Source organism: Hyphomonas sp. UBA3195, assembly GCF_002366485.1.
In the GTDB taxonomy this organism is placed as follows: Bacteria; Pseudomonadota; Alphaproteobacteria; order Caulobacterales; family Hyphomonadaceae; genus Hyphomonas.
Genome location: NZ_DEXB01000017.1, coordinates 30,362 through 137,268, shown reverse-complemented (window position 1 = coordinate 137,268; position 106,907 = coordinate 30,362). Strand labels below are relative to the sequence as shown.

Sequence of the window (106,907 nt, the reverse complement as noted above, 5' to 3'; positions counted from 1 at the left end):
TAACCCCCTGGTCAGCCTGCCTGCAGCACAGGTCAGCTGACCAGCTCAGCCCGCCCAAGACCGGCAGGCCAATGACGAGCTACACCACTTGCTGGGACACGATCCTGGAAAGGTAGTCATCCCTGAAAATAAGCGACTTGAAAACTGGACTTCTCCGGCGTTGATTATCGACGGAGTCGAGAATGAAGAAATCGCGATTCACAGACGCGCATATCCTTGCGAACTGGAGCTGAATTTGTAGATCAAGCCGAGGAAACGCCTGGTTCGGGAAGTTCCGGGCCCCTGGCGGTTCTGGAGCGGCCGAACGAAATGTGGTCGATGGACTTCATGGCCGACCAACTCGGCGATGGCTGGTCCTTCCGGACGCTAAATGTCCTCGAGGACTTTTACCGCGAAGGCCTTGGTATCGAAGTAGACTTCTCCCTGCCTGCAGCCCGTGTCGTTCACATGCTTGAGCAAATCATTGAAGGGCTCGGAAAGCCGATGGGCATGCGCGTGGACAACGGGGCCGAAAAATATCAGTGGCAAGCTGCAGACCTGGGCAGCAAAGCGCGGCATTGGCATCTTCTGCATCCAGCCTGGCAAGCCGCAGCAGTATGCCTATGTCGAGCGCTACAATCGGACCGTTCGGCAGGAATGGCCAGGACGGTTCATCTTCAATACGATCGAGAACGTCAAGGAACACGCTACGCGGTGGCTCTGGATTTACAACAATCAGCGCCCGGACATGGGCATCGGCGGGATTACCCCGCCATGGAACTGAAACTTTCTGCGTAAAGTTCAGGAACCTGGCAGCTTAAAAATAGGATGATTACCGTTCACCACGCTCATTCCGCGCTTGGGATTAGCTTTTCTAGACATCGACGGAAATCTCTAAGATCTTTCTCGTCGAAATCTGCAAATAACTCAGCGGCCGCACGTCTTCCGGCCCGATCAATTTTGGACTGCCGGGAGACTGCCAATCTAGAAGGCACAACCCTCCACACACGACGATCATCGCTGTCCGCGACCCGGGATACATATCCACTTCGCTCCAACTGGTCTATCAGAGACCCGACAGAAGCTCGCCCCAGCTCCAATATCTCGGCTAACTCGGTTTGCGTAGGGTTAGAAAGCCGAAAAACATACAGCATCGCTCTCCATTGAGCCCGCGTGAGTTCCAAGGATGCCATATCCATATCAAATCGACGCCGAAGCACGCGCGTAACACGGCTTATCAGAAAAGCCAGCTCAACTCGCTCATCGCTCCAGAAATCATTGTCAGCGAATCTCAGAATTTTCTCTTGGGGCATTCCAACCAAACCTAGCCATGGTGTCAAAAGTTCACTCTGGCTTTGTGCAGCTCGAAATTCAACCGCTATATTCAAAGCAGGAAAAAAGTGCTGGCTAGATTAATCTAGCCAGCAAGTCTACCGAAACTGCGGAATGTAGGAGGAGGCCTTCCTGACGATGTGATACTTTCCTCACTTCGTCAGGGCGACTGGTTTGACATTCCACCGCTCAGACAAGCCGCAGGCACTCGTGCTACCGGCTGTTGCCAACCTTAATACACGAAATTTCCGCACGGGTCCATACTGTATGTAAGCAAACGGACTTTTGCCGACCCCTCATCGGCCTCCCGACAGCCCATTTGCTTGCATATGGTATGCATTCATACAATGTGACCTGATACCCATTTGGTTCCGCATTTGAATGGAGAGTCTGTCGCAACGGAGACAGACAATGCGCAAAAGCAAATTCACTAAGGAACAGATCATCGCGATCCTGGCTGAACAGGAACGAGGCATGGCAACCGCAGACGTGTGCCGGCGTCATGGTGTCAGCTCGGCCAACTTCTATATCTATGGACGGCTCTCCCGGTGCAAGCGATTTGAGTCCTGATCGAACCGGTATTGGATGCCAACATCTACTGGCAACGACCCGCAACGTGACGGCATCGCCTCGTGCCCAGACGCACATGCCCTTGCGCTTCTCCACCATCCGGACATGCTTCCGCCGGGCGGCATGGCGAAGGGCCTGGACGACCTTGAAGACGACCGAATTGCGCAGCGTGGCATCCGTCGCGTCAAGTCGGCGCTCGATCATCACCCGCTCAGCGAGATCCCGGGTTGTGAGTTCGCCATCGACCTCAAGATGGCGCACACAGATATCGGTGAACAGCCGGATCGACGCATTTATATGAGCCAGGTCTTGCTTCGCCTGCGCGATCTGAGCCTGGTACGCCGTGATCCGCCCGTGGATCTCGGCGCGCTTGTCCTTCACGCACACCTTGGGTGTGCCTGCGCCTCCCAAAGGGAGAGAATGCTTCTGAGCGCAGTTAAAAAAGCTAATGGCTGATCGAGCATCAAATGGTGGCGCGCCTCAGGTACGGCGATTATCGGAATGTCACCGCCCCCTAGCTCGCGGATGTAGTCAGCCGAGTCCCTGGTGAAGAGCTGACTCTTTCCGCCATGAACGATGATCTTGCGGCCCGGCGCATTCACGAGTCGATGGCCGATTGTGAGCCATTCGTCGGACTTATTGCTTCGTCGGAATACCTCGGGTGAGAACTTCCATGTCCAACCGTCTCCGTCGCGTCGCATTGAATGATACGCCATGTAATCTAGGAGGAACGGCTCGCCGACTGGCTGGGGCGGAGAAAGGACGTATCTTTTGCGCGCCTCTTCATAGCTCGCATAGAGCCGGTTGGGCTTGTCAGGATCACCTGATCCCGGGCTTGAGCGGCGATGGTTCCAGTATTGATCGAGGAGCTCGGCTCGCATGACCATCAGATCGCAAATCACGACGCCGGAGAAAGCATCGGGCGACAGGGTCACGGCTGTCAGCGCTGCGCCCGCGCCGAAACTGTGCGCGATGATGGTGGGTTTGTGGCCATCTGTAAACAGATCGAGTGCCTCGGCAATCTCACCAAACTCGCGCCCCCTAGCCGCGGGATCGGCTTGCCCGCGCATCTCCGTGTCGCCCATGCCGGCGAGATCGAACGCCACCACGTCGTAATCTTCTGCGAGAAACGGAGCGATGAAGGCAAAGCAACGGGCGTGGGAGAGAAAGCCATGTGTCATAAGCACTTTCGGCTTTTTCCGGTCGCCCCAGCGGAAGTAGTGCGTCCTGGCACCGTCGATCTCAACATAACCTTCTTCGCGCGGCACCTTGAGGGCCGACACAAACCATTCCGGCAGATGCGAACCATCGCCGGCCCAGACAGGGTCGATGTCGTCGGGAAAATCTCCAATCTTGGACAATACGTTCATTTCGTTAAGTGTTCCTTGCTAGTGGGTTTGTCGATCACGAAGCCGCGATACCCCTCGTTCGCTACATCTTCGCAGAGTGCGACATAGCCAGACACGCTTGGAAAATTGATCAGTTGACGCGTCTTGCCCGGGATGTTTGCGCCCATGTACCAAGAATCCGCTTCGGGAAAGAGCGTCATCGCGCCTGCTTGGGCAACCATTTCGGTCCAGCCCGTTTCAGCTGCCGGATCGGCTTCGAAAAGATCGACACCATTTTCCCGCATCCAGACCAGAAAGTCGCAGATCCAGTCACCCTGTATCTCTGCGCTGGTCGGGCCGTTTGAGAAACCCGACGGGCTGAGTGGCCCGTATGTGAACAGCATATTGGGAAAGCCAGACACCGCCATTCCCAGATAGGCGCGTACTCTGTCTTCCCACGCATGGGACAGTGATAGGCTGTTCGTCCCCCTGATGTTCATATCGATCAGCCCGCCGCGCCCGGCATCGAAGCCGGTGGCGAAAACGATGAGGTCGCATTCCATCTCGCCGTCTTTGGTCGTAATAGCGTGCGGTCCGATCCGGATGATCGGAGTTGCCTTGAGATCGACCAGCGCGACATTGTCTTGCGCGAAAATTTCGTAATATCCCTGTTCAAGCGAAGGCCGCTTCGTGCCGAATGGATGCGGCGGTTCGGATGGGGCGAGTTTCTCGGCCAGATTGGGATCGGCGATCCTTGCGCGAACCTTGTCGCGCCAGAAATCGTAGGCGTGCCGGTTGGCTTCGCGGTTGGTAAGCAAGTCAGCGAAGTTGTGATACCAGAACCTGAGGCCGCCCTGTTGCCACAGATCTTCAAAGTGCGCGGTGCGCGCTTTCTCGTCAACTTCGAGCGCCGATACGTCTAGCGATTGGCATTCGAATCCTCCGCTCGTCTGCTTGCGCGTTTCGAAGATCGCGGCATAGCCCTTCTTGTCCCGTTCCTGGTCTTCTGCCGAAAGCTTCTTCTGCTGCATAGGCAGCGCCAGGATTGGTGTTCTTTGAAAGAGGGTCAGCTTCGATGCGGATTTGGCAGCTTCTTGCGCGACCTGCACACCACTTGCACCGGTGCCGATCAAGGCAACCTTACGTCCGCTGAGATCGACACCCTGCTGCGGCCAGCGCGCCGTGTGAAACCATTGGCCTTCGAAATCCTCAAGGCCGGGAAAATTGGGGACATACGGCTTTGATGCGAAACCAAGAGCGGGCAACAGGAACCGTGTCGAAACAGTTTTGTCGCTGTCGAGTTGCAGACGCCATTGCTTCGTCTCCTTCTCATAGTGCGCGCCTTTGACCCCAGACCCCATGCGCATCATGGGCCAAAGGTCGAGCGTATCGCAAACATGCCGGAAATACGCTCTGAGCTCTTCCCAACCGGGAAATCGCTCGCTCCAGGCCCATGATTTCCACACTTCAGGTATAGAGTACTCGTAAAGCGGAACCTGTGAATCCACTCGTGCGCCTGGATAGCAATTCCAGTACCAGATGCCGCCGGGCTGGGCCGCAGCATCCACCAGCAACACGTTGAATCCAGCGTCACGCAACTTGTGGAGCAGGTATATCCCGCTGAAGCCGGCACCGACGATTACAACGTCGTAATCAGGAGACTCCCGATGGCTCACGGTGCGACCGTCAAACGTTCGGCGATTGCTTTCGCCGTTGCATAGTCGGCCTTGCCGTTGGATGCACGCAGGGGTTTTTCCGTCGGATGTATGGCCTTGGGCGTTTTGTATCCTGCCAGTTGATCGCGCACATGGTCCTTGACAGCTTGCTCGTCGAACGGGACGCCGTGGTTGAGGTGGACGACGGCCGTGACGGCCTGGCCCCATTTTTCATCCGTTACACCTACGACCAGCGCTTCACCGATGGCGGGATGGGTCTTGAGCACTTCCTCGACTTCTTCTGGGTATACCTTCTCGCCAGCAGTGTTGATGCATACGCTGCCGCGGCCTAGCAGGGTAAGGCTTTCATCGGCCTCTACCCGGCACCAGTCACCCGGAATCGAATAACGCACGCCATCGATTGTGCGGAATGTCTTGGCGGATTTTTCGGGATCTTTGTAATATCCCATGGGGATGGCCCCCTTGCGGGCGATAAAGCCAGGCACGCCGCTTCCTGGTTCGACTTTCTGATCGTTTTCGTCGAAGACATCGCAGAATTCGCCAATCCCGAATTTCGCGGTGTTCGTACCGCCCTGAGCAGTCGTGACGGAGAGGCCGAAGCCGAGCCCTTCGGAGGCGCCGAAACTATCCATCAGCACGATTTGGGGAATATGCTTGCATAGACCGGCCTTAATCTCCTTGCTCCACATCACGCCGGACGAGATTATGGAGACGAGGCTCCTGGTATCCCAGCGGCCCGGGTTTTCTTCGAGCGCGCGAAGCATTGGCTTAGCAAAGGCATCGCCCACAATTGCGATGCTTTCCACCTGGTGCTTTTCGACCGTTTCCCACAATTCTGAAGCTTCGAAGGAAGGGGCCGTCAGCGTGACGATCGCGCCGCCCGACATGAGCGCACCTATCGCGGTGATGAAGCCCGTCCCGTGCATGAGCGGGCAGGCGGAGAGAGTGCGCCTGCCGGGCCCCTCTTTCTCGATCAGCGCAACATTTTCTTCCAGCGTCTGCGGAACCGAGCCCAGTAACTTCTGCGCGTCCAGCTGGGCCTTGCGCATGTCGTCGTGCCGCCACATCACGCCTTTCGGCATCCCGGTCGTGCCGCCGGTATAGATGAAGAGCAAATCGTCGGGTGAGCGTTCGATGCCGAGTGCCGATCCGTCCCCTTTTTCCGCCAGCGTCTCATAGGGACTCGCAAAAGACGCGATTTCGGAAGGGTCGCCAATTTCGACGAAAGTGTGAACCTTCTCGAGCCTATCCTTGAGTTCGACGATGCATTCGCGAAACTCCGAACTGTAAACAATCACTTCGCTGTCAGAATCGTGGAAAATGTAGAAAACTTCTTCGGCGCGATAGCGGTAATTGATGTTCACATGAGTCAAGCGCCCCTTAAAACAAGCCGCCATCAGCTCGCCATATTCGGGTCGGTTGCGCATGTAGAAGGCCACCTTGGCACCATCGCACGCTCCGCGTTGACGCAATGCGCGCGCGATATTATTCGAACGCGCGGACATTTCGGGCCAAGTGACGATCCGGTCGCCGTGTATCAGCGCCGGAGCGTCCTGAGGCATGGCGGGCTCGACAGCGTCGAGAATGTCACCGAGGTTCCAGTCGATCATTTTCCTTCTCCCTGCCGGACGGGGCAGCCAGTCTCGGACGCCCCCTCAACGAGTGTGTTACGCGGCCTTGATCCAGCCTTGCAGTGCTGCCGCCTCGGCCCGCACCGTTTCGGGTCCGCCAAGCACCTGCCGGTCGAATCCAATGCGTTTGAACCAGTAGTGGAGACCGATCAGGTCCGTGAATCCCATCCCGCCATGCACTTCGGTGGAAGTGCGGGCGACAAAGCGATGGACTTCGCCGGTGTGTGATTTCGCGTGGCAGGCGACGAGCGATGCCTCTGTCGGAACTGCGTCAAAGGCGTGGGCGGCGTACCAGACGAGCGAACGGCACGGTTCATGCCGCGCGGCCATCTCGGCGCACATGTGCTTTACGGCCTGGAAACTGCCGATAAGGCGACCAAACTGTTCGCGCTGGCCAGCATAATCGACAGCCTTTTCGATCATGGCCTGACCTGCGCCAAGACTGTCGGCGGCGAGGATCACACGCCCCGCAGCGCGCAGCCGGCCCACTGCAGCTCCCCCATCATCAGCCAGTGGTTCCGCTTCGGCCCCGTCAAACCGCAACTCCCCGACGCTGCGGGTCCGATCGATGGTCGTCAGCGCGATAGCCTTCAGGCCCGACGCCTTGGCACCGACAAGGTGCAGCCTGCCGCCGGAATCGGCGACGATGAAGGCATCGGCTCCTTCGAAATCGAGTGCGAACAGGGCGGTGCCGTTGAGCTTCCCGGCAGCAAAGGAAACCCCCGCGCCGTCGCGCACCTCGATTGTCTCGGAAATCGCGACACCAATACGCGCCTCGCCGCTCACGATCTTTGGCAGCCAGTGGGCCTTTTGCTCCTTGCTGCCTGCCTCGCTCAGCGCGATAGGCGTCAGAACATGACTGGCGAGAAAAGGTACTGGCGCGACCGCATAGGCGAGCTGTTCCGCAACTATGGCAGCGTCGAGAAGGGTCATGCCGAGGCCGCCATGCTCTTCCGGTACCAGCATCCCGGGAATTCCCAGGTCCTGGACGGCGCGGAGCACCTTGTCGCTAAGCGGATTGTCACGCTCGGTACATTCGCGGACATGATCGAGCGGGCAGGTATCCGCAAGACACCGCGCAACGGCATCGCGCAGCATCTGCTGGTCCTGAGAAAGTCCGAAATCCATTAGGCTGATCCCTGTTTGTGACGCGGCATGTCTGCGGTTGCTTTCGCCGCATCCGAAATCTTCGCCAGCTTCGGTTCGCGCGGCATTTCGAGGCCACGTTCAGCGATGATGTTCTTCTGGATCTGGGCGGTGCCGCCGCCGATGATGAGACCGAGCTGGAACATATAGTTCCATTGCCACGCCCCCCCTTCCCGCTCACGCGGGCTGTGGTGATAGAGAATGCCCAGTTCGCCCATGGCGTCGATTGCCAGCGCGGATATCTGGTGAGCGAGTTCGCAGCTTTGCAACTTGACGATCAGTTTCGCCATGCCGCCCGGCTCACCCCTGAGGCTGTTCGAAAGGATCCGCATCCCATTGTATTTCATCGCCGCCACTTCGGCCTGCAGTGCCACCAGCCGGTCGCGCAGTACCGGATTGTCGATCGCGCGACCCTGGCCCAAACGCTCTTCCTGCATCAGCGCGATCAGTGCCTCCAGCCGGTTTTCAAGCGCGTCGGGATCGCCCAGCATTCCGCGCTCATGGCCAAGAGTTGCGTTCGCCACGAACCAGCCCTGGCCCCGCTGGCCGACGATCTGATGCATGGGGACCCGGACATCGGTAAAGAACACTTCGTTGAATTCGGCATGACCGGTCATCGTCTTCAAGGGGCGAACCTCGATGCCCGGCGTGTCCATCGAAAAGATCAGGTAGGAAATGCCGCCATGCTTGGGCGCGTCAGGTTCGGTCCTGACCAAGCAGAAGATCATGTCGGCCTGCTTGGCGGTGCTGGTCCAAATCTTCTGGCCATTGACAACAAATTCGTCGTTCTCGATGTGCGCGCTGGTCTTGAGATTGGCGAGGTCCGACCCGGCACCGGGTTCGGAATAGCCCTGGCACCAGACAACATCGCCTTTCAACGTGGGTTCGATCCAGCGCCGTTTCTGTTCCTCGGTGCCGAGTTCGAGCAGGGTCGGCACGAACATCGAGATTCCCTGATTGGAAAGTCCGCCCGGCACCCTGGCCCGCGCAAATTCCTCTGCGATGATGCGCGATTGGAGAATGTCCGGCTCCGCTCCATAGCCGCCATACGCCTGCGGGATCGTTCGAGCGGTATACCCATGCTCGATCAACAGCTTCTGCCATTCGACCGCCTTGGACGAAGGTCGGGCCGCCCGGTCAGAAGAAGGCGGAGCAAGATGGCTGTGCGCTTCGATAAAGGCCCGCACCTGCTTGCGGAAGACATCGTATTCGGGTCCATATTCGAGATCCATGGCGCTTCTAACTTTCACTCAGGCGGAAAACAGGAAGGCGGAAGTCCTCACCGATCAGTTCGAACTCCACGACCACCGGAAGGTCGAGCGCAAGACGCTCGTGATCGCAACCAACCAGCCGCGTGGCCATGCGCACCCCCTCTTCCAATTCAACCACCGCAGCCACGAAGGGGATGTCGGCGGCAAAAGCCGGGTGGAGGGCCTGGTGGGTTACGGTCCAGGAAAACAACGTGCCCCTGCCGCTGCTGCGTTCCCAGGAAAATTCCGGCGAGCCGCACTTTGCGCACATATAGCGCGGCAAGTGGCGGAAGCTGCCGCAATCGCCGCAGCGCTGGAAATAGAGATGGCCGTCCTGGCACCTCTTCCAGAATTCCTGCTCAACCGGGTCTTGTGGGCGCGGTCGCGGCTTGGGTGGCACAATCTGCGCGGAGGGCCGCATTTTGGGGGGCAGATCGCTTTCGCTGCTCATGCAAACCTCCTGAGAATGGCGATGCTGCCGTCGCCTAGGTCGCCCCAACCGGTCACGAGGCCGGTCTGGGCTCCCGGCACCTGGCGCTCGCCGCAGTCGTGACGAAGCTGACGCACTGCCTCGACCACGTGGTTGAGGCCCCAGACATGCGCCTCACTGAGCAAGCCGCCATGGGTGTTGATCGGAAAGCGGCCACCCAGCTCAATCTGGCCGTTGGCGACGAATTCGGCCTGTCCGCCTGGTTCGCAATACCCCATCGCTTCCAGTTGCAGCAAGACGACATAGGTAAAGCAATCGTAGATCTGCAGGAAATCCATGTCCTCGCGCTTGACGCCAGCCATATCGAAAGCGCGCGGGGCGGCATAGCTAAGGCCGATCTTGAAGGGATCGGGCCGCGACGGGATGTCGTCGGCGGGATAGGGGTGGCCTTCCGCGGCACCGGCGATGCTGACGGGCACATGGGGCATATCCCTGGCCCGATCCATTCGCGATATGACAACCGCGCAGGCCCCATCGGTTTCAAGGCAGCAATCGTAAAGGCGGAAGGGCTCGGATATCCAGCGCGCTGAATGATAGGTTTCCGCGTCGAGTGCGCGCCCATAGGTAAAGGCGCGCGGATTCAACTGCGCGTGACGACGGCAGGCCAGCGCGACGGCCGCCATCGCATCCGCACCCACGCCGTAAAGTTTCGAGTGGCGGGTCGCCAGCCAAGCATACATCTGCACCGGCAGGAACACACCATAGGGGATGTAATAGCCCTGGATGGTATTGGTCAGCGTGTTCATGTTCATCGCCCGAGTGGGCGGGGCACCCGGCTTGGACCTGAGGGCGGAATAGCCGTTCCAACCGAGCGTGACCAACACGTGATCGCAAAGCCCGCTGGCAATCGCCATCGCAGCGTTCTGCAGCGCCGTCGTCGGGCTGGCGCCACCCATGTGAACGGTGGCCGCATAACGCAGCACATCAATGCCGAGATTGGCGGCCATTTCCTCCGAGGTCGTATAAATCGGCGGCGGCACCATGCCGTCGATATCGGAAGGTTTCAGGCCGGCATCCGCGATGGCGCGGCGCGAGGCTTCCAGCATCATGTCCACTGCAGTCCGTTCGGTGCCCTTCACGAATACGGTTTCGCCCACACCCGTTATGGCGGCCTTGTCGGCAAAGGATAAGGTCTGTGAAGCGCTCATACCGCGTCCCCGTCTTGCCGGAATTCAGGAATAGAATCTGGCATCAGCCAGCGCCCTTTCGGCCCCGTCGACAAGATCGCGCATGACCTCTGCCGCTGGACGGATCGAATGGATCAGACCGATTCCCTGCCCCGCGAAGCCGGGCATGATATCCTTGCGCTGAGCCTTGATGCCCGAAGCCATGACCGGCCCTGAAATCATCGACTGGTAAGGCATGGGAAGCGGTTCCTTGCCCGCCGCAACCCAGGCATCGGCCCATTTGTTGCGGATCATGCGCGCGGGCTTGCCGGTCATCGAGCGGCTGACGATGGTATCTGCATCGCCGCTTTCGGTGATTGCTTCCTTCTGGAACCGTTCGATGCCGGCTTCTTCGGTTGCCAGGAACGCCGTGCCGACCCACGCGCCCACAGCGCCCAGTATCATCGCCGCAGCGACTCCGCGGCCATCGGAAATTCCACCCGCTCCGATCACCGGAACCCGGTCCCCCACCGCATCGACCACTTGCGGAATCAGCGAGAAGGTTCCGATCGGGGAGTTGTGTCCGCCGCCATCGTGACCTTGCGCAACAATCATGTCGATACCGGAATCGACCACCTGTTGGGCATGTTTGACCTTGCCGATCACCGCCATGACCTTGGTGCCATTCGAATGAAGGCGGTCCATCCACGGTCCGGGATTGCCGAGGCCGGCGGCATAGACTGGCACCTTTTCCTCGATTACAACTTCCATCTGCGCCTCGAAAAACTCCCGCGAGAACAGCTGCGGCCCGCCCTTGCCCATTTCCGGCGCGCCAGCCGCGCGCATGGCCATTGCGGCATCCACTTCGGGCAGATCCTCGCGTTCCATGAAATCGCGGGTGAACTGCTGGTATTCGCCAAGCAATGCCATCGGGTTTTCGGGCACGGCGCCGCTTTGCGGGGCCGAACCGCGCCTGACGGAGGCAGGCAGAAGGGTATCGACCCCAAACGGTTTGTCGGTCAGCTCGCGGGTCTGGCGGATCCAGCTACGCAACTGGTCCGGCGAGCAGGCCGCAGCGCCAAGAACGCCAAGCCCCCCCGCATTAGATACTGCAGCCGCGAGCGCGGGGATACTGGCCCCGCCCATCCCGGCCAGAAGGATCGGGTACTCGATCCCGAGAATTTCGCAAATGTGGCTCTTGAGTGCCATCGTGTTACCTTCTCCAAATTGCGCCATCCACGGGCGCCTGTTATTTTACGTCTGCCCCCACTTGACCTTCTGGGACACAAGCTCAGGGCGTCTTTCTGCGAGATAGGAGGCGGAGCCCGCCACGAGACGAGCCATCGACTGCCGCGCTCCTTCGGCATCGCCCTTGCGCACAGCTTCAAGGACGCGGCGCAAGAAGCGCAACTGGACCGCACGCTCTTGCGCCGAATACCCCAGCGAGAGCGAAAATTCGCGGGTAAGCATGTGCAACGCGGAAGTCAGAAGGCCGAAAAGCGGATTGCCGCTGGCCCAGCCGAGCATATCGTGAAAACGGCGATTCAGTTCCTCGAACTGGCTGCTGGCTTCGTTGCGCTCCAGCTCTTTGAGGCAATCGGCAAGTGCGCTCAGATCACCCGTGGTCGCGCGCTGGGCGGCATAGGCTGCAACATTCGGAGCTATGGCTTCGCGCAGTTCGAGCAGGCCCCTGAGGTCTGCTTCCATGAATTGCAGGATGAGAGAAAGATTATTCGCAAAATCACCGGTCTGCGGGCGGGCGACCACCGGGCCGCCACTACGGCCCAGTTGAAGATGGATTACGCCCTGAAGCTCAAGGAAGCGGAGCGCTTCGCGCAAAGTCGCTCGAGCGACATCGTATCGCGCAAGCATTTCGTCCTCGCGCGCCAACCTGTCGCCCGCAACATGCGCCCCGGCTTCGATATCGCGTACGATGTCATGCGCAAGCGTGAGCGCGCGCTTGGCTTTCCTGGAATCATCGACCTTCGGTTGCATCTCCGGGAATCGCTCCTCTGATAAATCCTTATAAGGGTTTATCGGCGGATATGTCTAGAGTTTTCCTAAACAGTTCACAGTTTGACCGAATCTTGCAATAATCCTTATAAGCTTTATTGACCACGGCCTGCAAATTCCCTAACTATCCGCAAACGAGGTGAGTCTGCTTGCTGGGTATGGAGGACAAGACATGAGCATCGACACGATGGAGCTGGATACTGCCGAAAAAATCGCGGCCATGCCGATCGACGAAATCGATGTCTCTCGGCCGAGCCTTTTTCAGCAGGACACGATCGGCCTGTTCTTCGACCGGCTGCGCAAGGAGGAGCCAGTCCATTACTGCCGTGAAAGCCATGTCGGACCCTTCTGGTCGATCACCAAATTCGACGACATCATGGCCGTCGATACCAACCACAAAGTCTTTTCATCGGAGGCAAAGCTCGGCGGTATCGCCATCCAGGACATGCATAGTGTGGAAGGTGCGCTCGAACTTGAAATGTTCATCGCCATGGATCCTCCAAAGCACGACCAGCAACGCAAGGCCGTCACCCCCGCTGTGGCACCGTCCAACTTGCTGTTGCTCGAACCGACAATCCGCGAACGAGCGTGTCAGATTCTCGATGATCTACCGATCGGCGAGGAATTTGATTGGGTTGACAAGGTCTCGATCGAATTGACCACGATGACCCTTGCCACCCTGTTCGATTTTCCGTGGGAAGAACGCCGCAAGCTCACCCGCTGGTCTGATGTCACAACCGCTGCTCCTGAAACCGGCATCGTCGCATCGTACGAAGCGAGGCGCGAAGAGCTCATCGAGTGCGCGATGTATTTCAAGGGCCTGTGGGATCAGCGCGTCAATGAGCCGCCGAGGAACGACCTGATTTCCATGATGGCGCATGCCCCGGCGACAAAGGATATGCCTTTCCTCGAATTTCTGGGTAACCTCCTGCTGCTGATCGTGGGCGGCAACGACACCACGCGCAATTCAATCAGCGGCGGTGTGCTCGCCCTCAATCAGAACCCCGACGAATATCGCAAACTGAATGACGACCCATCGTTGATCACCAGCATGGTGCCGGAAATCATCCGCTGGCAGACGCCGCTGACTCACATGCGCCGCACCGCGCTTCAGGAATGGGAGATCGGCGGCAAACAGATCAAGAAGGGCGACAAGGTCGTGATGTGGTACCTGTCGGGCAACCGCGACGACACGGTTATCGACCAGGCCGACCGGTTCATCATTGACCGCAAGAATCCGCGCCATCACCTGTCATTCGGCTATGGCATCCATCGCTGCATGGGCAACAGGCTGGCAGAACTGCAGTTGCGGATCATCTGGGAAGAGATTCACAAGCGCTTCGCCAAGGTCGAAGTGACCGGCCAACCCGAGCGCCTGTATTCAACCCTTGTGCGTGGGATCACCAAGCTGCCGGTGCGGCTGCACGCCCGCTGATTTACCAAAGCAGAAATACGGAGTTTATGATGGTCAAAGTGACGTTCGTATCCAGCGATGGAACGCGGCGGGAAGTCGAAATTGCTGAGGGCGAAACAGCGCGCGAAGCGGCGCTTTTCAACGGCGTGCCGGGCATCGACGGCGATTGCGGCGGGGCCTGCGCCTGTGCGACCTGTCATGTCCATGTCGACCCGACCTGGATCGACAAGGTGGGTCGTCTGAAGGAAGGCGAAGCGGAGGCCGAACTCCTGCAATTTGCAGAAGGGGCCAGCGAATACAGTCGCCTCGCCTGCCAGATACCCATGGAAGCTGCGATGGAAGGTTTGGTTTTGCACGTTCCTGCGCAGCAGTACTGACCAGCCAGAGCGCGGCCTTGTCGTCCGAGTGGGGTGCCACGAATTTGATTTTTGAACGGAGGTTTCCGTGCCAACACAACTAGAATCCGATGTCCAGACGAGCGAAGACGCGTTTCGCACCGAAGTGCGGCAATTCCTCGCCACCAATTTCCCTGACGAACTCAAGGGCACGGGCAATATGATGGCCGGGCTCGACGGTCCGACCGACGAGAACCCTGTCCAGAAGAAATGGCGAGAAGCCGTGGGCGGGCGTGGTTGGGGCACGCCAACCTGGCCCAAGGAATATGGCGGGGGCGGACTGACCAAAGGCCAGGCCAGGATCATCGAGCATGAGTTCGCCAAGGTCGGCGCCTACAATCCGATCGGCGGAATGGGTGTGATGATGTTCGGCCCGACCTTGCTCGAATACGGCGACGAAAGGCAGAAGCTGGAGCATATCCCGCCAATCTGCCGTGGCGAAATTCGCTGGTGCCAGGGCTACTCGGAGCCGAATGCCGGATCAGACCTCGCAAACCTGCAGACCTTCGCGGTCGACAAGGGCGATCACTACCTCATTAACGGCCAGAAGACCTGGACCAGCGGTGGCCAGTGGGCTGACAAGTGCTTTGCCATCGTCCGCACCGACCGGTCAGACAAACACAAAGGTATCAGCTTCATGCTGATCGACATGGACGCACCCGGCGTTGAAGTCCGCCCGATCACAATGATCAGCGGAACCAGCCCGTTCTGCGAGACCTTCTTCACCGATGTGAAGGTGCCGAAGGAAAATCTCGTGGGCAAGGAAGGCCAGGGCTGGACTATCGGCAAGCGCCTGCTTCAGCACGAGCGCACGAACATTTCGGGCGGAGGGCGCCTCGCCGGCATGATGGGCCAGAGCCTTGGCGATATCGCCAAGAAATACTGCGAAACCGGCGGTGATGGCGCGCTCGTCAACAAGGTCCTGCGCGACAAGATCGCCGATCTTGAAATCCGCTGGAACAGCTTCCTGCTCACCGCGCGTCGTGCGGTCGAGGAAAGCAAAGCGCAAGGCGGCGTTTCAGAGATCAGTTCGGTTCTGAAAAAGGTCGGCACCAAGTTGGCCCAGGACCGCAGCGAGTTGCTGATCGAAATCCGCGGCTTTCAGGGCCTCGGCTGGGAAGGCGACGAGTTTGGCAATGACGAACTTGAGGATGTGCGCGGCTGGCTCTTCGGCAAGGCAGCGACGATCTATGGCGGTTCGACCGAAGTCCAGAACAACATCATTGCCAAGCGGGTGCTTGGCATGCTCGACCACCAGTAAGCGAGGGTAGCAAGGACAATGGCAGTTCTCAGCGAAGAACAGGAAATGCTGCGCAACATGGCGCGCGACTGGGCGACCAAGGAAAGCCCGGTATCCGAGTTCCGCAAAGTCCGCGCAGCAGGCCAACCGCAGGCCTACAACGCTGACGCCTATGCCGCGATGGCCGAAATGGGCTGGGTCGGGATCATCATTCCCGAGGCCCATGGTGGATCAGATTTCGGTTTCTTGTCGGCCGGCCTCGTGATCGAGGAACTCGGCAAAACGCTGACCGCAAGTCCGCTGGTGGCCACAACCATCGCGGCGAGCGCAATCCTGCTCGGCGGAAGCGACGCGCAGAAGGCCAAATGGCTTCCCAGGCTCGCCAGCGGCGAAACCGTGGCAACGCTGGCTGTCGATGAAGGAGCGCATTGCGATCCCTCCGCAATCGAGACCAGCGTTTCGGGCGGCAAGCTGACCGGCAAAAAGGCATTCGTGCACGAGGCGCATGGCGCCAGCCTCTTCGTGGTCGCAGCCAAGGACGGCCTATACCTGGTCGAAAAGGGCGATGGCGTTTCACTGACCACGCGCAAGCTCACCGATCAGCGCAGCCACGCCGATATCCAATTCGCTGGCGCTGCCGCCGAGAAGCTCGAGGGCGGAGGCGACAGTCTGCTTGGCGACGTGCTCGACCGGGCGCGCGTGCTTTCCGCTGCCGAAATGCTCGGCATGGCGCAAGCTGTGTTCGACACGACCCTCGACTATCTGAAGCAGCGTGTGCAGTTCAATCAGGTGCTTGCTACTTTCCAGGCGCTGCAACATCGCATGGCGGATCTGTTCGCCGACCTCACGCAGATGCGCTCCGCGGTCGAGGCGGGTTTACAGGCAGTCGACAGCGGTTTCGGAGTCGCGCGTGCAGCGACCATCGCCAAGGCCGAGGCAAATCGCGTACTGCACGCGATCAGCAATCAGGGTATCCAGCTGCATGGCGGCATCGGGATGACCGACGAATTCAATGTCGGCTTCTACCTCAAGCGTGCTCGCGTGCTCGAGGCGAGTTGGGGGTCGTCAAGCTACCTCAGGGACCGTTTTGCACGATTGTCCGGTTACTGACGACGAAGGTTTCTCGCCACTCGCAGCTTGCCGTCAGCCCACAATTTCGTAGGCCGGGCCGTAACCCGCGTCTTCGGGAATAGTGAGGACATTCTTCCCGTCTCGCTGAATGATTTCAGGCAGAACCGTTACGATATCGCGGGTTTCAGCCTGCGCCACGCAATCCGCTGCGCTCGCAGATTTGGCCAGCAGTTGCAGGTTCAAGCGTGTAGGAAATATAATGGTTCGCTCGCCGCTGGCTTCCATTTCCAACGCCTTGTGCGGCGAAAGCCATTCCGCATCGACGGTTTCGTATCCATCGCATGCGGCAATCTGGCGTTCGGGCGCGCGAACAACGAAGAAATGTGTGTCGAAGCGCTTGTGCATGAAGGTGGGCGTTATCCACCTCGCGAAATTGCTTAACCGATCGAGGCGTAGGTGCACACCGGCCTCGCGAACGACGTCAAGAAATTCGCGCTCCCCTCGCTCCACCGCTTTGCGGCTTTCAAGATCACATGTATCCTCGAACGCGCCGCCGTCACGATAATCGCCTAGCAGGATGCCGGCTTCCTCGTACGCTTCGCGGATCGCGGCAATCCGCAAAGTGCGCTGCGTATCGTCGAAAGTGCTCCAGCCCTCGCAATGATTAGCCCATTCGAGAGCTTCATCACCGGCCGAAGGCTTTCCTCCGGGAAATACCAGCGCGCCGGAGGCAAAATCGATCTGGTGATGGCGTTTGACCATCAGGACCTGAAACTCCGGCGCGTCGCGAAGTAGGAGCATGGTCGCCGCGGGGACGGGATCGACGGGCTTCTGCATGGTCATCAGTTTCTCCAGTAGTCTAGGTTCGGACCCAAACGATTTGTTGTAGCACAGGGCCATTTGCAGAGGCTACGCCGCTGGATTTGCATTCTCAAGGCCGTTTGCCCTGACACTGCCATCGGACGAAATGAACTCGTCGATTCAGGTGAAAAAGTTCTAAACCGCAAAACATCGCCTCAGCCGTCCGAATGCAGACGCAACGCAGCACTGGTATCTCACAGTTTGTTATTCGGCCTTCTCACTGAATTTGCGAACTTTGATTTGTTCAGCGCAATCCGCCAAGATTGACCAAATAAAATCCCACCCACAGTGACCGGCACCAATAATTCGCCATCAAATGACGTCTTCTGTTGCCCCGCCGGTAAGGGCGGCCGATCGTGCAGCATCCTCGCCGCGTCTTAACCGCGTGAGCGGCCATAGGAACAGCCGCGTTAGCTTTCTGACGACGTTGGCAACATCACTAGGGATCATGAAGACCGCTGGAATGACGACAAGCGTCAGGATCGTTGAAGAGGTCAACCCTCCAATGAGAAGCGCGCCGAGCGCGTTGCGCCACTCAGCTCCATCCGAGGTCGCCAATGCGACTGGCACCATGCCAAAGATTGCGGAAAAGGCAGTCATGAGAACGGGGCGAAGTCGTTCAGGACAAGCTTGAAGGATCGCGTTTCTTTCTGTCATTCCTTCCGCGATCAACTGGTTTGCGCGGTCGACGAGCAAGATGCCATTCTTCATCACGATCCCCATCAGTCCGATCAGGCCAATCTGTGCGAAGAGGGAGGATTCTAGTCCAAAGTAATATAGCCCGGCGAATGCTCCAGAGAAGCTGAGCGGCGCCGTTACCATGATCAGAAGCGGCTGTACGAAGGAATTAAATTGGCTCGCAAGCACCATGTAGAGCGCCAGCAAGGCGAGCAGTAACGCGAAGCCGATCGCGCCGGCGGTCTCCTGCATGCGTTCCGACATGCCGCCGACCGAGTAAGTGATGCCAGCCGGCGGTGGGTTGACTTCAAGCACCTTGATCAATGTGGTTGTCGCCTCACCCAGGGAAACACCGGTTGCAGAACTGGCAAGCACCGAGATCTTCCGGGCGCGGTCTGATCGATCAATTTGCGACGGGCCGGAAGCGAACTCAACACGTGAAACCGCTCCAATATCTACCAGTCGCCCGTCTGCACCGCGCACTTGAATGCGATCAAAATCCCGCACGCTTTCCCTCTGGTCTTCCTCCAGACGCAGGCGCACATCATATCGCTTTCCGCCCTCTTCAAAGGTTCCTGCATCGAGTCCGCCCAGGGCAATCCGGGCTGTATCCGCCAAGGCACGAGCGGAAACGCCCTGGTCCCCGGCCCGCGTTCGGTCAAACAGAATCTGTGCTTCCGGTCGACCGCTCTCGAAGCTGGTTCTGACATCAGCAAAATCAGGTCGGGCACGCATCTCACGCACGAGATGATCGCCATATTGCGCAAGGGAGTTGAGGTCAGATCCCTTTAACAACAAGTCGATGTCCGAGCTACCGGAGGTCGTCCCGCTGACCCACGGAACTTCAAGGACGGATATCTTAACCGCCTCAGGGGATGCAATGCGGATGGCTTTCCGCGCTTGGTCCATGATTTCAAACTGACCCGTTTGGCGCTCCTGTTTCGGTGTCAAGGAAGCGTATAGATCGATGACACGGGCGTCCGCTTGCGCGCCTGCCCCGATCGAGACGAACACTTCTTCAACGTGCTCGATCTTGCGGAGTTCAGCATCAATCTTTTGCGCGGCGTCGAGCGCAGAAACAACGCCAGTGCCCAGCGGCAGCTCGATCGAACCCTGAAACTCGCTCCTGTCGGCGCGCGAGGTAAAACCGGAAGGAACGCGAGCTGCATACCACGCACCGGCAAAAACCGAGGCACACGCAATAAGAATCACAACTATGCGAAATCGAACGGCCAGCTTTACGAGACCTGCATAGGCCCGGTCAGTTGAGTCCCAGAAGGCTTCGAGCGGCCGAAAGACGGGTGAAACGCCACTGGATGTGAGGATGCGCGATGCAAGCATTGGCGTGAGTGTCAAAGCAACGAGCAAAGAGACCGACACCGAAAACACGATCGTCAGACCGTATTGGAAAAAGAAGCGTCCGACGATGCCATCCATGAAGGCAATCGGAACAAAAACGGCAAGTGTGGCTGCTGTGCCTGCAACCACGGCAAGTCCCACTTTACGTGTACCGTCCAGCGCGGCCTCAAGCGGTGGCTTCCCCTCTTCCAGCTCTTTCATGATCGCTTCAATAACGACGATGGCGTCGTCTACGAGCAGTCCGATGGCAACGGTGAGTGCAAGCAGCGTCAGGACGTTGATCGAAAACCCCAGAAGATAAAAGCCAAAAAAAGTGGCCACAAGGGATGTCGGGATCGCCAGGGCCACGATGATCGTCGCTCTGAAATTCAGGAGGAAAACAAAGGTCACGGCAACGACAAGCCCGATGGCAATCACGACGTCATGGGTGACGTCCTCGATTGAGCTCTCGATAAATTTCGACACATCTCTTGTCGCGACAATCGTCACTCCGGCGGGCGCAAGCGCGCGCAAGTCTTCTGCGGCGGCCTTGACCTTGTGCGAGACCTCGACAGTATTCTGACCTGATTGTTTCCTGATATCGAGCGAGATACCTCGTCTGCCATTCAGGAATGCCGCTGAGCGCTCATCCTCCAGGCCGTCCTCCACGCGGGCAACATCAGAAATTCGGATTGTGACGCCATTTTCCCGATAGGCGACTGGCAAGTCTGCAAAGCCATTCGCAAGGGTAACTTCAGCGACAGTTTTGACACCAAACTCCCGCGTGCGGGCATCAGTTTCCATCCGCCCGCCGGGAAGCTTTGCATGCTCACTCTGGATCGCACGCCGTACATCATCCGCCGTGACGCCAAACGCCCTCAGTCGCTCATTGTCGAGCCAGATGCGCACCGCGCGCTCACGACCCCCGACCAATTTCACGGCGCCCACACCGTCGAGGCGTTGAAGACGTTCCTTGGCCACATCGTCGGCGAACGCAGTCAACTCGGCGATTGGCAGATCGCCGGCGATCATGACGGAGATGATCGGCGCCGCGTCCGGATCGACCTTGTCCACGATGGGTGGATCCATATCCGCAGGCAATTCTGCCAGGGCGACCTGCACTTTGTCCCGAACATCCTGGACCTTCTCGCGGGCATTGGAGCTCAGATTGAACTCGATCAGAATTTGTGCGCGCCCTTCACTGGAAAAGGATTGCAGCGTTTCAATTCCGTCGATCGTGTTGATGTACTCTTCCAGGATGTCGGTGACTTCCGACTCCATGGTTTCCGCAGAGGCCCCGTCCAGCGTCGCCGTCACATTGACATACGGAAATTCAACATCGGGAAACAAGTCAACGCCCAATCGTCCCATCGACATAAGGCCGAGGCCGACCAAGGATGCGATGAGCATCACGGCAAATACAGCGCGGCGGATCGAAATATCGACGAGCCACATCATGAGGGTGTGAGCTCAATCCTGACGCCGTCATACAGCGGCTCCGAGGCTGTCAGCACGACTGTTTCTCCGATCGTCAACCCGTCAAGAATCTCTACACGATCAGCATCGATGTCTGTGATTTTTACGGGACGACGCTTAGCTTGCGCGTTTGTGACAAGGTAGACGTATCGATCTTCGCCCGTACCTTGAATTGCTCTACGCGGCAGGACGGTGGCAGACCGGGGATCAACTTCGACCTCGGCGCGGACCGACTGCCCGGCTTTGACAGCGCAATCGGGGTTCGCAAATGCCATGCGGAATTCTACCATCCGCGAAGTCGGATCAACTCGGTCGTTCAAGATGAGGATCTGTGATTCTATCGGATCACTGCGGCCATCGACGTAGAGATGACCTTTCAAGTCGAGCCGCAAACGCGCGAGCTCGGACTCAGGCGCAAACAAGATCGCCGCAGCAATCCCGCACTCCTGAACCTGAACAACGGCGGAGTTGCCCATTCCGGAGAAGCGGTTGGCCATGAACACGCCCTCATCGATATAGCGAGCTGTGATGGCGCCATCGAATGGCGCGCGGACTGTTGTATCCCCGAGCGCCTGCTTGGCGGTTTCCACTTTTGTCTCCCCGAGTCGCAGGTTGGCGCCGGCAACCTCCAGGGCGGTTTTGGCATCGTCAAAGACCACAGGGGACACGACGCCTTTGGTTTCCAGTGGCGTGTAGCGGTCCACGAGTGTCTGTGCGCGTCTAACTTCGGCCAGGGCAACGTCCCGCATTGCTTCGGCTTCGACGAGGCTGCGCTGATAATCGACCTGCCGGGTTCTAAAGAGCGGGTCGCCCTTACGAACCCTGTCACCCACCCGGACGAAAATCTGTTCAACGACCCCCTCCGCCAACGCGCCGATATTGCTGGTTTGCTTGGCGGCAATGGTCCCGGATGCAATCAAATAGTCGTCCCGCATGACCGTTTCTGCGGATACCGTTTCAACCTGGACAACCCGGGTCTCGACTTCAGCGGTAACGCCGGCCGCCGCAGGGACGGCTTGCCCTTCAGGCTCTGCGTCCCGGCATCCCGAGACCAGAATCAAAATCACGCAGAGAGAGAGCGTCGTGCGAATCCTCACGAACGCCCCTGCATCAGGTAGGCGCCGCGCCCGCTCGAAAGCAGGGCTCCGTCGGCGTTCATTACAGTTGCTTCGGCGACAGAGAGAGTTGCCCCAAGACGGACAATTCTTCCCGTTACACTCAGCGTTCCTGGCGTGGCCGGTTTGTGATAATCGACCCGCAAGTCCGCCGTCGCGGCAGGCATGTTACCCGAGGCGAGCAGGGCGTAAAATCCGGTAAGATCAATCAGCGCAGCGATGACACCGCCATGGGCGGATTGTATCCGCGGATTGGAAACCACTTCCTCTCGCCATGGCATTTCCAGCACCAGCTTTTCCGGGTCCGTGCTGATCGCCTTCAACCCTAACCAACGATGGAAGGGTGCCGCTTCGAGTGCAGCCTGCACCTGTTCCAGACTGAGCATGGAATCACTCATACAGGGGTCTGCTCTCGTATCGTTCGAAGAAAGGACACAACCGCTTCGATGAACACATCGTTGCGATCGCCGGCCACCATATGTCTTGCGCCTGCAACGTCAGTGTAATGTGCCTGTGGCGCGAGGGATCTAAACGCCGCGACGGAGTCTTCTGAAACCAGCTCGCTCATACGCCCACGAATGAGATGAAGCGGCACACGGATGTCCCGAACCGCTTGCTCCAGATCACCGGTGTGAGCAACTCCGGAGCGGCGCATGACGCCGGTGATAAAAGCAGGGTCCCAGTGCCATCGCCAACGCCCATCTTCGCCCTGCCGAAGGTTCTTGCGTAGCCCTTCAAGGTCTTTCGGCCTGGGACGGTGTGGTAGGTAGGTGGCAATCACATCAGCGGCCTGTTCCAGTGAGTCAAAGCCTTCGTGAACATGCGCGCCCATGAACCCGACAACCTTGGTGACACCCGCGGCGTCCATGTTCGGCGTAATGTCGACCAGCGTAACCGATTCAAACGCATCGCGTGACAACATGCCTGCGGCAACTATGGCTGCTAGTCCGCCAAGCGAAGCGCCGACCACATGCGGTCGCGTACCACCACGCGCCACGTGTTCACCAACCTTAATAAGGTCCCGCGCGATAGCTTCCAGAGAGTAATCACCATCTGCAGCCCAATCACTTTCACCGTGTCCGCGAAGATCCAAGGCAATAGAGCGATAGCCTTCAAATGCCACCGTCTTTGCGGCGCCGCTCCAGGCGTGGCGGGTTTGCCCTCCGCCATGGGCAAAGATCACCGGCGGGGCGGCTGGATCGCCAAAAGAACTGAGCGCCAGTTTCAACCCTTGTGCATGAAGATACCCGTCACGACTGCTCAAAATACCCATCCGCTTTGGCTACTTGTAAGGATACTCTTATTAAGTTACCTTATAAATATCGTCAATGGAGAAACGTATGACGTCGCCCACTCGGTCGCCCGCTGCCGTCCTTCAAGGAGATCCCAGAATAGATTTCAGCTTCCTTCTTGGTGACGTCACCCGCCTAGTGCGCCGGGCATACGATCAGGAAATGGCAGCGATTGGCCTGACGCGATCACAGTGGCACCTGCTTGTTTACGTGATCAGGCTGCAGAGCCCGACCCAGACGCAACTTGCGGAAGCACTCGATATTGCGCGTCCATCTGTCGGCACGCTGATCGATCATCTCGAAACCACAGGTTACGTCTCACGTGTGCGCGATGCTGGCGACCGACGTGTCTGGCGGATTATTCCGACCCGTTTGGCGATCCAGCGCGCAGAAGAGTTTGCGCGAGCGGCCGAGCGTGTTGCATCGCAAGCCTTCGACTCGGTCGCGCGCAATGATCTGACCAAAGCAACGGCTTTGCTTTTGACAATTAGCGACAATCTGAAGTCCTGACTCGTCTTTGGCCGGACTGAAATGAGGAACTCCCGCGAAAGTCGCGGATCGGCACACAAACGAAACACTGCGGCACCTGACCCGCCACTGAGTTTCTGTCCGAAGGGGAATGGCGTTTTTCGGCGTCAAACCCCGAGCAATTGCTGGTCAAATGTCGCGTTTGGGCCAATCCAGCTCTGATGGCCAGAACATTACGACCGGCTGGTTCGCTCAACAAGCGCCGTTACGCCCAAGGGTGGAAGGCTGCTCGATTTCAAACTGAGGCACAACCGAACTGAGACCCACAAGGGCGGACATTCTCAGGAACAATTGGTTGAGGCAGCGACATGATCCTTCGGGAACATTCTTGGATGCGGCAATACGTCGGCCATCTCGGTTGTCGCTCATCACGACGTCGACCGCTTTCGGATCTGCAGATGCCGATCCCTCGTTTCCAATTGCTCCCCCCCTTACCGCCGCGGCGGCGACTCGACTTTTCATGGGCGGTGTGAAGGCAACCTGGCCTACCTATCGATATCCCGTGTATCGCGACCTCCAATCTTCCGCGCGACCTGACCGATGAAATGATCGAACCGCTTCTGGCCGAGGGCGTGGGCGATATCGCGATCGCCTTCCGGGATCGGTTCGGTGCGGGTCAGCCAATAGTAGATGTAGTGGGCGAGCGTCTCGTAGGTGTAGGCGACATCGCGCTCGATCTCGGCTTGTCGTCGGTCGAAGGCATCCACCCGCGCCAGCAGCCGCTCTTCGAGGACCGAGCGCGCCTCTGGATCGAACCAGGCCCTGAGCGCGTCCTCAACGATGGCGGTCTTGGTCGCGCCGGGTCTGTCGGCCGCCTCGCAGAGCTGGGCGTAAAGTTTTGTTGAAATTCGAATGTTCACACGTGGCTTTCCCATGGGATCAGAACTCCGGCAGGAAATCAGGATCACCGCGATCGGCGGCGACAGCGCGTCGGACGGTTTCGAGGTTGCGGTCATCGGACGGATCGGCGCCGTCCTGCGGATCCGGTGACAATTCGTGCTCAGGTTCCGCACAATGAGCCTCAGCCGTGATCTCATGTTCCGGCTCCCGGGTGCGTTTCAGTGAGAGGCCGTCCGTCTCGCCGGGACGTGGCTCTGCTGCCTCGGCGGCAACCGGCGCGGCAACGCATGTCGTCCAGGCGGCGGCGGAGGCATCGCCGGTCCATTCGACGGACGCGGGCGGCAAGACCCGCCGCGTGAAATTCGCGTCCTCATAATAGCGCAGCTTCTTAGCGAGCACCGGCGGCGTGCCGGAGACCATGACGATCTCGTCGGTCGGCGCGAGTTGCATGACCTCGCCAGGCGTGACAAGGGCGCGCTGGGTTTCCTGACGCGAGACCATCATATGTGAGAGCCAGGGCGCGAGCCGGTGGCCGGTATAGTTCTTCTGGGACCGGAGTTCCGTCGTCGTACCGAGGGCATCGGAGACCCGCCTTGCGGTGCGCTCATCATTGGTCGCAAAACTGATCCGCACATGGCAGTTGTCGAGGATCGAATTGTTCGGCCCGTAAGCCTTCTCGGTCTGGTTCAGCGACTGGGCAATGAGATAGGCGCGGATGCCATAGCCCGCCATGAAGGCGAGCGCGCTCTCGAAGAAGTCGAGCCGCCCGAGCGCAGGAAACTCGTCCAGCATGAGCAGTAGCCTTCGCTGTCCCTTGACGGGAAGCTGCTCTGTCAGCCTGCGTCCGATCTGATTGAGGATGAGCCGGATCAGCGGCTTGGTGCGCGACAGGTCCGAAGGCGGAACAACGAGATAGAGCGACAGGGGTTCACCTGCCCCGACCAGATCCTCGATGCGCCAGTCTGAATGGCCCGTCACTTCGGCGATGACCGGATCGCGATAAAGCGACAGGAAGCTCATCGCGGTGGAAAGAACACCGGAGCGTTCATTCTCTGACTTGTTCAGAAGCTCCCGCGCCGCCTGCGCCACGATGGGATGCACGCCGCGCGTCCCCAGGTGCGGTGTCGTCATCATGGCGCGCAGCGTGACGGCGAAAGAGCGCTTCGGATCGGACAGGAACCGCGCGCACCCCGACAAGGTCTTGTCGGTTTCGGCATAGAGCACATGCAGGATAACGCCGACGAGCAAAGCGTGCCCGGTCTTTTCCCAATGATTGCGCCGCTCCAGCGAGCCTTCAGGATCAACGAGAATATCGGCGATATTCTGAACGTCGCGCACCTCGTGCTCGCCGCGCCGGACCGCCATGAGCGGATTGTAGCGGGGGCTCCGCCGGTCGGTCGGATCGAACCGCACGCAGCGCGAGAACCCCGCACGCCAGCCGGAGGTCAGGTCCCAGTTCTCGCCCTTGATGTCGTGAATGACGGCGCTGCCGGTCCAGGAGAGGAGCGTCGGCACCACCAGCCCCACGCCCTTGCCCGTACGCGTCGGCGCAAAGGCCATCACATGTTCGGGTCCGGCATGGCGCAGATACCGCCCGCGCCAGCGCCCCAGGAACACGCCGTCCTCTCCCAGAAGCTCCGCGCGTTTGAGGTCGGCGCCATTAGCCCAGCGCGCCGAGCCATAGGTTGTGACGTTGCGCTCATGGCGGCTGCGCAGGACTGAGCCGACAATCGCCGCAAGAAATCCGAGCGCCGAACCGGACACCGCGATCAGGCCGCCACGCGCGAAGACCTCCGGCGCATAGGCCTCATAGGCATACCACCACTGGAAGAGCCGCCAGGGTTTGTAGACCGGCGCGTCCCCGACGAAGAACCAGGGCGCGCCGAGCGCAGGCTGGAAGCCCAGAGCCTCTGCCGTCATCTGAGTGGCGAGCCAGACTGCACCGATGATGAGGGCGAACACCACCGCGATCTGGCCGATGAGGATTTTCGTGCCGGTCATGGCGGGTCCTTCCGGGAGTTGGTTTTGAAGGCTCCCAGAATGGTCGCGCGCAGGCGGGTACGCCCAGTCGCAAAGTGCGCCAAAGCGTGCAACGCCCTGCATAGGCGTGCATGAAGTCAGCGCGATAAGCCCAGCGCGCGCTCCATACCGAGGCTCCAGGAGAGGCCCCGCGCGGTGCGCTGGATGCTCAGCTCGCGGCCAATCTGTCGACCGAGCGCCTCGCGCCAGGGCACCAGCGTGAACTCCTTGGCATTGCCGACAATTGCCATGCGCCCGGCCCCGAGATCGACATGACCTTCGAGCGTGCCTTCGAACCCGTCGCCCGGCTGCAGCGCCAGCGCCTCACGGTTCGAACGCGCCGCAATCGCGGCGCTGGCGCGTGTCAGCTCCATGACCCGAAAGCGGGCACGCTGATCGTCTGACAGGCGGTCCTGCCCCTCGCCAAGGTAGCCTTGCTCACGGAGCCATGCCTGTCGCTGTGCCCGGAGCGTGCCGATCTGCGTTTCGGCTGGCGCTTCCGCATCTGTCGACCGATCGAGCCAGGTCTCACCTCGAAAGCGAACCTGCTGCTCGGCTGGCAACCAGGATAGAACCGCCAGCCGGACCCCGCCTGACGCTCGCGCCTCGTGGCTCGCCGCCCGCTCCAGAAAATCCTCGCCCACCTGCCATTCACCGGTGGCAAGCCGCGCGCCAATCCCGGCCCGGCACAGGGCTTCGAGCCTGCGTTTCAGGGAGAGCCGGTAATCCGGTTTCGAGCCCGGATCGTGGCGCGCATGCAGCGCCTCCGACCAGATGCCGCCCGCAGAGTCCGCAACCGCCGCGATGGCCCGGTCGGAGGCGCGCGCTGTGGCGCTTGCCCGCCTCAGCTCCACCACCGCGCCTTGCATTGGCGGCGCCGCCATATCGACCGCGCCTGCCGGGACATGCCATATCCGGCCATCAAAATCCTCGACCAGCAGAAAGCGCGTGTCGCGCAGCTCATCCTCGGGACCATACGCCTTCACAAGTCCCCGGATCCGGTCAGTTCCGGGCTTCAGCTCCTCAATGAAGGACACGGCCCGTCCCTGCCGCGTGTACTCTGCTGCCAGCGTGCAGATGATGTCGCCCCGCCGGGCCTCGCGTTTCAGTCTGTCCTGCCAGCCGGTCTTCATCTCGAAAACCCGCTCATCGAGCCGCCTTGCAAGGCCCAGGGATTCCAGATGCCGCAAACGCCTCAGTTTCAGCGCGCGATTGAATCGAGCCCCGCTGCCGCTCGCCTCGCCAAGCTCGATGCGCCCGCCCTCAAGCGCCGCGTCGATCTCCCGATCGAGCCCGGTCCAGCGGTCCTGGCCAACTTCCCTCTCCCGCGCCTGCGCGATCTCCAGCGCCCGCCTCGGACCGAGCCGTTGTGTAACCAGGTCCTCGGCGGTTTCGCGAAGGCCGTGCATCAGATAATCGCGGGCAATCACCACGTCGCGCATACGCGCATCGCGCCCGCGAATGACGATATGGGTGTGGGGATGACCGGTATTGTGATGATCGACCGCGACCCAGTCGAGACGCCTGCCAAGGTCTCGCTCCATCTGCGCCACGAGTTCGCGGGTGGCGCTTTTGAGATCGCCAAGGCGCGCGCCGTCTTCAGGTGAGACGATGATGCGGAACTGGTGCCGGTCCTGCTCGCTGCGCTCAAGGAAGCCCCGCGCATTAACGCTGTCGCTCTCCCGGTCATAGAGCACGCCGCCTTCTCCGCCCCTGTCCACACCATCACGCTGGAGATAGCCAAGATGGGCACGGTAAAGGCAGGGCCCGAAGCGTCCGCCGCGTGCGATATGAACCTTCACCACGACGCGGCGCATATGCAGGCGTGAAAGACGCCCGGTCTTGAGCCCGCGCGTGCCGGCGGCGCGACCTGCTCCGGAACGCGCGCCTGTGAAGGCGGGCCGTCTTGCCTTTGGCAGCTTCGCGATCGCCCGGCGCAGCTTGCGTAAGGCGCGCCGTCCTGAGCCTCTCCCCTGATCGCCGATCCGCCCGAGGCGCGGTGTAAAGGGCGTCTCCTCGCTCACAGTGCGGCCTCCGGCCCGTGCACCTTAAAAATCCTCGATAAATCTGAGACTTGCCAGAAACCCGTGCACCGCAATGCTGTGCAAAGGGTTCCAAAAAAGAGATGTGCAGACAAGGCGTTAGGTGGCATGTGGTGCCACAGCTTCAATCTCGCCCTACCGGGTTCGCTTCTGATTCCCTTGCATCCGCATGTATCGCTTTGCATCCGCTTGCGCCCTGTCTGTCCCGGGCCACGAAAACGGGGATGGCGACGCCATCCAGGTCTGTTTGTTTTACGGGACCGAAATACCGGCCATCAAGCGACGCCGGATGCGGCGTCAGCAGGAAAAGCTCATCGCTTTCAAGCCGGACACAGCCATCCCACACAGGCAGGTTTCGGCCACTGGAATCGACAATCAGCGCTTCCGCCACAACTTCATCATTGATCAGAATGTCGCGTCCGGTCCGGCAGATTTCATCGCCGGGACCCCCGGCAATCTGTTTCAATAACGGCCAGTCTTCGCCAACAAATTCATGCTCCTGCGCCCAGTTCGCTTGCACGCTCTGGCTGGAGACGACGACCCATCGGCCAGGGGTGAAGGGCGCGTCGCTCAGCCAGTAAAGCCCTGTCGGTGCGCTCGCGGTCCGGTTCCAGATCAAGCGATCTGCGGGGTCGAGAACCAGACCGAAAAAGACAAGACCGGCGCTAAATCCTGTCATCCAAAGCGTGCGCTTTTTCATTCCGGCTTCTGCAGGCGTTCGGATGTGGACGCATAGGAATTGCGCTCTGACCAGCGGATGAGATCGGGTTTCGGATAGAAGACCCGCGCGCCATGTTTGCGGTAAATCGGCCCGCGTCCCTCGCAGCGATAATGGTCAAGCGTTGAGCGTTTCAGCCTCAGAAATTCTGCCGCTTCCTCGACACTCAAAAGCTCCGGCCAGCCATCGTTTCGGCGATCATTTCGTCTGTTTTTCGTCATTGTACACAGTGTCCTTTCATCACTTTTGAGACGAAAGGATTGGCGGAGATTGCGGGATTTTGCAGAGGGAAAATGGATCACATGAATTTTCCCCCGACGTTTTAACCAAGGAAAAAGCATAAAAAAACCGCCCCGGAGAAAGCCTCCGGGGCGGCGTTATGGTTGGTGTTTCGGCGTCTAGCCCTGCGGGTTCCAGAGGATGACGTGGCGGCCATCCTTATCCTTGACCGGGGCGAGGTTCGCATAGATTTTGCGCGGGCCGATCATCGGGTCTGCGAGGGTGAGCGAGACATATTCGCGGCCCGAAGACTTCGCGGTGCGGACCCAGCCGCCGCCAATATCGGAGCCTTTCTCTCCGGCATAGACCCTGAAATCGGGCTGTTTGTCGGCGGTCTTTTCGTCATTTTTGATGATGCGGATCGGCGTGTTGAGGCTCATCATGGCAAGTGCGCCTTCAAAGCCTGTGTCTGTTTCGCTGACATATCCAAGTGCGTTAGCCATTTTCATATCTCCTTTTGGCTTCGTGTCGCGGGCGCCCCGATGGCTCCGTTGACGCTGACCTAAAGGGACGGCGGGCGGCAGGTCTGAACCGCGAAGCGGGCGCAGCAAAGCGGAGCACCGCCCGGTGGCGGAAATTTGATTCGCGGTGAATGCGCGTTCGGTCTTCTTCAGACCGAACAGCAGAGGAAATTTCTGGCGATGGGCGGTTTCATGGCCCGCAGGCGGTCGTCCAGGTCAGGCAAGGAAACGGGGCCGCTCGGGGCGTCCTTCGTGCAATGCCAGAGGTGTTTGCAACTGGCAGGCACGCCAATATGTCAGGAACAAACAGGGCAGTTGGTAAGGAAACCACCCATGTCGTTTCGCGAGCTTGCTTCCGCGCCACCAACAGGAAAAGACCGCCCGGCAAAACTGCCGGACGGTCCCGAACCATGCCGCTTACGGGAGGCGTGTCAGGCGGCGATGGCTGTCTTTGCTTCCGGGGTTTCGAGCGAAGCCCTGTCCTCGCTGTCCTCGAACAGACCCCTGACGGCCTCCCACGCTTCGGCGGGCGGGCATGGCGCGCCGTCAAGATAAGAGGATGGCGACTGCCGCATCCAGCGGGGCCGCCAGTCCGGGTCGGGGTCGCATCCATGCCCGGCGATGCGGTTGCGGATGACGGATTTCTGCGCCTTTCCGGTATCGGTCAGGACAGACCGGGCCGTGGATGGCGAGGCGATTTCAGCGACCACTTCATTGATGACGCGCTTGTCGCGCAGCAAGTAAAAGAACGCCTCATCGGGCGACCACAGCGCGGCAAAATCCGTGTCCGTCACATGTGCGGCGGCTTCGACGGCGGGCGAACCTGCCTGCAGGGTTTCGCCCATTGCGACGGCGAGAACATGCAGCACCTCTTCATCACTGAGCGCCAGAAGCCGGGCGAAGGTCTCGCAAGGGTCGGCGGGAAAAGCATTCTCCGCCACCAGCGAACCGTCTTGGTCATCCTGCCCAATCAGCGCCTTGGCCTTGGCGCGGTGCGCGGCGAACTTCACTTCCCCTGCCGAAGCCGCGAGGCTTTCCGCGGTCGCTTCCTTCCGTGTGCGCTGCTGCTCAACGTCCAGCCGCCAGTTATCCGAGCGGGTGACAAGATGGGCGACGGCGAGGCGCAGCGCGACGCCGGGCGCATCGCACAGACTCGCCCTGACGGCGGCGTGACGGTGCAGCGCGACATATTCCGCCAAGGGACCGGACATTTCCGGTTTTGGGGCGGGCTTGCCGTTCTCGCCATCGCCGCCCCGGCCAAGGATACGCTCGATTTTCTCGATGTCCTTTGATGGCAGATAGCCTTCATGGGCCGTGACAGAGCCGTCATGGCGGGTCTCGATATAGACCTTGCCGCCGTCTTTCCGGCTGCGCTTGCCATGCTCCCATGTCAGGAAGTGCGCGCCCCGTTCCAGCACGACGGTTTCGGCCCAGCCCTCATTCCGGTAGCGTTCGGCCATGTCGGCGATGGCCTCATTCTGGCAAGTCCAGAACAGGTCAGCGTCCCCGAAAATGGCAGTCTCGCCGAACAGGTCGGTCAGCACGGTCCCGTCATAGGCTTCCAAATCGAACAGCGCCTTGTCGGTGGTGATGCGGCCGCCGCCTGTGAGCCAGTCTTTCAACTGCTCGCCGCGCGGGGCGTATTCGTCTTCCGCGTTCAACAGGGTCAGCCAGTCTTCCTGCTGCTCTTTTGTGGCGAGCGTCAGGGCGTAAAGCGTCCGCTTGTCGATGATTTCGGCCCTGTAGAGCGCCTTGATATCATCGGTGAGCGCCGTCAGCGCCAGCACCCGGCGCACCATGAGTTCGGTGACGCCGAAGCGCTCTGCAATCACCGTGACGGTCTCGCCTTTTGAAGCAAGCCGGGCGAAGACGTCATATTGCAGAAACTCGTCGGCTGGAAGGTGGGTGGTGTTCTCGACAAGGGTCGCTTCCAGCGCGGCAATGTCATCGCCGGATTGCATAACGAGACAGGGCGCTTTCTGCGCCTTGCCTGTCTCCTTGGCGAGGCGTTTGAGGGCGAAGAAACGGCGGCGTCCGGCGACAACGCCATACTTGCTACCTTCCTTGCGGACCAGCATGGTCTGCAAGACGCCGCGCGACTTTATCGACGGATAGATGTCGGAAATGTCGGGCGCTTTGCGCCCGTGGCGCATATTGAGCCGGGACACTTTCATGTCGGTGATAGGGATATGTTTTAACTGCATGGCGTTGCCTCCTTCATGATGTGCAGTTGGTGGGATGCCCCGTGCGTCAGCGCACAGGGCGGTTTTCAAGCCAGAGGCGGTAGGCGCGATGCGCCGCCCCCTCGCTCTCGAAAATGTGGAAACAGCCGCAGACCAGCACGGCCCATGCGCCAATGTCTTCGGCGTCAAGCGATGCAAGCGCCGCGTCGAGTCGGCTGATGCGAAAGGGCGGATTCGTTCGGCAGACAAAATGTCCCCCGGACCTTTTGTTTATCTGCCTCACCATGGCGCCGCTTCCATCGCTGCGGCAGCGCTGCAGGGGTCCGGCGCGGCATAAGCGAGAATGTAATCAGCCGCCTTGGAAGCGAGCGACGCGGCGCGAAAAATGGCGCGCTTGTCCTCGCGCAATACTTCCAGCCAAGAACCGATGTAATCCGTATGCCGCACGGTCGGGGCGATGGACTGGTCCGCGCAGATGAACGCACTGGCGAGTTCCGCCACCAGTTCCTCGCGGGCGTAATCTTTGGTGCCGAATGCGCCTTTCAGGTCGCGGGCGAGGCGTTTCGGGTGCCCGGTCCAGTGGCCAAGCTCATGAAAGCAGGTGCGGTAATAATTGATCTGGTCAAAGAAAGCAGGCTGCGGCGGAACCTGAATGAAATCCCTGGACGGAACATAATAGGCGCGGTCGCCGCCAATCCTGAAATCCGCGCCCGTCGCTGTAATCAGCGCTTCGGCGCGGGGGATAATCTCGCGCTCCGGCAAGTCGGGCGCGTTGGCGGTCAGGTCTTCGGGCAGGCCGTCGCACTGGTCTGCATTGAACACGGTATAGCGTTTGAGAAACGGCACCGTGCCCGGCGACTCGCCCGTCTCGCGCACACGTTCCCGTTCGGCTTTCGGGGTGAAGCGGTCGGCATAAACAACCGTCGTGCCGCGCTCGCCTTTGCGAACACACCCGCCAAGTGACAGCGCCTGTTTGAAGGTCAGCCATGTCTGACAGGAACGGCTTTGCTCAATCGCCGCGCCCCATAAAAGCAGAATATTGATTCCGGAATAGCGCCTGCCCGTCGCGCCATTCTCGGGCAAGCCAAGCGGAGTAGCCCCCTCCACCCCGCCCCAAGGCTGCACCCAAGGCGCGCGCCCCTGTTCCAGTTCCGCGATGATGTTATCCGTGACCTCTGAATAAAGGTCTTTCCGCGTGTTTCGTTGTCTGCGGCGCTGCGCCATCTCTGCCTCCTCTGACCCCCGCTTTTTTCCCGCAAGGCGGGGGCGGTGAGAGGCCGCTGGCCAGATGGCGTCAGGCGTGAGCGGAAGGGGTCAGGTAGGAGGCCGCAGGCACATAGACGATCTTCAAGACGCCGCCCCCCTTCCGGGAGCGCCGCCATCTGGCATGCGCGCCTCCGCCCCCGCCTGAGAGGGAAAAAAGAAGCAAACATGCCGGCGCGCCAGCGCCGACCGAATCCTTCACAACACTGCTTAAAAACTGCGCCAGGGATGAAAGCCCGAAGGGCCGGGACGGCGCGCAGCGATGGCCTGGTTCACGCCAGCCCGGCCGGCGAAGGCCGGGGCGCCCTTTCCTTGGTCGAACAGCCGAACACCGCCCTTAGAAAAAACGCCGCGTTCGCTGCTTATAGGCGCAATACTCATCCCCATACTGGCGTTCCAGCCAGGGCTCTTCTATCCTCGGAGCGAGCCAGTACATCGCTGCCCATAAAGACAGCAGAAACGTTACGCGCAAATCGTTCAAGATGATCGCCCAGCCCAGCAGACCAAGCCAGGTCACGACATAGATCGGGTTCCGGCTGAAACGAAACCAGCCATCTGTCACCAGCCCCCGCGCTTCGCCGAAGGCATTGCGCCAGCCCATCTGGATTGAGATCCAGAAGGCAAGGCCAATACCCGTGACCGCCAGCACGCCGCCGACACCTTGCCGGGCCATGGCCCCCGCATCCTCCGCCGGCTCAAAAACGAGGATGGAGAGCGCAACAAGCGGGTATAGAAACAAACGAAAAAAGGCCCAGAACGTCCGGTATTGCCAGCTCCGTTTTTCCGGAGGCGGAAAAAACTGAAAATCGCGTCGGAACAGCGATACCGCACACAGCGAAAAGATCGCTGCCGCTCCGGACACTGACAATCCGAACGCCAGCCATTCCATCCATAGGGGTGTATTGAACACAGGCGCGCCTCCTAAATCCAGCGCCGCGTGCGGATACGGTAGGCGTCAAACGCTTCACCGAATCTCGCCTGCAGCGCGCGCTCTTCCGGTTTGATCTGAAACTCAGTCATCAGCCAGACAAAGAGAATTGGAGCTACGAAAGCGGACAAATTGCCCATCAGAAACGCGCCGCCTGTCAGAATGGCCGCCATGGCCAAATACATCGGATTGCGGCTGATGCGGTAAAGCCCTGTGGTGACCAGCGTGGCAGCCTCTTCAGGGGCGAGCGGATTGACGGTTGTGCGGGCGCGGATGAATGCGCCGAGCGCGAGCGCCAGAATGGCCATGCCAGCAGCGATGAAAAGCAACGCCGCCGCAGAACGCCACACGCCTTCGAACGCCAGAAAAGGCGTGACAGAGGACAGTCCCCAGCCGATCGCACCGCAGATCAGGACCTGAACAAGAGGTGGAATGCGCAGGCTCATGAGGACGATTCGACCGGAGTCGCATGCGACGCGCCGGTTGTGTTCAGTTCCCGCAGGGCCTGCAGCGTGATGGCGCTCGCCGATTTCAGGAACAGGCCCGCCAGAAGGGCGGCGACAAGCAGGTCCGGCCAGGCCGTTCCGGTCAGCGCGACAACCCCGCCAGCGACGATCACGCCGACATTGCCGATGGCGTCATTGCGCGAGCAGAGCCAGACCGAACGCACATTGCTGTCGCCGTCGCGCCAGCGCAGCAGTATCAGCACGCTCGCGACATTGGCGGACAGTGCCAGAAAGCCGACCACTCCCATGGTTGCGGCTTCCGGCGGCGCGCCGTTCATGACCCTCAACACGGTCATGCCGAGGACGGCGATCGCGATCGCTGCGAGCGAGGCGCCTTTGATCAGCGATGCAAGCGCCCGCGTCCTCAGGCTCGCCCCGATAACGAAGAGGCTGAGCGCGTAGGTCGCCGTATCGCCTGCGAAGTCGAGTGCGTCGGCTTTGAGGGCCTGAGAGCCCGACATTATCCCCGCCGTCATTTCAAACAAAGAACATGACCGCATTGATGGCGATGACGGCCATCAGAGCCCGCTTATAAGCAGGCGAAACCCCATCAAATGTTTTGTCCTCACAGCAACCCGACATCTTCTAATCCTATTCCCCATTGACGATTCTCGAAGAAACCCTACAGTCTACAGCGACTATAGAGGCAAGACTTTTCTTTGGAGCCCGGAATGACGCAGATGACCATTGGTCGTTTATCGAAAGCGGCGGGCGTGAAAGTGACAACCATACGCTATTATGAATCGATTGATTTGATGGGCGAGCCGGACCGAAGTTCGAGCGGCCAACGGCTATATGGCGATGAGGCCGTGCAGCGTTTGTCGTTCATACGGCATGCCCGTGATCTTGGTTTTCCGATGGAGGCCGTTCGTGAAATGATTGATCTGCAAACTCAGCCGGATCAGGATTGCACGGCCGTGGACGCGATAGCCCGTGAACAGCTTGCAGATGTGCGCAAACGCCTGACGCAGCTTGAAGCGCTTGAGGCGGAGCTCAAACGGATGATTACGTGCTGCGAGGGCGGCCGGGTTGACACGTGTCGGATCATTTCAACGCTCAATGATCATAGCGAATGCATCGCAGATGCGCATGAGCGGCTTTCGACCTTTTGAGCAAACCGCTTGACCCTACAGTGACTGTAGATGGTAATTCTCTTCCATTATTGAAAGCACCTCCCGATAAATTTGGATGGGCGAGACTGAATGGAACAACGACAAAGCATACGTGTAGTCTCTCAATTGAGAGCATTGTCATGAGCAAAACATCTACCTCCCCAACAGCAGGCTCCGACACTTCGCTCCCGTTTCGTTACCGGGTATCAGGAATGGATTGCGCGCGAGATGCTGCCGAAATCGAACGGGCGGCTCAATCGGCTGGTGTCGCCCCAAAAGCCGTCAAAGTTTCGGCTGCGACACATATTATGACGCTATGGGTTTCAGAGTCCCAACTTCCAGAAATCGAACTTGGCGTCGCCAAAACCGGTTACGGCTTCGAGAGAATTGCGCCAGGCGATGATGGCCCCGCCGCCTCACAAACCCAAAAGAATCCGGAGTATTTACGCGCCCTTTGGATCGTAATTTTCCTGAACGTTGGTTATGGAATTGTGGAAATGATCGCGGGTTTTTTCGCCGGTTCACAGGCGTTAAAAGCTGATGCGTTAGATTTTGTCGGTGATGGTCTCATTACATTCCTCGGCGTGCTCGCAATCGGCTGGAGTCTTGCCTGGCGCGCTCGTTCAGCCATGATTCAAGGCGTATTCCTAGCTTTGCTTGGCTTCGGCGTACTCGCGAATACGGTGTGGCGTCTTCTTAATCAAACGATACCTGACGCTGCCCTGATGGGCATGTTCGGGCTCATCGCGCTCGTCATAAATGTCATCGCCGTCTTACCGCTACTCCCTCACCGAAAAGGCGACGCTAATGTCCGCGCGGTTTGGTTGTTTTCACGTAATGACGCCATCGGGAACGCGGCCGTAATTGTGGCAGCAGGTTTGGTCGCCTGGCTCGGTCACGGTTGGCCCGATCTCGTGGTTGCAGTCGGGATCGCCGGGCTATTCCTGCATTCTGCATGGGCAATAATTCGCGATGCACGCAACGACCTCAGAGCCGCAATATGACCATTCAGAAGATTGGATTCATCATTGGTCTGGGCGTTCTGGCGATAGATCAACTCACTAAAGCACTTATCCTCAATATTGATGCCCTGGATAACGGTGTGACGGTCCTTCCATTCTTCAACATTGTGCGGCTCAAGAACAATGGTATCAGCTTTGGTCTTCTAGGCAGCCTGCCTCCCTGGCTCCTTACTCTAGCCGCTCTATCGATCGTCGCGGTTTTATTCTATTGGTTATGGCGCACCGCTGATCGCCAGATCGCAACCGCACTCGGGCTGATTACAGGTGGAGCACTCGGAAACATAGTCGATCGCGTGCGACATGGAGCGGTGACCGATTTTTTAGATTTTCACATCAATAACTACCACTGGCCCGCGTTCAACTTCGCCGATAGCGCGATTGTCTGCGGTGTCGGCTTACTGTTGATCTCTGAGTTACTCACGAAGCCACGACGGACGGATAATGCTGAACAAAAATAGCGGCTGATTAATCTGGCCCATGCTTAATAGTTGTCGATGTAAGAATTCGCTTGCCCCTACAGCCACTGTAGGGGCTATAAAACCGACATGATCAAATTCGATTCACTTCGCGTTGGCCTCGCAATGGCCGCCTCAGCGCTCGTAGCAAGCTGCGCCAGCTTTGCCGATCCGCTCACTGAGACGCTACAACCGCTCGGGGCCTGGGCCAGCGGGACCGACGGTGACGCCTGTGAAACCGCTCCGATTACTTATTTTTCATCGGATGGGGTCGTGCTTGTCCTCCTCAGCGCCAAAGGGCCGGTCCATGCGATTGGCAGTTGGGACCGCAACGGCGACGTGCTGGCCATGACGCATAATGACTTTCCGCTCGATCCCAGCGGGCAATCAAAACCCGCTGTTGAACTCAGTATTATGACATTGGACGCTGATAGATTTGTCACCCGAAATGCCAAGGGCGATATTCGGGAACGCATTAAATGCAGCGAGATTGCGATAAAGACGGGTCATGACACTGAGCCGCACTAAATAAATGAATAGATTTAATGATTTTGACAATGAAATTGGATAGTCGTTGAGCGAATGAAAATTGTAACCGTCATATGCACCGCCAGGTTTTGGCTTGCGCTCATGTTGAGCGTGACCCTTGGTATGGGTGCAACGGCGGCCGATATTCATCCTGTGGACGCTGAAGAGATTGCCTGTATGACCGCAGACGCTGAAGCGCATCATGCCGCCGAAATCGGTGACACTGAAAATGATGATAGTGAGCAGCGTCCGGCCCACAAACATCATACTCATAGCTGCGGGCCATGCCATTTGCATATGGTGGGTATGAACAGCCTGACCTTCTCTTACGCTTTATCAGCTACATCGGGGCTTCGCCCCGGCGCAGACCAGCACGTTCCGCGCGCTGGTCCTCACGGTCTTTATCGTCCTCCGCGTGCCTAACCTGACTCTCTGAATCCGCGCCTTTTGCGCGTGGGTTTGATGTCGATTCAGGTTATCACAAGGAAGAATATCCCATGCCAAAATTCAAACAGGGCGCACTCTGCGTCCTGATCGCGGCTGCCTTTGCAGGCACAGCGGTCGCGGCCCCGTGCAACGGGCCAACAGGCAGCGCGCCGACCATCGTGCCCGATGCGCCGCTAACCCTCACTATGGCGCTCATGCAAATCCGTCATGCGTCCCCGGATGTCCGCCGGGCCGCACTGGAGACGCGCGCCAGCGCAGCCGAAGCCGATCAGGCTGGGCGCCGTCTTAATCCGTCAATCGGACTGGAAATTGAAAACTTCTCAGGCACCGGACCGCTCAACGGGTTTGACCAAACCGAAACCACGCTCGCCATTGAGCAGACATTCCAGCTTGGAGGTAAAAGAGCCAAGCGCGAGCGTGCCGCGCGGGCGCGGGCAGCGCTCGCCGACGCTGAATGCCGCGTCATATTAAGAGAGACCGAGCTAGAAGCAGCGCTGCTCTATCATGACCTGATCGCCGCGACAGAACTCGCAGCGCTGGCACGGGAGTCGGCGGATCTCGCCGTGTCTTTGGCTGAAACCGTTGCGAAACGTGTTGAGGCCGGCGCGGCCGCCCCGCCGGAGCGCTCGCGCGCCGAGGCAGATGCGGCTGCACTCAAAGCCGCCGCACTTGCCGCAGACGCTGAAATTGATCAACGCCGCTATGAACTCGCCGCGCTTTGGGGAAGCTCAACGCCGGTTTTTGCGCCCCCGCGCGCCATATTGTCTGATGAAAGTGAAATACTCTCAAAGACGCGCGGGCTTGACGAGCACCCGGCGCTCGCCGCGGCTAAAGCTGGAGCAACAGCCCGCGACGCTGAGCAGGACGCCGCCCGCGCGGCCGGTATTCCTGATGTCACGGTTAGTGCGGGCGTTCGCCAATTTGAAGAGACCGGCGACAATGCGCTCCTGGTCGGGGTCACCGTGCCGATTCCGCTTTTTGACCGTAACCGCGACGCCGCTCGCGCAGCGGGTTATCGCGCCGATGCCGAACGTATCAGCGCCGTCGCCGTTGAGGCCAGATTGCGGTCGCAGCAACAGGCCGCCGCCGCGCGGGTGCGCGCCGCCGAGGCCCGGCTGACGCTACTCGAACAGGAGGCGCTACCTGCGGCCCGTTCCGCCTACGACGCATCTGTTGAAGGCTACGCGGCAGGCCGGTTTGACCTCACATCAACGCTCGATACCCGTAAAGGGCTGATCGAGGCAGGCGTCAGCGTAATTGACGCGCGGCGTACCCTTAATGCGGACCTCATGCGTCTCAAAAGCCTGATCGGTGCCGCCCCGTTTAATGGAGACTTCCAATGAAACAGACACATATTTTGCCAACGACCATGATGGTTCTGGCCGTGATTTTGGCGGGATGCGGCAATGCAACCCCGGATACAAATCGGGTCGCTAGCGAAACCTCCGCCGCGACCGCTGATCACGATGATCACGATGATCATGCCGAAGAAAAAGCGGATCACGATGACCATGGCGAGACCGATCAAGATGATGAGCATGACGATCATGCGGAAAGTGACGGCGAGCCTGACGGCCATGATGATCATAGTGAATCCGAAGGCGACGTTGTAAAACTAACCCAGGACGCGGCCACTGAGGCCGGTATTGAAACAGCAATTGTTGCAGAGGGGGCGATTGCGCAATCTCTCAGCCTTCCGGCCGAAATCCGCTTTGACGCTGATCGTGTTGCCAATGTCTCGCCCAAGGTCAGCGGCGTAATTGGCAAACTCTATGCGAGCGAAGGGGATCACGTGGCACGCGGCGATACGCTGGCGCTGATCAAGAGCCGTGAACTCGCAGGTCTGAAAGCCGCTTGGCTCACGGCGGAAACGCGCAAAGCTCTGGCCAGTCAGGCGCTGGCCCGCGAGGAAAAACTGTTTGCGGACAAGATCACCTCGGAAGCCGATTTGCAAGCCGCGCGGGCGGAATTTGAAGCTGCGAAAGCCGATAGTGACGCGGCTGAAAATGAGCTCCATGCCGCAGGTGTCAGTCATGCCGCACTGGAGCGCATTTCCACGGCGGCTGACGGCGATAATGCCAATGCCTATCTGACAGCGCCGATTGCCGGAACGGTGGTGCGCCGCACGGTCATGCTGGGCGAAACGGTCTCAGCCGGGGATGCCGGCGCTGATCCGCTGTTCACCCTTGTCGACGATAGTGTCGTCTGGGCGGATATTGCCGTTTACAAACAGGACATCGCCCGCATTCGCGTCGGCGCTCCTGTCGCGCTAAAAACCGACAGCGGTGAAATCCTTGCGCAGTCCACAATTGCCTTTGTCTTGCCGGTCATCAGCGAAACGTCACGCACCGCGACGGCCCGCGTGATCGTTGACAACCCGGATGGCACACTGCGACCTGGTCAGTATGTCACGGCCGATCTCAGTGTTGGCACATCTGAGCAGGTTTTGCGCGTACCGGAAGCAGCCATTCAATTGGTTGAAGACAGACCTTCCGTGTTCGTCCCTGTCGAGGGCGGCTATGCACCGCGCGCAGTGATGACAGGCACCAAATCCGGCGGGTTTGTGGAAATCCGCTCCGGCCTAATGGCGGGTGAGGCAGTCGTGACAGACGGTGCCTTCACCCTCAAAGCTCAACTCGAAAAAGACGCCTTTGGCGATGGCCACGGCCACTAGGACATTTGATATGATAAATTTAATGCACCGTATCGCCGGAGGGCGGCTGCTCGCCGCCATCGCGGCGCTCGCCATGACCCTTGGCGGATTATTCGCGTTCAAGGCGCTACCCGTTGACGCCTTTCCCGATGTGACACCCTCACTCGTTCAGGTCTTCACAGAAACCGAAGGCCTCGCCCCAGAAGAGGTGGAGCGCTACGTGACCTATCCAATCGAGACCGCCATGTCCGGCTTGCCAAAGCTAGACCATATGCGCTCGGTCTCAAACTTTGGACTGTCCGTCGTTAACATCTATTTTGAAGACGGCACGGATGTCTATTTTGCGCGCCAGGTTGTTGGTGAACGCCTCGCCGAAGCGCGCGGCAATATCCCCGATGGCTTTGGTGACCCGCAAATGGGGCCGATTTCAACAGGTCTAGGGATTATTCTCTATTTCCGTCTCGAAGATGAGACCGGCGCGCGCGATCTTGTAGAAATGCGCGAAATCCAGGACTGGATCATCAAATACCAGCTTCAGACTGTGCCCGGCGTCACCGAAGTGCTGTCACTTGGCGGTTATGAAAAGCAGTATCAGGTCAGGCTCGATCCGGACGCGCTATTGGCTTACGACATCCAGATTGGTGATGTGATGACCGCCCTTGAGCGCGGCAACAAGACCGAAGGCGCACAATTTCTCGAAATCGGGGCCGAGCAATATACGGTCCGCGGCGTCGGACTGGCGCGATCGGTTGAAGATCTTGCGGAAATTGTCGTCAATGTCGATGATGGCCGCCCCGTGCGGGTACGCGACCTCGGTGAAATCATTGTCGGCGGCGGGGTACGCCAGGGCCTGGCCACCGCCAATGGCGAAGGTGAAGTGGTCGCGGGACTGGTGCTCAAACTCTATGGCGCCAATACGTCCGATGTGATTGCGCGCGTTCAGACACGCTTTGAGGAAATCAACAAAAACCTGCCGGAAGGCGTCAACGCCGTGCCCTATTATGATCAGGGAACACTGGTCAACAAAGCTGCCGCCACGGTGACAACGGCGCTGTGGCAGGGCGCGCTACTCGTCGCACTGGTCGTTTTCGTCTTTCTGGGCGGCTGGCGTCCAAGCCTGGTTGTTGTCCTTTCTATTCCATTTTCCGTGGGCTTTGCCTTCATCGCGATGCAATGGCTCGGCATCAGTGCCAACCTCATGTCGCTGGGCGGCGTGGCCATTGCCATTGGCATGATGGTGGATGGGGCTATCGTCATCGCAGAAAATGTCGACCGGGGATTCCGGGAAAGCGATCCGTCTGTCGATCAGAGAGATGTTGTGGCGCGCTCGGCTGCGGAAGTCATAGCGCCGCTAATTGCGGCCGTTGCGGTGGTGATCGTCGTCTTTCTGCCGCTTTTCTCGCTGCAAGGCGTGGAAGGTAAAACCTTCCGGCCTCTGGCAGCCTCCGCGGCGCTCGCCATGACGGGGTCATTGTTCTACGCCGCGCTGATTGCGCCATCGCTCGCAAATGGGGTCATGCGTCGGAGCAAAAAGCCGCGTGAGGACCGTCCGGGATGGATTGCCCGCACGGTCAGCCAAGCCGCCGGATTCTTCGTTCGCCAGCGTTTGGCGGCGATTGCTCTGGCCGCCATCCTCCTCGTAGCGGGCGGACTGGCCGGATCGCGCCTCGGGTCTGAATTTACTCCTTCGCTTGAAGAAGGTGATGTTCTACTCCGCGTGACCATGGCACCATCTATCTCTTTGACAGAAGCGGCGGAAACGACCACCCGCGTTGAGAAAAGGCTTCTGACGGCCTTTCCGGAAATCAAGTCTATCGTGACCCGAATCGGTCGCGGTGAGGTCGGGGCCCACGCCGACCCGACCAATAGTGCGGAAGCTTTTGTTGAACTCAATCCGAGGTCGGAGTGGCGCAAAGGCTTGTCGCCGGAGAACTTGCGCACAGCGATATCGGAAAATCTCGAAGGTGTGCCCGGTATTGTCGTCAATATCGGTCAACCTATCGCGATGTCTGTTGATGAGCTTTTGACCGGGACGCGCGCAGAACTTGCCGTGAAAATTTTCGGGCCGGACAGTGATGTCCTGTTGAAAAAGTCACAAGAGCTACAGGCCATCTTGCAACAGGTCGATGGGGCAGCTGAAGTTCAGGCTGACCAGATTACAGGGGCGCCACAACTCGTGGTGCGTGTCGATCGCGCGGCCCTCGGGCGGTATGGTCTCGATGTTGAGGACGCGCTTGACGCCTTGCGGACCTCGGTCGGCGGCGCAGAAGCCGGCGCTCTGTTTGAAGGCGTTCGGCAATTCCCGATCGTCGTGCGGTTTCATGAAGAGAGCCGCGATACAGCCGAAGCCATCCGCCGTTTGGTGCTGGAATCGCCGACCGGCGCACGTGTCACGCTGGAAAGCGTGGCCACTATCGAGACCGTGATTGGTCCGCGCCAGATCACGCGAGAGGATGGCGAGCGCTTTATCACTGTCCAATCCAATGTGCGGGGCCGTGACATCGGGTCTTTTGTAACGGAGGCGCAAGCTCTGACGGACGCCAATCTTGACCTGCCTGCAGGCTACCGCGTTGTCTGGGGCGGTCAGTTTGAATTGCAGCAACAGGCCAATGCTCGGTTCGCAGTTGTGATACCAATCACGCTCGGCATTGTATTGCTGATCCTGCTACTGACATTCGGACGGCTTAAATCGGCAATTCTCATACTGCTGAACATCCCCCTGGCGTTAACCGGAGGCGCGCTCGCACTCTGGATTACAGGCCTGCCTGTCTCGGTTCCCGCGACGGTTGGTTTCATCGCGTTGTTTGGTATCGCACTTGGCAACGGGATGGTCCTGGTGAGCTTCATGGATGATTTCGCCCGCGCCGGGCGGGACCGGGATGCGCTCGCAATCGATGCGGCTGGGATGCGCGCCAGACCCGTTCTGATGACGGCGATGACAACCGCTTTGGGACTTGCGCCCTTGCTGTTTGCGACTGGCGTCGGCGCCGAAGTACAGCGGCCTCTGGCAACTGTCGTCACAGGCGGGCTTGTCTCTTCAACTCTGCTGACGCTGCTCGTGATGCCGGCATTGCATCGGTGGTTCTCGCCAAAACCTGACTCGCATCATTCGCTACTGGAAACACGGCACAACCCCGAAACTGTGCCAGCGGAATAAATCACTCCGCCTTGGCGGTGTAATCCGCCAAGGCGTCACTTTTTTGGAGACGCTTATGTCACCCCCGAAACACTCAAATCATGATCATGACACTGACAGTCATGGTCATGACCATGGCGATGTCATTAGCCGTATAGTGGGCCCGCGCGCGGAAATCATCTTTGCCGGGCTAGCTGGACTTTGCCTGCTGGCAGGCTGGCTCGGACCCAAACTTGGGTTTCTACCGGACCCCATCGGATTTGGCTTCCTGCTCGCGGCTTACTTTTTCGGCGGTTATTTCGTGCTGCGTGAGGCCATGGGTAAAATACTCAAAGGCCAGTTTCAGATCGACTTTCTGATGCTGGTGGCTGCTACGGGCGCCGCCATTCTCGGCGAATGGGCGGAAGGTGCTTTTCTTCTCTTCCTGTTTGCCATTGGCCATGCCCTTGAAAACTATGCCATGGCCCGGGCGCGCAATGCGATTTCGGCTTTGTCGGATCTCACTCCGGATGAGGCGCTTGTCCGTAGGGGTGAGACGACAGAAACCATTGCGATTGACGAGTTAGTTGTCGGCGATGTCGTTGTGGTGCGTTCCAATGAGCGCTTGCCAGCCGACGGATTTGTGGTCAGCGGACAAAGCGCCGTCAATCAGGCGCCCATTACAGGCGAAAGCGCGCCCGTAGACAAAAGACCCGTGGCTGACCGCGAAAAGGCAGCTGCTAATCCTGACGCGCTGAAGGCCGAAAGCCGCGTGTTCGCGGGGTCAATCAATGGGTCCGGCAGTCTTGATATAGAAGTGACCAAATTGTCGGGCGAGACGACGCTGGCCCGCGTTGTCACCATGGTGAGCGAGGCTGAAACACGCCAGTCACCGACCCAGAGTTTTACCAAAAAGTTCGAGCGCATATTTGTGCCGTGCGTCATTGTTCTGGCGGTTGTTACGTCGCTGGCCTTCCTTGTTTTGGACGAGACGGCTTCCGAAAGCTTCTACCGAGCCATGGCTGTATTGGTGGCGGCAAGCCCCTGCGCGCTGGCCATTGCAACCCCAAGCGCCATTCTCTCCGGCGTGGCCCGCGCCGCGCGCGGCGGCGTGTTGATCAAGGGCGGCGCGCCGCTTGAGGCGCTCGGACGGCTCGACGCCATCGCCTTTGACAAAACAGGCACACTGACGGAGGGCGAGCCGCGCCTAGTGGATATTGTGCCTTTCGGCGATGTCGATGAAGACACTTTGCTCAGGGTTAGCGCCGCTGTTGAAACGCTGAGTGATCATCCGCTGGCCGAGGCCGTGGTGCGCGATGCGAAAAGGCGCCTCGGATCAATCCCCGACAGCGCAACCGATTTTACAAGCATAACCGGTCGCGGTGTTTCCGCCATGTATGATGGCCAGATTGTGCATATCGGCAAATCGGCCTTGTTTGATGAGGTGGACGGCAAGCCAGTGCCCGAGGACTTGGCAGAGCGCGTCAATTCGCTGTCGGCCGATGGCCGCACAACGATGATTGTGCGCCATGGTGAGCGCTATCTGGGCGTAATCGGTCTGATGGACACGCCGCGCGAGGCCGCGAAAAGCGTCATAGCGCGGCTGCGCGACATCGGTGTGACCCGCATGATGATGATTTCGGGCGATAATCAGAATGTGGCAGATGCTGTCGCGCGAGACGTTGGGCTGGACGAGGCCTTCGGCGATCTCATGCCCGATGACAAAGTCACCAAGATCAAATCGCTCAAGCAAGGCCGCGGCGTCGCTATGGTTGGGGACGGCGTCAATGATGCGCCTGCCATGGCTAATGCGACTGTCGGTATTGCCATGGGAGCGGCGGGCTCAGACGTTGCGCTTGAGACCGCTGACATTGCCCTCATGGCTGATGATCTTGAAACGCTGCCATTTGCCGTCGGATTGAGCCGGGCGACCAGTCGCATTATCCGGCAAAATCTTTGGGCGAGCCTCGGCATCGTCGCCTTTCTTATTCCCGCGACGCTTTTCGGTCTCGGGATCGGGCCCGCTGTCCTCATTCACGAAGGTTCAACTTTGATCGTCGTGTTCAACGCTTTGCGACTACTTGCGTTCCAGGATCGCGAGCATTGATGAAACTGAAGGTCATCTGGTGCCGAATTCAATCAAACGCCCTGGTGCCGCCAGCGCGGCTCAGTGTTTCTGACTAAAACTGAAAAGTAATCATTCACAAAAGTAGTCTACGTATGTCGATGAATAATTTGCGGAACTTGTTCATTACGGGGACCTTAGCCGCCTCGCTCGCGGGATGCGCGTCGGCCCCAAAAGCTTTCCAACCATTAGATGTCATCGAAGCTGAAGCGGTCCGTGCCGAGTGCGGACTCATCCTACCGGCTTCCAGACTCAAGAGCGGCGGAGACTTCAGGCGACGGGCATATCAGACCTGCAAGAGCGACGTTCTAAGAGAGCTTGCCCGCAATGAGTGAAGACTTCACTCATGCGGCACGCTGATTAAACCCCAGCTGTGCGCCGAGAAGTTCAACCAGATAGCCGCCATCCCGCAGCCCCTCCGCCTTTTTGATAATGTAGCGGATGGCGTCCCGCATGGTGCCGGTTTCATCGCTCCACTCGGCATCGACGGCCGCTTTGCCGTTGAGAACAATGGCGATTTCGCGCCGTGACATGCCAAGCTCAAGACAATCGAGGGCGACCAAACCGTCACGCAGGATTTGCGTGGTTTTGGTCCAGAGCGGCGCCTCGGGCACGCTGCCTTCCTCGATCAGGGCAAGTGCGGCTTTCTGCGCTTTCAGTTTGCGCTCATAGGCTTTGAGATCAGAGATGGTCAGTTTCATCCGAACAGGTTCGAGCCCCAGAATCGAAACGCCGGTGCAGCGCACCTGCACGACGCAGCCCTTGCCGCGGATCAGAAGAAATTCGCGGGCCTGCAAATCGGTAATGTGGGTGATTTGGCAAATTGGAACCGTGCTGTCCCAGATATCACAGCTTTCGCCCGGCGCCCGTGGTGAGCAGTTCACTTCCACCTGATCGGGAAACACATGCTTGTTCCAGACCGCATCGGCTTCAAACCCATTAAGGTCTGGATCGGGCATGAACATAAGGCCCCAGCGGTGAGCGAGGCGCTGCGGGTTGCGGGGCTTCAAGAGACGAATATCGGCGCAAGGCGCTTTCATTTCAGATACATCGTCGTCCGACCGCGCCTCTGCATCGCGTCTGAGGTCGGGATTGCGCCTTGCATATTCCCATGCCCAGCGATCAGGCGACAGGCGCGAAAGGTAATCGTAGCGCGCCAGGACGCCTTCCGAACTCAAGGTAAAAGTCTTCATCATCAGCTCCCTTCACAGGGGAATTCAGCAAGATGAGTGCCAACCTGAAATTGAAGACTGAATTCATACGCGCAGATTACTTAATGCATGAACAGCATCTTACGGGAATAATTTGAGCATCTGATCACTATTCAAACTCTCCTCATGAGGGATTTTTACAGTCGCAACCTGTAGCAATAGTTACAGGTTCGCGTTTGCATTCATCTGCAGCAGGTCGCGGGGCGTTGCTGGATATGGCCCGCAGTCCCACTCCCCGAAAATCGCATGGGCTGTCAGGCTTTGGTCACTCGGAAACGTGAGTGACAGGAGCCTTATGAAATGGACAAGCCCGCGCACCAAAGCGAAACAGAAGACCGTCGCAGCGCAATGCTGCGCACCGCGTTCTGTTCTGTGGTGCGCGAAGCGCTGGAAGCGCCAGATACGATCGAAATCATGGCCAATCCTGATGGATCGGTCTGGATCGAGAAGGCTGGCATCGGCCTCATCATCTCTGAACACACTCTCCCGTCTTCCGACCGCGAGCGCGTCATCCGGCTCGTGGCCTCTGGGGTGGGAGTAGCCGCAAACCGCACCTCCCCGATTATCTCTGCTGAACTCCCCGGCAGCGGCGAGCGGTTTGAAGGGCTTCTCCCACCCGTCTCAACCGCGCCATGTTTCTCCATCCGCAAGCCTGCGACCACACCGTTTGAACTCGGCGACTATGTCACCCAGGGCGCGCTGGCGCCTGCGCTGGCCCAAGCGCTCAAGGACGCGATTGCAACGCATGCGAACATTCTGATCGCCGGCGGCACGTCCTCTGGCAAGACGACATTTACCAATGCCTTGCTGGCAGAGCCCTCACTACATGACGACCGCATCGTCATCCTTGAAGACACGCGGGAGCTGCGCTGCGCCGCACCCAATGTCGTCCAGCTCAGAACCCATCGCGGCAGCACCAGCCTGCAGGACCTTGTCCGCTCGACCCTGCGCCTGCGCCCCGACCGGATCATTATCGGCGAAGTGCGCGGGGCTGAAGCGCTCGACCTGCTCAAAGCCTGGAACACCGGCCATCCCGGCGGGATCACCACGCTGCATGCGAACTCCGCCCACGGCGCGCTAGCGCGGCTTGAACAGCTGACACTGGAAGCCACACCGCGCGCGCCCTTCGACCTCATCGCAGAGGCGATTGACGTCGTCGTGTTCATGAGCCGCGCGGGCGGCCAGCGCCGCGTTGAAGAGGCACTCCGCGTCACCGGCTTTGACGGCGAGGGCTACCAGACCCAGCCGCTCGTCTCCCGCTCTTTGTCCCTCGTCCAACATGGAGAAACACTATGACCCTCTACACCCACCTTCAGACCGTAAACCGAACGGTTCAGGTCGCGGCCTGTATCGGCCTCGGCCTGATGATCGCCGGTCCCGCCCATGCAGCAGGCTCCGGCATGCCCTGGGAAGGTCCGCTCGATCAGATCCTGCAATCTATTGAAGGGCCCGTCGCGCGGATCGTCGCGGTGATCATCATTACGCTGACCGGTCTGACCTTGGCTTTCGGAGAGACCAGCGGCGGGATGCGAAAGCTGATCCAGATTGTGTTCGGTCTTTCGATCGCCTTCGCCGCCACCAGCTTCTTCCTGACTTTCTTCAGCTTTGGCGGCGGAGCGCTGGTCTAGTGGCGGAAGGCTATGAAATCCCCCTCCATCGCTCGCTGACCGAGCCGATCCTGATGGCGGGCGCACCGCGCACGGCCGCCATCGCCATCGGGACGCTCGCTGCCGCGGTCGGCCTTGGGCTCCAGCTCTGGATACCGGGCCTCGTGCTCTGGACCGTCGGGCATTCAGCGGCCGTGTTCATGGCGCGGTCTGATCCGGATTTCATGGCCGTTGCGAGCCGTTCGACGCGCCACAAGGAGCATCTGACATGCTGAACTTGCGTGAATATGCCGACACACCAACGCTTCTCGCCGACTATCTACCATGGGCCTGTCTCGTTGCGCCGGGCGTCGTCCTCAACAAGGACGGCAGCTTCCAGACGACATTCAAATATCGTGGCCCTGACCTTGAAAGTTCGACCGAGGAAGAACTCGTCTCGGTTATGGCCCGGGTCAACAATGTCCTGCGCCGGTTTGGCTCAGGCTGGGCGCTCTTCTTCGAGGCGCAGCGCCACGAGGTGCATGACTATCCGGAGGCGGAGTTTCCAGATGCGCTGTCCTGGCTCATCGATCAGGAACGCGCGCTGCAAGCCGAAGAAAGCGGCGCCCGGTTCGAGAGTGCCTACTATCTAAACCTCCTCTGGCTACCGCCTGCCGATGCGACGGGCCGCGCCGAGAAGGCGCTGATCCAGCGCGCTGAGACCGAAGATGCCGCGACCTGGCGGCACCGGCTGGAGACGTTCCAGCAGCACGCGGACCGCGTCTTCGATCTCCTTTCCACCTGCCTCGCCGAGATTGGTAAGCTAACTGACGATGAGACGCTGACCTATCTCCACTCGACCATCTCGATCAAGCGCCATCCTGTTGTGACGCCTGAGCTGCCGGTCTTCCTCGACGCCGTGCTCGCCGATGAGCCCTTCGCTGGCGGGCTGGAGCCGATGATCGGTGACGCGCATTTGCGCACGCTGACCATTCTCGGTTTTCCGGCCTCGACCCTGCCGGGCATCCTTGATGAGCTGAACCGGCAGGGTTTTGCCTATCGCTGGGCAACGCGCTTCATCGCCATGGACAAGGCCGAAGCTGAAAAAGTGCTCGGAAAGAAGCGCCGCCACTGGTTCGCCAAACGCAAATCGATCGGCGCGGTCCTGCGCGAGACCCTGTTCAATGAACAGGCGGCCCTCGTAGACAATGACGCCGACAATAAGGCGGGTGATGCCGACGCCGCGCTACAGGAACTCGGCTCCGACCTTGTCTCCTATGGCTATGTGACCACAACGATCACTGTCGCCGATCCCGACCGGCGCGTGGTGGACGAACATATCCGCGTGGCCGAGCGCATCGTGAATGGCCGCGGCTTCACCGCAATCCGCGAGACCCTGAACGCCGTCGATGCCTGGCTCGGGAGCTTGCCCGGTCATCCGTATGCCAATGTCCGTCAGCCCATCCTGCACACGCTGAACCTGGCCCATATGGTGCCGCTGTCTGCGGTCTGGGCGGGCGAAGACGCCAATCGACACCTACAAGCCCCTGCGCTCATCCAGGCACAGACCGACGGCACAACACCGTTCCGCCTAAATCTCCACATTGGCGATGTTGGTCATACGCTTGTCGTCGGTCCCACCGGCGCGGGCAAGTCCGTGCTCCTGTCCCTGCTCGCCCTGCAATGGAAGCGCTACACAAACGCCCAGGTCTTCATCTTCGACAAGGGCCGGTCCGCGCGCGCTGCAACGCTTTGCATGGGCGGCGCGCATATCGACCTTGGCAGTTCGAACGCCCCAAGCCTCCAGCCCCTGAAGGACATCGACACCGAACATGGCGCGAGTTTCGCCGCTGACTGGCTGACAGGTCTCTGCACAAATGAAGGCGTCAGCATGACGCCGGACCTGAAAGCCCGGCTCTGGGAAGCGATCCAGTCTCTCAGCTCAGCGCCTGAAAACGAACGCACGCTGACAGGCCTCAGCCTGATGCTGCAGGACGACACGCTCAAATCGGCGCTCCACCCGTTCACGCTGGAAGGCCCGCATGGCCGCCTTCTCGATGCCGATCAGGAGAGCCTCGCCCTCGCCGATACAGTCTGTTTCGAGATGGAAGAGCTGATGCACGCGAAAGGCGCGGTCGCCCCCGTCATCACTTACCTGTTCCACCGACTTGAAGCCCGGTTCACCGGCAAACCAACGCTGCTCATCCTAGATGAAGCCTGGCTGTTCCTCGATGATCCGATGTTCGCGGCGCGCATTCGCGAATGGCTCAAAACCCTGCGCAAGAAGAACGTGTCTGTCGTGTTCGCAACACAAAGCCTGGCCGACATCGCGAACTCAAGCATCGCGCCTGCACTCGTCGAGTCCTGTCCGACACGGATCTTCCTCCCGAATGAACGCGCGCAGGAACCGCAATCGAAAGAGACCTATGAGCGCTTCGGACTCAATACCCGCCAGATCGAACTGATCTCAAGAGCCACGCCGAAGCGCGACTATTATTACCAGTCACCCCTCGGCGCGCGCGTCTTTGATCTGGGACTTGGACCCATCGCCCTCTCGGTTTGCGGGGCGTCCTCGCCGGAAAATCAGGCCCGCATGGACCGCATCTGGGCCGAGACGGAAGGCGACGGCTTTGCTGCCTGCTGGCTGATCGAGAAAGGCCTGCCCTGGGCGGCTGAGCTGCTCACCCGCTGGCCCGGCCATGCGCCTGAAGCCGCCGATCCGATCCAATCAGTCCACGCCATCGCCGCCGAATAGGAGCCCCCGATGAAACGCTTCCTTGCCTCCGCCCTCATTTGCGCCGCGCCGCTCTCCATCCTCATCGCCCCGCCAGCCGCCGCCCAATGGACGGTCTATGACCCGGCCAATCACATCCAGAACATCTACCAGGCGATCCGGTCGCTTCAGGAAGTGAACCAGCAAATCCAGCAGCTCACCCATGAAATCGAGATGCTGGAGAACATGGCGCGCGATCTGGAGGCGCTGCCCGATAGTATCGTCGACGACATATTGCGCCGCATGCGCCGCATCGAGGAGCTGATGCGCGAGGCCGAAGGCATCGGCTACCGCGTCGAGGAAATCGAGCGCGAGTATGAAGAGGTGTACCCTGAAGACTATGGCAGTGAACCGCCGCGCCAGGCCGTCCTCGTCGAAGAGGCCCGCGCCCGCTGGCGTCAGTCCCGCACGGCTTACCGGGACAGTCTGACCGTCACGGCGCAGGTCGTCTCCACAGCGCGGGCTGACAGTGACAGTCTCGGCCGGCTGATCGCCGACAGCCAGTCCGCCGTCGGCAATCTCCAGGTCGCGCAGGCGGGAAACCAGATCGAGGCCCTGCAGACTGAGCAGCTGATGCAGATGGAAGCCATGATGGCCGCCCATTACCGCGCCGAGGCGCTGGAACGCGCGCGCCAGCTGGCCGAGGCCGAACGCGGCCGCGCCCGCACCCGGGCCTTCCTCGCAGAGTAGCGCCCCATGGACGTGATCGACACATTTCTCGCGACCTTTATCGCCTACATTGACAGCGGGTTCGGCCTGCTGGCGGGCGATGTCGCATACCTGTCGACCACGCTCATCGCTATCGACATTACGCTGGCAGGCCTGTTCTGGGCGCTCTCCCAGAACACGGACGTGATCGCCGGGCTCCTCAAGAAGGTGCTCTATGTCGGCTTCTTCGCCTTCATCATTGGCAATTTCTCTCTTCTCGCAGGGATCGTCTTTGACAGTTTCGCGGAGCTTGGCGTGACCGCTGGCGGCGGGACCATGACCGCCGATGATCTCCTGCGCCCCGGCTTCATCGCCAGTGTCGGTCTCGACGCCGGTCAGCCGCTCTTGGAAGAGATCAGCGACATGCTGGGGCCAATCTCCTTCTTCCATAACTTCATCATGATCGCGGTGATGTTCATCGCCTGGGCGATCATCATGGTCGCCTTCTTCGTGCTGGCCGTGCAGCTCTTCATCACGATCCTGGAGTTCAAGCTGACGACGCTCGCCGGGTTCGTGCTCGTGCCGTTTGCGCTCTGGAACAAGACGACGTTCCTGGCTGAACGCGTCCTCGGCAATGTCATCACCTCGGGCATCAAGCTGATGGTGCTTGCCGTCATTATTGGCATCGGCTCGACGCTCTTCTCATCCGTGACCGATGCGTTCCGTACCGGCGATGATGTGACGCTCGCGCAAGTCATGGGCACGGTGCTCGCCGCGATCGTCTTCTTCTGGATGGGCATCTTTGCGCCCGGCATCGCCTCCGGCCTGATCACCGGTGCGCCGCAACTCGGCGCGGGTTCCGCCGCAGGCGCGGCCGCCGGTGTCACAGCCGGAACCTATGTCGCCGGGATGGGCGGCCGCGCTGCCGTCGGCGCCGTCGCGGGCGGGGCGTCCTCCGCCGTCAAGGCCGGCGCCAGCATGGCCGGCGCGGCGCGCACTTCTTATACGCTGGGATCGGTCGCCTCTGGCGCATCCGGCGCAGCGGGCGTCGCCGCAGGCCTTGCCGGTGTCGCCCGTGCAGGCGGCGACGCTATGCGTCGCACAGCATCGCGCCCGGCTCAAGCCCTCAGAGACGCCTACCAACGCGGCAGTCAGGGCGCCTGGCGCGCCACCGGCGGGTCTGAGGCCGCGTCCATGCAAAACTCTGCCTCCGGATCATCATCAAGCCAAAGCCCCGGCTGGGCGCGGCGCATGCAGGCGAGCCAGCGCATGGGACAGGCAGGCCAGATGGCCGCGCACTCCCTGCGCGACGGTGATCGCGGCGCTTCGGGCGCAAACCCCACCCTCAGAGACAAGGACGACTAGACGATGGCTTTCAGGCGATCCTCCTCCAGCTATGGACCAAGCCCGTTTCCCGAAACGCCTTACCAGAAGGCGGGCCAGATCTGGGAGTTCGCAGCCGGTTTGCCGCAGGCAAAACAATCCATCCGGGGGATGGATTGTAGGCGAAGAACGCCGCGGCAGCGGCCCGCAGGCTCCCGCTTCAACCCAACAAGACAGGAGGTCTGATCTATGGCGTTCAAGCGTTCATCTTCAAGCTACGGCCGCAGCCCGTTCCCCGAGACGCCATATCAGAAGGCCGGACAGGTCTGGGATGAAAGAATAGGCTCCGCCCGCGTGCAGGCGAAGAACTGGCGGCTCATGGCGCTCGGCTGTCTCGGGCTCTGCTTCGTCACCTCCGGCGCGCTGGTCTGGCGCTCGATGCAATCCACCGTCACGCCCTATGTGGTCGAAGTCGATGAGACGGGTGCGGCCCGCGCTGTGGCTCCGGCCACGACAAGCTACACGCCGACCGATGCCCAGATCGCCCATCACCTTGCGAACTTCATAGAACATGTCCGGGGGCTTTCCGTTGACCCTGTCGTCGTCCGCGAGAACTGGCTGCGCGCCTATGACTTCGTGACCGACCGCGCCGCCACCACGCTCAACGAATACGCCTCCGCCAATGATCCTTTCGCCGATGTCGGGCGCAAATCCCGCACCGTGGACGTGGTCAGCGTGGTTCGCGTCTCGGAGGACAGCTTCCAGGCCCGCTGGATCGAGAAGACCTATGAGAATGGTGCGCTCGTCAGCGCCCAAAGGTTCACCGGCAATTTCACAATCATCACCCAGCCGCCGACGGATGCAGAGACCCTGCGCGCCAATCCGCTCGGCCTTTATGTCCATGCCCTGAACTGGGGTCAGGACCTCGTTACAGGAGAATGATCCCCATGCTTCGTATTCTGCTTGCCACTTCGGCCCTCGCACTTACCACGGCCTGCGCCACGACCGAGCTTGAACCTATCGATGCGAGCGCCTTTGTCGCGGCCAAGCCCGTCGAGGATAGGACCGACTATCCGGTGGAGATCGTCGAAACCGCCGTCGCGCTGCCGCTGCCCGGCCAGATGATGCCCATCGGCGCGCGTGTCACCACCAATGCCGATGGCAGCGTGACGCGGACCTACACAAGGACGATATCGCGTCCCTCAGTGTCACCGGCTGAAGCCATCAGACAGGGCCGCACCGGCGCGCTTATCGAACCTTCGGTCGATGGCTATGTGAACGCGATCCAGGTCTATCCCTATACAGAAGGCGCGCTCTACCGGCTCTATGCCAGCCCCGGACAGGTTTCGGACATTGCCCTGCAGCCGGGCGAGGAACTGGTCTCGGTCTCGGCAGGCGACACGGTCCGCTGGGTCGTGGGCGATACGATCTCCGGCTCTGGAAACACTTCCCGCGCGCATGTGCTGGTCAAACCGATTTCCTCCGGCATTCGCACCAATCTGATGATCGCCACGGACCGGCGCACCTATCATCTGGAACTTGAAAGCACGGACGGCGGCTATATGGCCGCTCTGTCCTGGCGCTACCCCGCGGATGAACTCGCAGGCCTCACTGCCCGCAATGAGCGCGCGATCGCACGGGACGCGGGAAGCATTGAGCGCGGCCTGACGCTGGAAGGCCTGAACTTCGACTATCGCCTCTCCGGCGACAGTCCGGACTGGAAGCCTGTCCGCGTCTTTGATGATGGCCGTCAGGTCTTCATCCAGATGCCGGAGGACATCGCCACAACCGACATGCCGCCGCTTTTCGTGCTCGGCACGGACGGTGATGCGGAACTGGTGAACTACCGTGTGCGCGGCAATTATTATGTCGTGGACCGGCTGTTCCGTGCGGCCGAGTTGCGCCTCGGCGAGCGGAACCAGACCGTGGTGCGAATCTCACGCAACGAGCGGCGCTCGCCGCTGGCTGGCCTGTTCGGGAACTGAGCCGATGTCCGAGCCCATTCCCTTCGACGAACATGCCGAGCGGCTGAAGATCCGCTCCAGCCCGAAGCCGGTGACGCGGATCAATCGCAAAGTATTGATGGTCGGCGCAGGCCTCGGCGTGCTCGCCCTGTTCGCAGCCATGAGCGTTGCCCTCAAACCGCCAACCGCTATCGATCCGGATGCCCGTCGCGAGCTCTACAACACGACGAACACGCGCAAGCCCGAAGGTCTCTCAACGCTTCCGACCAGCTATAGCGACATCACATCCGTCGAGGACCGCGTCACGCGTCTTGGCCCACCGCTTTCGGGCGATCTCGGCGCGACCATGCTGCGCGCCGAACGCGAGCTCGGTATCGAACCGGAATATGTGACCCGGTTCGAGGATGACTTTCGCCCGAACCCAGCCGACGAGGCCGAACGTGCAAGGCGCATGCGCGAGGCCGCCCTTGCCGATGAAGCCGCCCGCGCACCGGTCTTTTTCCGACTCGATTCTCAGAGCGGCACGGCAAGCACCACCGACACCCGTCCTGCTTATCGAGACCCCGCGCTTGATCTGGGTTCTGAGCTTCTGGCGCTCGCCGCTCTGCCGCAAGGCGCACGGTCCGCTTTCGGACAGCCTATCGATACAAATCTCCAGTCCCGCAAGCTCGCCTTTACGAGCGAAGGACCAGCAAGCGACATCTACAATCCACACGGCGTGGAAGACCCTGCCTCGCCGTATCAGGTCATGGCTGGCACGCTCATTCCGGCTTCAATGGTCACGGGCATCAACTCAGACCTGCCGGGCACGATCGTCGCGCAGCTCACCCAGCCCGTCTATGACACCGTCACCGGCCAATACCTCCTCATCCCGCAGGGCTCGCGCCTGATCGGGCGCTACCAGTCGGAAGTCTCTTTCGGGCAGGACCGCGCACTCGTGACCTGGGACCGGATCATCTTCCCGGACGGGTCGTCGATTGTGATTTCCGCGCCAGGCGCTGATGCGCAAGGCTTTGCGGGTCTCTCGGATCGAACCGATCATCATTGGGACCGCGTGTTCATCGCAGCAGGCCTCGCCACCATTCTCGGCGTCGGCGCAGAACTCGGTGCAGACGGTGACGGCGATCTCGAACGCGCGATCCGACGCGGCACGACCGACACCGTCAACCAGGCCGGCCAGCGCGTCGTCGAACGCAACCTTGGCATTCAGCCGACGGTCCGTGTGCGGCCGGGCTGGCCCGTGCGCGTGGTCGTCACCCGCGACCTCATCCTCAGACCCCATCCACAAGGAACAAGCAGATGACCCTACGCCTTGGACAGTTACCCGATCGCACCCCGGTGCGTATGAGCCTCTCGGTCGATCCCGACCTCGCCAGCGCCCTCAGCGACTATGCCGAAATCTACCGGCAAACCTATGGCGCGGAGGAAAAGCCCGAAGCGCTCATCCCCGCCATGATCGAAAGCTTCCTGGCGTCAGATGCCGGGTTCAAACGGGCGCGCCGCGCCCTTCATTCCAACGCCAGCAAAGGAGACTAACCCATGGCGCAGATCGGCACGTTCACCCTGAAAGATGGCAGCTATACCGGCACCATCCGTACCATGACCATCAACGTCAAAGCACAGCTTGTCCCGAACAGTGACAAGGCATCAGATGGCGCACCCGACTTCCGGCTCTATGCCGGCGGGGCCGAACTCGGTGCGGCCTGGCGTCAGGAAAGCAAGGACGGCGAAACCCCGTACCTCGCCGTCAAGCTCGACGATCCAAGCTTTGCCAGCCCCGTGCGCGCCGCCTTCTTCGAGAATGAAAAGGACGGCACCGGCGTCATGGTCTGGAACCGGACGAAGACCAACTAGCAAAGGGTCTGGCGCCCCAATGAGCCTCAGCCTGCATGATCTTGAAAAAGGCCGCCGCATTGCGGCGCTCGTCGTGCGCCATTGCGGTGAGAAGTATTTTCCCCTGTTCGACCGGTTCGACCGGGAAGTCCGCGAGCGGGCCTCGGCGGCCGACCGGATCGAGGACGCCATCGGCGCGAACATGCCCGCTCGGCCGAGAAAGCGAGGGCGCTCTTGATTTCCTCAGAAAGAACCGCTATATATCCCTTCAGTGGAAAGGATCGCTCAATGTCCCAAACAGCAGCCATCGACGCACAGGAACGGGCACGGGTGATGACCATGGCCGTGGTCCGGGCCGCTGAAAAGCTTGGTCTTTCCGGGAAGGACATGGCCCTGATTTTGGGGGTTTCGGAACCGACCGTGTCGCGGATGCGCAAGGATGAGTTCCGGCTGGAGGAAGGCACCAAGCCGTTTGAACTGGGAGCGCTGTTCGTTCGCCTGTTCCGGTCGCTTGATGCGATCACCGGCGGCGACGGCAAGGTGGCCAACGCCTGGCTACGCAATGAAAACCGGGCGCTTGGCGGTCGTCCACTCGATCAGATCAAGACGATTACAGGACTGACCCATGGCCTTGCCTATCTGGATTCCAGACGCGCTCCGCTCTGAGCGGCAAGGCGTATCCCGCGTTTTCTGGCGCTGCGTGGAGGCGCAACACATCGTCTCCACGCTTCAGCTTGTTGATACGCTGGATGAGCAGCGTATTCTCGAAGACATGCTCGAAGAAACAAAGCCGCCTGTACCCCCCGACTGCGCAGGGCTCCACTATCTCTACATGACGCCGTTCCGCTACGGCCTCTATCCGAACGGCTCGCGGTTCCGCCGCGCCGGACCGACGCCCGGCGTCTATTATGTGTCCGAAGAACCGGCGACAGCGATCATCGAAACCGCGTTTCATTTGCTGCTCTTCTACGCAGACTCTCCGGGCACGCCATTTCCGGCGCAGCCGAGCGAGCACACCGCATTCGACGTGCCGGTCCGCACCGACGCAGCCATAGATCTCATGTCAAAGCCATTTAGCGACGCTGCCAACCTCTGGACGCATCCAAACGACTACGAAGCGTGCCAGCAACTCGAAGAAGCTGCGCGTGCGGAGAGTATCGGGCTGATCCGCTATGCGTCAGTGCGCGATCCCGAGCACCGGCCAAATGCGGCTATTCTCTCCTGCGCCGCCTTCGCCGCCGCAACCCCGACACAAAACCAGACCTGGCGGCTATGGTTCAACAAGACAGGCGTGCACACGATATGTGAGTTTCGGGGAGAAAGATTTGGTATTCCAGCGCTTGCATGGGAAACCGACGAAAGACTCAAGCGACTGTTTTCTGCAGATACCACGCAGAAAACTCCATAAAATTGAATTACATAAATAGTCGGATCCCACTGAATCGAATGCTCCATGGAAAAAACACAGAATGAGCGCACTGTCCTCTTCGTCACAAAAGCGACGCCAGAGGATAATGAATTCACAGAGTGGCTCGCCCCGCGCCTTGAGGCTGCAGGATACCAGGTTTTCGCCGACATTCTGAATCTCGAAGGAGGTGAACGCTGGCGAAAAACATTGACCCGTACTTTGCAGGACCGGGCGGTAAAGCAATTGCTGATTTGCGCCGGAGATGGCTTGCATAAAAACGGCGTGCAGGAAGAAATTGGCATTGCAGCCGACGTCTCCCGCACGACCGGTGATGAAAAATTCACGATACCGCTTCGCGTTAGGAGCTTCCGCAAAGTCTTCGGCATGGGAGAACTACAATATCTGAACTTCGAGGATAGCTATGCGGATGGTCTCGCTGATCTGTTAGAGACGCTCGAAAAGCAGAACGTCCCAAAACTCAATGAACCTTTGATTCAGCCGCAATGGGAGCAGCACCGAAGGCGAAATGAGATCAGACTGGAAAACCGCGCCGAAACCCTGACCAGCAATTGGGTCGCGATCGAAAACGCGCCAGACGAGATCGCTTATGTCGCGCCGACTGGACCTTGCGATCGCGACAAGCTGAAAAGGCGCGCGAACAGCTTCGCTTTTCCCACTTATCCTCACTTATCTGGTTTCATCACCTTCGCTTCCCCCTTGGAAATGGCCGAGCATTTCGAGGGGTTCGGACCGATCAAGACGATTGCTACGAGTCGCCTTTCATCTTTCATGGAAAAGGGGTGGTCGGAACTCGACATAAAGAGTCGTGAAGCCAAAAATATTTTAGTCGCGCTATTCCGTCAGGCCTGGGAGCGACGTCTCTCTTCGATCGGGTTTCAAGAATATGGGTGGGCGAGCGGTCTCGGGCATCATGCCGCCCCCGCGCAGATTCGCATCAACGAACGCGTGGCATGGGGGCCAAAGGAAGGCAAGCGTAGGTCGGTTCTGCGGAACGTCGCAAAGGGGCGGGTTTGGTCCTACGGCGTGAGCGCAATTCCCAATCTCTATCCCTTCCCCCATTTCCGGCTCAAGGCTCGGGTTCTGTTTTCGGATATCAAGGAAAACGCTAAAGGAGATGAGGACCGTCAGGGCAGCATCATCGACGATAAGGAGAGGCAGCACCGTCATCGGCGCAGCGACTGCAAGGGCTGGAGGAACAAGTCCTGGCACGGTCGCATGATGGCGTTTCTGGAGCTTGTGGCGGGAGGCGATTCCTATATCTCACTTCCCATCGGCGCGGGCGGCAATCTCGTCCTCAACGTAATGCCTATACAGATGATTTCACCGGTGACGACACCGATCGTCCATGACGACGAGGACGCCGAAGAAACTGATCCCTCGACTCTGGCTGGCGATTTTGACCCCGAGGATGGGGATACCTCCGATGAAGAGGAGGCGCAGAAATGAAATTTGACGTCGTTACGCCGAGACTTATTCACCTCCCGGAACCAGCTCTCTCATTCGGTTTCGGTCAATCGACGGACCATCCCAAAGACGGGCTATATCTCTACGGACCCCACAAAGCGGATGATCGCAACAAGGTCATCACCATAGGCGTCATCGGCACAACAGAGGGACTGGAATATTTCCGGCGCTGGGGGCGCAGCGTGCTCGGCGATGTGCTCGTGCCGCCCCCAAAAAAGACGGACAAGGAACATCGTCTCCATCTCAGCAATTTTCCGGGGATGCCTGCGGCCTTTGGTGTTAGCTTCGACCCCCGAGACTTCATTGAATACGTGGTCGACGGCGACAAGATTGAGACAACCACAGCCCTGCAAAACCACCATGAAGCGGTCGCCCAGACAGTTGAAGTTTTTCTCGAACGCGTTCGCCATCATGACGAAAACGAAGAAAGACGTCCCGACGTCTGGGCGTTTGTCCTGCCAGAAATTATCTATACGCGTTGCACACGCCAGGCTCGGCGCAGCGGCGTGACTCTATCTCCTGGCGAATATGTGAAGCGTCAGAAGCAGCGCAGCAACTTGCCGCTTCTGGAAGATGTAATCGATCTTACGAAAGAAGACATCTTCGATGACGTTCCGGACTTCCATCGTCAGGCAAAAGCCAAGCTTCTGAAGCTGGGCTACACTTCGCAGCTCGTGCGGGAAACAACGCTTGCGCCGGAAGCATTCACAAATGCCCACGGCTATCCTATCCGCGGTGTCCAGGATGCAGCCACAATTGCCTGGAATCTGGCTACTGGTCTCTACTACAAAACGCAGGCCGAACCGCCGTGGAAGATCGCTAATATGCGCGATGGCGTCTGCTATGTTGGGCTCGTCTTCAAGAACCTCCCAAATGACAGGAACAATCATGCATGCTGCGCGGCACAGATGTTTTTGTCAGAAGGCGACGGGATCGTCTTCCGTGGAGCAAATGGCCCTTGGCAAACGGAAAACGGCGAGTTCCACTTGAAGAGCACCGCCGCCCGGGATCTCATCGGCAAAGTCCTTGAGACGTATGAGGAGAAATTCGGCGCACCCCCAAAGGAACTCTTCATCCACGGGCGCGCTGGATTTTCGAGCGAAGAATGGCGCGCCTTTGAGGCAGCCGCTCCCAAGGAAACGAATATCGTCGGTGTTCGAATTAAGACGACGACCGGCCAGGTGAAGCTGTTCCGGGACGGAAAGTATCCAACCTTGCGCGGCACGGCCATGATCCTCGATCAGAATAACGCCTTCCTCTGGACATCCGGCTACGCACCGAGATTGGACACATACATTGGTCCAGAAACGCCAAACCCTCTGAACGTGACTGTACTAAAGTCATCCGGCGAAAGACCGGATATTGAAACGGTGCTGTCCGACATCTTGGCGTTGACGAAAATCAACTACAACGCCTGCAACTACTCGGACGGCCTGCCCGTCACCATCCGATTCGCGAATAAAGTCGGTGACGTTCTGATTATGGGTAGCGCGAGAGGCGGCGGAAAGCAGCCGTTCAAATTCTATATCTGACGGAGAACATGAATGGTCTATGTAAATGGAACCGCACATATCCGTCACGCTCAGAGCGGTCAGGTCTATGAGATTGATGCCGACATGCTCGACTTCGAAAGCGTCTCCAGTGAAGAACGCAGCATGGGACCGGAAACAGCCTATTCGGCAGTCGTTGAACATCCGGAGCTTGGGCAGCTCACCTGGTCGATTTGGGAATATCCAATAGGCGCAGAAAATTATCGCGAGACCGATGTCGGCCCGCATGAATTGCTGAACAACCTTGAGTTTGGACTGGAACACGAACCGCCAGACCCGGACGAAGACGGCGACGAAAGAATAGACGAAGAAGACCGACAGGCGCAGATAGACGCGCTGGTTGAATGGTTCTTTGAGCGTTATGAAGATCCGGCCCAGCGGCTACCCTATATCAGCGCCGAAGGCGGCTACCAATGGATTTATGGCGGCCCTTACGATGCACGCGAGGAACTGGCTGAGAACTTCCCAGACTTGCCCGACGACGTCATCGAAGCTGCTGTCGATGAAATCGAATCTGACGGATTGACGGATTGGGCACCCGTCGCAAGTGCCGAGGACTATGATCAGTATGAGGACAACGAGCCGGATGATTTAGAAGTTTCCGCAATCGCGCGCGACCTTGAAGATTTAATTCAAGGCCTTCCAGAGGCCGTTGCTGAGCCAGCGTTTGAGGTCGGCGGTGATGGCCTGATCCATATGGCGATCCCTCCTGATGCGACGACGCCGGATGCGAACAACCCTTTGCTCGATGAGTTACGTGAGGCAACGCAGGATTTACTACACGAACTCAATGGAACGAATGCGCATACGGATCTTCTGAATGCCGTGCAGCGCTATCACGCTACCATCAGCGCTGATTCGATTTCTATTTCGCAGGTTTATTCTCGCGGCATACGGCTGGCGAACGTCGGTGAGGCAACCGAAAAAGCGATCGCGCGGGACTATCTTCCGTCATTCCCGTTGAGTGTTGAGGCGCATCTGTCCTCTGTGCTGGACCTGAACCGCGCTTACATTATGGCCCACCCGGAAGGACGCAGGATCGCCGAGAATTCTGCCGCCTATCAACGGACGCCATCAGATACAGAAGCAATGCGAAGGGCCGCGGATGATTTTGCCGATGCCGTTGCCAGTGCACGAAGCCTGTTTGCCGATGACGTCCGCGAACTCGTTGTACAGGCATCGTCGCAGATAGGGCACGGCCCCCAGCCAGGCCGGTCGAATCAGAACGCCGCACACACGTTCGGCAACCTGACTCGGTTCATTCTAAAGCAAGTTGGGACCGCAGCCTTGTTCACAGGCGCCGCTCTCGGCGGCGCGGCAATCACGGGAAGTATTCCGGGCGGGGCGTTGGCTGCAACCGGAACCGAGTACATCAATTTATGTTGGAGCTTTTTGGTCGCAAACGCATCCGCCCTTCACGCGATTGCCGCCTCCTTTGGCGCAGACTTGTCCTGGATGTCGTCTGCTGCGCACATTCTCGAGCGACACAAAGCGCAAAAGCCTGACTCATGATTTTGCGGAGCCGCCGACTGCCCAGAGTACATTTTCGCGATCAAACAACTCCATCACCCGAGGATCAAACGGGTGGATGATCTTGAGCAGTTCGTCACGCCGATACTCAAGCGAGCCACCGTCGCCATAGACGGGTCTTGTCGTCTTGTGGCCCATGAGCAGGCATCGCAGGCCGTAGTCGATATTGGCTTCCTGCATGCGTTTCTCGAAGGCGTGGCGGAATGAGTAGATCTTGTGGTCGGGCGACTCCAGCAGGCCGCGATTGCGGAAGTTCTTCATCATGTTGGCGGAGAAAAGCTCGCCCTTGTCGTAGTAGTGGGCAAAGGCTTTCGGCGCCGCGCGCTTTGCCGCTTCGAGTGCGATGCCGACCAGCGGAATGTCCCTCTCGGAGGTGTCGGTCTTCACTTCGCGGTCCGTCCGTGCGCGGATGGAGATGTAGGGCACCGGCTCATCAATGTGAAAATCTTCAACGCGTAGGTTGATGATCTCACTCGGTCGGCATCCTGTCTCGATCAGCATCAGCGTAATGAGCTGCAGTTCCGGCCGCCATTTACGGGTAGCACCCGGCGCAAGAATCTTCTCCCGCACCCAGTTGGATGAGAATGGCGGCACTTCGGTTCTCGCCTTCGCCTTGAAGTGCATATTGCGGAAGGGGTTCGGACGTTCCTCTTCGCCAATGTGCTTGAAGTAATCGGCATAGAGCGAACGGATATTGCCGATGTGACGGTTAGCGGTGTTAGGCGCGACCGGCTTTGCGTTCTGATCCTTGGGTCTGACCTGTTTGGCCCAGTGCTTCTGGTAATTGAGCGCGAGGTCACGGGTGATCTCCTCAAGGGCAATGTCACCGGCAAAGTCGATAAAATACTGAACTGAGGTTCGCTTAGTTTTCTCCCACGATGCGCGTTGGTTCGGCGATTTGTACAGCTGCGCGTTGTACGCGATCTCGTTCACATAGACTTCGAAAGCCTCGGACACGCTGACAGTCGGTTTCGGCGCGCCGCCAAGCAGCGCTTCGGCGTCCCGCACTTTGGGGATTTCGGCGGGCCCTGCGTTCTGATGAACCGCAAGCAGCCGTGCCAGCGCCTCTTCAAGCGGCGCAACAGTCGCGAGATGGTCGATGGGCTGATAGGTGAAGCCGCTCGCCAGCGCCTTGACGGTCGCCATGCGATAGCGGCGACGAACGGCCTCCGAAGTTTCCCGACTGGATGAGGGCCCGACCTCTTCGGCGATCTTCAACGATGCCCAGTAATGGTCATCGGCTTCGGCCAGCAAGTCGCGCTTGTAGCGAGCCTGGTCGATTGAAGTGGTCCCCAGCGATTCCTTGATCCGCTTGCGCGAATCAAGGTGCGCGAACTTACTCGGCACACGGCGGTTATACCACCAGACGCGGCCTCGCTGTTCGAGGTAGGAATTGTCGTCGACGCGCTTCATGACGCCGACCATTGGTCCACAATCTGGTCCCATTTTGGTCCACAGATTCCGGCCATTTTATGCAAAGCGAAGCAAACGAGATCAAAAATATCGTTTAACTTCAATGCTTTACACGGAAACCATTTCGAGAGAAATGGCGCGAGTGACGGGGCTCGAACCCGCGACCTCCGGCGTGACAGGCCGGCACTCTAACCAGCTGAGCTACACCCGCGCATTTCCTTGCCGAAACTCGGCGAAGCGCTTCTCTATTAAACCCGGCATGGCGGGTCAAGCGGGGAACTTCACGCGAATTTGCACTTTTCTGTATAAAGCTGTCATTCCCAAGCCATATTCCCATATCAGGTTAGACTCCCAGTCCTGAGGTTATTCCATGAAGCGCGTTCTCCTAATTGTTTCCGGCATCGCGGCACTGCTGATTATCGCAGCCTTTTCAGTGCCCTTCTTCATTCCGAAATCGGTTTACAAGAACCAGATTGAGAATGCGGCGACCAACGCGTTGCAACGTGACGTGACGCTCGCAGGCGATGTGAAAATATCCGTGTTTCCGCGCATCTCGGCCTCGGTCGAACAGGTGAGCGTTGCCAATCCCGACGGATTTGCCACACCGAACATGATTGAGGCAGGTGCGTTGCGCGGCTCGGTCAAATGGATGCCGCTGCTGTCGCGGCGCGTGGATGTGCAGGAAATCGCTTTCGTGGATGCAGATGTGTTCCTTCAGCGCAAAGCCGATGGGAATACGAACTGGGAATTCGCCTCTTCAAAGGAAGCATCGCCACCACCTGAAGGGACAAATGGTTCATTCGATGCGGGAATCGAATCGGCAATCCTCAAGAACGCTTCGCTCACTTTTCAGGACGACCAATCTGGCGAAACATACAAATTGTCCGAACTTGACCTGGAAGCATCTCTGCGAGGCATGGACCAGCCTCTCAGTGCGACAGCCAGCGGCCGGTTTCAGGAGCAAGCCTTCACCATTGACGTCTGGCTGGATGCGCCCGAAGCGCTCACCCGTAATTTGCCCGCTCAGGCCCGGCTGGATCTGGCATCCGACCTGGCAAATATCAAATATGATGGCAGCGTCCAACTTGGTGACGCGCCGAGTTTGAACGGCACGTTCGAAACCGTGGTGGCAGATCTGGCCGCGCTCACACAGCAATTCGAGTTGGATGTGCCGGCACGGTCAGCCTTGGGTCGTCTACAAGTCGCGGGCAAGGCATCCGGCGCGCTCGACTCACCATCTCTTACAGAACTCAAATTGACCCATGACAGTGACTTGTTGAGCGCGTCATATGAGGGATCCGTTTCGCTCAATGGTGATGGGACTGTTGCCGGCACCCTCTCCATCGCCAGCGACAGAATGCGTGACTTGCTGAGCGCTGCGGCAATTGAACTGGCCCCGGGTGATACACTCCAGACCTTCGCCGTCTCCGGTGCGGCAAACGGCACATTCAAGTCCGTCATGGTCAACAATTTGAACCTGTCGCTAGATGCGTTGAGGGGCACCGGACAGGCGGGGATTGATGTGTCGGCGACAACACCGCGCATTATCGGCGATCTCAGCGTACCCGCTCTCGACCTCACACCCTTTATGGGAGAGCCGGATCCGGAAAAGACCAATCAAGGAATTCAGCCTTGGAGTGATGAAACACTCGAATTGTCCGGGCTGAAATCCGTGAACGCAAACCTCAGTCTTGAGGTCGGATCACTCACCATTGGTGATGTCGAATTGACCGATGCAGTCATGGACGTCGATCTGACCGATGGATTGTTGACAGCAGATTTGTCGCAATTCAAAGCCTTCAGCGGACTTTGGTTGGGCAAGCTGACCGTGGATGCCCGACCTGCCACACCGAAAGTCGGCTTCGACATGCAGGGCCAGAATGTTGCCGTCGCAAATCTGCTCGGAACGTTGGCCGGATTCGACAGCCTCACGGGAACAGGACAATTCAAGGTTTCTGCGCAGTCGTCTGGTACATCCATTGACGCAATCATGCAGGCAATTGACGGAGAGGTCTCGACGAGCCTTTCGGATGGTGTGGTCAAAGGCTTGAATGTTGCAGCCTTGGTACGAAGCGCCTCCTCTCTGAAGCAGGCCATAGCGACAGGCTCAATTCAGGAACTCAATTTTGGCGAAGCTTTATCGCAGAATGCCGAAACCGATTTTTCAAGCTTCAACACTGTGTTGAAAGTCAATAACGGCGTTGCGAATGTGGATGTGATGAAACTGCTGAGTCCCATTCTGGGCGTAGATGGGACTGGACAGATCAATCTGGCGGGACAGTCCATGGACCTGCGCCTTGCGACCAGTGTGGACAAATCGGCCCAAGGTCAGGGCAGCGTGGTGCAATTGAACGGCATTCCAGTCCCGATCCGTATATCGGGCGCGTGGACGAATCCGAAAGTCACACCAGATCTGAGCGGCGTAAGTTCTGCGTTCAAGGCAGAGTTGGGCTCCCGCGTGTTGGAAGAGCTTGGTGTCTCCAACTCAGCAGGCTCCGGCAGCACCGAAGATGTTATCGGCGGACTCCTTGGCATCAAGAAGCCTGACCCAGAAGCTCCGACGGACGACGCGCCTGCCGAGACATCTGCTGAAGATGTAGCGATCAAAGCGCTCGGCGGCTTGTTGAACAATCGCAAGAAAAAAGAGGCCGACACTTCAAACGAAAACTGAAATCCAGGGATCAGGCTTGGGCGGACTTCGCCGCTGGAAACTGGATAGTATTATCGGCTGCGGTCGCGACTTCCGACTCCCGATTGGGTGATGCAAAATCGGCAGGTAGAAGGTCGATAATATGGTGAAGTTTGTCGAGCGGCTTGGCCCGGCTGATGAAGAAACCCTGCAATTCCTGGCATCCAATGTCACGCAGGAACTCTGCTTGAAAATGCGTCTCGACACCCTCCGCTGTGCACCGCATGCCCAGTGAGTGCGCCAGTGCGATGGTGGCTTGCGTGATAGAACGGCTGTCTGATCGGCTTTCAATGTCTCGCACGAAGCTCTTGTCGATCTTGATCTTGTCGAACGGAAAGCTCCGCAAATAAGACAGAGAAGAATAGCCTGTGCCGAAATCATCAAGCGCAATGCCGACGCCGATCTCCTTCAGTTTGTGAAGGCGCTTGAGCGTGAAATTTGTGTCCGACATCAGGACCGTTTCCGTGATCTCAAGCTCGAGCCGTCGCGGATCAATCTTGTTGGCGGCAATCGCATTCACGATGGTCGTCATCAAATTGGATGAGTGTATTTGCAACGGCGAGATATTCACCGAAACTTTGACATGATTGGGCAGACGACGCGCCTCTGCCAAAGCCGCCCGAATGACCCAGTCTCCGATCCGGGTAATCAGACCATTGTCTTCTGCGTGCTCAATGAAGTCGCCGGGATAAACCAGGCCCCGCTCAGGGTGGTTCCATCGCAGCAAGGCTTCGCATCCCACCACATCATGTGTGTGAGCATCAACTTGGGGCTGGAAATGAAGTTCGAACTCGCTGTGCTCCAGCGCGGAATGCAAATCGGCCTCGACTTGCAAATGGGCTCGCGCGCGTTCGTCGAGTGCGGGTGTGAACATGCACCAAGTGGACTTTCCGAGCTTCTTGGCCTGATAGAGCGCCAAGTCAGCATGCTTCAGCATGGTGCGGGCATCTTTCGTGTACGGATCGAACATCCTGACACCTACCGACGCGGAGCAATTGGCGGTCGACCCCCACAGGTCATAGGGCTCGCTCAGGCGTTCGGTTATCTCGTCGAAAAAGAGTTCGAGGTCGCCCATCGTCGGACGCTGAACGATCATGGCGAACTCGTCACCACTGATCCGCGCCACCATGTCATGATCGCCGCTCAATTCGTTCAGGCGACCGGAGACATGCTGCAAGAGCTCATCACCCGCCGGATGGCCCAGCGTATCGTTCACCCATTTGAAATTATCCAGATCGAGCCAAACCAACGCTCTTTGGACTGTTTCAACATCCGGTTTGCGGAGCGCCTTTTCCAGTCGTTCCTGCATGTTCATCCGGTTTGGCAGACCCGTCAGCCCGTCATAATGCGCCATAAAGGCAATACGATCTTCTATTTCCTTGGACTGGGTGATGTCCGATGCCACCCCGCGGAAGCCTCGGAACTTGCCATCATTGAAGATTGGCTTTCCGGTAAGGGACAACCAGCGTTCGGTCTCTGAACCTTTGAGCCTCATGGCGATATCGCGAAAGCCCTGGCGGCGCATGAGGCTGGTATTGAGCACTCTGGTAGAATCGTCCGCCTCGAACTGATCGACCAACAGATTGCCAAGCGTTAGGTAACCATTGTCATGCTCAGCGCCCTCAAACACGAGAGGAATGTCTACGAGCACGCCTCTGGCGTCAGTTTGCCAGAGCCAATCGGACGTACTTTCCTCAAAATCCCTCAACAGCAACCCAATCAGATGCGACTGCTCTCTAACCGCCGTTTCGTTGATGCTTTTGAGCACGAACTGGCGATGTGACCAGCGAATGGCGAGGATGAGTATCGCGACATAAGCCAACGTCAAAATAGATGTATACTGATATTTTGGATTTTGCTGAAACTGCATTTCCGCAACCAGTCCCAGTCCGATCGGAACTATAAAGGCAAAGGCTGCCTTGGGCAGACGCGACATCAGGAGCGCACCGGTGAACATGACTCCAGCCAGAACGACGCCCACAATCATCTGGCCATAGCTATCCGTGACATTCATCACAATGATAGGTACCGACGCCCAAAGAAGTCCGGCAATCGCCGCAACAAACGTATATTCCCTCATCACCTTGCGCGCGATCGCAAGATCGCTGGGCCGGTAGGTTCGAACCTTGTTCGTAACAAAAGCCGCTGCGCATATGGCGGCGATACAGACGAGCCATACAGACAAGGCAAAGTCCGCTGGCGTCTCCTTGAAGGACAGCCAGACAACCGACGCATTGATCAGGTTGGCCAGAACCAGAGGAATCGTGATCGTGCCCACGATTTCCAGCTGGCTTTCTCGCCAAGCCGCCTCATGCTTTCGTTCGTCGTCCGAGTCCCTAACGATCTCGGACAGCGGCCCATCGCCGCTATCCTTCATAGCCAACAGTTTCATGCGTCCACCCCGGAATTCATCCGACTTCTCGGAATCACCATTGTCAGCATGTCTAAGCGACGGAGGTGAAAATCAGTGTAGTGTGACGTCGAAAATTCTCTGAAACCGGTAACGATGCGTAAGTCATCAATCTTTGGTTGGATAAATATTCAAGGATTTCAACACGGTTCTGGCTCGCCGCTGTATCAGATCACGTTCACGATCCGGCATTTTTATCGCATTTTTCATGAGCAATGACATGCGGGGATTACCCTGCAATCGTTGGGAATGGCGGATCAGGAAGTCCCAATAAAGCGTATTGAAGGGACACGAGTCCTCATCGGTCCGGGTTTTGGAATTGTAACGACACCCGGCGCAATAATCTGACATCTTGTTTATATAGTTTGCACTGGCAGCGTAAGGCTTTGACGCAATCACACCCCCGTCTGCAAAGAGCGCCATTCCATGCGTATTCGGCAGCTCCACCCATTCGTACGCGTCGGCATAAACACTCATGTACCAATCATTGACGTGGTCCGGATGGATGCCCGCGAGCAGCGCAAAATTTCCCGTGATCATGAGGCGTTGAATATGATGGGCATAAGCATGCCGAATGGTCTGCCCCAGCGCATCGGCCAGACAGGCCATATCGATTTCGCCGGTCCAGTAGAAATCGGGAAGCGCGTTCTGCGCATTCAGAAAGTTGCTCTTTGCGTACTTAGGGCCGCTCCACCAGTAGAGCCCCCGCACGTATTCGCGCCAGCCAAGGATTTGCCGAATGAAGCCTTCCACAGCATTGAGCGGCGCACGGCCGGATTTCCATTCCGCCTCAGCGCGTTCACACAAATCCAACGGATCCAACAAACCGACATTCAGATAAATCGAGAGGATTGAATGCCACATCCACGGCTCATCCTTTGCCATGGCATCTTGGTAGTCTCCAAAGCCAGGCAGGATCTCCGCCATGAAAGCATCACGAGCGGCCTCGGCATCGTGACGTGTGACTCCGAACACGAAGGGTTCCAAATCTCCGAAATTGTCTGGAAACCTGTGCGTGATCATATCGAGCACGTCTTGCGTAACCTGATCTGGCTGGCAGAACCATCGTTGAGGAGTAACCGCGGATTTCGGCAACCGTTTGCGGTTGTCCTGATCATAATTCCACTTGCCGCCAGCGGGGCTGTCTCCCTCCATGAGCAGGCCTGTCTTCTGTCTCATCTCGCGATAGAAATACTTCATCCGCAACTGCTTGCGATGGGCAGCCCAGGTCGAGAATTCACTCAGTGTCGCGATGAACCGCGTGTCGTCGCGAAGTTCCACCTCTACATCGAAGATGTTGGCCCACACCTCCATATCGCTCAACAGGCGCCATTCGCCGGGTTTCGTGATGATCAAGGTGTCGATGCCGGGATCGGCATCCAACGCACGCGCCACTTCACCGCGCAATGAGCCTTCATTTTCAGGATCCGTTAATTTGACATAGCGCACCGCAACACCCGTTGCTTCCAACTCCTCAGCGAAGTGGCGCATGGCAGAGAATACAAATGCGAGCTTCTTCTTGTGGTGGCCCACATAGGTCGCCTCTTCCATGACTTCGGCCATCAAGACAGTATCTGTGGACGGATTGAAATCAGAAAGAGATGACAGGTCGGGCGTTAGCTGATCGCCAAGAATGAGTGTCAGAGCCGACATTCGGTAGCGAAATCAGTATGGCTTCGCCAAAACGTATTCAATGTCCTGACCACGCGCTTCGAAAGCCAACTTCATCCAACGTCCGGCTTGGTCATACCAAAGCATAACATCAATATCAGAATCCATCAGATACCGCGTGGTCTCGATCTCTTCACCCGCCACACGTATGGTCTCATTCCCTTGTTCAGATACGGTGACCTCCAATATTTCTCCATTGCCGGTCGACAGCAGCTTTGAGGAATTCGTGGCGGCTAAGTTCCAATGACTTGAAGGCACGATTGAGCCTGCAACAACACCGTCATACTCTGTGCCTTCGACCTCCAACCCATCACCGCTGCGCGCTGCCTTCACCGACCCTTCATCGCCATCATCGTCAACCTGACCGGTGAGAGACACGAGTTGTCCATCCTCCCACACTTCAGTGGCGTCGAGCTCATACTTGAAAACGGTGATAGGCCCCAGGCCGGCTTTGAGGTTCACGTCAGTCGTTGCAGTCAGACGTCCCTGGCTATCCTGCCCAAACGTGACGGAGTGGGAGCCGAATGGCTTGCCCTTGCGCAGCACATCAAACTCGATCACGTCGCCCGGGCTTGGTGCCCAACTCGCATCCGACGTCTTTCCGCTTGCGGGTGCGCTAAACAGCGCGGCCGATACCAGAATGGCTCCCAGAAAACGCTTCATTGGAAAATACTCCAGAACCTGTTGGGCCGATGGGCAACAAAGCAGATACAACTTTCGTCTCCCACAGCAGCGGGCTTGTGACGCATGCCGGGTTCACCGAGCACAAGGTCACCGCGAGAATATGTGCCATATCCATCTGTAAAACGCCCGGACAGGACAACGGTTGCCTCAAGGCCACCATGACCATGCATCGGCGCGCTTTGACCGGGCTCCAGTTTCATGAACTTTGTCCCCGGCGTGCCTGCAGATGCATATTGAACGCCGGAGAAACCGCGCCGCCAGCTCAAATCGCCAGATGATTGGAACAGGACCTCATCAGCTGAGAGACCTGACCATCGGGCGCGACCAGTTCTCGAACTCTGCTGGGCCGGGTCGGCAAGTATCGGGTCAGATCGTTCCAGCATCACACCGCCGATCATTGACCAGAGATGCGCGGTCTCAGCCCCCCTCTCACTCAGTGAAATGTGCAGGTCCCCCGCCACAGCAAAGGACTCCGGATGGTTCCCGGCGGCATGGTCCATCATGAAAGCAATATAGGTGTCGGTGTGGGTCAAGCAGGCGGTCCTGTCTCGGTTGGTCTATTCATGCTTCTTACGCAGACCGGCACGAATTGGATCACACGGGCCCTGTGGGACTCACAACGGTTGTGAAAACCTCTGCGCCGCACTAGCTTCGTCCCAAAGAAAATTGACCAGAATCGGACCTAATCTGATGAAGTTTCATCGCTCGGTGATCGACCTTATCGGCAACACCCCCCTGCTTCGCCTGAACCAGGCATCTGACGAAACCGGCTGCGAAATTCTCGGCAAATGCGAATTCCTCAATCCGGGGCAGTCTGTGAAAGACCGACCGGCACTGGGCATTGTTCGCGACGCTGAAGCGGCTGGAGAGCTGAAACCCGGTGGCACCATTGTCGAAGGAACGGCTGGAAACACCGGCATCGGGCTCGCATTGGTCGGCGCAGCACTCGGCTACCGCGTGGTCATCGTTATGCCACGCACGCAAAGCCAGGAGAAAAAGGATGCAATCCGCCTACTCGGCGCAGAGCTGATCGAGGTCGATGCGGTCCCCTACAAGAACCCAAACAACTACCAGCACTTCTCGAAGCGCCTGGCCGAAGACCTTGCCAAGTCGGAACCAAACGGCGCGATCTGGGCAAACCAGTTCGACAATATCTCGAACCGCAAGGCCCACTACGACACCACTGGTCAGGAAATCTGGACCCAAACCGATGGCAAGCTTGACGCTTTCATCTGCGCGGTCGGATCTGGCGGCACGCTCGGCGGTGTATCGCTCGCACTAAAGGAAAAGAACAAGGACATTCAGATCGGTGTCGCAGATCCCGGCGGGGCTGCGATGTATGAATACTACAAGAACGGTGAGTTGAAATCCGAAGGCACCTCAATCACTGAAGGCATCGGACAAGGTCGCATCACAGCCAATCTTGAAGGTATTGAAGTGGATCGCGCTTATCGCTGTACGGATGAGGAAGCGCTCAACATCCTTTTCGGCCTCGTTCAGAATGAAGGTCTGTGTCTTGGCGGCTCCGCGGGAATAAATGTCGCCGGGGCCGTTCAGATGGCGAAGGATCTGGGGCCCGGGCACACAATCGTCACGGTGCTCTGCGACTATGGCAACCGATACCAGTCGAAACTCTACAATCCCGATTTCCTGAGATCGAAGGATCTGCCGGTTCCCGCATGGATGGAGGCTTGAATTATGGAATCCGGAGACCCGCTTGTCACAGCCGAATGGCTGAAAGAACATATCTCTGCGCCAGACGTCCGGGTCGTGGACGCAACCTGGTTCCCTCCCTTCCTCAATCCCGAGAAGACGGGGCGCCAGGCATGGGCTGAAGGGCACATCCCGGGGGCCGTCTATTTCGACATCGACGCCATCAAGGCAGGCGGAACCGATCTGCCGCACATGCTGCCCGATCCCGTCATGTTCTCGTCGCGTGCGCGCAAGCTCGGCCTGGGAGACGGCAACCGGATCATCGTCTATGACCAGTTCAACTTCTTCGCCTCGGCTCGCGTATGGTGGATGTTGCGCGTAATGGGCCAACGCGACGTAAAAGTACTTGATGGTGGGCTCAAGGCCTGGACGGATGCTGGTGGCGAGACCGAGGACCTGCCACCGGTGGCCGTCGAACGCCATTTCACAGCGCGCGTCCGGTCCGATCTGCTGAAGGATTCAGACCAAATGCTTGCAGCATCTGCGAACAGCTCCCACAACATCATAGACTCCCGCTCGGCCGAGCGTTTCTCCGGCGAGGCTCCCGAACCGAGAGAGGGGCTTCCCTCCGGCCACATCCCTGGCAGCATTTGCCTGCCCTCCGGCGAACTCCGCACGGAAGACGGCAGGATGAAATCCGCCGAGGAACTTGGCAAACTGTTTCCAAATCCCCTCGCGCCCACAATCGCGACCTGCGGGTCTGGCGTGTCTGCCGCTGTCACGGCACTCGCGCTGGCCCGACTCGGTAATTGGGACGTCGCGGTCTATGATGGATCGTGGGCGGAATGGGCGTCTGACGCATCCCGTCCCGTCGCCACTGGCACAGCATGACAAAGGACACTGCGACACGTCTCATCCATACGCGTGGCCGCCGGTTGGCCCAGAAGACAGTCAATCCGCCAATCGAGCGGGCGTCCACACTCCTGTTTGATACATCCTCAGACCTCTATGGCGCGAAGCCCGGCTACGGCCGTATGGGCCTGGCGGTTCATCGTGAACTTGAAGACGCACTTTGCGTACTTGAGAATGCGACCTTCGCAAAACTGACCTCGAACGGATTACAGGCCTGCGCGCTTGCCATCGGCAGCCAGGTAAAAGCCGGGGATCACATCCTTTTCACCGACTCCGCCTATGGCCCCACCGCGCGCTATCTTGATCGTCGATTGGAAAAAATGGGGGTAGAGGCGACGCGCTTCGATCCGCGATGTGGCGCAACCATTTCTAACCTGATCAAACCCAACACGCGCGCAATTTACCTGGAATCTCCGGGCTCACTCACTTTCGAGATCAGCGATACGCCTGCCATTGTGGACGTGGCGCAGCAGCGTGGTATTCGCACCATTCTCGATAATACATGGGGCGCTGGAATTCTGCACAAGCCACTGGACCTCGGCGTGGACATCTCTGTCCAGGCGTTGACAAAATATGCGGTTGGCCATGCGGACGTGTTTGGCGGCGCTGTCATGAGCCGCGACAAGCGCGTGGCGCAAGAAATTATCGACTGCGGAGATGATTGGGGCATCAGCCTGGGCCCGGACGATGCTTACACGGCCTTGCGCGGCTTGCGCAGCCTGAAGACGCGCATGGATGCGCACGAGGCCGCTGGTCTCAGGATCGCGAATTGGTTGTCTGAACGCCCGGAAGTCTCTCAAGTCCTGCACCCGGCACTCGAACAGCATCCGGACCATGCCATCTGGAGACGCGACTTCTCTGGCGCAAACGGCCTGTTTTCGGTCATTCTCAACGCGGTCAGCCCAGAAGGCCTGAAACGCTTCTTTGACGCATTGGAACTGTTTTCGATGGGCTTTTCCTGGGGTGGCTTTGAAAGCCTGATCATCCCGTGCGACCCGCAACTGAAACGATCAAAAGGCCACTGGATTGACCAAAAGGTCGGCCCTCTGCTCCGCATACATGTCGGTTTGGAGACCGTAGATGACCTGATTGCCGATCTCCGGGCAGGGTTTGAGGCTATGGGGGAATAAGAGCGTGGAATTGGGGGCTCGCAAAATCGGATTGATGCTGGGCCCTGCCCTGGCCGCGCTCATGTTGCTGTTCGGCCCACCGGAAGGCCTCAGCCATGCGGCCTGGGGCACGGGAGCCCTGATGGCGCTTATGGCGGTCTGGTGGGCCACCGAGGCTATTCCCATACCTGCCACGTCTCTGTTGCCGCTTTTTGTTCTGCCGCTCGTTGGAGCGGGCTCACCAGCCCAGACGGGCAGTGATTATGCCAACCATATTGTCATCCTGTTGCTCGGCGGCTTCATCGTTGCCCTCGGCATTGAACGCTGGAACCTGCACCAGCGGATTGCACTCAACGTCATCAGCCGGGTGGGCACGTCGCCCGGCGCTATTGTCTTCGGCTTCATGCTCGCAACGGCCGTCCTGTCGATGTGGATATCCAATACGGCCTCGACATTGATGATGGTCCCCATCGCCATCTCAGCCAGCGCTGTGCTTGGGAGTGTTTCGAAACACTTCACCACGGCACTCCTGCTCGGTGTTTGCTACGCAGCTTCCATCGGTGGGGTCGCCACCCCGATCGGCACGCCGACCAATCTGATTGCAATCAGCTGGTTGCAGACCGAAGCGGGTGCTCATATCGGGTTCGCACAATGGATGGCCTTTGGCCTGCCGGCCATGGCGCTATTATTGCCGGTCGCATGGTGGAATGTCACACGCGGTATGCCGGTCCGCTCCGAAAATGCAGAAGCTGTGTCAGCTCACGTCAAATCCCAGCTTATCGGCATTGGCAAAATGACCGTCCAAGAAACCCGCGTCGCAATCGTTTTCGGGATCACAGCCACCCTATGGCTGCTCAGACTGCCACTTCAGCTATTCCTCGAAGCGTCTGGAATAGAGTTGCTCGCGAATTATGGTGGCGCGGAAGTCGACATGATGATCGCGATCTTCGGCGGGGTACTCATGTTTCTGGTCCCGGCGGGCGGCGGTGAAGATCGTGGCCTGCTCAACTGGCAGGAAGCTGAACAAATTCCGTGGGGCGTGTTGCTCCTGTTTGGTGGCGGCATCGCAATGGGCAAGGCCATTTCGCGCACCGGACTGTCGGAATGGATCGGCGAGAATCTGCGTGTTCTGGACGTGCTCCCGCCGCTAATCTTCATCGTTATTGTGGTTGCTCTGGTCATCTTCCTGACGGAAGTCACCTCAAACGTGGCCACAATGACCACGCTTGCACCCGTACTGGGTTCGCTCGCTGTTGCGCTCGGCACAGCTCCGGAAAGCCTGCTCGGCCCGGCCGCCGTGGCAGCGTCCTGTGCCTTCATGCTGCCGGTTGCCACCGCACCAAACGCCATCGTCTATGGCACGGGCCACATCACCATCCAGCAGATGATCCGCAAGGGCTTCTACATCAATCTGGCAGGTATCGTGATCATCGCCGCGGTAGGCTACTGGATCGCTCCGCTGGTCCTGTAGAGGAATCCAGCGACACGCGCCGAATTCCTCCTACACCCGACAAGCCTGCGTCCCTCAATCCCAGCCCCGTCTGCAGCAAGGCATACAGGGGCAAGCTGAACGCCACCTGAACTTAGGTTAACTCAGGCAGCTGGTGGCTCGCTGACCTGGACCATCAGTTTGCCTAGATTCTTGCCTTCGAAGAGACGCGACAAGCTGGCTGGTGCATTTTCCAGACCATCGACAATGTCCGCCTCGAACTTGATCTTGCCGGCCATCAACCATTGCGCCATCTGCTGAATGCCTTCCGGAAACCGCGGGAAGTAATCGATCACGATGAACCCTTTCAGCAAAGTCCGGCGCATCAACAGGTTCGAGAAATTGTACGGCCCCGGCACGGGGTCAGTTGCATTATAGGTGCTGATCAGTCCGCATAGCGGCATGCGCGAGAAATCATTCAGACGCGCAATCACTTCATCCATGATTTTGCCGCCCACATTCTCGAAATTGACGTCGATTCCCTTCGGACAGTGCTTGTCGAGCGCTGCCCCAACGTCTTCCGTCTTGTAGTTTATCGCAGCATCGAAGCCGGCCACCTCGGTCAGCCATTTGCATTTCTCGTCACTGCCCGCGATGCCAACAACCCGGCAGCCTTGGATCTTTGCAATCTGTCCCACCATGGAGCCGACTGCGCCGGCCGCCGCAGAGACGACCACCGTCTCGCCAGCCTTTGGCTTCGCAATATCCATCAGTCCGAAATAGGCCGTCATGCCAGTTGCGCCGAGCGGCCCCATATAGGCGGTCAGCGGCACACCTGGCAGGCGCGGCAGTGCGTTCAGCGAACTTCCGGGCAGATTCGAATAGAGCGACCAGGTGCCGAGACCCGTGTTTACGATGTCTCCTTCCTTCAGCCCGTCAAAACGGCTTTCGGTGACCACGGCCAGACCGCCGCCACGCATGGCATCCCCGATGCCGACGGGCGGCAGATAACCATCCACATCGCTCATCCAGATGCGATTGGTCGGGTCGAGGGACAGGTAAATCAGGCGGGTTCGCACTTCACCATCTTCCAACGGCACAAGCGGAGACTCGACCAGTTCGAGGTCTCCCTCCTTCAGGTCACCTACAGGCCGCTGACGCAAAACCCAGCTCTTGTTCATCTCAGTCATTTTTATCCTCCCATGTCTTGACCGGGAGGCTAGGTCGAATTCCGGCTAGCGCAAGACTCCGCGTCGCGTCATCCGCCACGCATATGCAAGCAACAAGGCACCAATCAGGATGATGACTGCCGCAAACGCGGGATTTGAAGCTCCTTCCGGAACATCTTTCAGCGACATCCCATGAACCATGGATGCGAGCGCGGCCAGCAGCGATATCAAGAACGCCCAAACGGCAAACCGGCTGCGCAACAGGAGCAGAATGGATCCGATCAACGCGCCCCAGACGCCGAATGCCCAGATGACATACTGCCAGACTGGAAACGAATAGAAAAAGGCTCGCTGCTCTTCCGTGAAGTTCGACATATACGGCGCCCAATGGGTCACTGTGGCGGTGTAATCAAACGCGCCAAATCCGTTCCACAGTACCGCAAGAATACCCACGACCCAGAGATGCCAAGGCGTACCGGCGGCTTGTGGTTCCAGTGTTTCACTCATGCTTCCCTCCCAGAATTGTACGCGCAAGTTTACGCTGCGACGGCGCATTCGGCAAATCCCTATAGGTGAGGGTGCAATACCCCCTTCCGGATGGGTGACGTCGCGCATGACACGGGCTACACATTCGGCCAGCAAAGGATTCCCGAACCATGGCCACTGCCCCCGTCAACAAGGACAGCCACCTCTACCTGGTAGATGCCAGCGCATACATTTTTCGCGCTTTCCACGCCCTTCCCCCTCTGACCCGGGCCAGCGATGATTTGCCAATCGGCGCCGTGAGCGGGTTCTGCAACATGTTGTTCAAGCTGCTGGAAGATCTGAAGGGCGACGAGCGGCCCACCCATTTCGCCTGCATCTTCGACAAATCCTCCATCACGTTTCGCAATGAACTGTACGACCAGTACAAAGCGAACCGCTCGGAACCCCCGGAAGAACTGCGCCCCCAATTCCCGCTCGTGCGCCGCGCCGCCGAAGCCTTCGCGGCCCATGCCATCGAGAAGGAAGGATTCGAAGCCGACGATCTGATCGCCACCTATGCGCGTCAGGCCGAGGCGAAAGGCGCTCGCGTCACCATCGTCTCATCTGACAAGGACTTGATGCAACTTGTTTCCGATACCGTCCTCATGCTCGACACGATGAAGAACAAGACAATGGGTCGTGAACAGGTCTTTGAGAAGTTCGGCGTCGGCCCGGAAAAGGTCGTCGACATCCAGTCACTTGCCGGAGACAGCGTCGACAATGTACCCGGGGCCCCCGGAATCGGCGTGAAAACTGCGGCTCAGCTGCTGGATGAATATGGCGACCTCGACACGTTGCTCGCCCGCGCTGAAGAAATCAAACAGCCAAAACGCCGCCAGACCCTGATCGACAATGCCGATCTCATCCGCATTTCCAAGCAATTGGTGACGCTCAAAGACGACGTGCCGCTCGACGTACCGCTCGAAGACCTCGCCGTGCAGGATCCGGACCCAGACACGCTGATCAATTTCCTGGAAGAAATGGAATTCCGCACCATCACGCGGCGCGTGCGGGAAATGATGGAACTCGAAGGTACCTTGGAGTCCGCCCAGCCCGCAGAAGATCCGATCGACCGCAGCAAATACATCTGCATCCGCGATTTCGAAGAGCTGGAAGAGTGGATCACACGCGCCACCAAACAGGGCTATGTTGCGGTTGACACCGAGACCGACAGTCTCGATTCCATCGCGGCTAACCTAGTCGGCGTATCCTTGGCGCTCGCACCGAATGAAGCCTGCTACATCCCGCTCGCGCATGTCGATCCAGACAATGCGGGCGACGGAGACATGTTTGGCGCAGATCCGCCACGGCAGATCCGCATGCAGGATGCACTGCGCGCTCTGAAACCGATGCTCGAAGATCCGGCGGTCCTGAAGATCGGGCAGAATATCAAGTACGACCTCTCGGTCTTCGCCACGCACAACATCAATGTCGCGCCGATTGATGACACGATGTTGCTGTCTTACGTATTGAATGCAGGCAAGCACAATCACGGCATGGACACGCTGTCGGAGCGATACCTGCAGCACAACACTATTCCGTTCAAGGAGATTGCCGGAACGGGCAAGTCGCAGGTGACGTTCGATCGGATCGCGCTGGACAAGGCGACAGAATACGCCGCCGAGGATGCCGACATCACCCTGCGCCTGTGGCAGGTTTTCAAGCCCCAGCTGCGCACGGAAAAGGTCATGACGGTTTACGAAACGCTGGAACGCCCGCTCGTCCCCGTCCTCGCCCGTATGGAGCAGGAGGGGATCAAGGTCGACCGCGATCACCTCTCGCGCCTGTCATCCGATTTTTCCCAACGCATGGCTGCGCTTGAGGCCGAAGCGTATGAACAGGCTGGCCGCGAATTCAATATCGGCAGCCCGAAACAGCTCGGGGAAATCCTGTTCGACGAAATGGGTCTTGAGGGCGGCAAGAAGACCAAGACTGGCGCATGGCAGACGGACGCCGACGTGCTCGAAGGGCTCGCTGCAGAAGGCCATGGCCTGCCCCGCACGATCGTCGACTGGCGAACCCTCTCCAAGCTCCGGTCGACCTATACCGAAGCACTGCAAGCGGCGATCAATCCCGACACAGGGCGCGTGCATACCAGTTACTCGATGGCGGTTGCCCAAACTGGTCGCCTGTCCTCCACAGATCCGAACCTTCAAAACATTCCCGTTCGCACCGAGGAGGGCCGCAAGATCCGCGAAGCCTTTGTCGCCGAAAAGGGCAATGTTCTGGTCAGCGCGGACTACAGCCAGATCGAGTTACGTATCCTGGCGCATATAGCCGATATTGATGCGCTGAAGGACGCCTTCAAGGAAGGCCTCGACATCCATGCCATGACGGCCAGCGAAATGTTTGGTGTGCCTATCGAAGGCATGGACCCCATGGTCCGCCGTCAGGCAAAGGCGATCAATTTTGGTATCATATACGGCATTTCCGGCTTCGGCCTCGCACGCCAGCTGGGCATTCCCCAGAGCGAAGCCAGCGAGTACATAAAAACCTATTTCAAACGCTTCCCCGGAATCCGCGCATACATGGACGAGACCAAAGCTTTCGCCAAGGAGCATGGATACGTTACCACCGCCTACGGACGGAAAATCAATCTCTCTGGTATCAAGTCCAAAGGACCACAGCGCTCCTTTGCTGAGCGCCAGGCCATCAACGCGCCCATTCAGGGATCCGCTGCCGACATCATCAAACGCGCCATGATCCGCATGCCAGACGTACTGGCCAAAGCAGGCCTGTCTGCGCGTATGCTGCTTCAGGTACATGATGAACTCGTCTTTGAATGCCCGGAGGCCGAGGCCGACAAATTGATCGAAACCGTGAAGACCACCATGCAGGGAGCCGCCGGACCGTCACTTCAGCTATCTGTACCCTTGGTTGTCGACGCGCGCGCCGCCAGCAACTGGGCCGAGGCGCACTAAAGAACATAAACAAGTTTTCACACTTAGGGCCTCCCCTCTATGTTAGCATTCCCGTCAGACGGGAAGCAAAACATGGTTCGCAGGATCGTAGTCGGAATGATCGCAGCATGCATGGGGGGCGCAGCAACAGCGGAGGTGGATTTATCCAAACTCCGGGCTCAGATTGAGCGCGCAGTGGAAAGTGAGGACTTGTCCGCAATAACCACAGTGTTCGGACCTGAAGTCCAGATCATGCCGGAATACCAGAAGACAATGACCGGACCATGCGGCCCTGTACTACGAGACGCTGTTTGACGGCATCGACATCAATTTGTTTGACAAAACCCTCACCGAGACAATTCCGATCGACATGTTAAAAGTGGACATCGGCGCGTTCACTCTGAACTATACTGCAGCGCAGTCCGCTGAGGCGAAGGGAGTATCCGGGCACTACTTCGATGTCTGGGAAGAAAGTGCGGCTGGCGATTACGTGCTGATCGCACAAACTTGGAATTTCGACAGCGTGTACACGGAAATCCGGGAAACCACGATGTTCGACACTCTGCCTGGCATACATCTGGCCTTCACGCCATCAGTCCCAGTCGATTCCGGCGCGGCGTTCGATCACCTCGCCGTCAACCTGTACAATGATGCTGCGATGATAAGACAGCAATCCGACATTCTTTACCATGTCTACTCAGAAGATGCCGTTATGTACCCACATGACAGTGGACCGAGAGTTGGGCAGGAGGCCATCAAGGAATTCCTTGAAGACTATACGTCTGGCTGGCCCAGTTTTGACTATATAAAAACGGCGTCACACAGAATAGAAGGCACCGCACCTTACGCAATGTCACTGATATCCTACAATCTGCGCTGGGACTCATTGGATAATTCCGGCGTCTCCATCGGCAAGGGCATCCGCATCATGAAACGAAACGAGGATGGATCATTGCGAACCTACAGGCTTATATCAATGCACGACCAATAAAGTTGCGTCGCCGCCCCGGCGCGGGTGAGCAACCGGGACGGCGAACAGGTCAGACCTCCGTCAGAATATCCGGATATGGAAGGCGGGACTTCGGGAGCGAGGCGTTATAGTCCTGCTCAGGATCGTGATAGCCGAGCGGCACTACAACGAGCGAGGAGAAGCCCCTCTCGCGCAGGCCGAACTCGGCGTCGAGCACTGCCGTTTCAATGCCTTCCATCGGCGTGGAGTCTATGCCCAAGGTGGCTGCGCCCAACATGAACTGGCCAATATTCAGATAGACCTGCTTAACCATCCAATGCTGGACATCCTTCAAGTCCTGCTTATGGAGGTTCACGAACATTGACCGGCCACCGTGCATGGCGGGCTTGTGCGTGTCTTTGTCAACATCGAAGCGACCGTCTTTGTCTTCCTGTTCCAGCACATGCTGGAGATAGTCTTCATCCACGGCAAGGCGGCTGGCAAACACCACGACATGCGAAGCGTTCAGGATCGAGGGGCGGTTGAAGGGGTACTTCTCTGTTGCCTTGGCAACGCGCGCCTTGCCTTCCGGTGTTGAGGCGAGAATGAAATGCCAAGGCTGGATATTCGTGCTTGATGGACTGAACCGCAACAGCTCTTTCAGCTTTTCCACATTCTCGTCAGAGATACGACGTTTGGGGTCGTAGGCCTTCGTCGTGTAACGGGCCTTGGCGTAGTGAGTGATATCATGTTTCATGGGAGGGTCCTTTGATACTTGGAAAAATGGAAAGTTTCGGGAGGGGGATTGATCAGCTCTTTGCAGAGACGATTTCGAATTCGCCTTCGGACCGGACATAGAAAAGGCAATCCGCGTCCGCGCCGCAGGCGAGATTATCGCTTGTGTTGGCCTCAAGGCCGACATAGCCTCCCGGCGCAAGGGTCGCCGATTCCGCCTTGCCCTTCAGGTGCACTTCTGGCGCGCCAGAAATCGCCACAACCCGCAGGTCACTTTGATTACTGCGCAGGCGGGCGGACTGCCCAGCCGGCAGTTTGACCAGTGCGCCTTGTGCGCCATTGTTTTCCGGGGAGTTCCAAAGAAACGAAATTTTCGCGCCGCTGTCCCGGTCGATCCAGGTAATGTCTGAGGCATCAAGCCAAACGAGATTGGTGTGATCAAGGTTCACCGGGCGTTCGCCCGAATCGAAGGACTCATCCGCAGGTTTTACGAGATATGGACCGTCATCAATCTCGACATAGGCCATGTTGAACGCATCACCGGCCGACGTGACATGGGCCTCACCCGCCGGCTGGGTCCAGAATGAGCCGGCCGGCAGCCACATATCGGCCGCTCCCGGATCGTCATTGTGGATCACCCCTTCAATCACGACCCCGCGATATGTCACGTTGTGAATGTGGGGCGGAGACGAGAAACCTTCCTTGAACTGAACGAGGAAACCGGATTCACCGGCGGAGGTGCGATCCCCCCAAAGCGTTCCGGCCCGCGGACTTGCATCGCTCCGCGCCGGGTTGAGCGGGCCCCATTCAACCGCTGAGACCGGGACGATATCCGCCCCTGACACACCGCGAGAAACATCCGGCGCGCTGGCGCACCCAGCGCCAGCAGATACGAACAGTAGCGCGCCCAACGCGCCAAAGGGGATTTTGCGTAAGGTTTCAGTCAGGGACATGGCCATTCTTGGGTCTCTCGAAGGGTGATTGGGAAGCAGGTTGCGTTACGGGATGTGGGCTCAATTGGTTGACGCCCCCCGATTTATTCATACAAACCAATTTCACAAGTACGCGCAATTTTGGCCTATACGCACAGAAAGTATACTGTAGAATATGACCCGCTTTGAAAAGTATGACTGCTCCGGCGGCTGCCCCGTGGAAGCTGCATTGGAAGTGATTGGCGGCAAGTGGAAAGGCGTCACGCTGTTTCACCTGCTGGACGGCGTGAAACGGTTTAACGAGTTGCAACGTGATGTCGGCAACGTCACCCAACGCATGCTGACCAAGCAGCTACGCGAGCTTGAAGATGCCGGCCTCGTCAATCGTGAGGTCTATCCAGTGGTCCCGCCAAAGGTGGAGTACAGCCTGACCAAAAAGGGCGAAACCCTGCGTCCGATCCTCAACGCACTGAAAGACTGGGGCGAGACACATGTCATGACCAGCTAAGTATTCAAAGGCTGGCCATTTAAGTACGAGCAATTTGAAGCACTCCACCCCTCGTATAGTTTGAAGCAATTTGAAATTGCAATCCTGCATTCCTGACCTTAGCCTTGAGACGATTCACTAAAGAAGAAGGCCGGGAATGCATCCAATACTATTCAAGCTCTTAGTATGTTTTGTGCTTTCATTTGCTTGCAGCGCGAATGTTTTCGCTGACTATCCAGCTGCATATGTTGGAAAAGCGGAATTGCGCGACATTGCCGTCTCTCCGGACGGCACAGCGCTCGTTCTTTTGAAGACGGGCCACCAGGATGATATCGTCCAGAAGTTCGGGTGGGACGAGATCATGGTTGAGGACAGCGCCACCGGCGACACTCGATTAGAGATCAAGCAAACCTACACGTATTACAGTAAATCCGTGAACTGGCTATATGATTGGGTATCATGGCCATTCGATGACACTATTCTGTCGAGCGCCGTCGAGTTCACCGTTTCCGGAGACAAGTTCAAATCACGCTCAGTATTTCTGACCATCAACCCCGAAACGGGTGAAAAGAAAGTCCTCGCAGCCAGCAGAAAGAGAAACCTCGACAAGGAGCTCGATTCACCAAAGCTCATTGCGAGCGATGCAGAACGTCGCGAAGTCACTCTGGCCATACACAAAAAAGCATCTGTTGAGCTTGTTTCCATCAATGTGGACACAGGCAGGCAGCGTTTGCTGGATACAGCGAATTCGCGAACCCTGACGTGGCTTCTGGATGACTCGATGCGTCCCGTAATGCGGATAGAAAAAAGCAAATCCGGCGGACTTCACCAATACTATTCAAGCCAGGATGGCGGTCGGAACTGGACACTGAGATTTCAACACGATCCTCTCAATGAAGGATTCTATCCGGTTTCCTATTCCTCGAAGAACAACAAATTTATCGTCGTGTCCCGGCCCGCAGACGCAGAGCATGCCGGCCTCTACGAATTCGATCTCCACACTGGTCAATTCGGCAAACAACTCTTCAGCGATTCCGAGTACGATCTCAGCTCCGCGCGCAAAAGACGCGGGTCTGATGACCTGCTCTACTCCGCACTCTGGAAGGACAAGCTCGAAAAGCACTGGTTCACACCAGAAGATGCCAAACTGGGACGAGCAATCGACTCTGCGCTTCCTGATGAAGCCAACTGGTCCGTATTCGACATGAGTCTGCATGGGCAGGCTTGGGTGATATATGTCAGCTCCCCAATCAATCCGGGAGCATATTATGTTTTGCGCAATGACCTGAAAAGACTTCGCAAGATTTCAGACGCGCGGCCTCATATCGATCTCAGTACGACATCAATGCCGCGACGGGTTGATTACCAGACTTCTGAAGGCCTTGCATTGCGGGGATATTTCACACCCTCCACACGTTCACCAGGTCACGCTCCGCTAATCGTCATGCCTCACGGCGGTCCTGTGTCTCGAGACGTGATGGATTGGGACGGATGGGCCCAGTATTTTGCGCATCGCGGATACGCAGTCTTTCAACCCCAGTTTCGCGGCTCTGGTGGCTTCGGCCAAACATTTGAGCGTCTGGGGCACGGCGAGTGGGGTAGAGCGATGCAACAAGACATTGCGGACGGAGTACACGCCCTCGAACAAGCCGGGCTGGTGAGTCCAGACCAGCCAAGAAGCATCGTGGGCGCGTCCTATGGCGGCTACGCTGCACTGGCAGCCGCAACCATGACTCCCGATGCCTACCAATGCGCGATAAGTTATGCAGGGGTGAGTGATCTTCCGCGCATGCTACGTCAGTACGACCCCTCAGACGCAGTGGACGCTTTCGTTCGGAATATCTGGACACAACGCATGAACAATGGACGCGATGATGAGACCGAATTGTGGCATCGGTCTCCAATATCCTACATTGAATATCTCAAGGCACCCGTGTTCCTGATTCATGGGACGGATGACGAAATCGTTCACATGGATCAGACCACTGCGTTCTATGATGCTGCGGTACAGGCTGGGAAACAGGCTCAAATACTCTTGCTGGATCATACCGGCCACCAGATTTACAGCGATGATACAAACACAGATTTGCTCGTCGCGATGAACACCTTTCTGGTGCAATGCATGCCGCCCGCCCCAAAAACGCCGACAATCAATGGAGCCAATCTCCCTTAAAATGCCGTAATGTGAGCCTTCGCTCGCCTTGATCCCTTGATTTCATTGCAATTGCATTGAAGGAGGGCTTTTGCCGTGACGCGAACCATGTTTGAACACCGTAGTGCAAGAAGACCGGATCCCGTTCACGGATATGGGTTGGTTGAGAAGGATAGAGCGATGACGACATTGGCGCTGGTGGATGATGACGAGAATATCGTTGCGTCCCTGAAGATCTTCTTCGAGGCCGAGGGCTATGATGTGCGCACCTACCATGATGGTGAGACGGCTCTCCCGGCATTAACGGAGACGCCGCCCGACATCGCTATACTGGACGTGAAAATGCCCCGTATGGACGGTATGGAATTGCTGCGTCGCCTGCGCCAGACCTCCGAATTGCCAGTCATCTTCCTGACGTCAAAAGACGAGGAAATCGACGAAGTTATCGGCTTCAATATTGGCGCCGACGATTTCGTGCGCAAACCCTGCTCCAATCGCCTGCTGGCGGAACGCGTCAAGGCCGTGCTCCGGCGTGCCCGCGGCGGCGTGGCCGGATCTGAAGAAGGTGACCAGAAGCCAATCGTGCGTGGCAAGTTGACGCTTGATCCGAACCGTCACGCCTGTACGTGGGATGGACATCCGGTCCGCCTGACCGTCACCGAATTTCTGATCCTGCAAGCGCTCGCCCAGCGCCCTGGCTATGTCAAAAGCCGCGACCAACTGATGGACGCCGCCTATGATGATCAGATCTACGTCGACGATCGCACCATCGACAGCCACATCAAGCGGCTTCGCAAGAAGTTCCGCGAAGTGACCGACGAATTCGATGCGATCGAGACCCTGTATGGCGTCGGCTACCGCTACACTGAATAGGCGCGGCACTTCGGAGATCTATATCGGCGGGGCGGGCGATACCCGCACCCGTCTCGTGGCCGCTTATGCGGAAGCGCGGCAACGTGACTTTGCGCATGAGGCCCATCATGATGCGCACTATTTTCCGCATTACGCGTTGCGGCGTATTCTCAATCTGGCCCGTCAGCACGCCGATGCCGGCCGCACGTTGATACTGGTCGGGCATAGTTGGGGCGGCGATACAGCGCTTCGTGTATTGAAGGCGCTCCAACCGCGCCGGGTAGATTTGCTTGTCTGCGTTGATCCAGTTCCCAAATCCCGGCTGAATCCCCCTCCGACTCCACGCAACGCCCGTCGGATCATCCATGTTGATGCAAGGCCAAGTCATCCGAATCGATCGGACCAGGTGAAGGAGATGGGGCAATGGTTCGGCGGCACACTGCGCCGAAGATTGTCGTCCGCCGATACGCGCATCGTCGCCGATCTGAATCATTTCGCCTTCGCCCAAATGATGTTGGCGCCCGGTGAAGACGGCCTGTCCGCTGCCCACCATATCAACGAACTGGACAGTCCTAAGCGATCCCGAGGCGCCAGCTCCAATTCGGCAAGCTCAGGACAAGTAAAATGAATCCCAGCCCGATCAGGAAGCTCAACGGCGAATACACACGTCGGTTAAGTGTTAGAAAAGGCGATTCAGGCGACGAGCGCTCGAACGCTGGCAGGACGCCGATGATGCCCCGCCCAAGAAACACTGTTCCTGCTGCCAGTCCTGCGAGGACCAACACGCCTTTCTGGATGACAGACGGCAACGGCAGAGAAAAGTACCCGCCCAGCCAAGCTGCCAGGACGGCGGCCGCAAACAGGCAAAGCGCTACCATGACGCAGGAAAATGCTGACGGCATCTTGGTTATACCCCGACGGCCCACGACCGCGCGGGCAAGTGCCTGCTCATTTGCACACGGGAAATTGCTGCCAAACGCCCACAGCAGGTGCAGACAGCCGAGAACGAACAACACAGCCACCAGAATAGGTGAAATGAACGGTGCAATCATGCGGACACTCCTGCGGCAATGCGGGGCAGTAAAATGCGCCGCCCACTTGCCGTTCCCTCCATCATTCAATAGCCAGACACGAGACTAACACAAGCAATAGGATAACTTCATGGCAGACCCGGAAAATACGCTTCTCCTCGAAACCTCCAAAGGCTCGGTAAAAATCGACCTGCGTCCCGACCTGGCCCCCGGCCATGTCGAACGCATCAAGGAACTGGCCCGCGAAGGCTTTTACGACGGCATCGTCTTTCACCGCGTGATTGATGGATTCATGGCACAAGTCGGTTGTCCACAAGGCACCGGCATGGGCGGTTCTTCCAAGCCGGACCTGAAGGCAGAATTCAATGCCGAACCCCATGTCCGCGGCACATGTTCCATGGCCCGCACATCGGCCCCGAACTCGGCAAACAGCCAATTCTTCATCTGCTTTGACGATGCCAGCTTCCTGAACCGCCAATATACGGTCTGGGGTCAGGTCAGCGAGGGTATGGACGTAATCGACCAATTGGCCAAGGGAGAACCACCGCGGCACCCTGACAAGATTATCAGCATGAAAGTGGCTGCCGACGCCTGATCTCAGGCAGGCAGAATCTCGTATGACGGACAGGAAAATCAGGCGAAAGGCGATTGCGCGCCACGGGTCGAAGATCTTCGGCTCACGCATCGCGCGTCTGATTTTCGCGTCCAATCTTGCGGGACTGGCCATCCTCATTATCGGCGCGATGGTTCTGAACGAAATGCGCGCCGGTTTTGTTGTCTCCAAGAAGCAGGACCTTGTTGCGCAAGCTCAGATTTTTACCAGCTTGCTTGGCGACGATGCAACCACGCCTGCCCCCAAGCTCGATGATGAAGCCGCGCGCCAGACGATCGTGCGCCTTAACCTGCCCGAACGGGTTCGCGCACGTATCTATTCACCCGATGGCGAACTTGTTGGCGACAGCTTCTATCTTTCAGAGCGGGTCGACATTGACGCCCTGCCGCCGCTACAGGAGCCCAGCAGTTTTGCCAGGCTAGGTGCCAATCTGTCGGAATGGGCAAGCCGTACGCTCGGCCCGATCATGCCCCGGCGCAGTTCTGATGCGCTCGTCGCTCAGAGCTTTGAGGAAGAATTCGAGATCGCCGTGCGCGGTCAGGAAGCGGCCAGTCAGCGCTTTTCAGACCGGGGCCAGCGGATCATTTCCGTTTCCATGCCGATCCAGCGTGTGTCTGCTGTCGTGGGAGTCCTGACACTGGAATCGAATGATATTGATGAGATCATTCGCTCCGAACGCGCTGCACTCATCCCCTTCATCGGGGTCGCAGTTCTTGTCGCTTTCGTCACATCGGTCCTGCTGACTCTTGGTATTGCCCGCCCACTGCGCCGTCTATCGGTTGCAGCAGACCGTATCCGGGCCGGCGCATCCGATCGGATCGACATTCCGGCCCTGACCAATCGCAAGGACGAGATCGGCAACCTGGCCGCCTCCATGCAAAGCATGACCGAAGCATTGCTCGAACGGATTGAAGCAAATGAACAATTCGCTGCTGACGTGGCCCATGAGCTGAAGAACCCCCTCACCTCTATACGCTCGGCCGTCGAAACCGCTGACCGGGTGCAGGATGATCCGGTCGCGCTCGAACGCCTGCGGCAAGTCATCGCCCAGGATGTGAAGCGACTGGACCGTCTGATTACAGATATTTCAAACGCATCCCGTATCGAAGCGGAAATGACGCGGGTGCCGACGGAGCAAATGGACATTGCCGGATTCGTCCACGATGTCGTGCAGACCTATGAGGCCTTCAGCCGCGAGGAGCGATCAGTATCGGTTCATTTCCGAGATGATACGATGGGTGCACGCCTGCTTGTCCGCGGGCGTGATGGCCCGCTCGGCCAAGTTGTTCGCAATCTGGTAGACAATGCGCGCTCTTTCTCGCCCCCTGGCGCAGAGGTCAATGTGATTGTCGACCAATCGAATGATGGCCCGCAAACCATCGCGCGGATCATGATCGAGGATAGCGGCCCGGGTATACCTGAAGACAAACTGGAAAAGATCTTCAGCCGCTTCTATACGGACCGTCCGGCTGGAACAGCTTTTGGCAACAATTCCGGCCTGGGACTTTCAATCGTACAACAGATCGTCACGACCCATCGCGGCAAGGTCTGGGCTGAAAACCGCGCAGAAGGGGGCGCGCGGTTCATTGTTGATCTTCCCGCGATCTAGGTCGTTACCGGTTCTTTCGGTTATCGATCAGATCATCGACAACTTCCGGTTCTGCCAATGTCGATGTGTCGCCAAGATTTGAATACTCGTTCTCGGCAATCTTGCGCAGGATGCGGCGCATGATCTTGCCAGACCGTGTCTTGGGCAGACCGGGCGCGATCTGGATAAGGTCAGGGCTCGCAATCGGACCGATTTCCTGGCGGACATGCTGGATCAGATTCTTGACCAGCGCATCATCCACTTCGACGCCCTGACGCAATGTGACATAGGCATATATGCCCTGCCCCTTCACATCATGCGGATAGCCAACCACAGCGGCCTCTGCGACAGCATCATGGCTGACCAGTGCGCTTTCGACTTCAGCGGTACCCATGCGATGACCGGAGACATTGATCACGTCATCAACGCGGCCGGTGATCCAGTAGAAGCCATCCTCGTCGCGGCGGCAGCCATCGCCGGTAAAATACGTGCCGGGATAGGCCGTAAAATACGTGTCGATGAATCGCTGATGATCGCCGTAGACCGTTCTCATTTGTCCCGGCCAACTATCCGTGATCAGCAGATTGCCGTCGGCCGCGCCTTCCAATTCGTTACCGTCCGCGTCCACCAGCACTGGCTTCACGCCAAAGAAAGGATGACTGCCGGCGCCCGGCTTCATTTCGGTCGTGCCCGGCAACGGAACAATCATGGTACCGCCTGTCTCGGTCTGCCACCAAGTGTCGACGATCGGACACCGCGCTTCACCTACGACGTGGAAATACCATTCCCATGCTTCCGGATTGATCGGTTCGCCAACTGTGCCCAGCAAACGGATCGACTTGCGCGATGTCTTGTTCACTGGCTCTTCGCCTTCGCGCATCAGTGCGCGAATAGCGGTTGGCGCGGTGTAGAAGATGGTAACGTTCTGCTCGTCGCACACCTGCCAGAACCGCGAAGCATCCGGATAGGTCGGCACACCTTCAAAGACGAGACTTGTTGCGCCATTTGCCAGAGGTCCGTACACGATATATGTGTGCCCGGTTACCCAACCCACATCTGCCGAACACCAGAACACGTCATCTTCCTTGAGGTCAAATACATACTCGTGCGTCATTGACGCCCAGACAAGATAACCGCCAGTGGTGTGCATCACGCCTTTAGGCTGCCCCGTCGAGCCAGACGTGTAGAGGATGAAAAGAGGATCTTCGGCATTCATCGGTTCGGGCGGGCAGTCGGCGGAGATACCCTCGGCAGCCTCGTGCAGCCAATAGTCCCGCCCCGCCTCCATGTTGACCTCAGCGCCTGTGCGCTTCACGACCAACATCTTCTCAACCACACCTCCGGCAATCTCGGCGGCCTTGTCGGCGTTTACCTTCAACGGCACACGACGACCACCCCGCACGCCTTCATCGGCTGTGATGAGGAATTTCGAGTCGCAATCGGTAATTCGCCCTGACAATGCCTCGGGGCTGAAGCCCCCGAATACGATGGAATGTACTGCGCCAATTCGCGTGCACGCCAGCATCGCATATGTGGCTTCGAGAATCATCGGCATGTAGATCGTGACGCGATCGCCCTTTTTTACACCCATCTTCTTCAGCACGTTTGCGAACTTGCAGACCGCGGCGTGCAACTGGCGATAGGTCATCTTGTGGGTGTTGCCGGGCTCGTCGCCTTCCCAGATCAACGCGACCTTGTCACCACGCGTTTCCAAGTGGCGGTCCAGGCAGTTTGCCGACACATTAAGGACACCATCAGAATACCATTTCACATGTAGATCGCCGGTCTCCCAGGAGACATCCTTTACGACCGTGTAGGGTTTGATCCAGTCGAGCCGCTTGCCGTGCTCCCCCCAGAAAGCCTCCGGGTCTGAGATCGACGCGGCATACATCTCTCGATAGGTTTCCGGGCTCAGGTTCGCCTTTGCTGCAAACTCCGCCGGCACTGGATAGGTTTTCGCTGCGTCGCTCATGAAAGGCTCTCCGTCTGGCATGTTTTCTGTTCTCACCTCAGAATGCATACTTTGTCGAGAAGGTGAACCGGGTGATCGAGCCATCAGCTCCACTTTCGACCTCGCGGAGGCCGTGCATCAATTCGGTCCCCAGTGTCACATTCGGCGCAACGTCCCAGAGAATGGCCCCGAACACCGACTGGACAGACGATGTCACCGTGTCAGCCAGATAGTCCGGATTGTCGATGAACAGGCCGGAATAGCCGCCGCTAAACCGCGCCGTTTCCCCGAAAGCGTGGCGCCAGGCAATCAGCCCGCCATATGAGGGCACCGCTTCCAGCTCCCCGTTCGGGTCGAGGGCCGTCGAGCGGCTGGCGGCCAGCCCGACATAGCGGCCGATCCCGTCGCCTCCGACCAGGTTGAAGCGGATGTCATCGGTGTCCCCAACATTCAAGCGGCCCGAGACGCTGACGCCATATCCGAAGGTTTCGTCTTCGACCGTGCCGAAATCGGCCCGCAGCTGGCGCGCGATGCCGGCGATCGAGACATTGCCGAATTCACCGCTCATATTGTAGCGGGCCACGACGTCCGGGATGAGATTCTCGTCCCGCGCTCCCGAATTCAGGGTTGTCGTGTTCGGATTCTCGACGGCAAACATCCAGTTGCCATGCGTGTAACGTATCTGCGGCTGGCGCACGAACACCATGCCGTCCGACAGGATAAGGAAGCTTGCGCTTTCCGGAATGGCTGACGTGTTCTGGAAGGTCGACCATTCCTGCCCGACCAGCCAGTTGCCATATTTCATGAAGGCCCGACGCAAACGTGGCGAGTAGGAGTTCGAGACCAGTTCATTGCCCTGCCCCGATCCGAGGAAATCCATCTCGATATGCGCGCTCAGCGTCTTGTCGCCCACAGGCCGGGATGCGGCCAGGAAGAAACGAGTGGATTCAGCAGTAAAGTCCGTGGACGTTGTTCCGTCCCCACCGATGGGTGTCGCACCGGGAATGTAAAAGTCGCGCGCGATGGAACTGCCGGAGATGGCGCCATCGCTCAGCGAGGTGACATGCACGTCCGCATCCACAAAGCCGCCGAACTTCAGCGTCGTGTCACCGACCCTGAATCCATCTGTCGGAGGAGGAGGCGCGGCCTCCGGCTGGGCGGCGACCGGCTGGACGCGGACGATTTCTTCATGCCCGGCGCGCGTCGCGGCCAGTTCGGATTTGAGTTCGGAAACCATGGCCTCGAGCGCTGCGATCCGCGACTCAAGATCATCCGCTTCCGCAGCGGCGCCGAGACTTGTCGTCAGAGCTGCCGAAGACAACAGCAGGGCCTTGAAAGTACGAGACATGCATTCCTCCCTCATATTGATTATGAGAAGGAGTATCCGTTGCTTGTGCTCGGGCCGCCATTAGCCATTGGTGCTACGACAAAAGTCGTAGTGCGCTGCGGCGCGATCCATGACATACTACACAGGTTCTGGTTAAGTCCACAGACCGCAAAAGCGGCACGGATTCGGGGAGGAATATCGTGGTACAGGCACCGCGCGTGCTGATCGTGGACGACCATCCATTGTTTCGTGACGCGCTGGAAACCGCACTGGAATGCGCCTATCCCGCTGGCGCCGCCGCCTCGCATGCGTCCAGTCTTTCAGATGCCCTGGCCCGCCTGCAGGCCGATGACGTGGATTTGGTGCTGCTTGATCTCAATCTCGGCGACTCGGCAGAGTTCGAGGGCCTTACCCGGCTGCGGGCCGCCAGGCCGGACTGCCCCGTTGTGGTTGTATCCGCCACGGAAACGCCAGAAGCCTTTGAAACGGCCCGTATGCTCGGTGCGGCCGGATACCTCCCCAAGAGCATGTCCCTGGACGACCTGTCGGCGGCGCTCGCCACGACGCTGGATGGGGGGCAATGGTTTCCGGAATGTGTCGGAAAGTCCCTGCCAGCCAATTGTGCCGCCGAACGCATTGCCAGCCTCACCCCGGCCCAGAGACGCGTGCTCGCCCGATTGTCCGATGGCCTGCTCAACAAGCAGATCGCCTATGAAATGGATATTTCCGTGGCGACGGTGAAGGCGCACATGACAGCGATCTTCCGGAAGCTCGGGGCGAACAATCGCACACAGGCCTTGCTGATCTATCAGGACGCCACATCGCTGACCGATTGAGCCGCGCTTTCCGTCCCTCCGGCAGTGGCACAGTCTTTCAGAAATTTGCGGATGTCCGCCGGATTGCTCGGCTTGTGAAGGATGGCAATGCCGACCGTCCTGGCGGATGACGATTCGGCGGTGGACGTGGCTGCGGTCAGCAATAAAACATTGCCGGCATGGGCGAGCCGCTTGCGTAGTCCCAGGAGCAGATCCAGTCCATTCTGCCCGTCGCCGAGATTGAGGTCTGCAATCACTGCGTCAAATTGCGCTGACTGCATGGCAGCCAGCGCCTCTTCAGGTGTCCGGACACAGGTCGCCTGACACTCCCAGCCTTTCAGCAACCGGCTCATGCCGTCAACAATGGCAGGCTCGTCATCCACGAACAGGACGCGCAGGCCGACCAGATCCCGGTCAGCCGGCTCAACCGGCGCCGACTGCATCCGGCGCGGGCGTCTATGCAATTCAGCCATTGGCACGGTCACCGAAAAAACGCTGCCGCGACCCGGTGTCGACTGCACATCAATGGACGCCCCCATCAGACCAGCCAGACGGCGCACGACAGACAGGCCAAGCCCTGCTCCCCGAATGCCGGTATTGTCGGAATCCTCATACCGACGAAACTCCTCGAAGATCCGTTCCAGACGGTCTGCCGGTATGCCAGGCCCGGTATCGTGAACTTCGATCCTTACCGCATCCCCGCGTCGGCGTGCCCCGACAAGGACTCCGCCCGACTGTGTATATCGCCGGGCATTCGAGATGAGATTGCGCAGAATGCTCTTGAGAAAATCCGGATCGGCAAGCACTGCCAGCTGTGTGGGTGCCAGCCGCACGGAAAGCCCCGCCGCCTGCGCCATCGGAAGCGCCTCGTCGACCAGGTCCTCCATCAACGGGCCCAAGGGAAGGCGTACGGGGACTGCCTCGACCTGGCTATGGTCCAAACGGGATATGTCGAGCAATCCCTTGAGCAATTCATCTGCAGACTGAATGGATCGGTCCGCGCGTGCCGCCAGATCACATTCTGTGTCACTGGCCATGAGCGATCCAAGATACAGCCGCGCGGCGTTCAGCGGCTGCAACAGGTCATGACTCGCCGCAGCCAGGAAGCGCGTCTTGGACGCATTCGCGCCTTCCGCCTCTTTCCGGGCAAGGGTGAGATCTTCTGCCATTTGCTCAAGCTCACGGGTTCGCGTCTTGACCCGGCTTTCCAGCAACTCGTTTGCCTCAACCAGGGCGCGTTCACGCAGCTTGTCGTCGGTAATGTCAGCAAAAGTGGTGACATACCCGCCGCCCGGCATGGGGTTGCCGCTGATGCGCAGGTAGCGCCCGTCCGGATTTCGTCTTTCATAGGCATACGGACTGCCGGATCGCATATGTCCGACGCGCCTGCGCGCCTCCTCGACAGGATCCCCATCGATCCAGCCAGTGTGGATGTTGTGCTCGATCAGTTCAGCCACGGGAACACCGACGCCCACCTTGTCCGCCGGATAATCGAACAAATCCACATAGGCCGTATTCCAGGCTACCAATCTTTGATCGGAATCCACGACGCTGATCCCCTGCGGGACATTCTCGAGCATGGATTGCAGCATGTGGCGTTCAAACCGGGCCGCCTGCGTCTTGTGATCCAGCATGGACAGAACATCCGGCAGGGCCACATCGCTGCCACCGATCGCCGAGGAAAGGACGACCCGTGCCGAAGATGAACCGAGTGCGCTGGCGAGCAGTTTCTCGGTGCGCTGGACCAGTCTCCAGTCCGCAGGCGCATCTCCGGTTGCGACAATACCTGTTTCAGTCTCGAACTGGTCAAAGGCATGGTCCACCGCTTCCGGCGTGAGAAAGCGGGAAGCGAGTGTCTTCAGGCCATTGGGCGACACCTGGAAGGCGTGGCTCTCGACCGCGCCTTCCGCGATCTCGACCACTTCATCGCCGCTGACAAAGGCGGATGCCTGAACCCGGTCCCTCAACCGTTCCCGTGATCGCATCGATACGATTGCGAACAGGAACAGATTGGTGCCAAGGCTCCACAGGACGCCATGGGTCAGACTGTCATCGATCCGCAATCCGAACAGAGCATGCGGGTCCAGAACCCTCGGCACAAGCGCGGCCATCGCATCATACCCGAAAATTGCGGGCAGGAAGAGCGTGTAGGCCCACAACCCCATCCCCGCGACCAGACCTGCGAGGACACCGGACCGACGCCCACCTCGCCAAGTGACCGCCCCGATCAGCGCCGGAGAAAATTGCGCTGCCGCGGCAAAGGACAGGAGGCCGATCTGGGCCAGCGCACCTGTCCCCGCCACGCGGTAATAGGCATAGGCGAGAAGCAGCACGACCACGATCACGATGCGGCGGGCCGACACGATCCTTGATCCGGCATCTCCGCTAAGGCTGGCAAATCGTCCGGACTGCATAATGGCCGGCACGACCAGATCATTCGTGACCATGGTGGACAGGGCGACAGTGGAGATGATGACCATGCCGGTCGCAGCTGAAAAGCCGCCCAGAAAGACGAGGGTCGCCAGCAGGCCATTGCCTTGTTCGAGAGGCAGATCCAGGACGAACAGATCCGGCTGCGCTGCCGCGCCGAAGAGGCTCAGACCAGCCATCGCGATGGGCACCACGACCAGACTCGTGAGCAACATATAGAGTGGGAACACCCATCTGGCCGTATCAAGATCCTTCTGCCCCTGACGCTCGATCATGGCGACATGGAATTGGCGCGGCAGGCAGACAATGGCCGCCGTCGACAGAAGCGTCATGGTCAGGAATCGTTCCGACACGGAAAAGCGGTCAAAGGGCTGTGTGGCCAATTCACGATCCGGCAAGCCCCCCTGCACCAGAAGGAACACCGACAGGATCGCAACAGCCACCAGTGCGGCGAGCTTGAGCACGGCCTCCAACGCCAGCACGCGCATCAGGCCGGAATTGTGCCGCGTGGCGTCCGACTGTCGCGTGCCGAACAGGATGGCAAAAATCGCCAGCACAATAGCGGTCAGCAGAACTGTTTCATTGGTCGGTGTGTTGATCGCGCCGTCTGCGCCATATGCCAGTGCCTGAAAGCTCATGCCGATGGATTTCAGCTGCAGTGCAATATAGGGCAGACTTCCTGCGACGGCGGCCAGCGTTGCAGCGGCAGCAACCGCGCGGCTCTTGCCATACCTGGCCGACAGGAAATCAGACAAGGAAGAGATGCCCTCTCGCTGTGTGACATCGCCGATCCGGCGCACGATGCCGGGAAATGCCACGAAGACGAGCGTCGGGCCAAGATAGATGGTCAGATAGTCCCACCCGCTTTGCGCAGCCGTACCGACAGCGCCGAAATAGGTCCAGGAGGTACAATAGACTGCCAAGGCCAGCGCATAGACGAGCGGATGCTGGACGAAGCCCGGGCGTGTGGCCTGCCGGTCGCCTTGCCAGGCGATCAGGAACAATCCAAGCATGTAGAGCGTCGTTGCGCCCAGGATCAGCCAGACCGGCATGAACACCTCTCTATGCGTCTTCCCCCAGCATACACGTCCTGACGCCCCGGCAAATGCGCCCTTTGTCTAAAGCCTCTGCTGCAGGCATGAAAAAGCGGGCGGCCCGGAGAGGGAGGCCGCCCGCAGCAATCACCGGGAAGTGGCGCGCTACTCTGCCGGGATCGGCGCCATGTCCTGATCGGCGATGCCATGCGGCGAGCGCTGTCCGGGGACCCGGATGTCCTCGACCAGGTCCTGGATGTCCTGCGGAGGCGGGGCCGTGACAAGGGCCACCACGATCCCCACAGCCAGGGACAGGAACATGAACAGGAAGCCGATGCCTTCAGGCGACACACCGAACCACCAGTTCGCCGGATCCGTGTCGACGAACTTGAAGTAGTAGATGTAGCTGAAGGTCGAGACGAGCCCCGTCAGCATGGACGCAATCGCGCCTTCCCGGTTCATCCGCTTCCAGAAGATGCCCAGAACGATGACCGGGAACAGGGACGCTGCCGCCAGTCCGAAAGCGAAGGCCACCACCTGCGCCACGAAGCCCAGCTTGGCCGTGTTCATCCCCATGATTCCAGCCAGGATCACGGCTCCGGCGGCCGAGACCCGCGCCACTCGCAACTCGTCCCTGTCCGACATGCCGGTAAAGAAGGTACGTCGGCACAGATCGTGTGAGATCGATGACGATATGACCATGAGCAAGCCTGCCGCCGTGGACAGGGCCGCGGCAAGCCCGCCTGCCACCACGAGCCCGATCACCCAGGCCGGCAGATTGGCAATGGACGGATTGGCCATCACGAAGATGTCTCGATCCAGCTTGGTGACCTCATTTTCGTCCCCGGCGCGGTACTGGATGATGCCATCGCCATTCTTGTCCTCGACGCCGAGCAGGCCCGTCTTTTCCCAGTCCTTGAACCATTTCGGGGTCGGCTTGCCGCCGGCCGCAAGGATCGCCGCCGCTTCGGCGTCATAGTCGGCATCATCCGCGATATAGGTCGACTCGTTCACTGTATCGATGAAGTTCAGACGGGCGAATGAAGCCACCGCAGGTGCGGTCGTATAGAGCAGTGCGATGAAGACCAGCGCCCACCCCGCCGACACACGGGCCGCGCCCGGGCTTGATACGGTGAAGAAGCGGATGATCACGTGCGGCAGGCCGGCGGTGCCGAACATTAGCGCGCCGGTGATCGCAAAGACATCGATCATCGACTTGTTGGTCTGGGTGTATTCGAGGAAACCCAGATCCTGCACCACCGTGTTCAGCTTTTCGAGCATCGCCACATCCTCGCCGCGCACATTCGAGATGAACCCCAGCTGCGGGATCGGATTGCCCGTGATGATCAGGGAGATGAAGATCGCCGGAACCGTATAGGCAAAGATCAGCACGCAATATTGCGCCACCTGGGTGTAGGTGATGCCTTTCATGCCGCCCAGAACCGCATAAACGAACACAATCGCCATGCCGACCATGATGCCCGTATTGAACTCGACCCCCAGGAAGCCGGAAAAGGCCACGCCGACGCCCTTCATCTGGCCGGCAATATAGGTGAACGAGACGAACAGGGCACACATCACGGCGATCAATCGGGCCGTGGTCGAATAATACCGGTCCCCCACGAAATCCGGCACAGTGAACTTGCCGAACTCTCGCAGGAACGGCGCCAGCAAAAGCGCCAGAAGCACATAGCCGCCGGTCCAGCCCATAAGGTAGACCGAACCGCCATAGCCTAGGAAGGCGATCAGGCCCGCCATCGACAGGAAGGAGGCTGCCGACATCCAGTCGGCCGCCGTTGCCATGCCATTGACAGTGGGGTGAACATCATGGCCGGCCACATAGAAATCATCCGTAGACGAAGCCCGAGCCCACACGGCGATCGCGATATAGGTGCCGAACGTGCCGACAACCCAGAAATATGTCCAAAAGTCCTGTCCCATCGTCTCAGGCCTCCACGCCGTATTTCTTCTCGAGACGGTTCATGGCGCGGCAGTAGTAGAAGATCAGTCCGACGAAGACATAGATCGATCCATTCTGCGCAAACCAGAAACCGAGTGGCGCACCGCCAATCGAGAGATTGTCCAGCAGGTCGCGGAACAGGATGCCCGCCCCGTATGACACTACAAACCAGATGACGAGCAGGCTGAGGGTCAGGCGGATGACATCCCGCCAATACCCTTTCGCATCAATTTCCTTGCTTGGTTCCGACACTTTTTCCTCCCTGACATTTTTATCTGTGCGGGGTTCCGCAGCTTGCAGGCTGCCGGAATCGGACGGAATGGAAAAGATAAACTTTGGTCTAAGACGACGATCCGGGTCATCCGGTCCTGCGCCATCAATCCTCTGAGGATGGCTGCCGCACTTTGCCGGTTGCACGAGTATGGCGCCATTCCGCGACCCCTCCCAGCATCAGCCAAGCCGACAGGACAAGTCCACCCGCGAGATAGACTTCACGAAAGCCCAGCCCCGGCTGGAGTATGGCCAAGGCCAGCCGAACGGCGAAGACGAGCCCTAGCAGTATGCCGAGCGCCAGCATGATATGATGTTTCACGGGCAGAATCCTCCAGAACGGAGCATACACGCGCCACGCACTTCGGACAGGGGGGACTTTGGTCTAAGGGGGCTGCCGCCGTGCCCTTGCCATTCCGTACGGTATGGGCTATCCGCGCGCCTTCAGAAACGGCGGCGCAAGGCCGTTCGTGTCAGCTTCTTACCTCATCCCAAGATGGAGAGGCGGAGTCGAGGGCGAAAGGAAACCCCATGTCGAAATCCAAGATTAGTTTCAATGTCGAACTGCGTGAGCGCGTAGGCACCGGCGGATCCCGCGCAGCACGTCGTGAAGGCCTCGTGCCCGGCGTTCTTTATGGTGGTGGTGAAGACCCCGTCGCGATCTCCCTGAAGCGCAACGAAGTGCTCAAGGCCATCGAAACCGGTCACTTCCTGTCGTCGACTGCAACACTCGTTCACAAGGGCGAGAAGCAGATGGTGATCCCACAGGCGATCCAGATGCACCCGGTCTCCGATCAGCCCATGCACGTCGATCTGTTCCGCGTCAGCCGCGATCAGAAGATCAAGGTCGAAGTCCAGGTTCACTTCATCGGCGAAGAAGTTTCCCCTGGCCTCAAGAAGGGCGGCACGCTCAACGTGGTGCGTCACACGGTCGAACTTCTGGTTCCAGCCGGCAACATTCCGGAATCCCTGGAAGCAGACGTTTCCGAGTTGGAAGTCGGCGACAATGTGAAAATCTCCGACATCAAGTTGCCGGGCGATGCAGAGCCAACCATCACCGACCGCGACTTCACGATCGCCACAATCGCTGGCCGTACGGCAACCACCGAAACCACGACGGAAGAAGGTGAAGAGGCCGAAGGCGAAGAGCCAGCAGCCGAAGCTGACGCAGAGTCGGAAGACTGATCGGTACATTATGGTCTCGTGTGTCCAGCCTTTTGGGGCTGGGCACACAGCCAAACCCTGCTAATTCGGAAGAGGGAGGCCAAGTCGTGCTCATTCTTTCCGGTCAGGGTAATCCAGGCGAAAAATATGCGAAGAACCGGCACAATGCCGGTTTTCTTGTCTTGGACGAGATCCACGCCGCCCATGGTTTCCAACCCTGGCGCTCCAAATTCGAAAGCGAGATTGCGGAGGGCTTTATCGGCCCCGGCCGCATCAAGACCCTGCTGGTGAAGCCGCAGACTTTCTACAATGAGACCGGGCGTGCGCTCTCCAAAGTGGCTCAGTTCTACAAGCTCTCTCCGGAAGATATCGTTGTCCTGCATGACGAGATCGACCTTGCGCCTGGCCGCGTCCGCCTGAAACAGGGTGGCGGTCATTCCGGCAATAATGGCATTCGCTCGATGATTGCCCACCTCGGCGAGAACGTGCGCCGCGTGCGAATTGGTGTCGGCCACCCCGGCGACAAGTCGCGGGTCATGCCTTACGTGCTGTCCGATTTCTCAAAAGCCGATCATGACTGGTTCGATCCGCTGGTCAGGGCGATTTCCGACGCGCTGCCTTTCCTCGCCGACGGCAATGATGAACGCTTCCAAACCGAAGTGATGCGTCTTGCCCCAGCGCCAAAGCACGATCCCAAACAGAACCGATAGCGCCGTCGGTTAGTCGTCGAGTTTGGCCAGTACCGACTGTTCAGCGGCTTCTGCCATGGCAACAGCGCCGACCGTGCCATGCGCGGGAACAGGGCTGCGCCCCAAACCGAGGCAGGCTGCGTAGAAACCCTCATCAGCGGCTCCCAGAGGGTCCGGCAGATCCGCAGCGATCTCTACCCTCACATCATATGGCGTCGTATTGACCAGTTGCCGTGTCAGGAAGTCGATGGAGATCTCGCCCGACGGATAGACAACGTGCATGGAACGCTGGCGCGCTTCCGCTGCCCGGCTGGCCATCAGACGCGCCACGCCACCGCTCGCATAGGTGAACTGGGCGTTTGCTTCGTCGATATGATCAGAATGAACCCGCTTGCCACTCGCCATGACGCCGGTGAACTCATTCCCCATCATCATCGCAGCAAGGTCCAAATCGTGGATCATGAGATCCCAGATGACCGAGACATCGCCTGCACGATTGTCTGGCGCTGGCGGTCCGGCGCGGACGGATTCGATCAGCAGGGGTGTCTCTTCGATCGCCAGCACGCCCATTGCCCGCGCGACAAACCGCTCCTGATGCCCCACCTGCAGGATACGGCCGCGGGCCGCGGCCTCATCAGCGAGATCACGCGCAGCCTTGCCGGTCAGCGCCAGCGGTTTCTCGACGAGCACATGGCAGTGCGCCTCAATGGCCTGCCGCGCCAGCTTTTCATGCCAGATAGCCGGAACCGCAATGACGATTGCATCACACGCATCCAGAAATGCTTCGTAATTGTCAAAACCCTTGGCGCCGAACTGGCTGGCGATCCGCGTCGCGCGCTCAAGATCGATGTCGTAAACACCGATAAGCTCGGTTCGGGCAGACGCAGCGGCCTTCTGGGCGTGATAGTTTCCAAAAACTCCGGCGCCCGCGACGCCGACTTTTAGTGTGGTCATAACAGATTAGCCCTCTTCCCACCTTAAAGACACTGCATCGCCAAGTGCTGCAAGTCTTGGGCTCAGGCCTCACTCACACAGAGAATTACAGAATCTTTCCGCCGCCCCCCTTCACACGTCCGGTATGCCGGTCCACTTACGCCTCTACAAAATAGAGGAAGGAAACATCATGACTGCACTCACATCCACCGAATGGTCCCTTGCCGCCCGCCCGGTTGGCATGCCGAAATTGTCAGATTTCCAGATGAAAACCATCGACATCGCCCCACCCGGCGCTGGCGAAATCCAGGTCAAGAATGAGTGGATGTCGGTCGACCCTTATATGCGCGGCCGTATGCAGGACCGCGAAAGCTATGTTCCGCCGTTCCAGATCGGTGAAACCATGCAAGGTGGCGCTGTGGGCCGCGTGACGGTTTCCAACCACCCAGACTACAAGGAAGGCGATCTCGTCTCCTCCATGGCAGGCTGGCGCACGGCGTGGGTTGGCAAGCCCGAAATGGCTATGGCTCAGAAGCTTCCCGAAGTCGGCCTGCCGGAAAGCGCGTTTCTTGGCGTCGCAGGCATGCCGGGCCTGACGGCCTATGCAGGTCTGCTGCGGGTTGCCGAACTGAAAGAAGGCGACACGGTCTTCGTGTCCGGTGCAGCCGGTGCGGTCGGCTCAACCGTGGTCCAGATTGCCAAGATCAAAGGCTGCACTGTGATTGGTTCGGCGGGCGGCAAAGAGAAATGCGACGTCGTCAAATCGCTCGGCGCGGATCATGTCATCGACTACAAGGCCGCTGGCGGCTTCGACGGACTTGTCAAAGCGCTGCGCGAAGCAGCTCCCAAAGGCATTGATGTCTATTTCGACAATGTCGGCGGCGATCACCTGACCGCTGCTATCGAAGTTGCCCGGCCAATGGCGCGTTTCGCCGAATGCGGCATGATTGCGCAATACAATGAGACCGGCCAACCAACCGGCCCGCACAATGTTATTCAGATCGTCGGCAAACAGCTGAAGATCCAAGGTTTCATTGTATCTACGCATGCCGATATGCAGCCCGACTTTTTCCAGGACATGGCAAAGTGGATTCCGTCTGGTCAGATGAAATACGAAGAGACCGTCAAAGAGGGTATCGAAAAGGCACCCGAAGCATTCATCGGCCTGTTTGAAGGCGCCAATACCGGCAAGATGCTGGTCAAGCTGGGGTAGTTATGTCGCGTCTGTTTGATGCCTATATCATGGTGGACTGGAGTGCCGCGTCTAAACCTGTGACGGGCAAGAACTCCATCTGGATCGGAATTCTTGCAAAAGACGCCCGGCTCAAGCTGCAGTACCAGTCCGTCAATATTGATACGCGCCTCAAGGCGCGGACCTTCCTTGATGGCATCATCGCCAAGCTGACAGGGCGCGGAGACCGCGTCCTGATCGGCTTTGACTTCTCGCTAGGTTATCCGGCAGGCACCGCGGCTGCATTGGGCCTCGACACATCGACCAAGGCACCTTGGCAGGCCATGCATGCGCACCTGGCATCCAAGATGAAGGACAAGGCCGACAATTCCAATCCGCGCTACGCGATTGCGGCCGGCATGAATTATGCGATCTCGAAAGGACCTTTTCCTTTCTGGGGGGCTCCCGCACGCGATGTCGTCTCGACACTCTCCGACAAGAAGCCGGAATTCAGCGGTCAGACCCTACCTGAGTACCGTATCGTTGAAACCCATCTGAGAGACTCAAAGCGTGGACAGCCGAAATCGGTCTGGCAGTTGGCTTATACGGGTAGCGTGGGCAGCCAGTCGCTGACCGGAATTCCCCATGTGCACGCGCTCAGGCAGTCACTACCCTCCTCACGCATCTGGCCATTCGAATTCGAGGATGGCGAGATGACCGAGGAGACGCTTGAAGGCATTCAGGTCGTTATTGCCGAAGTCTACCCGTCACTCATTCCCTCAAAGCCTGAAAAGGGGGAAACGCCAGATGCTGCACAAGTCCGCCAGATCGCCCATTACTATTCGGAAATGGACGAAAAAGGCCGGTTGAATGGGCGAATTTCCACAAATAGTTCTCTTGACGAGGGAAAAATATCGCAAATTCAGTCAGAAGAGGGCTGGATTCTCGGCGCATAGCCCGTCTTTATTGGGCTTTCGTCATATTCACGCCTTACGAATCGTGGGTATGTCGCTGCAACGGCGGGGGATCGCCGTTTAACATTAGAGGAGAACCCCTATGAATAAGGGCGAACTTACAAAAGCTGTCGCAGGTGAATCCGGTCTGTCGCAAAGCGACGCCGGCAAGGCTGTAGACGCTGTTTTCGACGCAATTGCTGGTGCCGTGAAAGACCGTCAGCAAGTGGCGATCGCAGGCTTCGGCACATTCTCGGCCAAAACCCGGAATGCTCGCACAGGCCGCAACCCAGCCACCGGCGAAGAAATCAAGATCCCGGAAAAGACATCGGCTGCTTTCAAGCCGGCTTCGGCTCTGAAAGACCTCTAGG

93 protein-coding genes, 1 tRNA gene and 3 pseudogenes are annotated in these 106,907 nt (G+C 58.6%); 51 read left to right on the top strand and 46 right to left on the bottom strand.

The window, feature by feature from the left end; all coding sequences use genetic code 11:
* Positions 1 to 199: 199 nt before the first annotated feature.
* Positions 200 to 777 (top strand): annotated as a pseudogene (locus B2344_RS06150) (integrase core domain-containing protein); the annotation flags it as partial.
* A gap of 50 nt (positions 778 to 827) precedes the next feature.
* Here B2344_RS06150 and B2344_RS15995 read toward each other — a convergent pair.
* Positions 828 to 1,172 carry a MarR family winged helix-turn-helix transcriptional regulator gene (locus B2344_RS15995; RefSeq protein WP_414651728.1) on the bottom strand — a complete coding sequence of 115 codons (345 nt, stop codon included), beginning with the start codon at positions 1,170 to 1,172 and terminating at the stop codon, positions 828 to 830.
* 550 nt (positions 1,173 to 1,722) lie between these two features.
* On the opposite strand from B2344_RS15995, the pseudogene B2344_RS06145 reads away from it, so the two are divergent.
* Together B2344_RS06145 and B2344_RS06140 are read left to right on the top strand one after the other, a co-directional pair.
* Positions 1,723 to 1,839, top strand: a pseudogene (locus B2344_RS06145) (transposase); the annotation flags it as partial.
* A 57-nt stretch (positions 1,840 to 1,896) separates the two neighbouring features.
* Positions 1,897 to 2,337, top strand: coding sequence for a hypothetical protein (locus B2344_RS06140; protein WP_290484849.1), 441 nt, complete (start codon positions 1,897 to 1,899; stop codon positions 2,335 to 2,337).
* Here the strand turns inward: B2344_RS06140 and B2344_RS06135 are convergent.
* From B2344_RS06135 to B2344_RS06095, 9 genes are read right to left on the bottom strand one after another with little or no spacing between them, the layout of a single operon-like run.
* The gene (locus B2344_RS06135; protein ID WP_034827876.1) at positions 2,259 to 3,251 is read right to left on the bottom strand and encodes an alpha/beta fold hydrolase; all 993 of its coding nucleotides are present in this window, start codon (positions 3,249 to 3,251) and stop codon (positions 2,259 to 2,261) included. The genes B2344_RS06140 and B2344_RS06135 overlap by 79 nt on opposite strands.
* The gene (locus B2344_RS06130; RefSeq protein WP_034827878.1) at positions 3,248 to 4,885 is read right to left on the bottom strand and encodes a flavin-containing monooxygenase; all 1,638 of its coding nucleotides are present in this window, start codon (positions 4,883 to 4,885) and stop codon (positions 3,248 to 3,250) included. Before B2344_RS06130 ends, B2344_RS06135 begins: the two co-directional genes overlap by 4 nt.
* Positions 4,882 to 6,495, bottom strand: coding sequence for an acyl-CoA synthetase (locus B2344_RS06125; RefSeq protein ID WP_034827879.1), 1,614 nt, complete (start codon positions 6,493 to 6,495; stop codon positions 4,882 to 4,884). The genes B2344_RS06130 and B2344_RS06125 overlap by 4 nt, the downstream gene beginning before the upstream one ends.
* A gap of 57 nt (positions 6,496 to 6,552) precedes the next feature.
* On the bottom strand, positions 6,553 to 7,644 hold the full coding sequence (locus tag B2344_RS06120) for an acyl-CoA dehydrogenase family protein (protein ID WP_034827880.1): 1,092 nt from the start codon (positions 7,642 to 7,644) through the stop codon (positions 6,553 to 6,555).
* Positions 7,644 to 8,894 (bottom strand): acyl-CoA dehydrogenase family protein, encoded by a 1,251-nt coding sequence (locus tag B2344_RS06115; RefSeq protein ID WP_034827881.1) that lies wholly within the window; start codon positions 8,892 to 8,894, stop codon positions 7,644 to 7,646. Before B2344_RS06115 ends, B2344_RS06120 begins: the two co-directional genes overlap by 1 nt.
* Positions 8,895 to 8,901: 7 nt before the next feature.
* Positions 8,902 to 9,363, bottom strand: a complete 462-nt coding sequence (locus tag B2344_RS06110; RefSeq protein ID WP_034827882.1) for a Zn-ribbon domain-containing OB-fold protein — start codon at positions 9,361 to 9,363, stop codon at positions 8,902 to 8,904.
* Positions 9,360 to 10,550, bottom strand: a complete 1,191-nt coding sequence (locus B2344_RS06105) for a thiolase C-terminal domain-containing protein (RefSeq protein ID WP_034827883.1) — start codon at positions 10,548 to 10,550, stop codon at positions 9,360 to 9,362. Before B2344_RS06105 ends, B2344_RS06110 begins: the two co-directional genes overlap by 4 nt.
* 24 nt (positions 10,551 to 10,574) lie before the next feature.
* Entirely contained in the window at positions 10,575 to 11,717 is a 1,143-nt protein-coding gene (locus B2344_RS06100; RefSeq protein WP_034827897.1) for an NAD(P)H-dependent flavin oxidoreductase, read from the bottom strand.
* A gap of 45 nt (positions 11,718 to 11,762) precedes the next feature.
* The gene (locus B2344_RS06095) at positions 11,763 to 12,503 is read right to left on the bottom strand and encodes a FadR/GntR family transcriptional regulator (RefSeq protein ID WP_034827884.1); all 741 of its coding nucleotides are present in this window, start codon (positions 12,501 to 12,503) and stop codon (positions 11,763 to 11,765) included.
* 190 nt (positions 12,504 to 12,693) lie between these two features.
* Here B2344_RS06095 and B2344_RS06090 point away from each other — a divergent pair, with 190 nt between their 5' ends.
* From B2344_RS06090 to B2344_RS06075, 4 genes are all read left to right on the top strand, one after another.
* Entirely contained in the window at positions 12,694 to 13,956 is a 1,263-nt protein-coding gene (locus B2344_RS06090) for a cytochrome P450 (RefSeq protein WP_034827886.1), read from the top strand.
* A gap of 29 nt (positions 13,957 to 13,985) precedes the next feature.
* Positions 13,986 to 14,312, top strand: coding sequence for a 2Fe-2S iron-sulfur cluster-binding protein (locus B2344_RS06085; protein WP_034827898.1), 327 nt, complete (start codon positions 13,986 to 13,988; stop codon positions 14,310 to 14,312).
* Between the two features lie 67 nt (positions 14,313 to 14,379).
* A complete protein-coding gene (locus B2344_RS06080) occupies positions 14,380 to 15,591 on the top strand; it encodes an acyl-CoA dehydrogenase family protein (protein ID WP_034827888.1) in 1,212 nt (403 codons plus the stop codon).
* A gap of 18 nt (positions 15,592 to 15,609) precedes the next feature.
* Positions 15,610 to 16,680, top strand: coding sequence for an acyl-CoA dehydrogenase family protein (locus B2344_RS06075; RefSeq protein WP_034827890.1), 1,071 nt, complete (start codon positions 15,610 to 15,612; stop codon positions 16,678 to 16,680).
* A 33-nt stretch (positions 16,681 to 16,713) separates the two neighbouring features.
* On the opposite strand, the gene B2344_RS06070 is transcribed toward B2344_RS06075, so the two are convergent.
* From B2344_RS06070 to B2344_RS06050, 5 genes are all read right to left on the bottom strand, one after another.
* Complete coding sequence (locus B2344_RS06070; RefSeq protein ID WP_206741025.1) at positions 16,714 to 17,484, bottom strand: NUDIX hydrolase; 771 nt, start codon at positions 17,482 to 17,484, stop codon at positions 16,714 to 16,716.
* Between the two features lie 330 nt (positions 17,485 to 17,814).
* Positions 17,815 to 20,976 carry an efflux RND transporter permease subunit gene (locus B2344_RS06065; protein WP_081815039.1) on the bottom strand — a complete coding sequence of 1,054 codons (3,162 nt, stop codon included), beginning with the start codon at positions 20,974 to 20,976 and terminating at the stop codon, positions 17,815 to 17,817.
* A complete protein-coding gene (locus B2344_RS06060) occupies positions 20,973 to 22,091 on the bottom strand; it encodes an efflux RND transporter periplasmic adaptor subunit (RefSeq protein WP_084397053.1) in 1,119 nt (372 codons plus the stop codon). The genes B2344_RS06065 and B2344_RS06060 overlap by 4 nt, the downstream gene beginning before the upstream one ends.
* Entirely contained in the window at positions 22,088 to 22,507 is a 420-nt protein-coding gene (locus tag B2344_RS06055) for a PaaI family thioesterase (RefSeq protein ID WP_034827893.1), read from the bottom strand. Before B2344_RS06055 ends, B2344_RS06060 begins: the two co-directional genes overlap by 4 nt.
* Complete coding sequence (locus B2344_RS06050) at positions 22,504 to 23,382, bottom strand: alpha/beta fold hydrolase (protein ID WP_051594966.1); 879 nt, start codon at positions 23,380 to 23,382, stop codon at positions 22,504 to 22,506. The genes B2344_RS06055 and B2344_RS06050 overlap by 4 nt, the downstream gene beginning before the upstream one ends.
* Positions 23,383 to 23,449: 67 nt before the next feature.
* Here B2344_RS06050 and B2344_RS06045 point away from each other — a divergent pair, with 67 nt between their 5' ends.
* On the top strand, positions 23,450 to 23,911 hold the full coding sequence (locus tag B2344_RS06045) for a MarR family winged helix-turn-helix transcriptional regulator (RefSeq protein ID WP_158085622.1): 462 nt from the start codon (positions 23,450 to 23,452) through the stop codon (positions 23,909 to 23,911).
* 503 nt (positions 23,912 to 24,414) lie between these two features.
* Here B2344_RS06045 and B2344_RS06040 read toward each other — a convergent pair.
* The 11 genes and pseudogenes from B2344_RS06040 to B2344_RS05990 form a co-directional block, all read right to left on the bottom strand.
* Positions 24,415 to 24,804 (bottom strand): hypothetical protein, encoded by a 390-nt coding sequence (locus B2344_RS06040; protein ID WP_290484846.1) that lies wholly within the window; start codon positions 24,802 to 24,804, stop codon positions 24,415 to 24,417.
* Positions 24,805 to 24,808: 4 nt separating this feature from the next.
* The gene (locus tag B2344_RS06035) at positions 24,809 to 26,770 is read right to left on the bottom strand and encodes a conjugal transfer protein TraG (RefSeq protein ID WP_290484845.1); all 1,962 of its coding nucleotides are present in this window, start codon (positions 26,768 to 26,770) and stop codon (positions 24,809 to 24,811) included.
* Between the two features lie 116 nt (positions 26,771 to 26,886).
* A complete protein-coding gene (locus tag B2344_RS06030) occupies positions 26,887 to 28,812 on the bottom strand; it encodes a DUF3363 domain-containing protein (RefSeq protein WP_290484844.1) in 1,926 nt (641 codons plus the stop codon).
* A gap of 142 nt (positions 28,813 to 28,954) precedes the next feature.
* A complete protein-coding gene (locus B2344_RS06025; protein WP_290484843.1) occupies positions 28,955 to 29,509 on the bottom strand; it encodes a S26 family signal peptidase in 555 nt (184 codons plus the stop codon).
* Positions 29,510 to 29,526: 17 nt separating this feature from the next.
* Positions 29,527 to 29,769 (bottom strand): helix-turn-helix domain-containing protein, encoded by a 243-nt coding sequence (locus tag B2344_RS06020; RefSeq protein WP_051602531.1) that lies wholly within the window; start codon positions 29,767 to 29,769, stop codon positions 29,527 to 29,529.
* A 177-nt stretch (positions 29,770 to 29,946) separates the two neighbouring features.
* Positions 29,947 to 30,270 carry a DUF736 domain-containing protein gene (locus B2344_RS06015; protein ID WP_035549592.1) on the bottom strand — a complete coding sequence of 108 codons (324 nt, stop codon included), beginning with the start codon at positions 30,268 to 30,270 and terminating at the stop codon, positions 29,947 to 29,949.
* A 449-nt stretch (positions 30,271 to 30,719) separates the two neighbouring features.
* The gene (locus tag B2344_RS06010) at positions 30,720 to 32,492 is read right to left on the bottom strand and encodes a ParB/RepB/Spo0J family partition protein (protein ID WP_035549568.1); all 1,773 of its coding nucleotides are present in this window, start codon (positions 32,490 to 32,492) and stop codon (positions 30,720 to 30,722) included.
* Between the two features lie 258 nt (positions 32,493 to 32,750).
* The gene (locus tag B2344_RS06005) at positions 32,751 to 33,695 is read right to left on the bottom strand and encodes an ArdC family protein (protein ID WP_051602529.1); all 945 of its coding nucleotides are present in this window, start codon (positions 33,693 to 33,695) and stop codon (positions 32,751 to 32,753) included.
* A gap of 376 nt (positions 33,696 to 34,071) precedes the next feature.
* Entirely contained in the window at positions 34,072 to 34,644 is a 573-nt protein-coding gene (locus tag B2344_RS06000) for a methyltransferase family protein (protein WP_139068905.1), read from the bottom strand.
* Between the two features lie 11 nt (positions 34,645 to 34,655).
* Positions 34,656 to 35,108, bottom strand: a complete 453-nt coding sequence (locus tag B2344_RS05995; RefSeq protein WP_034827847.1) for a methyltransferase family protein — start codon at positions 35,106 to 35,108, stop codon at positions 34,656 to 34,658.
* Positions 35,105 to 35,750: pseudogene (locus B2344_RS05990) on the bottom strand (cation transporter). The gene B2344_RS05995 and the pseudogene B2344_RS05990 overlap by 4 nt, the downstream one beginning before the upstream one ends.
* A gap of 89 nt (positions 35,751 to 35,839) precedes the next feature.
* On the opposite strand from B2344_RS05990, the gene B2344_RS05985 reads away from it, so the two are divergent.
* The 3 genes from B2344_RS05985 (at position 35,840) to lspA (ending at position 37,760) form a co-directional block, all read left to right on the top strand.
* Positions 35,840 to 36,280: a MerR family transcriptional regulator gene (locus tag B2344_RS05985; protein ID WP_051594960.1), complete on the top strand. Its 441-nt coding sequence runs from the start codon at positions 35,840 to 35,842 to the stop codon at positions 36,278 to 36,280.
* Positions 36,281 to 36,492: 212 nt separating this feature from the next.
* Positions 36,493 to 37,284, top strand: coding sequence for a cation transporter (locus B2344_RS05980; RefSeq protein ID WP_112061941.1), 792 nt, complete (start codon positions 36,493 to 36,495; stop codon positions 37,282 to 37,284).
* Positions 37,281 to 37,760: a signal peptidase II gene (gene lspA / locus B2344_RS05975; RefSeq protein WP_051594959.1), complete on the top strand. Its 480-nt coding sequence runs from the start codon at positions 37,281 to 37,283 to the stop codon at positions 37,758 to 37,760. Before B2344_RS05980 ends, lspA begins: the two co-directional genes overlap by 4 nt.
* Positions 37,761 to 38,144: 384 nt before the next feature.
* Here the strand turns inward: lspA and B2344_RS05970 are convergent, their stop codons facing one another.
* Positions 38,145 to 38,558 carry a hypothetical protein gene (locus tag B2344_RS05970; protein WP_290480836.1) on the bottom strand — a complete coding sequence of 138 codons (414 nt, stop codon included), beginning with the start codon at positions 38,556 to 38,558 and terminating at the stop codon, positions 38,145 to 38,147.
* 224 nt (positions 38,559 to 38,782) lie between these two features.
* Here B2344_RS05970 and B2344_RS05965 point away from each other — a divergent pair, with 224 nt between their 5' ends.
* From B2344_RS05965 to B2344_RS05950, 4 genes are read left to right on the top strand one after another with little or no spacing between them, the layout of a single operon-like run.
* Entirely contained in the window at positions 38,783 to 40,075 is a 1,293-nt protein-coding gene (locus B2344_RS05965; RefSeq protein WP_034827840.1) for a TolC family protein, read from the top strand.
* The gene (locus tag B2344_RS05960; RefSeq protein WP_034827838.1) at positions 40,072 to 41,406 is read left to right on the top strand and encodes an efflux RND transporter periplasmic adaptor subunit; all 1,335 of its coding nucleotides are present in this window, start codon (positions 40,072 to 40,074) and stop codon (positions 41,404 to 41,406) included. The genes B2344_RS05965 and B2344_RS05960 overlap by 4 nt, the downstream gene beginning before the upstream one ends.
* Positions 41,407 to 41,416: 10 nt before the next feature.
* On the top strand, positions 41,417 to 44,542 hold the full coding sequence (locus tag B2344_RS05955) for an efflux RND transporter permease subunit (protein ID WP_034827860.1): 3,126 nt from the start codon (positions 41,417 to 41,419) through the stop codon (positions 44,540 to 44,542).
* Between the two features lie 55 nt (positions 44,543 to 44,597).
* Positions 44,598 to 46,607, top strand: coding sequence for a heavy metal translocating P-type ATPase (locus B2344_RS05950; protein ID WP_035549561.1), 2,010 nt, complete (start codon positions 44,598 to 44,600; stop codon positions 46,605 to 46,607).
* 362 nt (positions 46,608 to 46,969) lie between these two features.
* On the opposite strand, the gene B2344_RS05945 is transcribed toward B2344_RS05950, so the two are convergent.
* Positions 46,970 to 47,821, bottom strand: a complete 852-nt coding sequence (locus B2344_RS05945; protein ID WP_034827835.1) for a DNA -binding domain-containing protein — start codon at positions 47,819 to 47,821, stop codon at positions 46,970 to 46,972.
* Between the two features lie 315 nt (positions 47,822 to 48,136).
* On the opposite strand from B2344_RS05945, the gene trbB reads away from it, so the two are divergent.
* From trbB to B2344_RS05860, 17 genes are all read left to right on the top strand, one after another.
* Positions 48,137 to 49,132 (top strand): P-type conjugative transfer ATPase TrbB, encoded by a 996-nt coding sequence (trbB, locus tag B2344_RS05940; RefSeq protein ID WP_035549558.1) that lies wholly within the window; start codon positions 48,137 to 48,139, stop codon positions 49,130 to 49,132.
* On the top strand, positions 49,129 to 49,464 hold the full coding sequence (locus B2344_RS05935) for a TrbC/VirB2 family protein (RefSeq protein WP_035549557.1): 336 nt from the start codon (positions 49,129 to 49,131) through the stop codon (positions 49,462 to 49,464). Before trbB ends, B2344_RS05935 begins: the two co-directional genes overlap by 4 nt.
* A complete protein-coding gene (locus B2344_RS05930; protein WP_035549555.1) occupies positions 49,464 to 49,718 on the top strand; it encodes a VirB3 family type IV secretion system protein in 255 nt (84 codons plus the stop codon). Before B2344_RS05935 ends, B2344_RS05930 begins: the two co-directional genes overlap by 1 nt.
* On the top strand, positions 49,712 to 52,177 hold the full coding sequence (gene trbE / locus B2344_RS05925; protein ID WP_035549554.1) for a conjugal transfer protein TrbE: 2,466 nt from the start codon (positions 49,712 to 49,714) through the stop codon (positions 52,175 to 52,177). The genes B2344_RS05930 and trbE overlap by 7 nt, the downstream gene beginning before the upstream one ends.
* Positions 52,178 to 52,186: 9 nt before the next feature.
* Positions 52,187 to 52,885 (top strand): P-type conjugative transfer protein TrbJ, encoded by a 699-nt coding sequence (trbJ, locus tag B2344_RS05920; protein ID WP_035549553.1) that lies wholly within the window; start codon positions 52,187 to 52,189, stop codon positions 52,883 to 52,885.
* Positions 52,886 to 52,891: 6 nt separating this feature from the next.
* Complete coding sequence (gene trbL / locus B2344_RS05915; protein WP_035549552.1) at positions 52,892 to 54,208, top strand: P-type conjugative transfer protein TrbL; 1,317 nt, start codon at positions 52,892 to 52,894, stop codon at positions 54,206 to 54,208.
* Positions 54,209 to 54,415: 207 nt separating this feature from the next.
* A complete protein-coding gene (trbF, locus tag B2344_RS05910; RefSeq protein ID WP_035549550.1) occupies positions 54,416 to 55,108 on the top strand; it encodes a conjugal transfer protein TrbF in 693 nt (230 codons plus the stop codon).
* 5 nt (positions 55,109 to 55,113) lie between these two features.
* Positions 55,114 to 56,151 carry a P-type conjugative transfer protein TrbG gene (gene trbG, locus B2344_RS05905; RefSeq protein WP_035549589.1) on the top strand — a complete coding sequence of 346 codons (1,038 nt, stop codon included), beginning with the start codon at positions 55,114 to 55,116 and terminating at the stop codon, positions 56,149 to 56,151.
* Positions 56,152 to 56,155: 4 nt separating this feature from the next.
* Positions 56,156 to 57,433, top strand: coding sequence for a TrbI/VirB10 family protein (locus B2344_RS05900; RefSeq protein ID WP_065383282.1), 1,278 nt, complete (start codon positions 56,156 to 56,158; stop codon positions 57,431 to 57,433).
* A complete protein-coding gene (locus tag B2344_RS05895) occupies positions 57,430 to 57,666 on the top strand; it encodes a DUF2274 domain-containing protein (protein ID WP_035549547.1) in 237 nt (78 codons plus the stop codon). Before B2344_RS05900 ends, B2344_RS05895 begins: the two co-directional genes overlap by 4 nt.
* Before the next feature lie 3 nt (positions 57,667 to 57,669).
* Positions 57,670 to 57,984 carry a DUF736 domain-containing protein gene (locus B2344_RS05890; RefSeq protein ID WP_035549546.1) on the top strand — a complete coding sequence of 105 codons (315 nt, stop codon included), beginning with the start codon at positions 57,670 to 57,672 and terminating at the stop codon, positions 57,982 to 57,984.
* A gap of 19 nt (positions 57,985 to 58,003) precedes the next feature.
* Complete coding sequence (locus B2344_RS05885) at positions 58,004 to 58,201, top strand: hypothetical protein (RefSeq protein ID WP_035549544.1); 198 nt, start codon at positions 58,004 to 58,006, stop codon at positions 58,199 to 58,201.
* A 50-nt stretch (positions 58,202 to 58,251) separates the two neighbouring features.
* Positions 58,252 to 58,629, top strand: coding sequence for an antitoxin Xre/MbcA/ParS toxin-binding domain-containing protein (locus tag B2344_RS05880; protein WP_035549543.1), 378 nt, complete (start codon positions 58,252 to 58,254; stop codon positions 58,627 to 58,629).
* Entirely contained in the window at positions 58,589 to 59,371 is a 783-nt protein-coding gene (locus tag B2344_RS05875; RefSeq protein WP_035549541.1) for an RES family NAD+ phosphorylase, read from the top strand. Before B2344_RS05880 ends, B2344_RS05875 begins: the two co-directional genes overlap by 41 nt.
* Positions 59,372 to 59,416: 45 nt before the next feature.
* Positions 59,417 to 60,838, top strand: a complete 1,422-nt coding sequence (locus tag B2344_RS05870) for a toll/interleukin-1 receptor domain-containing protein (protein ID WP_051602527.1) — start codon at positions 59,417 to 59,419, stop codon at positions 60,836 to 60,838.
* Positions 60,835 to 62,388 (top strand): argonaute/piwi family protein, encoded by a 1,554-nt coding sequence (locus tag B2344_RS05865; RefSeq protein ID WP_035549539.1) that lies wholly within the window; start codon positions 60,835 to 60,837, stop codon positions 62,386 to 62,388. Before B2344_RS05870 ends, B2344_RS05865 begins: the two co-directional genes overlap by 4 nt.
* Positions 62,389 to 62,400: 12 nt before the next feature.
* A complete protein-coding gene (locus tag B2344_RS05860) occupies positions 62,401 to 63,918 on the top strand; it encodes a hypothetical protein (protein ID WP_051602526.1) in 1,518 nt (505 codons plus the stop codon).
* Here B2344_RS05860 and B2344_RS05855 read toward each other — a convergent pair.
* Both B2344_RS05855 and B2344_RS05850 read right to left on the bottom strand, forming a co-directional pair.
* Positions 63,913 to 65,382, bottom strand: coding sequence for a DUF6538 domain-containing protein (locus tag B2344_RS05855; protein WP_233346128.1), 1,470 nt, complete (start codon positions 65,380 to 65,382; stop codon positions 63,913 to 63,915). The two genes, B2344_RS05860 and B2344_RS05855, sit on opposite strands and share 6 nt — an antisense overlap.
* A gap of 101 nt (positions 65,383 to 65,483) precedes the next feature.
* A tRNA-Asp gene (locus B2344_RS05850) sits at positions 65,484 to 65,560 on the bottom strand.
* A 159-nt stretch (positions 65,561 to 65,719) separates the two neighbouring features.
* On the opposite strand from B2344_RS05850, the gene B2344_RS05845 reads away from it, so the two are divergent.
* A complete protein-coding gene (locus B2344_RS05845) occupies positions 65,720 to 68,020 on the top strand; it encodes an AsmA family protein (protein WP_290484842.1) in 2,301 nt (766 codons plus the stop codon).
* Positions 68,021 to 68,030: 10 nt separating this feature from the next.
* Here B2344_RS05845 and B2344_RS05840 read toward each other — a convergent pair whose 3' ends face one another.
* The 4 genes from B2344_RS05840 to B2344_RS05825 form a co-directional block, all read right to left on the bottom strand.
* Positions 68,031 to 70,430, bottom strand: a complete 2,400-nt coding sequence (locus B2344_RS05840; protein WP_290484841.1) for a putative bifunctional diguanylate cyclase/phosphodiesterase — start codon at positions 70,428 to 70,430, stop codon at positions 68,031 to 68,033.
* Positions 70,431 to 70,556: 126 nt separating this feature from the next.
* Positions 70,557 to 72,101, bottom strand: coding sequence for a cryptochrome/photolyase family protein (locus tag B2344_RS05835; protein WP_290484840.1), 1,545 nt, complete (start codon positions 72,099 to 72,101; stop codon positions 70,557 to 70,559).
* Positions 72,102 to 72,113: 12 nt separating this feature from the next.
* Positions 72,114 to 72,782 (bottom strand): DUF6134 family protein, encoded by a 669-nt coding sequence (locus tag B2344_RS05830; RefSeq protein WP_290483158.1) that lies wholly within the window; start codon positions 72,780 to 72,782, stop codon positions 72,114 to 72,116.
* Positions 72,779 to 73,336: a cupin domain-containing protein gene (locus B2344_RS05825; RefSeq protein WP_206992790.1), complete on the bottom strand. Its 558-nt coding sequence runs from the start codon at positions 73,334 to 73,336 to the stop codon at positions 72,779 to 72,781. Before B2344_RS05825 ends, B2344_RS05830 begins: the two co-directional genes overlap by 4 nt.
* Before the next feature lie 157 nt (positions 73,337 to 73,493).
* Here B2344_RS05825 and B2344_RS05820 point away from each other — a divergent pair, with 157 nt between their 5' ends.
* Genes B2344_RS05820 through B2344_RS05805 form a run of 4 tightly spaced genes read left to right on the top strand, consistent with a single transcriptional unit; the run spans position 73,494 to position 77,948 of the window.
* Entirely contained in the window at positions 73,494 to 74,498 is a 1,005-nt protein-coding gene (locus B2344_RS05820) for a cysteine synthase A (protein WP_206992789.1), read from the top strand.
* A 3-nt stretch (positions 74,499 to 74,501) separates the two neighbouring features.
* The gene (locus tag B2344_RS05815; protein ID WP_206992788.1) at positions 74,502 to 75,347 is read left to right on the top strand and encodes a sulfurtransferase; all 846 of its coding nucleotides are present in this window, start codon (positions 74,502 to 74,504) and stop codon (positions 75,345 to 75,347) included.
* Positions 75,344 to 76,498: a cystathionine beta-lyase gene (gene metC, locus B2344_RS05810; protein ID WP_290484839.1), complete on the top strand. Its 1,155-nt coding sequence runs from the start codon at positions 75,344 to 75,346 to the stop codon at positions 76,496 to 76,498. The genes B2344_RS05815 and metC overlap by 4 nt, the downstream gene beginning before the upstream one ends.
* 34 nt (positions 76,499 to 76,532) lie before the next feature.
* Positions 76,533 to 77,948 (top strand): SLC13 family permease, encoded by a 1,416-nt coding sequence (locus B2344_RS05805; protein ID WP_206992786.1) that lies wholly within the window; start codon positions 76,533 to 76,535, stop codon positions 77,946 to 77,948.
* 122 nt (positions 77,949 to 78,070) lie between these two features.
* Here B2344_RS05805 and B2344_RS05800 read toward each other — a convergent pair whose 3' ends face one another.
* Together B2344_RS05800 and B2344_RS05795 are read right to left on the bottom strand one after the other, a co-directional pair.
* Positions 78,071 to 79,087: an NADP-dependent oxidoreductase gene (locus B2344_RS05800; protein WP_206993185.1), complete on the bottom strand. Its 1,017-nt coding sequence runs from the start codon at positions 79,085 to 79,087 to the stop codon at positions 78,071 to 78,073.
* Between the two features lie 54 nt (positions 79,088 to 79,141).
* On the bottom strand, positions 79,142 to 79,582 hold the full coding sequence (locus B2344_RS05795) for a hypothetical protein (RefSeq protein WP_206992785.1): 441 nt from the start codon (positions 79,580 to 79,582) through the stop codon (positions 79,142 to 79,144).
* 149 nt (positions 79,583 to 79,731) lie between these two features.
* Here B2344_RS05795 and polA point away from each other — a divergent pair, with 149 nt between their 5' ends.
* Both polA and B2344_RS05785 read left to right on the top strand, forming a co-directional pair.
* A complete protein-coding gene (polA, locus tag B2344_RS05790; protein WP_290484838.1) occupies positions 79,732 to 82,521 on the top strand; it encodes a DNA polymerase I in 2,790 nt (929 codons plus the stop codon).
* 310 nt (positions 82,522 to 82,831) lie between these two features.
* The gene (locus tag B2344_RS05785) at positions 82,832 to 83,491 is read left to right on the top strand and encodes a hypothetical protein (protein ID WP_290484837.1); all 660 of its coding nucleotides are present in this window, start codon (positions 82,832 to 82,834) and stop codon (positions 83,489 to 83,491) included.
* A 49-nt stretch (positions 83,492 to 83,540) separates the two neighbouring features.
* Here B2344_RS05785 and nfsB read toward each other — a convergent pair whose 3' ends face one another.
* Together nfsB and B2344_RS05775 are read right to left on the bottom strand one after the other, a co-directional pair.
* Positions 83,541 to 84,206 carry an oxygen-insensitive NAD(P)H nitroreductase gene (nfsB, locus tag B2344_RS05780; RefSeq protein WP_290484836.1) on the bottom strand — a complete coding sequence of 222 codons (666 nt, stop codon included), beginning with the start codon at positions 84,204 to 84,206 and terminating at the stop codon, positions 83,541 to 83,543.
* A 52-nt stretch (positions 84,207 to 84,258) separates the two neighbouring features.
* Positions 84,259 to 85,143: a DUF4437 domain-containing protein gene (locus B2344_RS05775; protein ID WP_290484835.1), complete on the bottom strand. Its 885-nt coding sequence runs from the start codon at positions 85,141 to 85,143 to the stop codon at positions 84,259 to 84,261.
* 148 nt (positions 85,144 to 85,291) lie between these two features.
* Between B2344_RS05775 and B2344_RS05770 the strand changes: the two genes are divergently transcribed.
* The 4 genes from B2344_RS05770 to B2344_RS05755 all read left to right on the top strand — a co-directional run bounded on the left by B2344_RS05770 (position 85,292) and on the right by B2344_RS05755 (position 89,235).
* A complete protein-coding gene (locus tag B2344_RS05770; RefSeq protein WP_206992780.1) occupies positions 85,292 to 85,624 on the top strand; it encodes a winged helix-turn-helix transcriptional regulator in 333 nt (110 codons plus the stop codon).
* A gap of 241 nt (positions 85,625 to 85,865) precedes the next feature.
* On the top strand, positions 85,866 to 87,776 hold the full coding sequence (locus B2344_RS05765; protein ID WP_290482388.1) for an alpha/beta hydrolase family protein: 1,911 nt from the start codon (positions 85,866 to 85,868) through the stop codon (positions 87,774 to 87,776).
* 159 nt (positions 87,777 to 87,935) lie between these two features.
* Positions 87,936 to 88,628 (top strand): response regulator transcription factor, encoded by a 693-nt coding sequence (locus B2344_RS05760; protein ID WP_034813738.1) that lies wholly within the window; start codon positions 87,936 to 87,938, stop codon positions 88,626 to 88,628.
* On the top strand, positions 88,600 to 89,235 hold the full coding sequence (locus B2344_RS05755; RefSeq protein ID WP_290478892.1) for an alpha/beta fold hydrolase: 636 nt from the start codon (positions 88,600 to 88,602) through the stop codon (positions 89,233 to 89,235). Before B2344_RS05760 ends, B2344_RS05755 begins: the two co-directional genes overlap by 29 nt.
* On the opposite strand, the gene B2344_RS05750 is transcribed toward B2344_RS05755, so the two are convergent.
* Positions 89,180 to 89,659 carry a DUF3995 domain-containing protein gene (locus B2344_RS05750; protein WP_290482389.1) on the bottom strand — a complete coding sequence of 160 codons (480 nt, stop codon included), beginning with the start codon at positions 89,657 to 89,659 and terminating at the stop codon, positions 89,180 to 89,182. The genes B2344_RS05755 and B2344_RS05750 overlap by 56 nt on opposite strands.
* A 109-nt stretch (positions 89,660 to 89,768) precedes the next feature.
* Here B2344_RS05750 and B2344_RS05745 point away from each other — a divergent pair, with 109 nt between their 5' ends.
* Together B2344_RS05745 and B2344_RS05740 are read left to right on the top strand one after the other, a co-directional pair.
* The gene (locus B2344_RS05745; protein WP_290481500.1) at positions 89,769 to 90,233 is read left to right on the top strand and encodes a peptidylprolyl isomerase; all 465 of its coding nucleotides are present in this window, start codon (positions 89,769 to 89,771) and stop codon (positions 90,231 to 90,233) included.
* Between the two features lie 22 nt (positions 90,234 to 90,255).
* Positions 90,256 to 91,860, top strand: coding sequence for a stimulus-sensing domain-containing protein (locus B2344_RS05740; RefSeq protein WP_206992775.1), 1,605 nt, complete (start codon positions 90,256 to 90,258; stop codon positions 91,858 to 91,860).
* Between the two features lie 4 nt (positions 91,861 to 91,864).
* Here the strand turns inward: B2344_RS05740 and acs are convergent, their stop codons facing one another.
* Complete coding sequence (gene acs / locus B2344_RS05735) at positions 91,865 to 93,811, bottom strand: acetate--CoA ligase (protein WP_290478895.1); 1,947 nt, start codon at positions 93,809 to 93,811, stop codon at positions 91,865 to 91,867.
* A gap of 37 nt (positions 93,812 to 93,848) precedes the next feature.
* A complete protein-coding gene (locus B2344_RS05730; protein WP_290484834.1) occupies positions 93,849 to 95,138 on the bottom strand; it encodes a DcaP family trimeric outer membrane transporter in 1,290 nt (429 codons plus the stop codon).
* Positions 95,139 to 95,317: 179 nt separating this feature from the next.
* Here B2344_RS05730 and B2344_RS05725 point away from each other — a divergent pair, with 179 nt between their 5' ends.
* A complete protein-coding gene (locus B2344_RS05725) occupies positions 95,318 to 95,953 on the top strand; it encodes a response regulator transcription factor (protein WP_206992772.1) in 636 nt (211 codons plus the stop codon).
* Here B2344_RS05725 and B2344_RS05720 read toward each other — a convergent pair.
* The 4 genes from B2344_RS05720 to B2344_RS05705 all read right to left on the bottom strand — a co-directional run bounded on the left by B2344_RS05720 (position 95,926) and on the right by B2344_RS05705 (position 101,948).
* Positions 95,926 to 99,414: a PAS domain-containing hybrid sensor histidine kinase/response regulator gene (locus B2344_RS05720; protein ID WP_290484833.1), complete on the bottom strand. Its 3,489-nt coding sequence runs from the start codon at positions 99,412 to 99,414 to the stop codon at positions 95,926 to 95,928. The two genes, B2344_RS05725 and B2344_RS05720, sit on opposite strands and share 28 nt — an antisense overlap.
* 147 nt (positions 99,415 to 99,561) lie before the next feature.
* Positions 99,562 to 101,337, bottom strand: coding sequence for a sodium:solute symporter family protein (locus B2344_RS05715; RefSeq protein ID WP_290482393.1), 1,776 nt, complete (start codon positions 101,335 to 101,337; stop codon positions 99,562 to 99,564).
* Positions 101,338 to 101,341: 4 nt separating this feature from the next.
* A complete protein-coding gene (locus B2344_RS05710; protein ID WP_242517509.1) occupies positions 101,342 to 101,608 on the bottom strand; it encodes a DUF4212 domain-containing protein in 267 nt (88 codons plus the stop codon).
* A gap of 124 nt (positions 101,609 to 101,732) precedes the next feature.
* Positions 101,733 to 101,948: a hypothetical protein gene (locus tag B2344_RS05705; RefSeq protein WP_290482394.1), complete on the bottom strand. Its 216-nt coding sequence runs from the start codon at positions 101,946 to 101,948 to the stop codon at positions 101,733 to 101,735.
* A 209-nt stretch (positions 101,949 to 102,157) separates the two neighbouring features.
* On the opposite strand from B2344_RS05705, the gene B2344_RS05700 reads away from it, so the two are divergent.
* Both B2344_RS05700 and pth read left to right on the top strand, forming a co-directional pair.
* On the top strand, positions 102,158 to 102,811 hold the full coding sequence (locus tag B2344_RS05700; protein WP_206992767.1) for a 50S ribosomal protein L25/general stress protein Ctc: 654 nt from the start codon (positions 102,158 to 102,160) through the stop codon (positions 102,809 to 102,811).
* Between the two features lie 86 nt (positions 102,812 to 102,897).
* Complete coding sequence (gene pth / locus B2344_RS05695) at positions 102,898 to 103,500, top strand: aminoacyl-tRNA hydrolase (protein WP_290484832.1); 603 nt, start codon at positions 102,898 to 102,900, stop codon at positions 103,498 to 103,500.
* A gap of 9 nt (positions 103,501 to 103,509) precedes the next feature.
* Here pth and B2344_RS05690 read toward each other — a convergent pair whose 3' ends face one another.
* The gene (locus B2344_RS05690) at positions 103,510 to 104,433 is read right to left on the bottom strand and encodes a Gfo/Idh/MocA family protein (RefSeq protein ID WP_290482396.1); all 924 of its coding nucleotides are present in this window, start codon (positions 104,431 to 104,433) and stop codon (positions 103,510 to 103,512) included.
* A 169-nt stretch (positions 104,434 to 104,602) separates the two neighbouring features.
* Between B2344_RS05690 and B2344_RS05685 the strand changes: the two genes are divergently transcribed.
* From B2344_RS05685 to B2344_RS05675, 3 genes are all read left to right on the top strand, one after another.
* A complete protein-coding gene (locus B2344_RS05685; protein WP_290478900.1) occupies positions 104,603 to 105,625 on the top strand; it encodes an NADP-dependent oxidoreductase in 1,023 nt (340 codons plus the stop codon).
* A gap of 2 nt (positions 105,626 to 105,627) precedes the next feature.
* Positions 105,628 to 106,539, top strand: a complete 912-nt coding sequence (locus B2344_RS05680; RefSeq protein WP_206992763.1) for a hypothetical protein — start codon at positions 105,628 to 105,630, stop codon at positions 106,537 to 106,539.
* 100 nt (positions 106,540 to 106,639) lie between these two features.
* Positions 106,640 to 106,906 (top strand): HU family DNA-binding protein, encoded by a 267-nt coding sequence (locus B2344_RS05675; protein WP_034813765.1) that lies wholly within the window; start codon positions 106,640 to 106,642, stop codon positions 106,904 to 106,906.
* Position 106,907: the final 1 nt, after the last annotated feature.

What these genes read in the sequence shown, in the direction of transcription:
- B2344_RS06005 (WP_051602529.1), bottom strand. Translation starts at nt 33,695, where the DNA reads ATGGCGCAGCGCCGCAGACAACGAAACACGCGGAAAGACCTTTATTCA.
- B2344_RS05960 (WP_034827838.1), top strand. Translation starts at nt 40,072, where the DNA reads ATGAAACAGACACATATTTTGCCAACGACCATGATGGTTCTGGCCGTG.
- B2344_RS05935 (WP_035549557.1), top strand. Translation starts at nt 49,129, where the DNA reads ATGACCCTCTACACCCACCTTCAGACCGTAAACCGAACGGTTCAGGTC.
- B2344_RS05875 (WP_035549541.1), top strand. Translation starts at nt 58,589, where the DNA reads ATGGCCTTGCCTATCTGGATTCCAGACGCGCTCCGCTCTGAGCGGCAA.
- B2344_RS06115 (WP_034827881.1), bottom strand. Translation starts at nt 8,894, where the DNA reads ATGGATCTCGAATATGGACCCGAATACGATGTCTTCCGCAAGCAGGTG.
- B2344_RS06020 (WP_051602531.1), bottom strand. Translation starts at nt 29,769, where the DNA reads ATGACGAAAAACAGACGAAATGATCGCCGAAACGATGGCTGGCCGGAG.
- B2344_RS05870 (WP_051602527.1), top strand. Translation starts at nt 59,417, where the DNA reads ATGGAAAAAACACAGAATGAGCGCACTGTCCTCTTCGTCACAAAAGCG.
- nfsB (WP_290484836.1), bottom strand. Translation starts at nt 84,206, where the DNA reads ATGAAACATGATATCACTCACTACGCCAAGGCCCGTTACACGACGAAG.
- B2344_RS05835 (WP_290484840.1), bottom strand. Translation starts at nt 72,101, where the DNA reads ATGTCGGCTCTGACACTCATTCTTGGCGATCAGCTAACGCCCGACCTG.
- B2344_RS05745 (WP_290481500.1), top strand. Translation starts at nt 89,769, where the DNA reads ATGGCAGACCCGGAAAATACGCTTCTCCTCGAAACCTCCAAAGGCTCG.
- B2344_RS06095 (WP_034827884.1), bottom strand. Translation starts at nt 12,503, where the DNA reads ATGCAACCGAAGGTCGATGATTCCAGGAAAGCCAAGCGCGCGCTCACG.
- B2344_RS05965 (WP_034827840.1), top strand. Translation starts at nt 38,783, where the DNA reads ATGCCAAAATTCAAACAGGGCGCACTCTGCGTCCTGATCGCGGCTGCC.
- B2344_RS05865 (WP_035549539.1), top strand. Translation starts at nt 60,835, where the DNA reads ATGAAATTTGACGTCGTTACGCCGAGACTTATTCACCTCCCGGAACCA.
- B2344_RS05840 (WP_290484841.1), bottom strand. Translation starts at nt 70,430, where the DNA reads ATGAAACTGTTGGCTATGAAGGATAGCGGCGATGGGCCGCTGTCCGAG.
- B2344_RS06140 (WP_290484849.1), top strand. Translation starts at nt 1,897, where the DNA reads ATGCCAACATCTACTGGCAACGACCCGCAACGTGACGGCATCGCCTCG.
- B2344_RS05885 (WP_035549544.1), top strand. Translation starts at nt 58,004, where the DNA reads ATGAGCCTCAGCCTGCATGATCTTGAAAAAGGCCGCCGCATTGCGGCG.
- trbG (WP_035549589.1), top strand. Translation starts at nt 55,114, where the DNA reads ATGCTTCGTATTCTGCTTGCCACTTCGGCCCTCGCACTTACCACGGCC.
- B2344_RS05950 (WP_035549561.1), top strand. Translation starts at nt 44,598, where the DNA reads ATGTCACCCCCGAAACACTCAAATCATGATCATGACACTGACAGTCAT.
- B2344_RS15995 (WP_414651728.1), bottom strand. Translation starts at nt 1,172, where the DNA reads ATGGCATCCTTGGAACTCACGCGGGCTCAATGGAGAGCGATGCTGTAT.
- B2344_RS05995 (WP_034827847.1), bottom strand. Translation starts at nt 35,108, where the DNA reads ATGAGCCTGCGCATTCCACCTCTTGTTCAGGTCCTGATCTGCGGTGCG.
- polA (WP_290484838.1), top strand. Translation starts at nt 79,732, where the DNA reads ATGGCCACTGCCCCCGTCAACAAGGACAGCCACCTCTACCTGGTAGAT.
- B2344_RS05715 (WP_290482393.1), bottom strand. Translation starts at nt 101,337, where the DNA reads ATGGGACAGGACTTTTGGACATATTTCTGGGTTGTCGGCACGTTCGGC.
- B2344_RS05720 (WP_290484833.1), bottom strand. Translation starts at nt 99,414, where the DNA reads ATGCCGGTCTGGCTGATCCTGGGCGCAACGACGCTCTACATGCTTGGA.
- B2344_RS06010 (WP_035549568.1), bottom strand. Translation starts at nt 32,492, where the DNA reads ATGCAGTTAAAACATATCCCTATCACCGACATGAAAGTGTCCCGGCTC.
- B2344_RS05890 (WP_035549546.1), top strand. Translation starts at nt 57,670, where the DNA reads ATGGCGCAGATCGGCACGTTCACCCTGAAAGATGGCAGCTATACCGGC.
- B2344_RS05845 (WP_290484842.1), top strand. Translation starts at nt 65,720, where the DNA reads ATGAAGCGCGTTCTCCTAATTGTTTCCGGCATCGCGGCACTGCTGATT.
- B2344_RS05675 (WP_034813765.1), top strand. Translation starts at nt 106,640, where the DNA reads ATGAATAAGGGCGAACTTACAAAAGCTGTCGCAGGTGAATCCGGTCTG.
- B2344_RS06100 (WP_034827897.1), bottom strand. Translation starts at nt 11,717, where the DNA reads ATGGCACTCAAGAGCCACATTTGCGAAATTCTCGGGATCGAGTACCCG.
- B2344_RS05900 (WP_065383282.1), top strand. Translation starts at nt 56,156, where the DNA reads ATGTCCGAGCCCATTCCCTTCGACGAACATGCCGAGCGGCTGAAGATC.
- B2344_RS06050 (WP_051594966.1), bottom strand. Translation starts at nt 23,382, where the DNA reads ATGGGTATTTTGAGCAGTCGTGACGGGTATCTTCATGCACAAGGGTTG.
- B2344_RS05985 (WP_051594960.1), top strand. Translation starts at nt 35,840, where the DNA reads ATGACGCAGATGACCATTGGTCGTTTATCGAAAGCGGCGGGCGTGAAA.
- lspA (WP_051594959.1), top strand. Translation starts at nt 37,281, where the DNA reads ATGACCATTCAGAAGATTGGATTCATCATTGGTCTGGGCGTTCTGGCG.
- B2344_RS06135 (WP_034827876.1), bottom strand. Translation starts at nt 3,251, where the DNA reads ATGAACGTATTGTCCAAGATTGGAGATTTTCCCGACGACATCGACCCT.
- B2344_RS05740 (WP_206992775.1), top strand. Translation starts at nt 90,256, where the DNA reads ATGACGGACAGGAAAATCAGGCGAAAGGCGATTGCGCGCCACGGGTCG.
- B2344_RS05680 (WP_206992763.1), top strand. Translation starts at nt 105,628, where the DNA reads ATGTCGCGTCTGTTTGATGCCTATATCATGGTGGACTGGAGTGCCGCG.
- trbF (WP_035549550.1), top strand. Translation starts at nt 54,416, where the DNA reads ATGGCGTTCAAGCGTTCATCTTCAAGCTACGGCCGCAGCCCGTTCCCC.
- B2344_RS05805 (WP_206992786.1), top strand. Translation starts at nt 76,533, where the DNA reads ATGCTGGGCCCTGCCCTGGCCGCGCTCATGTTGCTGTTCGGCCCACCG.
- B2344_RS05770 (WP_206992780.1), top strand. Translation starts at nt 85,292, where the DNA reads ATGACCCGCTTTGAAAAGTATGACTGCTCCGGCGGCTGCCCCGTGGAA.
- B2344_RS05830 (WP_290483158.1), bottom strand. Translation starts at nt 72,782, where the DNA reads ATGAAGCGTTTTCTGGGAGCCATTCTGGTATCGGCCGCGCTGTTTAGC.
- B2344_RS05880 (WP_035549543.1), top strand. Translation starts at nt 58,252, where the DNA reads ATGTCCCAAACAGCAGCCATCGACGCACAGGAACGGGCACGGGTGATG.
- metC (WP_290484839.1), top strand. Translation starts at nt 75,344, where the DNA reads ATGACAAAGGACACTGCGACACGTCTCATCCATACGCGTGGCCGCCGG.
- B2344_RS06065 (WP_081815039.1), bottom strand. Translation starts at nt 20,976, where the DNA reads ATGATGTGGCTCGTCGATATTTCGATCCGCCGCGCTGTATTTGCCGTG.
- B2344_RS06045 (WP_158085622.1), top strand. Translation starts at nt 23,450, where the DNA reads ATGACGTCGCCCACTCGGTCGCCCGCTGCCGTCCTTCAAGGAGATCCC.
- B2344_RS05685 (WP_290478900.1), top strand. Translation starts at nt 104,603, where the DNA reads ATGACTGCACTCACATCCACCGAATGGTCCCTTGCCGCCCGCCCGGTT.
- B2344_RS06105 (WP_034827883.1), bottom strand. Translation starts at nt 10,550, where the DNA reads ATGAGCGCTTCACAGACCTTATCCTTTGCCGACAAGGCCGCCATAACG.
- trbB (WP_035549558.1), top strand. Translation starts at nt 48,137, where the DNA reads ATGGACAAGCCCGCGCACCAAAGCGAAACAGAAGACCGTCGCAGCGCA.
- B2344_RS05700 (WP_206992767.1), top strand. Translation starts at nt 102,158, where the DNA reads ATGTCGAAATCCAAGATTAGTTTCAATGTCGAACTGCGTGAGCGCGTA.
- B2344_RS05955 (WP_034827860.1), top strand. Translation starts at nt 41,417, where the DNA reads ATGATAAATTTAATGCACCGTATCGCCGGAGGGCGGCTGCTCGCCGCC.
- B2344_RS05775 (WP_290484835.1), bottom strand. Translation starts at nt 85,143, where the DNA reads ATGGCCATGTCCCTGACTGAAACCTTACGCAAAATCCCCTTTGGCGCG.
- B2344_RS06055 (WP_034827893.1), bottom strand. Translation starts at nt 22,507, where the DNA reads ATGAGTGATTCCATGCTCAGTCTGGAACAGGTGCAGGCTGCACTCGAA.
- B2344_RS05895 (WP_035549547.1), top strand. Translation starts at nt 57,430, where the DNA reads ATGACCCTACGCCTTGGACAGTTACCCGATCGCACCCCGGTGCGTATG.
- B2344_RS05815 (WP_206992788.1), top strand. Translation starts at nt 74,502, where the DNA reads ATGGAATCCGGAGACCCGCTTGTCACAGCCGAATGGCTGAAAGAACAT.
- B2344_RS05970 (WP_290480836.1), bottom strand. Translation starts at nt 38,558, where the DNA reads ATGAGTATGATGTTTGTGGGCCGGACGCTGCTCACTATCATCATTTTC.
- B2344_RS06070 (WP_206741025.1), bottom strand. Translation starts at nt 17,484, where the DNA reads ATGACCATGCAGAAGCCCGTCGATCCCGTCCCCGCGGCGACCATGCTC.
- B2344_RS06090 (WP_034827886.1), top strand. Translation starts at nt 12,694, where the DNA reads ATGAGCATCGACACGATGGAGCTGGATACTGCCGAAAAAATCGCGGCC.
- B2344_RS05860 (WP_051602526.1), top strand. Translation starts at nt 62,401, where the DNA reads ATGGTCTATGTAAATGGAACCGCACATATCCGTCACGCTCAGAGCGGT.
- B2344_RS05795 (WP_206992785.1), bottom strand. Translation starts at nt 79,582, where the DNA reads ATGAGTGAAACACTGGAACCACAAGCCGCCGGTACGCCTTGGCATCTC.
- B2344_RS05730 (WP_290484834.1), bottom strand. Translation starts at nt 95,138, where the DNA reads ATGTCTCGTACTTTCAAGGCCCTGCTGTTGTCTTCGGCAGCTCTGACG.
- B2344_RS05750 (WP_290482389.1), bottom strand. Translation starts at nt 89,659, where the DNA reads ATGATTGCACCGTTCATTTCACCTATTCTGGTGGCTGTGTTGTTCGTT.
- B2344_RS06085 (WP_034827898.1), top strand. Translation starts at nt 13,986, where the DNA reads ATGGTCAAAGTGACGTTCGTATCCAGCGATGGAACGCGGCGGGAAGTC.
- B2344_RS05980 (WP_112061941.1), top strand. Translation starts at nt 36,493, where the DNA reads ATGGATTGCGCGCGAGATGCTGCCGAAATCGAACGGGCGGCTCAATCG.
- trbL (WP_035549552.1), top strand. Translation starts at nt 52,892, where the DNA reads ATGGACGTGATCGACACATTTCTCGCGACCTTTATCGCCTACATTGAC.
- B2344_RS06015 (WP_035549592.1), bottom strand. Translation starts at nt 30,270, where the DNA reads ATGGCTAACGCACTTGGATATGTCAGCGAAACAGACACAGGCTTTGAA.
- trbE (WP_035549554.1), top strand. Translation starts at nt 49,712, where the DNA reads ATGCTGAACTTGCGTGAATATGCCGACACACCAACGCTTCTCGCCGAC.
- B2344_RS05800 (WP_206993185.1), bottom strand. Translation starts at nt 79,087, where the DNA reads ATGAACAAGAGCTGGGTTTTGCGTCAGCGGCCTGTAGGTGACCTGAAG.
- B2344_RS06035 (WP_290484845.1), bottom strand. Translation starts at nt 26,770, where the DNA reads ATGACCGGCACGAAAATCCTCATCGGCCAGATCGCGGTGGTGTTCGCC.
- B2344_RS06110 (WP_034827882.1), bottom strand. Translation starts at nt 9,363, where the DNA reads ATGAGCAGCGAAAGCGATCTGCCCCCCAAAATGCGGCCCTCCGCGCAG.
- B2344_RS06120 (WP_034827880.1), bottom strand. Translation starts at nt 7,644, where the DNA reads ATGGATTTCGGACTTTCTCAGGACCAGCAGATGCTGCGCGATGCCGTT.
- B2344_RS05855 (WP_233346128.1), bottom strand. Translation starts at nt 65,382, where the DNA reads ATGGGACCAGATTGTGGACCAATGGTCGGCGTCATGAAGCGCGTCGAC.
- B2344_RS05760 (WP_034813738.1), top strand. Translation starts at nt 87,936, where the DNA reads ATGACGACATTGGCGCTGGTGGATGATGACGAGAATATCGTTGCGTCC.
- B2344_RS06125 (WP_034827879.1), bottom strand. Translation starts at nt 6,495, where the DNA reads ATGATCGACTGGAACCTCGGTGACATTCTCGACGCTGTCGAGCCCGCC.
- B2344_RS06075 (WP_034827890.1), top strand. Translation starts at nt 15,610, where the DNA reads ATGGCAGTTCTCAGCGAAGAACAGGAAATGCTGCGCAACATGGCGCGC.
- acs (WP_290478895.1), bottom strand. Translation starts at nt 93,811, where the DNA reads ATGAGCGACGCAGCGAAAACCTATCCAGTGCCGGCGGAGTTTGCAGCA.
- B2344_RS06040 (WP_290484846.1), bottom strand. Translation starts at nt 24,804, where the DNA reads ATGGGAAAGCCACGTGTGAACATTCGAATTTCAACAAAACTTTACGCC.
- trbJ (WP_035549553.1), top strand. Translation starts at nt 52,187, where the DNA reads ATGAAACGCTTCCTTGCCTCCGCCCTCATTTGCGCCGCGCCGCTCTCC.
- B2344_RS05755 (WP_290478892.1), top strand. Translation starts at nt 88,600, where the DNA reads ATGGCGTCGGCTACCGCTACACTGAATAGGCGCGGCACTTCGGAGATC.
- B2344_RS06025 (WP_290484843.1), bottom strand. Translation starts at nt 29,509, where the DNA reads ATGACAGGATTTAGCGCCGGTCTTGTCTTTTTCGGTCTGGTTCTCGAC.
- B2344_RS05820 (WP_206992789.1), top strand. Translation starts at nt 73,494, where the DNA reads ATGAAGTTTCATCGCTCGGTGATCGACCTTATCGGCAACACCCCCCTG.
- B2344_RS05690 (WP_290482396.1), bottom strand. Translation starts at nt 104,433, where the DNA reads ATGACCACACTAAAAGTCGGCGTCGCGGGCGCCGGAGTTTTTGGAAAC.
- B2344_RS05945 (WP_034827835.1), bottom strand. Translation starts at nt 47,821, where the DNA reads ATGATGAAGACTTTTACCTTGAGTTCGGAAGGCGTCCTGGCGCGCTAC.